This window comes from Brucella sp. IR068, from assembly GCF_049065885.1.
Classification (GTDB): domain Bacteria; phylum Pseudomonadota; class Alphaproteobacteria; order Rhizobiales; family Rhizobiaceae; genus Brucella; species Brucella intermedia.
This window is the reverse complement of record NZ_JBAKHE010000007.1, coordinates 1-114,545: the sequence shown is the minus strand read 5'-3', so window position 1 is coordinate 114,545 and position 114,545 is coordinate 1. Positions and strand designations below refer to the sequence as shown.

Here is a 114,545-nt window from a genome sequence, read left to right as displayed (position 1 = left end):
ATTTCCAAGAGATATGGGCTTGTTCGCAATAAAAAGCAATCCATTCCCACAGCGTCATGACGAATATATGACAGTTTTGTGACAATGCGCCTGCCCGCTGGCGGCATGTGATTAGCGGGGAGGGACGCGCCTGCGCGATGGACTGTGGAAGCGGGCGGGCCTATATACTCTTTAGAATGCACCGGTTGCCCGAATGGCCTGCCTGTATGAACCGAAAGTGAAATCTGTAATGCGTTTTCCGCCCTCCTTTCTCGATGAGATCAGAGACCGCGTCCCGATCTCGACGCTGATAGGGACGCGCGCTTCGTTCGACCGCAAGAAAAGCAATCCGCCAAAGGGCGATTTCTGGGCCTGCTGTCCGTTCCATGGCGAGAAGACGCCGAGCTTTCACTGTGAAGACCGCAAGGGCCGCTATCATTGTTTCGGTTGCGGCGTGACCGGCGATCACTTCAAGTTTCTGACCGATCTCGAGGGGCTGAGTTTCCCCGAAGCTGTCGAACGCGTCGCCGATATGGCAGGCGTGCCGATGCCGGCGCGCGATCCGGAAATGGAAAAGCGCGAGGCGCAGCGCGCCACGCTCTATGATGTCATGGAACTGGCTGCGCAGTTTTTTGAAAGCCAGTTGCAAAATGCGGTTGGCGCCAAGGCGCGCGCCTATCTGCGCGACCGCGGCCTTTCGACCGCGACACAGCAAGCATTCCGTATCGGCTACGCGCCGGAATCGCGCAACGCGTTGAAGGAATTTCTGGCAGGCAAGGGCGTGTCGCGCGAGCAGATCGAGGCGTGCGGCCTTGTCGTGCACGGCGAGGGAATTGCGGTTTCCTATGACCGTTTTCGCGATCGCGTCATGTTCCCGATCGAGGATCTGCGCGGGCGCATCATCGCCTTCGGTGGCCGTGCGCTTTCTGCCGATGCCCCGGCAAAATATCTGAACTCGCCGGAAACCGAACTGTTTCACAAGGGGCGGGTGCTCTATAACGGATTGCGGGCGCGCAAGGCCTGCCAGCCGCAAGGCGGCGAGCCTGCCAAATCCATCATTGCCGTCGAAGGCTATATGGATGTGATCGCGCTGGCGCAGGCCGGTATCCATCAGGTGGTGGCTCCGCTTGGCACGGCGCTGACCGAAGAGCAGCTCGACCTGCTCTGGCGCATCAGCCCCGAACCCGTATTGTGTTTCGACGGCGACGGGGCGGGCCTTCGCGCCGCCTATCGCGCCGTCGATCTGGGGCTGCCTGCCTTGCAGCCCGGTAAGTCGCTGCGTTTCGCGCTTCTGCCGGAGGGGCAGGACCCGGACGATCTCGTCAAGGCGGAAGGGTCGGCTGCGTTCCATGCGGTCCTGCGCGATGCCAGGCCGCTGGTCGATATGGTGTGGACGCGGGAAACGGCAGGCGGTGTGTTCGATACGCCAGAGCGCCGGGCCGAGCTTGAAGCGCGGCTGCGGGAGATTACCAGCCGCATCGCCAATGAAGATATTCGCCGCCACTATAGCCAGGATATGCGCGACCGGGCGCAGGCTTTCTTTGGTCAGGGACGACAGGGGTATCAGGGTGGAGGGCAGCGCAATTCATCTTTCAACCGCAGGAACGAAGGCGGGCGCGGGCGCGGCGGACCGGCTGGCGGCAGCGGGCGACTTGCGATTTCCGACAGCCTGGTGCGTTCCACCCTGGTAAAGGGCGGCAGGCCGGGCGCTGGTTCGCACGCCCCCTTGCGTGAAACGGCAATCGTGCTGACGCTTCTCAACCATCCGCGTCTGATCGAAGAGGATTTCGAGACGCTGGCCGCGCTCGATCTGGGACATGAAGCCTTGAGGTCGCTACATCTGGCCATGCTGGACGTGCTGGCTGCCGGTCACATGGAAGATGGCCATGCGATGCGGCGGGCGCTGGTCAATGCCGGGCATGGCGAACAGATCGAAATGCTCGAACTTGTGGTGAAGGGCGCGAAGCTCTGGACCGCGACGGCGCTGGCCGCAGAAGACGATGCGCGGGAAGCGCTTCGGCAGGCGCTTCACTTGCATCAGCGGGCGCGCACACTACATAAGGAGCTGCGAGCCGTTGAGGCCGCGCTTGAAACAGATGAAACGGGCGAGCTGTTCGCACGTCTCAGAGATATACAAAATCAGATTTTGAAAGCTGATGCGACAGAAGCGCTGATCGATGGTTTCGGCCTGTCTTCGGGGCGTCCGCCCGGCGGCTTCTGATTCGGATTTCACGAATCAGGCTTGCTACTACAGCCGGAAATGCGGGGTTGCGATCCCGCAAACGCGCTCTATCTGGCCGACGGAGAGGCCGCGACAACAAAATGATTCGCTTTTTAAGCGCGAATCAGGTGAGTCGCTCTTGACGTATGGCGTAAATGACGGAATCACGACAGTTCGAACAAGGAAAAGAACAGAAACCGGTGATATCCGAGGCTGCAAGGCGGCAAGCTGGGTACGGGCCGGAAAAGTGGCCCGGAAAGTGGCGTTGTCCGGTTGACCGCCCATCTGCCCACAAGAAATCGGAGATGAAGAAGCCCGATACCGATGGCAAGGTTAATCCGCCATTAACAGGAAATCGGCTACTCGCAGAATCAACTGACGGATTGCGACCTCGCAAAACTGTCCGAGAACTCTATATATCTTAGAAGCGACCGGGGTCGCCTGGAGAAGAACATATGGCAACGAAGGTTAAGGAAAACGAAGAAGCCGAAGTCGAGCGCGAAGGTGCTGCCGACGGTCCGCTTCTCGACCTTTCTGACGATGCTGTCAAGAAGATGATCAAACTCGCGAAGAAGCGCGGCTACGTCACGATGGACGAGCTGAACGCCGTGCTGCCTTCCGAGGAAGTGACATCCGAACAGATCGAAGACACGATGTCGATGCTTTCAGACATGGGCATCAACGTCGTTGAAGACGACGAGCAGGACAACGACCGCGAAGACAACAGCGACGACGACTCGGAAGAGGGCGGCGATCTGGTCGAATCCGGCGGCACGGCTGTTGCCACCACCACGACCAAGAAAGAGCCGACCGACCGTACCGACGATCCGGTGCGCATGTATCTGCGCGAAATGGGATCGGTCGAGCTTCTGTCGCGTGAAGGCGAAATCGCCATTGCAAAGCGCATCGAGGCCGGTCGCGAAACCATGATCGCCGGGCTGTGCGAAAGCCCGCTGACCTTTCAGGCGATCATCATCTGGCGCGACCAGCTGAACGATTCCAACATCCTGCTGCGCGAAATCATCGACCTCGAAACCACCTATGCCGGTCCGGAAGCCAAGCAGGCCCCGGTGATCGAGCGGGTGGAAGAGGAAAAGCCGCGCGATGACAAGCCTCAGCGCCGCTCGCGTGACGACGACGACATCACCAATGTCGGCGGCGACATGCCGGTTGAAGAGGAAGAAGAAGACGAGGACGAAGCCAACCTGTCGCTGGCGGCCATGGAAGCCGAATTGCGCCCGCAGGTCATGGAAACGCTCGATCTCATCGCCGACACCTACAAGAAGCTGCGCAAGCTGCAGGACCAGCAGGTCGAGGGCCGTCTGGCCGCGACGGGCGAACTGTCGTCCAGCCAGGAGCGTCGCTACAAGGAACTCAAGGATCAGCTCATCAAGGCAGTGAAGTCGCTGTCGCTGAACCAGAACCGTATCGAACAGCTTGTCGAACAGCTTTACGACATCAACAAGCGTCTGGTGCAGAATGAAGGCAAGCTCCTGCGTCTGGCCGAATCCTTCGGCGTGCGCCGCGAGGAGTTCCTGAAGGAATATCAGGGCCACGAACTGGACCCTAAATGGGTCGAGCGCGTGAGCACGCTTTCGGCGCGCGGCTGGAAGGAATTCGCCGCCAAGGAAGAACGCACCATCGACCGGCTGCGTTCGGAAATCCAGATGCTGGCAACCGAAACCGCGATTTCGATCGGCGAATTCCGCCGTATCGTCAATCAGGTGCAGAAGGGTGAACGCGAGGCGACCATCGCCAAGAAGGAAATGGTGGAAGCCAACCTTCGTCTCGTTATCTCGATTGCCAAGAAGTACACGAACCGTGGCTTGCAGTTCCTCGATCTCATTCAGGAAGGCAATATCGGCCTGATGAAGGCGGTCGACAAGTTCGAGTATCGCCGCGGTTACAAGTTCTCGACCTATGCGACCTGGTGGATTCGTCAGGCGATCACCCGTTCGATTGCCGATCAGGCGCGCACCATCCGCATTCCGGTGCATATGATCGAAACGATCAACAAGATCGTTCGCACGTCGCGCCAGATGCTGCATGAAATCGGCCGTGAACCAACGCCGGAAGAACTGGCCGAAAAGCTCGCCATGCCGCTGGAAAAAGTGCGCAAGGTGCTGAAGATCGCCAAGGAACCGATCTCGCTCGAAACCCCGGTCGGTGACGAGGAAGATTCACACTTAGGCGATTTCATCGAGGACAAGAACGCGCTTCTGCCAATCGATGCAGCCATTCAGGCCAATCTGCGCGATACGACGACCCGTGTCCTTGCTTCGCTGACTCCGCGTGAAGAACGTGTTCTGCGCATGCGTTTCGGCATCGGCATGAACACCGATCACACGCTGGAAGAAGTCGGCCAGCAGTTCTCGGTTACCCGCGAACGTATCCGCCAGATCGAAGCGAAGGCGCTGCGCAAGCTGAAGCACCCGAGCCGGTCGCGCAAGCTGCGTTCGTTCCTGGACAGCTAAACCGGCCTGGATAGCCAAGCAGAACAAAACATACGGGAAGGGGAGGCGATATGTCTTTTTTGAAGCGTCTTTTCGGTGGAGGCTCTGCCTCCGAAACACCGGCAGAGCCGAAAGAGGCTGGTCGCCTTGAGCACAAGGACTTTCTGATCATTGCCACGCCCTATAGCGAGGGCGGGCAGTATCAGGTCTGCGGCGTCATTTCCAAGTCGATAGGCGGCGAAGTGAAGGAATATCGCTTCGTTCGCGCCGACCGTTGCCCCGGCATCGAAGATGCCGCCAGCATTGCGCTGAACAAGGGCCGGCAGATCGTGGATGAACAGGGCGAAGCCATTTTCCGCTGAACCATCCGCAAGAAGATTGGAAAAGCCGCGCATCAAGGTGCGCGGCTTTTATTTTTAAAGCTAATGTGGCTCGCACAGCATGGCGACCATTCTGCGCACGATGGGCAGAATGGCGAGGAGCACCGGAAACGCGACCACCCATGAAAGAGCCCAGGCGCCCATCCAGCTCGATGCGAGTTCGGGATGGGTAAAGCCAAGGCTCTTGGCGGTTGCAATTAGCGACACGATGAATGTCATCATGATCGATAGGATGAAAGGCATGACGATAGATGCATAGCGGGCGGGCAGTTTCCTGCGGCGTGCGCATTCAAACCGAGACATGTGTATTCCTGAATATTATGCGGGAAAGGCGCAACGAAAACATCAATGCGAATTGCCGTTCCCGGCGGATTGATGCGTTGCCTGACGTAAGACGCTTACGGTCATCGTGATGACGCCGCTTGATTAACCTGTCCGGGAACCGATTTCAACTGTTCTGAGTGGCGGCGATTTGTCCATGCCATTCCGGACACAATTCCAGTATACGCTGCATCATGAACGACAAACCTTTCTGGCGCACCAAGACCCTGAACCAGCTTACCCGCAGCGAGTGGGAGAGCCTGTGTGACGGTTGCGGCCAATGTTGCCTGCACAAGTTGCAGGACGAGGACACCGACGAAATCTATTGGACGAGTGTCGCCTGCACGCTGCTCAATGCCGAAACCTGCCAATGCCGCGATTATCCCAACCGCAAGAAGACGGTGCCGGACTGTGTGTTCCTGACGCCGGAAATCGTCGATGAAGTGGACTGGCTGCCGGTGACATGCGCCTATCGTCTGGTTGCGGAAGGTTCGGACCTGTACTGGTGGCACCCGCTTGTTTCCGGTTCGCCCGAAACCGTGCATGAAGCAGGCATTTCCGTTCGTGGCAAGGTGACGGCCTTTGATCACGATATGGAAGACGACGACGATTATCTGGACCATATGGTGATGCCGGGCGACCGGTGACCGCTGACCAGCGGTTTTCAAACATTGCGTAAATTTAATCTGTGGCCGGAACAGAACGGTACAGAGTTTCATTCATCATAAGCATTTGAATTTATTCTATTTATGGTGGTGTGGCGCAGATATGCCTTGCGCTTCACGGAAAGCTGAACGGTACATGAATGATGGTTTTTCATTCTGTTCATCTATTGCGGGCTACTTCTCGGATGTCTCAGGCAAGACCTGGAAACAAATCGAAAGAGGTTCAAAGATGTCTGCTATTTCGCTCAAGTCGTTCGTCGTAACCGCCGCTCTTGGTGTTGCCGCCATCTTCACGACGGCTGCCACGGCCAGCGCTGCATCGCCAGTTGCCGTTCCGGCTGTCAGCACGTCGGCAGGTTCTGCCATCGTGAACGTAGACTATCGCGGTCATCGCCATGGCCGCCCGGTTTATCGCGGTCCTGCATGCTCGGTCGAAGGCGCCAAGATGAAGGCCAACCGCATGGGCATTCGCAATGCGCGTGTGGTCTATCGCGGCAAGTCGGTTCAGGTTCGCGGCTTCCGCCACGGTCGCCCTGCCGGTGTCGTATTTGCGAATGTACGCGGCTGCCCGATCATTCGCTAAACCCGGATTGAATTTCAAAAGCCCCGGCCTGCGCAATCAGGCCGGGGCTTTTCGTTGTCGGCAGGCAAAGAAAAGGGGCGCTGGTGCGCCCCCTTCCTGTTTGGTCCTCAACTGGACGTTATTCCTTGATCTCGAAAACGACGTTGACCGAGACATTATAGCTGTTCTCGCCGGCTTCAACCGGAACGGAGCCCTGCGGTGCCGCGTCAGCCATGGTCTTGAACTGCGCGCGGGCGATTGGCATCGGCATGGGTGGACGGCTCTGCTCGTTGATCTCGACGAGGCGGCCAATACCGACACCGGCTGCGTCGGCAAGCGTCTTGGCCTTGGCGATAGCGTCGGCAACGGCGCGCTTGCGCGCTTCGTTGATCGTTGCGGCGGGATTGTCGTTCACGAAGTTCAGGTCGCCGCCCTGATTGATGCCGAGGGTGACCGATTCGTCGAGCACGTTTCCGACCTTGGCCAGATCGCGCACACGCACCGTCAGGCTGTTTGAAACCGTGTAACCGGTGATGCTCGGTTCCTTCAGGCCATTCTTGTCGTCAGGATAGACGTAGCGCGGCTGGATGCTGATGCCGCCGGTCTGAAGATCACGGTCTTCAATACCCGCCTTCTTCATGGCTTCGAGCACCTTTGCCATGGCTTCATTGTTGGCCGTCATGGCTTCGCGAGCGGTCTTCGCCTCGCGCAATACGGAGAGATTGAGGATAGCCATATCGGGCGAGGCGGTCATGGTGCCTTCGCCGGTGACGGCGATACGCGCAGGCTGCTTCGTCATCTGATTCTCCTGTGCCAGAGCCGGCAGCGTCAGCGCGCCTGCGAGCATGATTGCAGAAAAGGAGGTTGCAAGAAGAGTGGTAGCGCGGTTGTTCATAAAATCTCCTGTAGAGAAAGTTGAGGTAGCTTTGGCAGGGCAGGCCGTGCCGGAATGGCTGGCCGCCTTGTCTTTGAAATCATTTATTTCTTAAGTTCCCTCTCGTGCATGGAGCAGACGATATCAGATTCGAATTGCGCGCCAAATGCAACCTCCGGTTAAAATGAGAAGCGGGTGTTTCCAGTTTAAGCGGAGCCGCTGGAAGCGCTCTAAGTATTTGTTTCGTCGCATTATCCCACAAAACAGCTGCGCACTTCTGCGGGAAGTGCTCCCGGTTGCATGCTTCGCAACTGAATATGTGCGCATTAGGGCAACTGATGCATTTGACAGCTTGTGTCCCGGCTTTCTTTAGGGTAGGGCAAGGATGCGTGGGGCCTGTAGCTCAATTGGTTAGAGCTGGCGGCTCATAACCGCTTGGTTGGGGGTTCGAGTCCCTCCGGGCCCACCATTTTTCCTTCAGACAGTTTTGTTGCCATAGCAAAATTCGGGCCGGAACCTCCGCTTGTCCGTGGGACGCCCCGTTTCAAAAACTCGATCTCCGATAGGCTGGTTTCGACAGGATTGGCGCTGCCGATATCGCGTGTTGAAGCCGCCGCCTGCTTCAACAGGTCGGTGGGGCCAGCCATCATCACAAAGTTTCAACAAATTTTAGCGGTTCGTTAAGAAAATAGTAACGCAATGAAACAATTTTTTAAGTGACGTGAACTGGCAACAAATTGGAGGTTTTGGGCGATGAGAAAAAATGCAACCACCGTTGCGCTGGCACTGGCGGGGTTGGTGGCGAGTTCTCTCGCGGCTTCAGCGAAGACGAGTTATCTGGGTGAATTCAGGGATTGGGGTGTTTATCAGAACACCGAACTTGCAGGAAACAAGTGCTATGCTTTGACCGTTCCGGTTAATTTCCATCCAGCCGGTGTGCGGCACGGCGATAATTTCGTGATTATTTCCAAAGCGGACGGACAATACAGCCCGCAACTGGTGATGGGATATCAATTGAAGGCCGATAGTTCGGTCAATGTGATGGTGGACGGCGCACGGTTCCCGTTTTTCAGCGAGGGTAATCGCGCCTGGGCGGAAAATGTCGCCGATGAAGCCAAGCTGATACGCGCGATGCGCGCAGGCAAGACGCTCAATGTCCAGGCCACATCGGCCCGTGGCACACAGACCCGCTATACATTTTCCTTGATGGGGCTCTCAGCCTCGTTGCAGCGGGTGGATAGCTGCCGGTAGCATAAGAAAAAGCCCTGCCGGATGGCAGGGCTTCGACTTGAAATTTCCGGCCTCAGGAAAGCCAGGTCTGACGATTGTACCAATCGTCCAGTTCGGAACGCACACGGTCCTTCTCGATGCCGTAGCGCTCCTGAATCTTGCCTTCCAACTGTTCGCGCCGGCCATTGATCTGGTCAAGGTCGTCATCGGTGAGTTTGCCCCACTGTTCCTTGATCTTGCCCTTGGCCTGTTTCCAGTTTCCTTCAACGCGATTCCAGTCCATTGGTAGTCCTCCGTTCTGGGTTGGTTATGGTTAACTAACGCGACGGAACAGGATTGGTTCAGCAAAAAAATTCAGAATTTTTTGGAAAGCTTCACAGAGCCGCAGGTTAGCGGGCTCGGCGAAGAGTTCATGCCTCTGCGCGGCGGGGCGCGTTCCAGATTGCAGGGCTCGCAATCAGCGTTCTCCCATGTATCCGCGCCGTTTCCATTGCTGCAACGGCATGATGTCCGGCGGTCCTCCGCCCGCCTCGTACCAGGAATCGACGGCCCAACGCTGGCCCTGCCTGTCTTCGATAACCGCTGTCCAGTGCGGGTAGCGGCCGTCAAAGAAGGCCCCGCGGGAAGCGCGCCGCGCGACGGAGTGATGCTTCAACCAGCCTCGTGATTGCAGATAATGCAGGAAGGTGTCGGTATTGGTCGATTCATCGATGCAATCCATCTGGCCCCTGATGCGGGCCTTGCCGAACTGCATTTTCGGCTTGTCGCGGACGCCGATGGTCGCGGTGCTGCGCTGTTCGAAGATCGCAACTGCGGCCCGCAACGCCTTCCGTTCGCCATCCGCGCTTCGACCGCCCGCTTGCAGAAGGCCGCGGATACGCTGTTCTTCCTTCGAGGTCAGCGTAACCTTGGACCGGTAATAACATTCGTAACCGTGGCAGACACTGAAGGTCTGTGCCGAAGCCAGCCCGACCGGGAACACCAAACCCATGAGGACGCCTGTACCCAGCAGTTTTATCAAATGGCCGCTCCGCATTCGATTGAACGAATTTCCGTGCAATTTCAGTAAGATAAATAGACCGAATCTCCAGCTATTCTAGCGGTGCTTGTGGCTTGTGAAAAGCAGGGACGGCTCCAGACGCTCCAGCCCCTGATAGGGATTTGCGTGAATAGCCAGAATCCAGAGGCAGAACGAGGCTGTCAGGGAGTAGATGACGAGCGCTTTCACGCCAGCCCGGACGCGATCGGCGTGGGTAGCGGCGATGGTTATCGCGGTCAGGAATGTCAGGGAAAGCACGAGATACCATTTGTAATAGTCGATGGAGGTCGAACCGACGGCCAGGCGGGTATTGCGTGCGTCCTGCAATTCATCGAAGTCGTTGATGAGCTGCGAGATTACCGGCGAGGGGACGTCGGTGCGGGCCAGATTGATGATCTCGCGCCTTATGTTCTGTAGCGCGGTTTCGACGGAACCTGCCGGCTCGACATTGATCTTCTCGCGCCATTCATCATCGATGACGGCAAGGCGATAGCCGGTGAGGGCGGTTGAGAGCGCAGGCGCGGCCAATATCTCCGCATTGGAAGTTCCGATGAGGCGGGAAATCGCCGAGCGCTCTTCGCTGACGGCCTGATCGGCGCGGGAATTGACGCTCCATATATCCGCCGCGACGAAGCCGAGCGACAAAGCCCAGGCGGTTGCGATGGTGCCGATGAATGCGCCGATCGGAATCGAAAGAACATCGCTGGCTGCGTGTTTTGAAAGCATGTCCAGCGCAAAACGCCCGACCGCATAGAACACAATTCCGAGTATGATGAAGGCACCAAACGACAGATAGATCGGCAGCTCGAAGATAAAGGCCATTTATTCCCCCCTTGTAGCGCTTCCAGTCAATCGGAGCTGCTCCAGCGCATTGTTCTGGCGGATATATTTTCCGAGAGCCGCTTTCTGCTGCGCTTCGATATCCGGCATAGTATCCGCTAATATTAGGGAGAAGTGGTTGAATTTTACTTAGGCCGATGGCCTGTCAATCCGGAGCCTGTTCATTTCCCGTCTTGGGCAGGCATATTGCCAATCGAAACGGGGCGTATAGCAAAACCCGCCGGTCGGGCCGGCGGGTCGAACGAGTGAGATCAAATCTAACGCGATCAGAACGAGACGGAGAAGCCGACGACCGGCCCGTGCTGGGTCACGTCATACTTGAACTTCGCAATCGTATCGTTGTCCTTGTAATCCTGGTGGAGGGCCCGATAACCGACGCGGAACGTCGTGGGAACGTCGAAAACCATCGTGCGGTAACCCAGATAGATCTGGCCGTTGGCACTGAGCTTGGTGCCGGCGCCAAAACCGCCAATGTCGGCTTCCGCGAAAATGTTCCAGCGGTCGTTGATATCATAGAAGACGCGCGTTCCCACGAACGGGTCTGTCCATTCCACCTTGCTCGTTTCGCTGAAGCGGCCAACCTGCAATCCTGCTTCAAGCTTTGTCCAGCGAACGCCGACCGTCGGTTCGATCGCGAAGACGCGCTGGTTTCCGAATAGTGTCGTTCCTTCGAGCTGCTGCTCATAGACGCGATAGTAAGCGCCAGCCGACAGGCTCGCTGTCTTGATGTCGAGAGCAAGCTCATTGTCGCGGAGGCTTTCGTCCTGGCTGGTCTTGACGTACTGCCCGTCAATGAAAAAGCCGAACGTGCCGTTGGTGATATCGACATTGCCCATCACGCCCATATCGAGATTGTCGAAAATCTCGCTGAACGGCATATTCACGTCTGTGCTGCGGCCAAGCAATCCGGCGCTACCATTGAGTGACGCGCCCCAGAGATAAGGGCTGACAATCACCTGCCAGCGCTGCTGGTCCTGAATTTCTGGTTGTGCTGTTACGGCATCGGCCGCGAGCGATGCCGTTGATGTTCCAATTAAAACAGACGATGCTAATATAATACTTCTGTAAAATTTTAACAGTAAATTCCCGTTCTGGTTACGTAATTTTCCGTCTTTCACTGAAAAAACCCCCTCAATTATGTATTAGCATTCCTGATAATACATCGGAATCAAATCTTTCTCCATATATATGTTAATCGATTTGGGAAATAAAATGAAAATTCTTACTTGTACTGGTGTTTGTTCTGTGGATTTTAAACGGGCGTTGCAATTTATTGGTGGGCAGCGCTGCACGGCGCTCTTCTGCCGTTGCTGCCTGAGAGCCAGTCTATCAGCGCAAATGCGCATCTTTCTCGCCAATTGTCGCAAGCTAGTGATGACTGGAATTGCTGCCATTTTTTCCTGCGCTGTTGATAATGATTTCGAGCAGCCAGGGCCTGTGGTCGATGATTTCGGTCAGTTCCTGCAGACCGATCTGCGAACCGGCTTCCTTCAGCAGCGCGTTGGCGTCGGAGGCCGATCCGTTCTTGCCTTCGAGCGCCACGCGGTGTGCCCGGCGGATAAGCAGTTCGGGCTGTGTAAAACTGCTCTCGGCAAGTCTTTTCTCAATTCGGCGCTGCAGTTCTTCCGGAGCAATCATCTGCTGAGTTCCTTCATTCCTGTAAAAGTGCGCAGCCATTGCTGACCGTGATCCGCACCCGGAATCTATGTTGAGATTAAGTTTTTACCACGTGACAATTCGTACAAAGCGATCATGTGGAGAGGATTTTACTGCCGGGAGCGAGGCAGGAGACGGCGGGTGGGTTCGACTTTAGTATCACGGAATAGTAACGAAATATTTCAGCACATCAAATCCGCAAAATTGCCAATTTATTGCCACGCTTTCTCTTGTTTGCATCTCACATGCTACTTACATAGCCGATACGCCTTGGCGGGAAGAGCAGTGGTCAGGTAGAACGGATGCGGGAAGCGGGCTTCGCTTCGCGGGTTCGTTGCGCGGTGTCCATTGCCTGTTTCCGTTTGATAACAATAATAATCCGATGGTTTGCAATGGCCACTCTTCGCTATTTTATCTGGCCCATGGTTTTTACCGTATTGGGTCTCGCAGGTGCCGTCTGGCTCGGTTACGAAATGACCGGCACTTTTGGGGGAATGGTCTCCGTCTTCATCATCTGTGCGGTTCTCAGCGTTCTGGAAATATCGCTTTCCTTTGATAACGCCATCGTCAATGCGCGCATCCTGCGCGACATGACGCCGGAATGGCAGCACCGGTTTCTGACCTGGGGCATTATCATTGCCGTTTTCGGCATGCGCATCATCTTCCCGCTCGCCATCGTCGCGGTTGCCATGTGGACCGATCCGATCTCGGCGCTGAAACTCGCCATCTGGCAGCCCGATGAATATGCCCGCGTGATCTCGGAATCGCACACCGGCATCGCCGCCTTCGGCGGCACGTTCCTGCTGATGGTCGGCATGAAGTACTTCTTCGATGTCGAAAAGGATGTGCACTGGATCAAGGCCATCGAAAGCCGCATGTCGAAGTTCGCTTCCGTGCAGGGAGTGGAAATCGGGGTCGCAATCGCGCTGATCATCTTCTTCTCCTACCAGCTGGATGCCGAACATTCGCACACATTCCTGATTGCGGCGCTGTTCGGCCTTCTGACCTTTCTGGCTGTCGAAGGGCTGGGCGAGGTGCTGGATGCGACGCAGGAACAGATGGACATGGTCCATCGCGGCGGTCTTGGCGCCTTCATCTATCTGGAAGTTCTGGATGCCAGCTTCTCGTTCGACGGTGTTATCGGTGCCTTCGCGCTCACCACGAACCTGTTCATTATCGCCATCGGCCTCGGCATCGGCGCCTTCTATGTGCGTTCGCTCACCATCATGCTTGTCGAGCGCAAGACGCTTGGCCAGTACCGCTATCTCGAGCATGGCGCTTTCTATGCAATCCTGGTTCTGGCGGTCATCATGTATGTCCAGACACTGGTGCATATTCCGGAAGTCATCACCGGCCTTATCGGTGCGGCCCTGATCGGTCTCTCGTTCATGTCTTCGCTGCGCTACAACCGGCTCAATCCGAACTGGCAGGAAGAAGCCGAAGAGGTCACAGGGCATTAGAGCGGTTCCTGTTCTGAAGAATCGCCGGAACCGCTCTAACTATTTGTTTTATCGCATTATCCAACGCAAAACCGTTTCACACTTTTGCTGGAAATGCTCTAGCCTTGCCTCGTGCAGTCTGAACAAAGGGGCAGCTTACGCTGCCCTTTTTTGTTGGTCTTGACCGAATCGCCGGAGTTGAGGACCATTGATCATTGCGATGGGTTTCGCAATTTGCCGCGGGTCGTCTCGAATGCAGCGATGCGGCTTCACTGGGGAGGGCACGTTTCCATGGTCGTTACACGGTTGAGCAAGACCGCCTTCGTGGCGGCAATAGCCTTTTTCGCAACGCTGGTTTCGTTCGGCAATATCACCGATTACGATACCAATTTCGCCTTCGTGCAGCACGTTTTGATGATGGACACGATCTTTCCCGATGCCACGATCAAGTACCGTGCCATCGATAATCCGATGCTGCACAATGCCGCCTATATTCTGATCATCGCGGCGGAAACGCTGACGGCGATCCTGTGCTGGATCGGGGCTTTTGCCATGCTTGGCCGCCTGACCGACCGGGCGGCGAGCTTCAACCGCTCCAAGAAGTGGGCCATTGCCGGCCTGTCGCTCGGCTTTCTGGTCTGGCAGGTCGGCTTCATGTCGGTCGGCGGGGAATGGTTCGGCATGTGGATGTCGCAAACCTGGAACGGGATCGAATCCGCGTTCCGGTTCTTCATCACCATCATCGCCGTGCTGATCTTTATCGCCATGCCGGACGGCGAGCTAGAGTAAGTGGGATGCCGAAACAGGCTCGTCGATCAGTTCGACGCCAGCCTGTTTCATCCTTTCGAGCATGATGTCCATCGAGCCGTTGAGGTCGATGCCGCGGCAGGCATCGAGACGGACGCGCACCTGAAAGCCTTGGGCCACGGCATCCAGCGCCGAATAAGCGACGCAGAAATCGGTGGCGAGGCCCACAAGGGTGAGCGAGCCGATATTGCGTTCGCGCAAATATCCGCCAAGGCCGGTCGGCGTTTTATGATCGTTCTCGAAGAATGCTGAATAGCTGTCTATGCCGATGCGAAAGCCCTTGCGGATGACGAGCTGCGCCCGCGTCCATTGCAGGTCCGGGTGGAAATCCGCTCCGTGGCTGCCTTGTACGCAATGGTCGGGCCAGAGCGTCTGCAGGCCATAGGCCATTTCGACCGTATCGAAAGGCCTGGCGCGAGGGTGGGTCGAAGCAAAGCTTGAATGGTTGGCGGGGTGCCAGTCCTGCGTGAGGATGACGTTTTCGCTTTCCTCAATCAGCCGGTTGACGGTCGGAATGATTTCATCGCCGCGATCGACCGCCAGCGAACCGCCGGGGCAGAAATCATTCTGGACGTCGATAACCACAAGTGCATGACCGATCATGAAACGCTCCCGCTTGGCTTGCTTTGCAACCAGATATAGAGCGCATCCTGAAAAGTGGGAACCGGTTTTCGGGCAAGATGCGTGCCACGGCAGGAGCCGGAGCGGTTTCGCGAGGCCTGCAATAAGCCGCGTTCTGGTATAACATCGGCAAGGGTGCTACGGACGAGCCAGATCAGACACCAGACAGGAAACCACCATGACAGATGTAATCGTCCGCGACAGCAATGGCACCCAATTGAATGACGGCGATTCCGTCACGCTCATCAAGGACCTGAAGGTGAAGGGAACCTCCACCACATTGAAGCGGGGAACGCTGGTCAAGGGCATTCGCCTTACCGGAAACCCGGCGGAAGTCGATTGCAGCACCAAGCAGGTCAAGGGATTGGTGTTGCGGACCGAGTTTCTGAAAAAAGCCTAGGCCTCTTCCAGAGCTCGTGCTGTGACTGCAAGGTCAGGCATCGATCTCCACGCGGCCGCGCGGGCGGCTGCAGCAGGCGAGGATATAGCCCTCCGCGATCTCGTCATCGCGGATGCCGCCATTGTGGTTCATTTCGGTCTCGCCGCCGAGGCACTTCACCTTGCAGGTGCCGCAGATGCCGAACTCGCAGGCGCTCGGAATCTTGAGCCCGCCATTGCGTGCCGCAAGCAGGATCGTGTCGTTTTCCGTGCATTCCACTTCCACGCCGGAAAGGCTGAAGACGACGCTGGCGGACGCTACCGCCGGGGCGGCGGGGGCTGCCGCAGCCGTCTCGGAAAGTGTTGAAGGCACCGGCACCGACGAAATCTCGCTCGCCGGATTAAAGCTTTCCTGATGGTAGTTGGCCATGTTGAAGCCGGCATCTTCCAGCAGGCCGCGCACACCGTTCATGAACGGCTCCGGCCCGCAGCAGAAAACCGTGCGGTGCAGGAAATCTGGCGCAAGCAGTTCGAGCCGGGCGCGGTCGATGCGCCCGTGCAGGCCCGGCCAGACATGGCGCGCCGAGGATTGCTCGACGATAAAGGCCAGCCGCATGGCTTCCATGCGGCCCGAAAGCAGTTCCAGCTCCCGGCGGAAAATGATGTCGTCCGGCGTGCGGGCGCAGTTGATGAAGGCGACGTCGGTGGCAGGCGCACAATCGAAGAGCCAGCGGGTCATGGAGACCATCGGCGTTATGCCTGAACCGGCGGAGACGAAGAGATATTTTTCGCCGGGATGGTTGGCGAGCGAGAAGTCGCCATTCGGCCCGTAAGCCTTGATCTTCATCGGCGGGCGCAGATTGTCGAGCATCCAGCGCGTGCCGATGCTGCCCTTCTGCGCCTTGACGGTGACGGAGATATGGTAGGGACGGGAAGGGGTCGAGGACAGCGTATAGGTCCGCAGCACCGGCCCCAGCCCGTCGGCCCGTTCAATCGGCAGTTCAAGGGTGACGAACTGGCCCGGCGTATAGCGGAACCAGTTGTCCTCGGCAGTCTTGAAGGAGAAGGTCATGACGTCTGGCGCTTCTTCGATGGCCGAAATGCATTCCAGCATCTGCAACCTGTCGTTCCACGGCAGCATCTCATCCAGATATTTCAGAGGCTGCATGGCCTTCTCACTTCTCGCTTCGTATTACGGTATCAGGCGACGCGGCTAAGCTTTGCCGCTTCGCCACGCAGGCGCGGCGTCATTGTGTTGGTGTACCATTCGAGGAACTGCATCACGCCGCCTTCATGTTCGACCGAGTAAGGGCCGGGCTGATAGGCGGGCGACCGGATGCCGACGGCGTTTTCTTCCACGATCTGCCGGTCCTGATCGTTTGTCTGTATCCAGACATGGGTCAGTTCGTCGAGATCGTAATCCACACCTTCAACAGCATCCTTGTGAACGAGCCATTTGGTGGTGACAAGCGTTTCCTCGGCGCTGATCGGCAGAACGCGGAAGGAAATCGCGTGGTCCGCCATCAGATGGTTCCAGGTCGACGGATAGTTGAACAGCAGCATGGCGCCGATATTCGTGCCGCCAGCCACCTGATCGCTCAGATGCTTCTTCACCGCCGCCTTGCCGGACATCGTGTAGCTCACCGCGTCGCGCAGGAGCGGGATGCGGGTGATGCGATAGCGGCCGTCTTCCGACATGTTGAATTGTGCTGGCAGGCCGACGCTGGCGCAGTTCTTCCAGAGCTGGTTGATCTCCGGATCTTCCATGACGCCCTGCACGCCGGTTGCCGACGGCGCTTCTGGATAGGTGCGGCAGAGTTCGGGATGGTTGGCGGCGCAGTGATAGCACTCGCGATTGTTTTCCCAGACGAGCTTCCAGTTGCCCTTCTCGATGATCGAGCTTTCGAAGGCGACCTTCGCGTCCTTGATGTTGTGCGGTGCGAGATAAGGCTCGACCAGATTGCGGAAGGAAGCAAAGTCGGGGGCTTCGTCGGCCACGCAGACATAGATATAGCCGGCGACGGTTTCACAATGAACCGGCTTCAGGCCGTATTCGGCTGGCTTGAAGTCCGGGCCGACCTGACGCGCGAAGAGCAGGCGTCCGTCCAGTTCGTAAGTCCACTGGTGGTAGGGACAGACGAGCTTCGCGGCAGTGCCCTTTTCGGCAGCGCAAATGCGCGAGCCGCGATGGCGGCAGGAATTGTGGAAAGCACGAATGCCGCCCTGCGCGTCGCGAACGATGACGACAGGGTAAGCGCCGATCTGCACGGTCATGTAGGAACCGGTCTTCGGCAGCTCGCAGTCGTGGCCGACAAACAGCCAGTCCTTGTAGAAAATGTTGTCCAGATCCTGCTTGTAATATTCAGGATCGGTGTAGAATTTCTGCTCCAGGCTGAAATTGGGGTCGCGCCCGGTCAACAGCCCCAGCATTTCGTTGCGAACGTCCATAGCCTCGAACCCTTGCTTTCCATCTTGATCGGCCCTTCTGCTGTTCTCGCAGCGACTATGGCTCGATCCGGTGTTCCCTTTGTCTTCCGGAAGCACGGCTTGTCCCGTTATCTCAATGGCTTGCCCACATCTCCCGAGGTCTGTGAACTGGCTTCCGTTATCCTGATTCAATCACTGAACTATTCTAAACGCGCATTGGGATGCGACATGGTTTTCGCGTAAAGACGACACGCCAAAATGTCGCTTTTGCGGCGCAGCCAGATCATCGCAAATGTGTGTTACATGCGCCTGCGGAGCGTTTCCGGGATTGCAAATTGGTTTAAAAGCCAGTTACCACGTCAACCATATCCCAATTGTTTCATTCCATGGGAGGCTCGGTGGCCATGAAACGTTCTGAAATCAACGAAATCATCCGCGAAAGCGACGCATTCATCCGTTCTTTCGGCTATGTCATGCCGCCCTTTGCCTATTGGTCGCCCGAGGAACTGAAGGCACGCACCTCGTCTGATGCGCGTGCAATCCGCGATGCGCGTCTCGGCTGGGATATTACGGACTACGGACAGGGAAAGTTCGCCGATCTCGGACTGTTCCTCTTCACCACGCGCAACGGCAATGCCGAGGACCTCAAGCGCGGCGGTGGCATGCTCTATGCCGAAAAGATCATGATCTCGCGCAAGAACCAGCTTTCCCCGATGCATCGCCATGTGGTGAAGGCGGAAGACATCATCAATCGTGGTGGCGGCACGCTGGTGCTCGAACTGTTCAATTCGCGGTCCGACGGCAGCGTGGACAAGGAAACCGACGTGACGGTTGCAACCGACGGACGCCTTGTGACGCAGAAGGCCGGCGCTCACTTGAAGCTTCAGCCGGGTGAAAGCGTGACACTGCTGCCCGGCAACTGGCATGCCTTCTGGGGCGAGGGCGGTGACGTGTTGATCGGTGAAGTTTCGACCGTCAATGACGACCTGACTGATAATATTTTCCGCGAGCCGATCGGCCGCTTTTCGAATATCGAAGAAAACGAGAAGCCGCTGCATCTGCTGGTGTCGGACTACGACAAATGGCTGTGATGCTACCGATATTTCGGTTCTGGCAGCCTGCAAATGGTGTTGTTTGACGCTTCCGGTCCGCATGTAACTTTAAGTGAACGATGCTCCGGTTCTCTAACGCCTCCATTTCCGGCAAACCGGAGCCGGAATCTCATCAGGCTCTCGCGAATGCAAACTGAAGGACTGAACATATGAAGCTGGCGATGATCGGAACGGGCTATGTGGGGCTGGTTTCGGGTGTGTGTTTTGCCGAATTCGGCTTTCACGTCACCTGCGTGGACAAGAATCCGTCGATCATCGAACGGCTGAAGGCCGGTAAGGTCACCATCTTCGAGCCGGGTCTCGATGAATTGATGACCCGCAACATTCGCGATGGCAGGCTGGAGTTCAGCACTGACCTTCCGGCAAGTGTCGCGGATGCCGATGTCATCTTCATCGCGGTAGGCACGCCATCCCGTCGCGGCGACGGCGAGGCGGATCTGCAATATATCGAGGCTGCTGCGGACGAAATCGCTGCCGCCATGAAGCCCGGCGCCGTCGTCGTCATCAAGTCGACAGTCGTAGTCGGCACCAATGCGCGCATACGCGACCGCATCAAGGCCGCCAATCCGGGTGTACCGTTCTCGATGGTGTCCAATCCGGAGTTTCTGCGGGAAGGTTCGGCGATCGAGGATTTCATGCGACCCGACCGTGTTGTCGTCGGCGTGGAGGACGAGCGCGGCAAGGCCGCAATGCAGCGCCTCTATCGTCCGCTTTACCTGCGTGAAACACCGATGGTCGTCACCTCGCTGGAAAATGCCGAAATCATCAAATATGCGGCCAATGCCTTTCTGGCCATGAAGGTGACTTTCATCAACGAGGTCGCCGACCTTTGCGAGAAGACCGGCGGCAATGTGCAGGAAGTGGCTCGCGCCATCGGTATGGATAATCGTATTGGCTCCAAGTTCCTGCATGCCGGACCGGGTTTCGGCGGATCGTGCTTCCCGAAAGATACGCGCGCCTTTGCTGCAACCGGCAAGAAATACGAGGCGCGTCAGTCGCTGATCGAGCAGGTTATAGCGGTCAATGAAACCCGCAAGCAATCCATGGCGGAACGGATCGTGACCGCCGCCAAGGAGAGCGGTGCGGACAGGGTTGCTGTTCTAGGCGTCGCCTTCAAGCCGAACACCGACGATATTCGCGAGTCTCCCGCGCTCGACATTATCGCGGCCATTCAGAAGGCCGGAATCAGGGTTCAGGCGCACGATCCGGAAGCTATGGACGCGGCCCGGGCGGTGCTGCCCGATGTTGTCTGGTGCAATTCAGCCTACGAAGCTGTAGAGGGGGCGGGTGTCGTGGCTCTGCTGACGGAATGGAACGCCTATCGTGCGCTCGATCTGAAACGGGTGGCGGGTGTCATGGCCGGAAATGTGCTGATCGATCTGCGCAATGTCTACAAGGCCGAGGACATTGCCGGTACCGGGCTTGACTATCGCTCAGTGGGCCGGACGCTGAGGGCCTAAAAACAATAATTCTGAACCGGGGAGTTTACTCCCCGGCTGTCAGCCGCTTCTTTTCGTTGGCGATGAGCCAGAGATTGCGGATATAGACGATGAGGCCGAGGCCCTGACCGGCGATGAAGACCGGGTCCTTGCGCTGGATGGCATAGATCAGCAGCAAAGCGCCGCCGAACAGCGAGAAGAACCAGAAGGCCACCGGCATGACGCTGCGCCTTGCCTTTTCGGATGCGAGCCACTGCACCACGAAGCGCATGGTGAAACAGGCCTGGGCGACAAAGCCCAGCACGATCCAGCCATCCCATTGCGCCACGAAAACGTCGTGCAGCCACTGCGACAGGCTGTTGAAAATATCAGTCATGGGTGATCTCCCTCACGCGAGGAACGACCTTGCGGCGCTTGCGCAGCCACCAGACGCCATAAAGGTCCAGAATGCCGCGCATTCCACGGTCCAGAATGCCGTAATTGGATTTGCCGTGGCGGCGTTCGCGATCGACCACGTCGACATGCACCACATCGTAGCCTTCGCGCAGCGCCAGCGCAGGAAGGTAGCGATGCCAGCCATCGAAGAACGGCAGTTGCCGGAACAGGTCGGTATGCAGCGCTTTCAGGCCGCAGCCGGAATCGCGCGTCTTGTCCTTGAGGATCGCGCCGCGCAGATTATTGGCAAAGCGCGACGACAACTGCTTGAGTTTCGTATCCGTGCGCTTGAGGCGCTGTCCCGCTGCAATGCCGTAATCCGGTCCGGCTTTGATCAGCGCATCCGCCAGAACGGGGAGATAGGCGGGATTGTTCTGCCCGTCGCCATCCATGGTCACGACGATCTTGCCGCGCGCCGCGAAGACACCGGAGCGCACTGCGGCGCTCTGGCCCGATGAACGATCATGGCGCAGATGGCGAAGCGGCTTGCCTGCATGGATGCGGCCCGCGAGTACGTCGCTGGTCGAGTCCGTCGAACCGTCGTCTACGACGATGACTTCGTATGCGCGGCCCTGCATGGCGGCATCGACTTCATCCAGCAGAAAGGCAAGATTGTCGGCTTCGTTGCGGCAGGGGATAACCACAGAAATCGTCGGTGTGTCCAAGCGGAGTGTTCCTTCATTCCTCGCGCCATCTGCTTAAGCCCGGCTTACCTGCCCGGAAACCCGATAGCGCGCAAGGCGCGCTGCATAGCATTGATTGCATGGCAAAGCCAAGACGGTTCAAGTAATCGTGAGTTCTGGCCCGGATAATAACTCGATTGATCGGTTGACTGCCGTTTTCTAGCTGGTCAATGCCGGTGACGGAAGAGCCTCCGCCAGCCAATCCAGAAAATTCTGCATCACCTGATCCCGGTTGGTCTCGTTGAGGCTTTCGTGGCGGGTGCCGGGAAGGATCGTGCAATCGACACGCTTGAAGCCCATCTTCCGCATTCTCTCCCCCAACTTCTGCACAGCGGCGCCGTTCGCCGTTGCCGGGTCTTCGGCGCCGCCAACCAGATTGAACGGCATGTCCCGCGGAACCTTTGAGAAATTGCGGTCGTCGGCCCCGCGCCGGATCAACCGGAAAATGTCGATCCACAGCGCCACGCTGGCGTCGAAGCCGCAAAGCGGATCGGCGATATAGGCATCGACCTCCGCTGCATCGTGCGAAAGCCAGTCGAACAGCGTGCGGTGGCCCTTTATGGACCGGCCCCAGGCGCGGAAGGTCATTTTCGGCAGAATGCTGCTTGGAACGTCCGAGCCTTTCAGCATGCGCTCCATATAAAGAAGTGCGAGTGCCGCAGCGCTTTGCGCTCCACCGTCAAAATTTGCATTCCAGACCGCCGCCGCATTCACTGTGTCGGCATGGTCCAGCACATAGTTCAGCGCGATCAGCCCGCCCATAGAATGGCCGAAAAGTACCACGGGCAAGCCCGGATGCTTCTCGTGAATGTGACGGTTGAGCGCCCGCACGTCCTCGATGGCCACGATATGGCCCTGCTTTTGCGCGAACGTGCCTCTCGGTGCATGAGCACCGATATTGGTGCCGTGCCCGCGATGGTCGTGAATATAGACGTGGCAGCCAGCCGCCGCGAGGGCGAAGGCGAAGCGTTCATATCGCGCCGAATGTTCGGCGAGGCCGTGGCACAGCTGGACAACCGCTCGCGGCATGGCGGCGCGGACGGTGCGGAACGGAAGTTCTGATTTGTCTGCGACCGGCAGATGATGAATGGTTTTGAACGTCATTTCGCCATCTGATTTTATGCCGTGCAAATAGTCAATCTCCCCGATGCAGCGTCGCTAAAACAGGCATTGGATCGACGGGTGAACGAATTTTAGGCAATAGCGTTTTTTGTGCAGATTCTGCTTGAAAAGCGCAAAAGCTTGGGCAAATCTAGCTTTGCAGACGGGGTTTTGAAGGGCATCCAGGGGCGTCTAGAGACAGAATTCACGTCATAACTTGCAGGCCGTCCGATGAAAGGGAGGAAACTTTCGCGGACGGTGGCCAGAGGGGAAACCGGGTGACGGAAATATCCGCGCCCGGTTTCATTATATTTGTTTCTCGAGCAGATGCGGACTGGTGGTTCCGGCTGCTTCCATTTCGCGGGTTGGCGTTTGCTTCCGGGGCATATTTGGCCTACATACGCCTCAGCAATTTCCGCGCGGTTCGACCTGATCGGCGACCCGCGCTTCTCAACCTGCGGAGACGACGCGCTTTATGGCACGCCAGTTCATTTATCACATGTCCGGCCTCAACAAGGCCTATGGCAACAAGAAGATTCTGGAGAACATTCATCTCTCCTTCTACCCTGACGCCAAGATCGGCATTCTCGGTCCCAACGGCGCCGGTAAGTCGACCGTGCTCAAGATCATGGCCGGTCTCGACAAGGAATATACCGGCGAGGCGTGGCTCGCCGAAGGCGCGACCTGCGGTTATCTCCCGCAGGAACCGGAACTCGATCCGTCCAAGGATGTGCTCGGCAATGTGATGGAAGGCGTCGCTGAGAAGAAGGCGATCATCGACCGTTACAACGAACTGATGATGAACTATTCCGACGAAACGGCGGATGAAGGCGCAAAGCTGCAGGACATCATCGACAGCCAGAACCTCTGGGATCTGGACAGCCAGGTGGAAATGGCCATGGAAGCGCTGCGCTGCCCTCCGGGCGATGCGGACGTGTCCAAGCTTTCGGGTGGTGAAAAGCGTCGCGTGGCGCTTTGCAAGCTTCTGCTTTCCAAGCCCGACCTGCTGCTTCTCGACGAACCGACCAACCATTTGGATGCCGAAACGACCGCATGGCTGGAAAAGCACCTGCGCGAATATCCGGGTTCGGTGCTGATCATCACCCACGACCGTTACTTCCTCGACAATGTGACGGGCTGGATTCTCGAGCTCGACCGTGGTCGCGGCATTCCGTATGAAGGCAACTATTCCGCCTATCTGGAAGCCAAGGCCAAGCGCATGCAGCAGGAAGGCCGCGAGGAAGCAGCGCGTGAAAAGGCGCTGTCGCGTGAACGCGAGTGGATTTCAGCAAGCCCGAAGGCGCGTCAGGCCAAGTCCAAGGCGCGTATCAAGGCCTATGACGAACTGGTCAAGAGCGCGGAAGAACGCCGCCCCGGCGACGCGCAGATCATCATCCCGGTGGGCGAGCGTCTGGGTCAGGTGGTCATCGAGGTTGAGAACCTGTCGAAGGGCTTTGGCGACCGCCTGCTGATCGACGATCTGAGCTTCAAACTTCCGGCTGGCGGCATTGTCGGGGTGATCGGCCCGAACGGCGCCGGTAAATCGACGCTCTTCAAGATGCTGACGGGGCAGGATCAGCCGGACAAGGGTTCGGTTCGCATCGGCGACACGGTTCACCTTTCCTATGTGGACCAGAGCCGCGACGCACTCGACGCCAACAAGACCGTATGGGAAGAAATTTCCGGCGGCAATGACGTCATCAAGCTCGGCAAGTTTGAAATGAACTCCCGCGCTTATTGCGGTGCGTTCAATTTCAAGGGCGGTGACCAGCAGCAGAAGGTCGGCAATCTTTCGGGCGGTCAGCGCAATCGCGTTCACTTGGCCAAGATGCTGAAATCCGGCGGCAATGTCCTGCTCCTCGACGAACCGACCAACGATCTCGATACGGAAACGCTCGGCGCGCTTGAAGATGCGCTCGAAAATTTCGCGGGCTGCGCCGTTATCATCAGCCACGATCGCATGTTCCTCGACCGCCTGGCGACGCACATCCTCGCATTCGAAGGCGACAGCCACGTCGAATGGTTCGAAGGAAACTTCGAGGATTACGAAGCCGACAAGATCCGCCGTCTTGGACCGGATAGCGTCAATCCCAAGCGGGTTACCTATAAGCCGCTCACTCGTTAATTACTCTCAAAAGGCCGGTGCATAGCGCCGGCCTTTTCGTTTGATGAAGGGAGACAGGATGAAAGACTGGTCCGCAAAGCAATATCTGAAGTTTGAAGACGAACGCAGTCGCCCGGCGCGTGATCTTCTGGCCCGGATACCGCTCGACGCGCCGCGCAAGGTTGTCGATATCGGCTGCGGCCCGGGCAATTCGACGGAGCTTCTGGCCGAACGTTGGCCAGACGCCCATGTCTCCGGCTTCGACACATCACCCGACATGATCGAAAAGGCCAGGGCGCGCCTGCCGCATGTTGATTTCACCATCGGCGACGTGACGAGCTTTGAGCCGGATGCGCAGACCGATGTTCTTTTCTCCAATGCCGTGTTCCAGTGGCTTCCCGATCACATCGCGCAGATGAAGCGCCTCTTGTCGCTGCTTCGTCCCGGCGCAGTGCTGGCCGTCCAGATGCCGGATAATATGGGTGAGCCCACGCATGTCGGCATGCGCGACGTGGCCAGAACGGAAGCCTTTGCCGCCAAGATCGGCACCGAGGGCAGGGAGCCTTTGCCGCCGGTGGCGGAATATTACAACGCACTGGCCAGCCAGGCTGCACGGATCGATCTATGGCATACGATCTATAACCATCCGCTGGATGGCGTGGATGCCATTGTGGAATGGGTGAAGGGGACAGGTTTGCGGCCTTTTCTCGATCCGCTCGATGAGCAGGAACAGGCCGACTATCTGGAGGCCTACAAAGAGCAGATCGCGCCGCATTATCCAGCGACGGTCGACGGAAAAGTGCTGTTGCGTTTTCCGCGTATTTTTCTGGTCGCTCAAAAGAAATAACTGTCTCAAAGGTCGCTCCACACGGGGAATTGATCGATTGCCCGTGCGGGCGATCTCAATTATTTATTTGTTATTTCAAAGGGTTGCATCGTCTCTGGAACAGGCGGCGCTGCCAGCCGTTTCATTTAGCAATTTCTCATATTGTAATAGATTGCATGCAAACGATTTTGTTCCTATGGTCTGGCCGCATCCTGAAACCGCTCTAGATATGGAGCCTGTGATCGCAACGCCGTGATGCGTTTCATCCCGTCGCGATTTCGTTCAGGAGGCCGGTTTCGATGCTCTTGCTCCGTTTATATTCTTCGTTGGGAATGAACACCGAGACCGCCGGTTCAAGGACCGTCTGTCATCGCCAGCGATTCAGACGGCATGATTTTGACCGGGAGGACATTTCAAATGCGAGGCTGCCTTTCGACTGAAACGCGGATCGCTTTTTATGTTTGTGAAGTGAAACAATCGCCGATTTCGGTCATCCCGCATGGGACCGGCGGCTTGCGGGCTGTTCGACAACTGCCCGCTATCGGGAGTTTTCAGAATGAACAATGCAGAAATGCATGCTGACGCCAATGGCGAGATCGAAGCGGCACATGATGCCCATGACACGCGCCGCCGCGTCTTTGCCATCGTGGCCAGCGCATCGGGCAATCTGGTGGAGTGGTACGATTTTTACGTCTATTCCTTCGGCGCGCTTTACTTTGCGTCGCAGTTTTTTCCCGCCGAAGACCAGACCAGCCAGTTGTTGAACGCGGCTGCGATTTTTGCGGCTGGTTTCCTCATGCGCCCTATCGGCGGCTGGCTCTTTGGCCGCATTGCCGATAGGCTCGGCCGACGCACATCCATGCTGATTTCGGTCACGATGATGTGCCTCGGTTCTTTCGCGATCGCCATTCTGCCGACCTATCAGAGCATTGGCATTGCGGCACCATTCCTGTTGCTGATTGTGCGGCTTTTGCAGGGGCTTTCCGTCGGTGGCGAATACGGCACCACCGCTACCTATATGAGCGAGGTGGCGTTGGCCGGTCGTCGTGGCTTCTTTTCCTCGTTCCAGTATGTCACGCTGATCGGCGGGCAGTTGCTTGCCGTTCTGGTGATCGTGGTGCTGCAGTTCTTCCTGACATCGGATGAGCTTCACGCCTGGGGCTGGCGCATTCCTTTCGCCATTGGCGGTGTCGCGGCCATCGTGGCGCTTTTCCTGCGGCGGACCCTTCACGAGACCTCGACGGAAGAAACCCGCAGCAACAAGGCAGCGGGCAGCTTCGCCAATATCTGGAAGAACCACCGCAAGGCTTTCCTCGTTGTGGTCGGCTTCACGGCTGGCGGTTCGCTCGCCTTCTATACCTTCACCACCTATATGCAGAAATATCTGGTCAACACGGCTGGCATGAGCAAGGAAACGGCCAGCGAAACCATGACCGTCGTGCTGCTGGTCTATATGCTGATGCAGCCGCTCTTTGGCGCATTGTCCGACAAGATCGGGCGCAAGACGATGATGATCGGGTTTGGCGGCATTTCCATCCTGACGACGATTCCGCTCCTGACGCTGATCGGTTCGGTTCAGAGTCCGCTCTGGGCGTTCATCTATATCGTGATCGCGCTGGCGATCGTCAGCATGTACACCTCCATCAGCGGCATCGTGAAGGCAGAACTGTTTCCGGCGGAAGTGCGGGCGCTGGGCGTCGGCTTTTCCTATGCCATCGCCAACGCTATTTTTGGCGGCACGGCGGAATATGTGGCGCTGTGGTTCAAGCAGCAGGGCATGGAAAGCGGCTTCTTCTGGTATGTGACCGTGATCATGGTGGTAGTCTTCGTCGTCAGTATCGTGATGCCGAACCCGCGCACGCACGGCTATCTGCAAGGGCACGGTTCGGTCGATTGACATTCGCCAAGCTGGAATATTTTCAGGCCCGGATCGGTACGATTGCGGGCCTGAATGCATTGTGTGGCCTTGCATTCCGCGATGCGCTATCATCCGGGAGTTTTTATGGGGCGTTTTCATGAAATATTTTCTGAGATCAGAGCATTTCAAGCAAAGGCATAATGCGTTCGCGGTCCCGTTTTTGGGGGCGGCCCTATTCATGGTGCTGCTTACTTTCCCTGCTCATGCGGTGCTCGCACCGAATGTCGAGGCAGGCCGGGAACTCGCCTCCGTGACCGAGGCGGTCGGAAAGCGCTTTCCGGGCCAGCCCATCCAGAGTATCACCCGACAGGATTCCGGTTCTTACGATGTCCGGGTCGGAACATGCAGGTTGAAGGCCAGGATCGTCACCCTGCCGACACCGCAAGGCATGGTTGGTCCACGGCAATATACCGTGCGGTTGACCCGGCCCAAATGTGCGGCGGCAAAACAGTAAATCCCGGCTGGTTTACATCTGTACGACTTCATCGTCCTCCGGCGAGACGAGCCGTGTGGAGCGCCACTCCGTGAGTTTCGCGTTGATCGCATCCAAAACGAAGAACCGTGCCGAATCCCTGTCATAGCCTTCGTCGCGCAGCGCGTCGTAATCGGTGTGGGAATGGCGCACATGCGCAACGGTCGCGAGCCACACGGCAGTGGAAGGCGGCAGCGTCTTCATATGCGGAGCAAGTGCTGCGGCGCGGATAGGTTCGGAGTCCGAATAGGGGACGGCCGGAAGCAGAAGCGTCAGGGACTTGGCGATTGCCTTCTGGCGATTGGTGCCTGCGCTCATTCTGCTCTCCTTCCATATCCGCATGCGCCTGAAAATCCGAACCGATTTCAGGAAGCACGACGCTTGGCTTCCTGTCTGGAACGTTTTTCGTGCATCCGTAAGGCGTGGGGCGCTCGTTTGCGAATCCCTTACGCCGCCATTCTGCATGAAAAGTCCTTGCGTCAAAATTGTTTTCCATATAAACATATCTTTATGTCTTTTAGTCAGCCCGAGGGCCAAGTGATGAGCAGTTTGCAGCTGCAACTCGATCAGATGGTGGATGTGTTGAAGGCGGTGGCGGAGCCAAGCCGCTTGCGCATTCTGGCGCTGTTGGCGCGGGGCGACCTGACCGTTTCGGACCTCACGACGATATTGGGGCAATCCCAGCCGCGTGTTTCGCGTCATCTGAAGCTGCTGGCCGAAGCTGATCTGATCGATCGCTATCAGGAAGGGGCGTGGGCCTATTTCCGTCTCGCTGACAATGTGATCAGCGGTGATCTGGCGCGCGGGCTTCTGGCGCGCCTCGACAGTGCCGATGCGCTGGTCGAGCGCGACATGGAGCGCCTGTCGCAGGTGAAGTCCAGCCGTCAGGAAAAGGCAGCCGCCTATTTCAGCGCCAATGCCGGCAGCTGGGATCAGATACGCAAGCTGCATGTGCCCGAAGACGCGGTCGAAGTGGCGCTCAAGAAAATAGTCGGCGACAAGCCGTTTCAGGCCATGCTGGATGTCGGCACGGGTACGGGCCGGTTGCTGGAGCTTTTTGCGCCGCTTTACCTTCGCGGCGTCGGTATCGACATCAATCGCGACATGCTTGCCGTGGCGCGGGCCAATCTCGATCTGGCGGCAATCGGCAATGCCCAGGTTCGTCAGGGCGATGTCTATGCGCTGCCTGTCGAGCGCGAGAGTTTCGATCTGGTGACCATTCATCAGGTTCTGCACTTTCTTGACGACCCGCTGGCTGCGATCAGGGAAGGCGCGCGGGCGCTGCGCCCCAACGGGCGGCTGCTGATCGTCGATTTTGCACCGCACAGGCTTGAGTTCCTGCGCGAGGAGCACGCGCATCTGCGGCTTGGCTTCAGCGACGAGCAGATGCTGGGCTGGATGAGGGATGCCGGTCTTGAACCGGAAAAGACACTGGAGCTGGAGCCGAAGGCTACCAACGGAGATCAGGGGCTGACAGTGAAGCTGTGGCTTGCCCGCGATCCGCGCCTTCTGATCGCCGACCCGGTGTCGAAAACGATAGAGCGCGTTTCGGCTTGATGAAGTCAGACGGAAGCACACTCTAAATATTTGTATTCACGGCATTATGCGACGCCCGATGTTTCCATCTGGCTGCAAAATGCTCCGAGCATGACGGAGACAGTTTGATGGGTTTTTACGGTCTTTCCCGCCGACCGGACGTTGGCCAGACCACCCGGGTATCGTTCGAATTCTTCCCTCCCAAGACGGAAGAAATGGAACAGCGTCTCTGGGATACGGTCACGCGGCTCGCCCCGTTGCAGCCTGAATTCGTTTCGGTGACCTATGGCGCCGGTGGTTCCACGCGGGAACGCACGGCGCGCACCGTTGCGCGCATTCTCAAGGAAACCGACGTCAAGCCCGCCGCGCATCTGACCTGCGTGGATGCGACGCGTGAGGAAGTCGACCGTGTGGTGCGTGAATTCGCAGCGTTTGGCGTTAATCGTTTCGTGGCGCTGCGCGGTGATCCGGCGGCGGGTATAGGCGAAAAATATGTGCCGACGCCGGGCGGCTACCAGAACGGTGCCGAACTGGTCTCCGGCCTGCGCAATATTGCGGATTTCGACATTTCAGTTTCCGCCTATCCTGAAAAGCATCCGGAAAGCCCGGATTTTGCAACTGATATCGATATGCTGAAACGCAAGGTCGATAATGGTGCGACGCGCGCCATCACCCAGTTCTTCTTCGAGAACGATCTTTACGAGCGTTATGTCGAGCGGGTTCGCCGCGCAGGCATCTACATCCCCATCGTTCCGGGCGTGCTGCCGGTACACAACTTCAAGCAGGTCAAGAATTTCTGCGCGCGGTCGGCGACGCATATTCCGGCCTGGCTGGCCGAGCGTTTCGACGGGCTGGACAACGATCCGCAGACGCACCAGCTGGTGGCAGCCGCAATTGCCGCCGAACAGGTGATGGATCTGATCGAACGCGGCGTGCAGGATTTCCATTTCTACACGATGAATCGCGCCGATCTGCCCTTTGCGATCTGCCATATGATCGGCATAAGGCCGAAGGCGGAAGCAGCGCTGGAAATGGCCTGAAACAAAAGAAAGTCCGGCGATTTCGCCGGGCTTTCTCGTTTCCGTGCGGGTCGACCTATCCTCAAAAACCGAAGCCGCCGTAATGGTTTAGGCCATTTCCCTTAGAGCATTTCCTGTTTAGGCTGGTGTCTTTATCCCGAAACCGGTTCCCACTTTCGGGAGACATACTCTAAGGGATGACCCCTGCTATCAACGCTGCAACAAATGCAAATGCCGCACAGATCATGAGGACATTCAAAGATCGCGTAAGTCCCATTGGTCTGTCTCCTTCATATGCGCCCGACTGGTCGGACGCGCGCTGGTAGGAAACCGGAATCTAAGCGCAAAACGCCCCGAACAAAAGAAGATTTCGTTCTGCAATCTGCCGTGATAGGGGAATAAACCTATTGTTTACCCTCTAAACTATTGAAATATTTGACTAGAAAAATTTGTTCACATTTCATGAAAAAGACATCGAACTGCCACGTTTGGTGCTGTTTTCGCCGCACTTGCCACAGCTTTTTTGACACGTTTTTAGCCCATTTCAGCGAATTAGCGCCAGATATGCCGACAAGGTGAGGACTGATATCACGGTCGAATAGAGGATGACGTTGGAGGTTATCGCCGCTTCGCGACGATAATGCTCGGCCAGCATGAACGGCCCGGTGCCGGTCGGCAGGGCTGCGAGAAGCGCGGCGCTCTGCGCCAGCAGGGGCGGTAGTCCGAACACATGGACCGCCAGCAGCCAGGTTGCGAGCGGTTGAACGATGAGCTTCACCGAGACCAGGAAGGCGATGGCATTCACGCTTTCACGTTCGATCTTGCGCGGTTGGGCGAGGAACAGGCCAAGGGCCACGAGCGCGCAAGGCGATGCGGCACCGCCGAGCATCTTGAGGAAGGTTTCCGCCGGGGGTGGGATCGCGAGCCCCAGAAAGGACACCACGGCACCAAGCGCTGGAGCGACAAGCAGCGGATTGCGGATCAGGGATAGCACCACCTTCCAGATGAGACGGAGCGGCTTCTTTTCGGTTTGCAGGCCGATTTCGATTAGCACGATGGCAAAAGCGAAGGTGACGCAGACGGTGATGATGATCGAAATGGTTGTCGCGGCCAGAACGCCCGAGCCGAAAGCGATCATCGAAAGCGGGATGCCCATATAACCGGTATTGGGATAGGCGGCGTTCAGGCCGTCCAGCGCGGTATCGGCAAGCGGCATTTTTCCGCGCAGCCGCACCAGAAATGGCAATGCGAAAGCAATGGCGCTTGAAAGCAGAAACACTGCGATGAAGCCTGGCTGCCACAGCTCGCTGCCATGGGTATTGGCCATGATGTCGAAGAGCAGGGCAGGCAGTGCAAGATAGACGACGAAACGGTTCAGCTCCGCTATTGCATGCGGCCCGAGAATTTTCAGCCTGAAGGCACCCCAGCCGGAGAAAATCAGCGCGAAAACGGGAAGGACGACGAACAGCGTTGTGAGCATGGGGCGCATTTCAGTTCGGGAAAGGAAAAGGCGCGGGCTTTGAACTCCGCGCCTTGTCGAATATCAGAGCTTGTCGAGAAGCTCCTGCGTTGGCCAGGAATCGGCGGGCATTCCGAGGCGCAACTGTTCGGCGCGCACGGCATCGCGGGTGGCGACACCGAAAACGCCGTCGATCTTGCCCATTTCATAGCCGCGCGCCTGCAGCTTGGTCTGGAGTTCCTTCAGCTGGTCCTGCGTCAGGCCGGGAACCGGGGTGCCGGGATCGAAGGCAGGCGCACCCGCCAGACGGGTCGCGAAATAGGCCGCCGTGGTCGCATAGACGATGGACTTGTTCCATTCCACGAACACGTCGAAGTTCGGATAGGACAGGAAAGCCGGTCCCTTGCGGCCAAGCGGCAGCAGAAGCGACGCATCACCGTCATCCGGACCGAGCGGACCATTGAGGCCGGTCACGCCCTGTTCAGCCCACCAGGAATGCGGCTTGCGATTGGTGCGGATCGCTTCTTCCCAAGGCAGGTCCTTGGTGAGGCGAACTTCCTCGAGCCATGGCTGGCCACGTTTCCAGCCGAGTTCCGAGATCATGCGACCGGCGGTCATCATGGCGTCGGGAACGCTGTTCTTCAGATCGACCTTGCCGTCGCCATCGCCGTCAACGCCACGTTCAAGATAGTCCTTCGGCAGAAGCTGCATCATGCCGATTTCGCCAGCCCATGCGCCAGTGGTCGCCGCATCGACGACCCCCTGATCGAAAAGCTTGAGAAGGGCGATCAGCTGCGGGCGGAACAGGTCCGGGCGGCGGCAGTCATAGGAAAGGGTGACAAGCGCATTGAGCGTGTCGAAATCTCCCTGAATGGCACCATAGTCGGTTTCCAGGCCCCAGAAGGCGGCAAGGACTGGTCCCGGTACGCCATAGGTATCTTCGACCTTCTTGAAGACATCGGCATATTTGACCAGATTGTCACGGCCCTTCTTCAGGCGCGCTTCCGAGATGAGGCGCTTGGAAAATTCGGTGAAGGTCAGGTTGAAGACAGTCTGCTTGCGGTCGCGGTCGAGCACCTTCTGCTCAAGCATGGCCTTGTGCAGTTCGGCGATGCCCTTCTCGCCGACACCGGCGTCACGGGCTTCCTTGGTCAGATTGTCCATCCACTGGCCGAAATCGATCTCGCATTCCGGCTTTGGAAGATTGACGGCGTTTTCAGCCGGGGCCGCAGCAGGCGCAGGGGACGCGGCGGCCTGTGCATTGGACATGGCTGTCGATGCCAGCAGGGCGGCTGCGATAACTGAAGCAAACAACTTCATTGGTAACTCACACTAATAAACCGGGAGCAGTCGGCTCCCTTCCGAGGATTGTTTTGCTATTGCCCCAACAAGCCCCGGAAATGAAGCAAAACTTGGTGTGAACTGCCAAACTGGGCCGTGTTAGCGGACCTTGTTGCTTTCCAGCCACTTTTTCCACGTATTGGCGTCACCTGCGAAGACGTTGATGTCGGCGTCGCCCTTGATGCCGGGAATGGAGCCGGTGCCGGTATATTGCCAGAACGTCCACGGATGCGGTCCGTATTTTTCGTCAGGATGACCGGCGACGGAGCGCAGCCAGAACGGATAATCCGCCATCTGCCGCAGATCGTTGTCATCGAAGAAATCGACCGTCGTGTAGACGATCGGGCGCTTGCCGTAATGTTTTTCCAGCGCTTGCAGGAAAATGCGCATTTCCTTGCGCACAACGGCTGCGTTGGGGCGCAGCTTGCAGGTTGGCGACTGCGGGTTCCATTCCATGTCGAGAACGGGCGGAAGCGCGCCGGGGTCACGCGGTACGTTTTGAATATACCAGCGCGCCTGCTCGATCGCCGGACGGCAGAAATAATAGAAATGATAGGCGCTCCGGGCGATGCCTGCCTGACGGGCGCCGTTCCAATGTTCCTGAAAGCGGTCATCGACCCGGTCGCCGCCTTCGGTCGCCTTGATGAAGGCAAAGGAAATGCCACTGGCGCGAACGGCGCTCCAGTCAATATTGGTCTGGTATTTGGAAACGTCCGTGCCGTGGATCGGATAGTGCCACGGCGTCTTGCCGGTCCAGTCGTGCGGGTCGCGATCCCCGAAACGGGGCGCCTTCACCGGGCCTGACGGCGGTGGAATGCGGGCTACCGAACCACCTGATTTCTTTACGTCGGAAAAGTCGTAGTCCACCGTCGTGCAGGCGGAAAGAAGTAAAGCGCCGAGGGCGAGAATGCTGCAGCTGGCCAGACGGTTCATATAGTGGTTCCGTGTCGCGAATCAGTCCTCTAACGGTTACGCGATCCGGAGGCAGACGTCACCAGTCTGCCGGTCAAGTTTGCTGCTAATCTGTTGAAGTGGCTGGCATCGCCGCACGAACGACCGCTATCCAGGCAAAGCCGCGATACAGAATGCGCTTTTCAACAGTGGCGTTCCGTTCCTGTGCGAGCTGATCGCAAATCGCAAAAAGGTCGCTGCGCGGTGTGACGTGGAACCATTCCAGCCATTTGAACAGAGCTTTTGCGAACCAGCGGGGCAGACGAGACTGATCGCCAAAATCGACGATATGCAGTTCGCCGCCCGCATTGAGGTGTCGGACGCTTTCCCGGATGACCGATTGCCATTGCGGGATCATCGACACCGCATAGGAAATGAAAATCCGGTCAAAGCCCGCTTGTCCGAACAATCGCTCCGGGTCGAATTGCGCTGCGTCGGCCCGGTCGAGGCGGACGCGGCTTTCGATGCCGGCGCGTTCCGCCGCATGGCGGGCGGTATCCAGCATTTCCGCGGAAATATCGATGCCGAAGAGCGTGACGTCAGGATAATGTTCCGCAGTCTTCACCAGATTGCGGCCCGTGCCGCAGCCGATTTCCAGAACCGTGCCGTTCCGGGGAACGTCCAGCCCCGCAATCATTGGGTCGCGACCCAGAAGATAGTATTTGCGGGTTGCATCGTAGAAATGCCGCTGACGACGGTAGACCCGATCCATGAGGTTGGCGTGGTCCATACCCTGAACACTCCATGGGCTGCGCAGCATGTCAGGCATCCTTCAAGATATAGAGGTGGAAGCCGCCATAGATCGACGAACGGTCGCGATCATGCAGGGCGCGGGACTCGTCTGCCTGATATTCCCAGCGATCCAGTATCTCGGGCGCTACCCGTCCCGGAAGCAGGCTCGGTTCAGCAGCAGTGCGGAAGATGACGCGGGCGTTCGGCGCGGCCGTGCGGGTGATTTCGATCCACAGCGCGTTGAGTTGCTCGTCATTCATCCAGTCCTGCGCATCCAGCAGGATATAGCGGTCGACGGAAGCGGCGGGCTTGGCGGCGAGAAAATCGGTATAGCTGGCGTTTTGCACTGTCATGCGGTCGGCACGCGCCCGCACCGTTTCGAAATTGCTGCGCGACAGATAGGGCGGCAGCGGACCGGTCTCCTCATTGCCGCTATAGCCGCGCCCGAAGGCCTGCCACGCGAAATAATTGTCGGTAAGGGGAAAGCCGCAGGCGAGTTTTTCAAGGCGGCTGCGCAGGACAAGCGCCATATCGCCATTCCCAGCGGTAGCAAGGGCATCATATTGCTGTGGCGGTATGCCGAGCCCAAACAGGGAGGATTTGCGGGCCGTCGCCCAGCGCACCATGCGTTTTTCAAAAAGCGGTGCCAGCGCGGTGTCGAAGAAACTGCGCTGCTCTTCCATGGTGCGCGCCTTCAAGATGTCGCGCGGATCGATCCCATAGAGCCGCGCCACGCGGTGGCCCATGCCGATGAAGACGCCAAGCAAACCGTGGCGATAGAGGTCGCGCCAGAAAATGGAAATGCGCTGGCGGCCGTTCCACTTGCGCTTTTCCCAATAGGTGCGGCTTTCGCTGTCGAGGTGCGGGCGGATGAAGCGCTTGTAGGCCGCCAGATTGGTCTTGTCATCGGCCTTGCCGTAGAAGCGGTAGAAAGCGTTGTAATCAGGGAGGTTTTTGACGGCGGCGAGTTTAAGCCGGTTGAACGCGACATGCGCCCGATTGAGATCGACCGCTTCCACGCATGCCGGATCGGCGGTTAGGTAGGACATGGCATTGCATCCGCCGGAAGCGATGGTGACGATGCGGTGGCCGGGCTCGATGGCAAGTGCCGCCATGTCGACTTCCGGGTCTTCCCAGATTTGCGGATAGACCAGCCCCTTGAACAGCCACGCGAACAATCTTTCGGAAAAGCCCGCGCGCGAAAGAGCGTTGTTTTGTGTCACAGCACGCTTGAGAATTGTGCCGCCTGTTGCCTGCTCTGTCATCAAAAGTTCCCCTGATCCTCGAATCCAGACTTCGATTTTGCAAAGTTAAACATCGTCCAATGACAGGGACGTGACGAAATAATTGCGGGCTTATAAACGGGAAAAAATGGGCTACTGCTCTGTAATACTGTCGCTTTATTACGTTCGGTAAGACTATTTGAGAGAACTTTTCCGCGCTGTTGCCGTTTTTCGGTGTGAAGGTCCAGTCGACAGGACTTCTGTGTCGATGAGCGACCGTAAAGGTGATTGGCCGGGTAAACCGGCCACGCACGGAGAAACAGCGAGGCGTTTGGCAAGCTTGCCATTGATGCCTGAAACCAGGCCAAGAGCCTAACCTAGGAAGGAGAGCCTAAGTGAAGAAGTTTCTGATTGCTTCTGTCGCCGCCGTATCGCTTCTCGGTCTTGCAGCTTGCAACGACAAGAAGGACGATACGAACAACGCACCGGCACCATCCACGCCGGCAGCGCCTTCGAACAATGACACGACGCCAGCGCCGACCACTCCGGCCACCCCGGCACCATCGACGCCGGGTACGGGGACTGCACCTTCCAACTAAGGGTGCGATGTCGTGACTGCTTTGCAGGCGGATGGCGATCCGGTGTCGGGTCGCCATTCGTGCTTGACGGCTTCGGCCGGTTTCGGATTTGACATGAACGCTAAGGCAACCACAGTGGGAAAAGACGGGCACTCTGCGTTTTCCGTGTTTCAACGCAGGCTCGGTTCGGTTATGGCTTTCGTCATGAACCGTAACTTTCTCTTTTTCATTTCTGCGATCGTTCTCGTTGCGCTTGCCGCATGCGGCAAGGGAGATGACGAGAGCGCTGCCACGACCAATGGCGGAGAGCAGGGCGCTGCCGCCATTTCGCAGCCTGCCAAGCCGGCAGAAAGCACGGGCACGGAAAAAGGTCCCGATCTGGTCAAGTCGCTTCGCGAGAGTTCAGGTGTGGTGACCCCGGAAGAAAAAGCCGCCGCCATCGAAAGGGCGCGCGCAAATGCGGTTGCCGCCGCTCAGTCGGTGGGCCAGACGGATGAGCAGGCACAGGCGGCTGGAGAGGCTGCGGCTGCTGTCGCACAGCGCTCCTTCAACGACCGCGAGCCGCAGCAATAATGTAAGAGCCTGTTCCAACAGTCGTCGTGCCGGTCTCCAAATGGCGCCTTTCTGTATTCCGCTGCTCACGTATCCTTAAGTACGCTCCGCTCCGGTACTCGAAAATTACCATTTTCGCCACGGCCCCACGCTTTTTGATTGAGGCTCTCAGCCTGCGGTTCGATATTCTTTCTAAATGTTTGTTTTTTCAACTTTCGCCTGCCTAGGCGGTTTTCAGTCCTTTCGGAATTCTATAGAAAAGTGCCATGTCGATTTGGGTCCGCATCGGTGAGTTTGTCACGTCCGTGGCGTCGAATGCCATTACTGGCGTTATCGAAGCCGTGCGCACCGTTTTTGAAGGCGATGCCGACACGCGCCGCCGGGTGGCTTTCTCCATCGCGATGATCGCGCTTTCCGCCAAGATGGCCAAGGCGGACGGGGTTGTCACCCAGGATGAAATCCGCGCCTTTCAGGACATATTCGCGGTGCCGAAGGAAGAGACGGCGCATGTCGCGCGGCTCTACGATCTCGCCAAACAGGATGTTGCGGGCTACGAATCCTATGCGCGTCAGCTTGCCGGATTGTGCAGCGAGGGGCAGACCGACTGTCATCTGCTGGAAGACATCCTTGACGGGCTTTTCCATATCGCCACCGCCGATGGCTATGTGCACGAAAAGGAAATGGCCTTTCTTGCAGGCGTGGCGGATATATTCGGCTATGACGAGGCGGCCTTCGACCGTATTGCGATCCGGCATGTCCAGCGCGGCGCTGACGATCCCTACGCCATTCTGGGGTTGGAGCGCGGCGTGTCCTTCGATATGGCCCGCAAGCGCTATCGCGCGCTGGTGAAGGAACACCACCCTGACCGGCTGGTGGCCGAAGGGTTGCCGCTCGAATTCATAACCATTGCCAACAGGCGTCTTGCGGCGATAAACGCAGCCTGGGCGAGTATCGAGAAGAATCTGGAGGCTGCATGAGCAGCGCACACGAAATCGAGAACGAATTGTTGGAGGAGCTGGTGCTTGTCCGGCCTGATTTCGTCGGTGCAATGCTTGACCCGTCGCCCAATTTCGGTCCGCGCCGCGACGGCAAGGTGCCAACCTTTCTCATTCTCCACTATACGGGTCTGGCAACCGCCGAAGAGGCGGTGCAGGTCCTGAAGTCGCCGGACATGGAAGTTTCCGCGCATTATCTCGTCCATGAAGACGGGCGGATCGTGCAGATGGTATCGGAAAAGGCGCGGGCCTGGCACGCAGGCCAGAGCTTCTGGAAGGGCGAAACGGACATCAATTCGGCTTCCATCGGCATAGAGATCGTCAACCCGGGCAACCTCCAGGATTATCCGCCGTTCAAGGATGCACAGATCGAGGCGGTTATCCGCCTTTGCCGCGACATATGCGAGCGCCAGGCCATCAGACCGGAGAATGTGCTGGCCCATTCGGACATCGCTCCGTCCCGCAAGACCGATCCCGGCCATAATTTTCCGTGGAAGCGGCTTCATGAGGCAGGTATCGCCCATTACATCGAGCCGACGCCGATCCGCGGCGGAAGGTTTCTCGCAAGGGGCGAAAACGGCCAGCCGGTCGAAGCCTTGCAGTCCATGCTGGCGCTTTACGGCTACGGAATTGCCATCACTGGCATCTTCGATGAGGATACGGAGACCGTGATTAAGGCCTTTCAGCGCCATTTTCGGCCACAGAATGTGGACGGCGTGGCCGATGTTTCTACCATAGATACCCTCTACAGGCTGATTTTTTCCCTGCAAAATGTTACCGCCTGAAGCGGCACGAGTGATCTGTTTGTCTAAGGGCAACATTTCAGATTTTCGTAATGTTTTCATAAAAATAGATCGATCCAGTCCCGTTGCAGCGGGGCTGTGACGGCGGTTCGCTGCGGCCGCGCATGAATCGCTAATGTTGCAACCTGTAAGACTATTTTACTTTTGCAACCAATCTTCAGCTGCATTTCCCCGCCAATTCATTGGTCAATCCCAGCGGTCACGGGCCCTTACAGGCCATATCGGGCGGGATCAAAAAACAGGATCGTCTCCCCCAAGACAGGCGGTCTGACAAAAGAAACGTTTCAAGACGGTAGGTTATGAAAGTAAAATTTGTTGTTGTTAGCGCCCTTGTCGGCGCGATGAGTTCGTTTGGCCTGAATCCGGCGCTGAGTGCCCCTTCAACTGAACCGACCAACCTCGCAGCTCTCCTCAAGGCACGCCAGCAGAACAAGTCTGCCGCGGCGGAAAAGCCAACCACAGCGCCCAAGAAGGCATCGGTCGTCAGCCGTCGTGCGGCCCCGGCCACAAAGGGTTCCACCGGTAAGCGTTCGCAGTCGAAAGACACGACGACCGCCCGTAACGCCAAGGGCGGCGCCTATTCCACCATCATCAACCGTTATGCGTCGACCTATGGCGTGCCCTCCGCACTGGCCCATGCGGTTGTGCGTCACGAGAGCAATTTCCAGCCGAATGTGCGCGGCAAGGCCGGTGAAATCGGCCTGATGCAGATCAAGCTCTCGACCGCTCGCAGCCTCGGCTACACCGGCTCCGCCAAGGGCCTCTACGAGCCGTCCACGAACATCCAGTTCGGCATGAAGTATCTCGCCATGGCGCAGAAGCTCGGCGGCGGAAGCACCTGTGGCACGATTCTGAAATACAATGCCGGTCACGGCGCAACGCGCATGAACCCGACCTCTGCGAAGTACTGCAGCTCGGTCAAGGCCTATATGCGCGCTCTCTAACAGATTTGCGTCAGCGGTCGCGTAGAGTACAGGCAGCCTGATGCGAACGGAAAGCCGACAGTGGCAACACTGTCGGCTTTTCTGTTGTGACGAGATTTTTTCGAAATCCGGTTTCACTGTCGCGCTATCGTTGCTATATGCGCCGTGTCAGTCGGTCGGGCAGCCGCGCCTGTCATATGCCGAAAGGCGGCAGGTGAGGAAAGTCCGGGCTCCATGGAAACACGATGCCGGGTAACGCCCGGCGGGGGTGACCCCAGGGACAGTGCCACAGAAAGCAGACCGCCCCGTCTTCCGTACCGTTGCAATGACGAAACGGCAGGGATGACGGGGTAAGGGTGAAAGGGTGGGGTAAGAGCCCACCGCGTCGGCAGCAATGCAGACGGCACGGTAAACCCCATCGGGAGCAAAACCGAATAGGGACGGCGCGTCGGTTCGCAAGGGCCGGCAATCGGTTTCCGGATCAGCCGTCCGGGTGGGTTGCACGAGGCGGGTGGCGACATCCGTCCCAGATGAATGGCTGCCACGTCGGGCGCAAGCCTGGCCATACAGAACCCGGCTTACAGACCGGCTGACAATTTCCTCCAGGACGGTTTCGATCTTCCAACGCAAGAAACGGATAGTTGCGTTGCGGCCGAGGCTCTAATTGGGACCTCCACGAAATCATGGAGGTTCACTATGACCAGCTTGAAGGACAAGGTTGCAATCATTACCGGCGCGTCGTCCGGGATAGGACGTGCGGCCGCATTGCTCTTTGCAAGAGAGGGCGCGTCGCTGGTGCTGAACGCGCGCGGACTCGCGGGACTTGAGCGCGTTGCACAGGAGATCGCGGCGTTTGGCGGAAAGGCGCATTGTGTTGCCGGGGATGTGTCGGAAGCCCGGACCCATGCGGCGCTGGTGGCAGCGGCGAAAGATCAATTCGGCGGGCTCGATATTGCTTTCAACAATGCCGGAACCGTCGGTCCCATCGCGCCGCTTGCCGAAATCGCGCCCGGCGATTGGGAAGCGGTACTGGCGGGTAATCTCACTTCCGCATTTCTGGGAGCAAGATCGCAAATCCCCCTCATGCTCGAACGGGGCGGCGGCTCAATCATCTTCACCTCCACATTTGTCGGCACGAGCGTCGGCATACCCGGCATGTCGGTTTACGGAACCTCGAAGGCGGCTCTCATGGGGCTGGTGAAGGGCATAACCGCCGATTACGGCGTCCGTGGTATCCGGGCAAATGCGCTTCTGCCGGGCGGTGTGGACACGCCAATGGGCGGAGATGAAAAACACAAGGAGTGGGCCGCCGGTCTTCATGCGATGAAGCGGATCGCCCAGCCGGAAGAGATCGCGCAGGCTGCGCTTTTTCTAGCGGGTCCCATGTCCAGTTTCGTTGCGGGGACAGCGCTTTATGCCGATGGCGGCAATGCTGCGGTAAAATGAATGAAAGGGCGGCTCTGCAATGCAAAGTCGCCCTTTTGAAGCACTTCGGGCCTTAGATGGGCACGCCGGTCAGGAAGTCGTAAATCAGCTTCATGTTCAGGACGATGATGATTGCAGCGGTGATGGCGGCAAGCAGCGTGACCCAGCGCGGAGCGACAAGCGATCCCATCTTCTTTTTCTCCGCCGTGAACATGACAAGCGGAATGATCGCAAAGGGCAGTTGCAGGCTCAACACGACCTGAGACAGGATAAGAAGCTCGGTCGTTCCCTGAGAGCCATACATGATCGTCACCACGGCAGCCGGAACGATGGCCACGAAACGGGTGATCGCACGGCGCAGCCACGGCTTCAGGCGAATGTCGATGAAGCCTTCCATGACGATCTGCCCGGCCATGGTCGCGGTGATGGTGGAGTTCAGCCCGCAACACAGAAGCGCAATGGCAAAGAGTGTTGGCGCGAGGGCCGAGCCGAGCAGCGGGTTCAGGAGAGCATGTGCCTTGTCCAGATCTTCGACGGCGGTATTGCCGGTGGCGTTGAAGCTCGCAGCAGCCAGGATCAGGATCGACGCATTGACGAGCAGCGCGAATGTCAGAGCAATGGTGGAATCCCATGTCGCAAAGCGTATGGCCTCGCGCTTTTCAGCGCTCGTATGGCCGTAGTCGCGCGTCTGGATGATACCGGAATGCAGATAGAGGTTATGCGGCATCACCGTCGCGCCGATGATGCCAAGCGCAATATAGAGCATGTCCGGATTGCGGATGATCTCGGTCGTGGGTGCAAAGCCTTTGATGACTTCGCCCCATTGCGGCTGCGCCATCAAAATCTGAATGAGGAAACAGAGCGCGATCACGCCAAGCAGCGTGATGATAAGCGCCTCGACGCGGCGGAATCCCTTGTTCTGGAGATATAGCACCAGAAGCACGTCGGCTGCGGTGATGATGACGCCGATTTCCAGCGGAATGCCGAACAGGAGGTTGAGGCCGATGGCTGTGCCGATGACTTCGGCAAGGTCGGTGGCGCAGATTGCAAGTTCCGCCAGAAACCAGAGCGGCCAGGCGAGAAAACGCGGATAGGCATCCCGGCAGGCCTGCGCCAGATCGCGGCCCGTCGCGACTGCAAGGCGAGTGCAAAGCGCCTGCAGGAGCACGGCCATAAGGTTGGACAGCAGAACGACGGAAAGCAGCGTATAGCCGAAGCGGGAGCCGCCAGCCAGCGAGGTTGCCCAGTTGCCGGGGTCCATATAGCCAACAGCTACCAGATATCCCGGGCCGAAAAAGGACAGCGCGCGACGAAACTTCGAGCCGGAGCGATTGACCCTGATCGAACGGTGGACATCGGACATGGATGCTTCACCGCGATCGCGCCGCCAGCCTTCAAATGTAACTTCGCCAGCGCCGGACGAATTTTCTCCATATGGAGCCATTATAAACGCCTTGATGTCGTAATGCAGTTGCAAACTATTTGCATTAAATACGGCAAGGACGCGGAGACGTCAACAGGGGGCAGGGCATCACAAATCATAAGCTTGTGATGCATAGCGTGTGGGCCGGAGGTGATGCGTTGAGTGAAACGCGCTCCGGTTTTCGGTCGATGCCGCGAAACTGCTCTCCAAAAAATCTCTGTTGAAAGTTCCGAGGCTGAGCGGGTTCCGGCGCGAAGCCCATCCAAAGGATAACGCTTCATTAAGCTTAATATCCGATAACTGACGAACGAATCCGTCATGCCCTCAAGTCGACGGCAAATGGGCGGAATCCAAAGGCAACACTCAGGCATGTCTCCCGAAAGCGGGAAGATGCTCTCAAGCGCAATGCGCTTTAGCTAACGGGCTGCGTACCCGGGAAAGGATCGGAATGATGGCAAGCCTCGGCGGAGACAATTCTCAAGCCGGTGGGGCTGAAGTCCGTCACGTTCCGGTGCTGATTGCCGAAGTGATCGATGCCCTGAAGCCCGTAGCTGGCGCGGTGATCGTCGATGGGACATTCGGCGCGGGTGGTTACACGCGCCGCATACTCGAAGCGGGTGCGGACGTGATCGCGATTGACCGCGATCCGACCGCAATCGAAGCCGGGCGGGTGATGGAAAAACAGTTTCCGGGCAGGCTCAATCTGGTCGAGTCCCGGTTCTCTGCCCTGGATGACGCGGTCTCGACAGTGAAGGGAGCGGGCAGCAAGGTGGACGGCGTTGTGCTCGATATTGGCGTGTCGTCGATGCAGATCGATGAGGCCGAGCGCGGCTTCTCCTTCCAGAAGGACGGTCCGCTCGACATGCGCATGTCGAAGAAAGGGCCGAGCGCTGCCGATGTGGTCAACCGTCTCAAGACCGGCGATCTGGCTCGTATCTTCAATTTCCTGGGCGAGGAACGCCATGCGGGCCGCATTGCGCGCATGATCGACAAGCGCCGCACGGCGCAGCCTTTCACGCGCACGCTCGATCTTGCCAATGCCATCGAAACGCTGGTCGGTCGCAACCCGAAGGATCGCATTCATCCGGCCACGCGGGTGTTTCAGGCGCTGCGTGTCTATGTGAACGACGAGTTGGGCGAACTGGCGCGGGCGCTGCTTGCTGCCGAGCGCATCCTGAAACCGGGCGGACGGCTGGTTGTCGTGACCTTCCATTCGCTCGAAGACCGCATGGTGAAGCGTTACTTCGCGGACCGGGCGGGCGGTAGTGCCGGATCGCGCCATCTACCGGAAACGCATGTTCGTCTCGCGAGCTTTACGCCGGCGATCAAGGGTGCGGTCGGCCCGACGGCTGAGGAAGAAGAACGAAATCCGCGTGCGCGCTCGGCGAAGCTGCGCGCCGGAACAAGGACGGAAAATCCGCCACTGGAAGACGATCTATCGCTTTTCGGGTTGCCCAAACTGCCCGAGACGAACGAACTGGCCCGGAGTTAAACGAGTGCTGCGTACTTTCGACATCATCATGATAGCGGCGATGCTGGTGGCGGCGACCGTCACCTACACGATCAAATATGACGCGGAAAAACAGATCGCGGTAATCGCCAAGCTGAAGCGGCAGATCGACTCCGAGAAGGACACCATCACGCTCCTGCGCGCCGACTGGGCATTGATGAACCAGCCGGGCCGCTTGCAGAGCCTCGTGGGCGTCTATGAAAAGGAACTCAATCTCCAGCCGATCGAAGCCGAACAGCTTCTCCTTGGCGTCAACGAAATTCCGGAACGCCCGGTGGATGATATCCAGAAGATCATCTCCGGCAGCGACGAACTGTTGGCAAGCGGCGTGCTTGAAAAGGATGCCATCACGACCGGCAGCGTCAAGAATAGCGGGACGAGGCACTGATCATGCGGCTGAGACCTTTCAGAAAAAAGAACATGCAGGCAGGTAACGGTGTTGAGCCGGTTGGCGATGAAAAGCTGGCCGGCAACATGGCGTTTGTCGGCTCGCGCAAGAAACACGGCAACCGCGCGCGCAATCGCCTGTGGATGGCCATCGCCTGTTTTGTCGGCATCTATGGCGTGATGGGTGGAAAGCTCATCTATTTCGGCGTCATCGGCGGCGAAAACGAGGATAATGCTGGCCCGGCTGTCCAGCAGCTGGCATCGCGCCCGGATATCCTCGACCGGAACGGCGAAATTCTCGCTACCGATATCAAGACGGCGTCGCTCTATGCCGAACCGCGCAAGATCGTCGATCCTGACGAAACCATCGAAATGCTGTCCACCGTGCTGCCGGACCTCGACTGGGAAGCGACATACAAGCGCCTGAAAAGCGGCGCGGGCTTCGTCTGGGTCAAGCGCGGGCTGACGCCTCGCCAGCAGAGCCAGATCATGGCGCTCGGCGTACCGGGCATCGGTTTCCGGACGGAAAAGCGCCGTTTCTATCCGGGTGGCCCAACCGCGTCGCACATCCTCGGTCTCGTCAATGTCGACAATCAGGGCATTGCGGGCATGGAGAAATATATCGACAGCCAGGGCCTGACCGACCTGCGCTCCGTAGGTCTTGCGACCGGGCAGTCGCTGGAACCGGTGCGTCTCTCCATTGACATTCGCGTGCAGCACATCATGCGCGATGTGCTGGTCAAGGCCATGGAACGCTATCGGGCGATTGCCGCCGGTGCGGTTGTGCTGAACGTCAAGACCGGCGAAGTCATCGCCATGGCATCGGTGCCGGATTTCGACCCGAACAATCCGGTCCATGCGCTGGACAAGGATCGCCTGAACCGCATGTCGGCAGGCACCTATGAAATGGGCTCGACCATCAAGAGCTTTACCACGGCGATGGCGCTCGATTCCGGCAAGTTCAACCTGAACTCGCGTCTTGATGCGTCGCGTCCGCTGGTGTTCGGTCGCCAGACCATCCGTGACTTCCACGGCAAGGGCCGTGTGCTGACGCTGCCGGAAGTCTTCATCTTCTCGTCCAACATCGGTTCGGGCCGCGAGGCCGATGCCGTCGGCATCGAAGGCCACCGTGCGTTCCTGAAAAAGATCGGTCTTCTCGACCGCTTGCAGACGGAACTGCCGGAAGTGGCGCGCCCCGTCGAGCCGCGTGTGTGGAAGAAGGTTCATTCGATGACCATTTCGTTCGGCCACGGCATGATGACGACGCCGTTGCAGACGGCAGTTGGTGCTGCGGCGCTGATGAATGGCGGCAAGCTGATGCCGCCGACATTCCTGACGCGCACGCAGGCCGAGGCCGATCAGGTGGCCAAGCAGATCATCCATCCACAGGTTTCTGCCGACATGCGTTATCTCTACCGCCTCAACGCGACTGCGCAGGGCGGTTCCGGCAAGCGCGCGACGGTTCCGGGCTATCGCGTCGGCGGCAAGACCGGCACGGCGGAAAAGGTGGTGCATGGGCGCTATTCGAAGGATGTGCGCTTCAACGCATTTCTGGCGTCATTTCCGATGGATGACCCGACTTATGTCGTGCTGACCATCATCGACGAACCGAAGCCGGAGGAAGGCAAATTCAGCGCAACCGCAGGTCTCAACGCAGCGCCGATGGTTTCGGAAATCATCCGCCGGTCCGCTTCGTTCCTCGGCGTGAAGCCCGATTTCCAGCTCGAAGCCCAGCCAGCAATGGTTAGCAATTTAAGCGGCAAGCCTGATTTTCAACAGGATGTGCCGCCAGCAATGGTTTCCAACGAATACGACTGATTCGCATAAAACAGCCTTTGCAGCGTTACGCGCACAACTGAATCTGGATTTGGTATGACCATGAAACTGAAGGAAATCGCTCTTTTCAAGGAACTGGCCTCCGGCAATGCCGGCGAGGTGGAGATCACCGGTGTCACGTCGGACTCCCGCAAGGTCGAACGCGGTTTTCTTTTCGCAGCCTTGAAGGGTGTGAAAGCTGATGGCGCGGCTTTTGTCGCCGATGCCGTCAAGCGCGGCGCCAGCGCCATCGTTGCGGGCAAGGATACGGTCATTGCCGATGCGGGTGTGCCGGTCCTTCATGTCGACGATCCGCGTCTTGCCCTGGCAGTTGCGGCGGCACAGTTCTATGGCAAGCAGCCGCAGGTCATGGTTGCGGTCACCGGCACCAGCGGCAAGACGTCCGTTGCATCCTTTACCCGTCAGATATGGGCGTATGCCGGTTTCCCCGCCGCCAACATCGGCACGACCGGCGTCTTCTCACCGACCCGCAGCGACTATAACTCGCTGACCACGCCCGATCCGGTGGAGCTGCATCGCGTGCTGGCCGAACTTGCCGACGAAGGCGTCACCCATGCCGCCATGGAAGCTTCGTCTCATGGTCTCGACCAGCGCCGTCTCGATGGTGTCAAGCTTGCTGCCGGTGCCTTCACCAATCTCGGTCGCGATCATATGGATTATCACGCGACCATCGAGGAATATCTGGGCGCGAAGATGCGTCTCTTCAACACGCTTCTGCCGAAGGGCGCGCCAGCCATCATCTTCTCCGACGATCATTTTTCGGCGCAGGCCATCGAAGCGGCGACGCTAGCTGGATGCGACGTCAAGACGGTCGGACGCAAGGGCAATTTCATCGCTCTCAAGCGCGTGGAGCATGAGCGTTTCCGCCAGCATGTCGAAGTGCGCATCGGCGACGAGATCTTCGAGATCGAGCTGCCGCTCGCCGGAGATTTTCAGGTGGCTAATGCGCTGGTGGCGGCAGGACTTGCCGTGGTCACGGGCGTTCCGGCTGCGGCTGCAATGCGCGCACTGGCGCTCCTGAAAGGGGCGCCGGGACGGCTGGACCTCGTCGGCGCGACGGAAGATGGCGCACCGGCCTATGTCGATTACGCCCATAAGCCGGAAGCGCTGGAAAATGTGCTGACTTCGGTACGCCCGTTCACGACGGGCCGTGTGATCGTGGTTTTCGGTTGCGGCGGCGACCGCGACAAGGGCAAGCGCCCGATCATGGGCGAAATCGCGTCGCGTCTGGCCGATGTGGCCATCGTCACGGACGATAATCCGCGTTCGGAGGTTCCGGCACAGATACGCTCGGAAATCATGGCGGCAGCGCCCGGTGCGACGGAAATCGGTGATCGCCGCGAGGCGATCTTCACCGCCGTGTCGATGATGCAGCCGGGCGATACGCTGGTCGTTGCAGGCAAGGGTCATGAAGAAGGGCAGATCGTCGGCAACATCACCCTGCCGTTCTCGGATCATGCGGAAGTTGCGGCAGCACTGGCTGCCCGTCTTGAGGAGCGCTCGGAATGAGTGAGTGGCTCTGGAAATCCGACGATATGGTCGAAGCCATGGAAGGAAGGCCATTCGGCAACCTTCCCGGCGGCATAACCGGCATCTCTATCGACAGCCGCTCGCTGAAGCCAGGTGAGGCGTTCTTCGCCATCAAGGGCGAGCAATTCGACGGCCATGATTTCGTCACCGCTGCCATGGCTGCCGGTGCCGGTCTGATCGTGGTGGCGGAACACCGTCTGCCCGCTTTCGGCAATTCCAAGGTGCCGATGATCGTGGTGGAGGACGTGCTTGAAGCCCTGACCAAGCTTGGCATTGCTTCGCGCGCCCGCTCGAAGGCACAGATCATCGCGGTGACGGGTTCTGTCGGCAAGACCACGACCAAGGAAGCACTGCGCCATGTACTTTCGGAAGTCGGCAAGGTTCATGCTTCGGTGGCGTCGTTCAACAATCACTGGGGCGTGCCGCTGACGCTTGCGCGCATGCCTGCCGATACGGATTATGGCGTCTTTGAAATCGGCATGAACCATCATGACGAAATCCGCCCGCTGGTAAAGATGGTGCGCCCGCATGTGGCGCTGATTACGCTGATTGCGCCTGCCCATCTTGGTCATTTTGCCAATCTGGAGGAAATCGCCGTCGCCAAGGCGGAGATTTTTGAAGGCATTGTCCCGGGCGGTTATGCACTTCTCAACCGTGACGACAAGCGTTTCAAGCAACTGGAAGAACTGGCTGAAAAGGCAGGCGTCGAGCATATCGTCACCTTCGGCGAGAATGCACGCTCCGATTACCGCCTGCGCGAAGTGAAGCTGCATCCCACCTGTTCCTGCATGACGGTGAAGGCTGGTACGCATGAAGCTGCGGTCAAGGTCGGCATGCCGGGCCGCCATATCGTCCAAAATATGCTCGCCGTCCTCGGCGCAGCCGATCTGGTTGGTGCGGATATCGCCAAGGTGATGATGGCAATGGCGACGCTCACCGCGGAAGGCGGTCGCGGCGCGCGCCATGTGCTGCAGCACCCCGAAGGCACGTTCACGCTGATCGACGAAAGCTATAATGCCAATCCAACCTCGATGCGCGCAGCCCTGTCGCTCTTGCATTCAACGGCGCCGGAAGGTTCGCGCGGCCGTCGCATTGCGGTGCTGGGGGATATGCTGGAGCTTGGGCGTCAGTCGGGAAAACTCCACGCCGATCTCGCGCGTCCGATCGTGGATGCCGAGGTGAATGCGCTTTTTATCGGTGGACCGGACATGTCGGCGCTTAAAAATGCCTTGCCGGTTGAAATTCATACCGAGTACAGGCAGAGCACCGACGAATTGTTGCCGCTGGTGGTCAAGACTGTCCGTCCGGGCGATGTCATCATGGTGAAATCGTCGAAGGGAATCGGTTTTTCCAAAATCGTCAAGGCGCTGATCAGCCAGTTTCCGCCGGTGGAACCGGCGGAATAAGCGGTATTTGAGGGATTTTTCTCTAAATGTTGATGCTTCTCACCTTCTTCGCCGAACATATGACACCGCTCAATGTGTTCCGCTACATTACTTTCCGCACCGGCGGCGCGATGATCACTTCGGCGCTGATCGTGTTCCTGTTCGGCCCGTCGATCATCAACTCGCTCCGGGTGCGTCAGGGGAAAGGCCAGCCGATCCGCGCCGACGGCCCGCAGACCCACTTCAAGAAAGCCGGTACACCGACCATGGGCGGTCTGATGATCATGACCGGCATTCTTGTGTCGTGCATGCTCTGGGCCAATCTCTCCAGCGTCTATGTCTGGGTGGTGCTGCTGGTTACCGTGGGTTTCGGCGCAATCGGCTTTTATGACGATTATCTCAAGGTGACGAAGCAGTCCGACAAGGGCTTTTCCGGCAAGGCGCGTCTTGGCATCGAATTCCTGATCGCCGCCGCCGCCGCTTTCATCATCATGCGGGCAGGGCAGGAGCCGTTCTCGTCCTCGCTGACATTCCCGTTTGCCAAGCAGTTCGTCATCAATCTGAGCTGGTTCTTCATTCCGTTTGCTGCTTTCGTCATGGTTGGCGCAGGCAATGCCGTGAACCTGACCGACGGTCTCGACGGGCTTGCAATCGTGCCGGTCATGGTCGCCGCTGCCTCCTTCGGCTTCATCGCCTACCTGTCTGGCAATGCGATCTTTGCCGATTACCTGCAGATTCATTTCGTACCCGGCACGGGTGAGCTTGCAGTGGTTCTGGGCGCCGTCATCGGCGCGGGCCTCGGCTTCCTCTGGTTCAATGCGCCGCCTGCCGCAATTTTCATGGGCGATACGGGTTCGCTTGCGCTTGGTGGCATGCTGGGTACGGTTGCCGTTGCGACAAAGCACGAAATCGTTCTCGCCATCATCGGCGGCCTGTTTGTCGTGGAAGCGCTTTCCGTCATCATTCAGGTTGGGTCCTTCAAACTGACCGGCAAGCGCGTGTTCCTGATGGCGCCGATCCACCATCATTTCGAAAAGAAGGGCTGGACCGAGAGCCAGGTCGTGATCCGTTTCTGGATCGTCGCGATCATTCTCGCGATGATCGGCCTTTCCACCCTCAAGCTCCGGTAAAGTGCCATGATCCCGATCACCGCCCTCAAGGACAAGACGGTCGCCCTTTTCGGACTGGGCGGGTCGGGCATCGCGACCGCCAAGGCCATTCTTGGTGGAGGCGCAAAGGTCATTGCCTGGGACGACAATCCCGACAGCGTTGCCCGTGCACAGAGCGCGGGCATTGCCACGGGCGACCTGCGGCAGGCGGACTGGTCGCAGTTTGCGGCTTTCGTGCTTTCGCCGGGTGTCCCGCTGACCCATCCGAAGCCGCACTGGACCGTCGATCTGGCTCATGCTGCCGGGGTCGAGATTATCGGAGACGTGGAGCTGTTCGTTCGCGAGCGGAACCACATTGCTCCCGATTGCCCGTTCATTGCCATTACAGGCACCAATGGCAAGTCGACGACGACCGCCCTGATCGCCCATATCATCAAGGCTTCCGGTCGCGACATGCAGCTCGGCGGCAATATCGGCACAGCAATCCTCACGCTAGAGCCGCCGCAGGCGAACCGCTTTTACGTGGTTGAATGTTCATCCTACCAGATCGATCTGGCGCCTTCGCTGAACCCGACCGCAGGCATCCTGCTCAATCTGACACCGGACCATCTCGACCGTCATGGATCGATGGAAAACTATGCGGCGATCAAGGAACGGTTGGTCGCGGCAAGCGACACGGCCATTGTCGGGGTCGACGATCAATATTGCGAAGCCATTGCCGACCGGCTTTATCGTGACGGCGTGCATGTCGTGCGGATTTCCAAGGAAAAACAACTCGGCAAGGGCTATTTTGCTGACGGTGCGAAACTGCTCTGGGCACAGGATGGAGAAGTCGATGAAATCGCTTCTCTTGAAGGTATCGGCTCGCTGCGCGGCGCGCATAATGCGCAGAATGCACTTGCGGCGATTGCCGCCTGCCTGTCCGTGGGCCTGAGCCTTGAAGAAATCCACGCCGGTCTGAAAAGCTTTCCTGGCCTCGCTCACCGTATGGAACAGGTCGGACATCGCGGGAAAGTCCTGTTCGTCAACGATTCCAAGGCGACCAATGCGGAAGCGACGGCTCCGGCATTGTCTTCGTTCCCGCAGAACATCTACTGGATTGCAGGTGGCGTGCCGAAAGCTGGGGGAATTGCTTCGCTGGCCGGGTTCTTCCCACGGATTGCCAAGGCCTATCTGATCGGCGAAGCCGCCGCGCAGTTTGCGGCAACGCTTGGCGATGCGGCGCCGTTCGAAATTTCCGACACGCTTGCGGTCGCCGTTGAACACGCTGCCCGGGATGCCGGCAACGATGCGGCTCCCGAGCCGGTCGTGCTGCTGTCGCCTGCCTGCGCGAGCTTCGACCAGTTTCAGAACTTTGAAAAACGCGGCGATGCATTCCGCAGCGCTGTTCTCGCACTTCCGGGTGTCGAGCGGATAGGAGGGGAAAGCTGATGGTAAGCCGTGTCGATCGCGGTCCTGTCGCCAACTGGTGGTGGACAATAGACCGCTTCTTCCTCGCTGCATGTCTGGCCCTGATGGGGCTTGGCATTTTGTTGTCATTCGCCGCAAGTCCTGCCGTCGCGTCGCGCATCGGGCTGGACAGTTTTCATTTTGTCGAACGACAGATTTTCTTCATGCTTCCGGCGGTCGTCGTCATGATCGGCGTGTCGTTTTTCTCGCCGCGCCAGATCAGGCGCTTTGCCCTGATCCTGCTCGGCATTTCGCTCGTCCTGATGGTCGCGGCACTGTTCTTCGGCATCGAAGTGAAGGGTGCTCGGCGCTGGGTCAACCTGGCGGGCATATCCATCCAGCCATCGGAATTCATGAAGCCCGCCTTCGTGGTGGTTTGCGCCTGGCTGTTCTCGGAACGTGAGCGCGGCGGCGAAATGCCCGGCAATTTTCTCGCCATGCTGCTGTTCGGCACCGTTGCGGCCCTGCTCGTGCTTCAGCCAGATCTTGGTCAAACGATGCTGACCACCGGCACATGGGGCGCGATGTTCTTCCTTGCGGGCCTGCCGATGTTCTGGATTCTGGTTCTTGGCGGTCTTGCGGTTTGTGGCGGCATTTCGGCCTATTTCATGTTCGATCACGTCGCCGGACGTATCAATCGCTTCATGACGGGCGAGGGCGACACGTTCCAGGTCGATGCCGGTCGCGAGGCGATCCTGCGCGGTGGCTGGTTTGGACAGGGGCCGGGCGAAGGCACCGTGAAGCGCATCATTCCGGATAGCCACACCGACTTCATTTTCTCGGTCGCGGCGGAAGAATACGGCATCATCCTGTGCATGGTCATCATGCTGCTGTTCGCGTTCATCGTCGTGCGTGGCCTTTCCATCGCGCTGCGCGAACGCGATGCGTTTACGCGTCTGGCCGTCTCGGGGATTGTCATCCTGTTCGGCTTCCAGTCGATCATCAACATGGCGGTGAACCTGCATCTTATGCCTGCAAAGGGCATGACCCTGCCGTTCATTTCTTATGGCGGATCCTCGCTCATCGCCATCGCCATCACGATGGGCATTCTTCTGGCATTGACACGCCGCCGTCCGGAAGCCCGCATGACCCATACGGTCAGCATGGGCGCCGATGTGAACAGGCGCATTCCGGCTTTGTGAGGGGAATATGGGGAAAGGCGTAATCGTACTGGCCGCCGGGGGAACGGGCGGCCATCTGTTTCCGGCGGAAGCGCTGGCACATGAACTGAAGGCGCGCGGTTGGGACGTCCATCTGGCGACCGATGCGCGCGCGCAGCGTTTCGCTGGCGCCTTCGCGGAAGACCATGTTCATGTCATTCGTTCGGCGACGATCGCAGGACGCAACCCGATTGCGCTCCTGAAGACGTTCTGGTCGCTGTGGCAGGGCAATCTCGATTGCCGCAAATTGTTCCGTCGGCTGAAGCCAAAACTGGTTGCGGGCTTTGGCGGCTATCCGACGCTGCCGCCGCTTTATGCCGCCAGCAACATGAACATTCCGACCATGGTCCACGAGCAGAACGCTGTTATGGGCCGCGCCAATAAGGGCCTTGCGGGCCGGGTGAAAGCCATCGCCGGTGGCTTTTTGCCTGAAACAGGTGGCATCCATGCCGAGAAGACGGTCACGACCGGCAATCCGGTGCGTCCGCCTGTGCTGGTTGCAGCCGGAACGCCTTACAAGCCGGTCAAGGCGGAAGAACGTTTTCGCCTGCTGGTTTTTGGCGGCAGCCAGGGCGCGCAGTTCTTTTCGACCGCTATTCCCGCTGCCGTGGCCTTGCTGCCGGAAAAAGATCGCGCGCGGTTGCTGATCACCCAGCAGTCCCGCAAGGAAGACGAAGCCGCGGTGCGGGATGCTTACAAGAAGCTTGGCATTCCGGCGGACGTGGCGCCGTTCTTCAACGACATGCCGGCACGCATGGCCGATGCCCAATTCGTGATTTCACGTTCCGGGGCTTCCACCGTTTCCGAGATCACGGTCATCGGTCGCCCGGCCATGCTGGTGCCGTTTCCGCATGCGCTGGATCACGATCAGGCAGCGAATGCGGCAGCGCTCGCGGCAGTGGGCGGCGGCGAGGTCGTTCGCCAGTCGGAATTGTCGCCGGAACGCCTGGCGGGGATACTCCAGGCTGCGATGAATGAGCCACAGCGCCTCGAAGCACAAGCAAAAGCTGCGAAAAGCGTTGGCAAGCCGGATGCTGCGCGGTTGCTTGCCGATCTGGCAGAGGCTATTGCAGCGGGTAAATCTGTTCAGGAATTCAAAGAAGGAACTCGGCCATGAAAATGCCGCTGAATATCGGGCTCGTCCATTTCATCGGAATTGGCGGCATCGGCATGAGTGGTATTGCCGAAGTGCTGCATAATCTGGGCTACAAGGTACAGGGCTCGGACCAGTCCGACAGCGCCAATGTGCAGCGCCTGCGCGAAAAAGGCATTGAGGTCTTTGTCGGCCACAAGGCCGAAAACATTGGCGATGCTGAAGTCGTCGTCGTTTCGACCGCGATCAAGAAGAACAATCCCGAACTGATCGCCGCACGCGAAAAACTGCTCCCCATCGTGCGCCGCGCGGAAATGCTGGCCGAACTGATGCGCTTCCGGCATGCGGTTGCGATTGGCGGAACTCACGGCAAGACGACCACGACCTCGATGGTTGCGGCATTGCTAGATGCCGGGCACCTCGATCCGACCGTCATCAATGGCGGCATCATTAACGCCTATGGCACCAATGCCCGCATGGGCGATGGTGACTGGATGGTCGTGGAAGCGGACGAAAGCGACGGCACGTTTCTGAAGCTGCCAGCCGACATTGCGGTTGTCACCAATATCGATCCGGAGCATCTCGACCACTACGGCAATTTCGATGCCGTGCGCGCCGCTTTCCGCCAGTTCGTGGAAAATGTGCCATTCTATGGTTTCGGCGTGATGTGCCTCGATCATCCGGAAGTGCAGGCTCTGGTGAGCCGCATCGAGGATCGCCGCATCATCACCTACGGTCAGAACCCGCAGGCGGAAGTGCGTTTCGTCAATCACCGCATGGACGGTGCTGCGAGCCTGTTCGATGTCGTGATCCGCTCGCGCAAGGGCGAGGCGACCGAGATCAAGGATCTGCGCCTGCCTATGCCGGGCCAGCACAACGTATCTAACGCGACGGCGGCAATTGCGGTTGCGCATGAACTCGGTATCTCCGCCGACGATATTCGTCGTGGTCTCGGCTCTTTCGGCGGTGTGAAGCGCCGCTTCACCCATACCGGCACATGGAACGGCGTCGAGATATTCGATGATTATGGCCATCACCCGGTTGAAATCCGCGCGGTGCTGAAAGCAGCCCGTGAAGCCGCCAAAGGCCGTGTGATCGCCATCGTCCAGCCGCACCGTTTCACGCGTCTGGCAAGCCTGTTCGATGAATTTGCGGCATGTTTCAACGATGCCGATACGGTCATCGTGGCGCCGGTCTATACGGCAGGCGAAGACCCGATCGAAGGCGTCAATTCCGAGACACTGGTATCGCGCATCAAGACCGCAGGTCATCGCGATGCGCGTTATGCGAACGGCCCGGAGGCGCTGGCGCCATTGGTCGCGTCGATTGCGGAGCCGGGCGACTTCGTGGTGTGCCTCGGTGCAGGCAACATAACGCAGTGGGCCTACGCATTGCCGAAAGAACTGGCTGAACAGGGCAAGAAGTAAGATGGAAAGCGGCGAGACGCTTCTGAAAAAGCTCGACGGCAAGTTGTCGGGCCTGCGCGGCAGGCTGACAGCGGATGCCGGCATGGACAAGATTACCTGGTTTCGCGCTGGCGGACCGGCGCAAGTCCTTTTCCAGCCCGCTGACGAGGAAGACCTTTCCGCTTTTCTGAAGGCGGTGCCCGAAGAGATTCCGATCCTCGTTGTGGGCATCGGCTCCAACCTTTTGGTGCGCGATGGCGGCGTTCCCGGCTTTGTCGTGCGGCTCTCGGCCAAGGGTTTCGGCGAAGTCGAGCAGGTTTCCGACACGCAATTGCGGGCAGGGGCGGCAACGCCTGACAAGCGTGTGGCTGCGGCGGCGCTGGATGCAGGGCTTGCCGGATTTCATTTCTACCATGGCATCCCCGGCGGCATAGGTGGCGCGCTGCGCATGAATGCGGGCGCGAACGGCGTGGAAACGCGCGAGCGCGTCGTGGAAGTGCGCGCGCTTGACCGCAAGGGCGAGGTGCAGGTGCTTTCCAATACGGATATGGGCTACGCCTATCGGCATTCCTCGGCTTCGCCAGACTTGATTTTTACCTCCGTCCTGTTTGAGGGGATTGCGGGCGAGCGCGACGCAATCAGGCAGGCCATGGACGAGGTGCAGCATCACCGCGAGACGGTGCAGCCGGTGCGCGAAAAGACAGGCGGTTCGACCTTCAAGAATCCGGAAGGCACATCGGCCTGGAAGGAAATCGACAAGGCAGGCTGCCGCGGTTTGCGGGTCGGCGGCGCGCAAATGTCAGAGATGCACTGCAATTTCATGATCAATACAGGCACCGCAACGGGGCATGATCTGGAGACTTTGGGCGAAACGGTTCGCGCCCGAGTTTTTGAAAATTCGGGTATTCGCCTTCATTGGGAAATCAAACGTCTTGGTTTGTTCCGCGATGGCGAGCCGGTTGAAGAGTTTCTTGGAAAATTTTGATAAAAAAGTTGCCCGGATTTTCTACCTGATATTCCGGGCTTTTTTGCCTTCGCAAGCGACACGTAAGGTTCGTCCCTTCCTATAGGGTCTTGTCACGGAATCAATCCTCTGATTCTTTAGGGTTAACCACACAGTGATTTGATTCGGCAGGATTTTCCTGCCGCGGGTGCCTGCGGCCTGTGCTGCTGGGTTGCTCGGATTCTGTTTAATTGATGCGCAGGGGATTGCGCAGAGGGGATGCTAACATGACGGGAAAGCACGTTGCCGTTTTGATGGGCGGTTTCTCTTCGGAGCGTCCGGTAAGCTTGTCCTCCGGAGCGTCTTGTGCTGCGACCCTCGAAGAGTGCGGCTATCGCGTGACGCGTATTGACGTGGATCGCAATGTTGCCACCGTTCTTGCCGAGCTGAAGCCTGATGTTGTTTTCAACGCGCTGCATGGGCCGTTCGGTGAGGATGGCGCTATCCAGGGCGTTCTCGAATATCTCCAGATTCCCTACACGCATTCGGGCGTTCTCGCTTCGGCGCTGGCCATGGACAAGGATCGCGCCAAGAAGGTTGCCGCCGCCGCTGGCGTTGCCGTTGCTCCTTCGCTTCTGCTCAATCGTTTCGAGATCGGCGCCGAGCATCCGATGAAGCCGCCTTACGTGGTCAAGCCGGTGCGTGAAGGTTCCAGCTTTGGCGTTGTGATCGTCAAGGAGGATCAGGCCCATCCGCCGCAAATCATCAGCTCTGCCGAGTGGAATTACGGTGCTGAGGTTCTGGTCGAAAAATACATTCCCGGTCGCGAGTTGACCTGTTCCGTTATGGGTGATCGCGCCATGGACGTGTGCGAGATCATTCCCGTCGGGCATCAGTTCTACGATTATGATTCAAAATATGTTGCAGGCGCATCAACTCACGTGTGCCCGGCGAAAATTTTACCAAATATTTACCAAAAAATACAAACAATGGCCCTTACGGCGCATCGGGCAATCGGGTGTCGGGGCGTAAGCCGGTCAGACTTCCGTTTCGATGATCGTTTCTCCGAAGATGGCGAAGTTATCTGGCTGGAAATCAATACCCAGCCGGGGATGACTTCCACCTCGCTCGTGCCTGATATCGCCAGAGCGGCTGGTATCTCTTTCGGTGAATTGTTGAGTTGGATGGTGGAGGACGCGTCTTGTTTGCGTTGAACGGAAAATCGGACGGATACGGGCGCTCGGGCTCGATGCGGGATGCATCGGGTGCGATGGGTGCCGCTTTTGTCCTGCCCCGCTTCCTGCGCAAGCCGTTCCGCTTTGCCGTCCGCCTGTTTCAGGGCAATGTCAATATTCCGCGCCATGCTGGCACCGTCGGTATGCTGGGCTTCCTCGGTGCGACCGGTCTCTATGGCATGGCCGTCGGCGGTCATACGCCCGAGGTCGTCAAGGCAACAGCATCCACGCTTGGTTTTGCAATCGAGGATGTGAAGGTTGTCGGCAACAACGAGACCTCCGACATCGATATTCTTGGTCAGCTCGATCTCGACGGCGAGACGTCCCTTGTCGGCCTGAGCGCCGAAGAGGCACGCCAGTCCATCGACAAGCTGCCCTGGGTTGAAAGCGCGGAAGTCCGCAAGGTTTATCCCGGCACCGTTCTCGTGTCGCTGCGCGAGCGCAAGGCGTTTGCCATCTGGCAGAACGACAAGGATCTGTCCTTGATCGACGCTGCGGGCGACACCATCGTTCCGTTTCGTCCGGGCCGTTACAATTCGCTGCCTCTCGTGGTGGGTGAAGGCGCAGAAAAAAAGGTCAAGGGCTTCGTCGATGAGATTGCCGCCTATCCGGCGCTGGCCGGAAAGGTTCGCGCTTACGTCCGGGTCGGCGACCGTCGCTGGGACCTGCTTCTGGATAATGGCGTGCGCATCATGCTTCCGGAGACTGATCCGCTGAAGGCGCTGGCGCATGTCGAGAAGCTTGATCAGGAGCAGCATCTTCTGTCGCGCGATATCGCTGCGGTCGATCTTCGTCTCGAAGATCGCGTGACGGTGCAGCTGACGGCAAGCGGCATGGAGCAGCGCCAGAAATTTCTGGCAGAGCGTAAAAAAGAACTATCCCGCACGGGGAAACGCGTATGAGTATTCTGGGCGGCAAGGGGACATCACAAGGCGGGACTGCAGGGCGCAAGGTGCGCCTGTTAACGGTTCTGGATGTCGGGTCGAGCAAGGTTTCCTGCGTCATCGCGAGGTTGCGTCCGCATGAGGGCGGCGCACTGCTGCCAGGCCGCACGCACCGCATGGAAGTGCTGGGCATCGGCCATCAGCGTTCGCGCGGCGTCAAGTCGGGCGTCATCATCGATCTGGATGCGGCTGAACAGTCGATCCGTCTTGCGGTCGACGCCGCAGAGCGCATGGCCGGCCTGACCGTCGATAGCCTTATCGTCAATATTTCCGCTGGTCGCCTCAAGAGCGAAACCTTCACGGCAAGCGTCAATCTGGGCGGCCATGAAGTGGAGCAGACGGATATTCGCCGCGTTCTGGCGGCGGGCGCAAAGCAGGCGCTGGCCGCTGAACGTCACCTCGTCCATTCGCTGCCCGTCGGCTATACGCTCGACGGTGAGCGCGGCATTCGCGATCCGCTTGGAATGCTCGGCGACAGTCTCGGTGTCGACATGCATGTGCTGACAGCCGATGCTGCGCCGCTGCGCAATCTGGAGCTTTGCATCAATCGTTGCCATCTGTCGGTGGAAGCCATCGTTGCAACGCCTTATGCCAGCGGTCTTGCGGCTCTGGTCGGCGACGAGGCTGAAATGGGCGCGGCCTGCATCGATATGGGCGGCGGCACGACGACGATTTCCGTCTTCTCCGAAGGCAAGTTCATTCACGCCGATGCAGTGGCCATCGGCGGCACGCACGTTACGATGGATGTGGCGCGCGGCTTCTCCACCCGTATGGAAGACGCCGAACGCCTCAAGGTCATGTACGGCTCTGCGCTGCCAAGCGCTGCCGATGACCGCGACCTCATCTCGGTTCCGCCGATCGGTGACGATGAGCGTGATGTACCCAATCAATATCCGCGCTCGGTACTGACGCGGATTATCCGTGCGAGAGTGGAAGAGACGCTGGAACTGGTGCGCGACAGACTCAACCAGTCCGGCCTCGGACATATCGTCGGCAAGCGCGTGGTTCTGACGGGGGGCGCAAGCCAGCTGCCGGGAATGCCGGAGGCTGCCAGACGAATCCTTGCAAGAAATGTACGAATCGGGCGTCCTCTAGGAATAGCGGGATTGCCTGAGGCGGCTAAGGGGGCGGCTTTCGCCGCGACCGTTGGACTTCTGATTTACCCGCAGGTGGCCGGGATAGAAGAACGGTCGGTGAAAGCGGCTTCCTCCGGTCTCATGACCGGTACGGGTGGGCGCATTCAACGTGTCAGCCAATGGCTGAAAGAGAGTTTCTGAGTATCCAGTATTGTGTAAGCTGTTGAAATAGCGTGTTGAATTAGCGTGTCGACTTATTGGGGCGTGACCATCTGGGTAACAACCAATCCACACCGCGGCGGCGAAGCGGTGGTAAGGCTTAAGAGGAACAAGGACCTATGACTATCAATCTGCAAAAGCCGGATATCACCGAGCTGAAGCCCCGCATCACCGTATTCGGTGTCGGCGGCGGCGGTGGCAATGCGGTCAACAATATGATCAATGCCGGCTTGCGCGGCGTGGATTTTGTCGTGGCCAACACCGACGCTCAGGCTTTGACGATGTCGAAGTCCGAACGCATGATCCAGCTCGGCGCTGCCGTTACAGAGGGTCTTGGTGCTGGTTCCCAGCCAGAGGTTGGCCGTGCGGCTGCTGAAGAATGCATCGACGAAATCGTCGATCATCTGAACGGCACCCACATGTGCTTCGTGACGGCAGGCATGGGCGGCGGCACCGGTACCGGTGCTGCTCCGGTCGTGGCGCGTGCTGCTCGTGAACGCGGTATTCTCACCGTCGGCGTCGTGACCAAGCCTTTCCATTTCGAAGGCGCACGCCGCATGAAGACCGCCGATCTCGGCATCGAAGAACTGCAGAAGAATGTCGATACGCTCATCGTCATTCCGAACCAGAATCTTTTCCGCATCGCCAATGACAAGACTACCTTCGCCGATGCTTTCGCAATGGCTGACCAGGTGCTCTATTCGGGCGTTGCCTGCATCACCGACCTGATGGTCAAGGAAGGCCTGATCAATCTCGACTTCGCCGACGTTCGCTCGGTGATGCGCGAAATGGGCAAGGCAATGATGGGTACGGGCGAAGCGTCCGGCGAAGGCCGCGCGATGGCTGCTGCCGAAGCTGCAATCGCCAACCCGCTGCTCGACGAAACCTCGATGCGCGGTGCGAAGGGTCTCCTGATCTCGATCACCGGCGGTCGCGACATGACCCTGTTCGAAGTGGACGAAGCCGCGACGCGTATTCGCGAAGAAGTCGATCCGGATGCGAACATCATTCTTGGCGCGACCTTCGACGAAGGCCTCGAAGGCGTCATCCGCGTGTCTGTCGTCGCTACCGGTATTGATAAGCAGTTAGGAGACGCGGCGCCTGCGCCGCTGGAATTTCGCCAGCCGGTAAAGCAGACCGCACAGGCAAAGCCGATGGCTCCGCATGGCGCACTGCGTCCTCCGGTCGTTGAACAGCCGCGTCAGGTTGATCCGATTGCCCAGGCGATCCAGTCTGCTGAAGCTGAAATTCCCGCCGCACCGGCTGCACCTGCCGCTTCGGCAGAGCCGGAATTCCGCCCGCAGAGCCGCATCTTCCAGGCTCCGGCACCGGAATCCTTCGAACGCGCTCCGGTTGCCCGTGCGCCGATGCCGCAGGCTCCGGCTGCCCATCAGGCACAGGCCGTGCAGCAGCCGGCCTATCAGCAGCCGCAGATGCATGAACAGCCGGTTCGTGAACCGCGTCCTGCTCCGCGCATGCCAGCCGTTTCGGATTTCCCGCCGGTTGCACAGGCTGAAATCAATGCCCGTCGCGCTCCGCAGCAGCCTGTACAGGAAGAGCCGCGCGGTCCGATGAGCCTCTTGAAGCGTCTGACCCACGGTCTGTCGCGTCGTGAGGACGATCAGCCTGCGGCCCGTCTGGAACCGGCTCAGCACCGCGAACCCGGCATGCGCCCGGCTGAACGCCGCGCTCCACAGCAGGATTCGTCGATCTATGCACCGCGTCGCGGCCAGCTTGACGATCAGGGCCGCCCGCAGCCGCGCGCAGCTTCGGAAGAAGACCAGCTCGAAATCCCGGCCTTCCTGCGCCGCCAGTCGAACTGAGCCATTTCTGGCAATGAATATGAAAGCCGCGGGTAACTCCGCGGCTTTTCGTTTCTGTAAACAGAAACAGCACGTTCGTAAGAAAGCGTGATTTTGTTCAGGCCGCGCGAATTATTATCTTGATCGAAACGGGTATGGTTCGGGCGGCGGAGTTTTGTACACCCTTGCGTATTTCCTGTCGCAATTTTAGCTATATCTATCCATATAGACCCAAGAATTGCGAAATCGGTCGTTGAAATTCCTTTTGGGCGACCTGCACTCATTATATTCAGCAGATTGGAACTGTCTTGAGCGCTTATCAAAAGACAATTGGTCGTGCGGTTACGCTTTCAGGCGTCGGCGTTCATGGCGGAGCTCCTGCTTCGGCGACATTCTTCCCGGCGGATGCCGACACCGGCATCGTATTCCAGCGCTCCGACCTGAAGGGCAAGGCGCCCGAAGTGCGCGCCCATGTCTCGCAGATCGGTGCGACGGACCTTTGTACGTCTCTCGGGCCGAAAGAGTCCAAGATCGACACGGTGGAGCATCTCATGGCGGCAATCGCCGCTCTCGGGATTGACAACCTTGTCGTGGAAGTCGATGGCCCTGAAGTTCCCATTCTTGATGGTACCTCTGCGCGTTTTATCGAGGCTTTCGATGAAGCGGGTATCGTCACGCAGGAAGCGAAGCGCCGCTTTATCCGCATTTTGAAAACGGTCCGCGTCGAGGCTGGCGGCTCCTGGGGTGAGTTTCGCCCCTTCGCCGGCACGCGATTTGAGGTCGAGATCGACTTCGAGTGCCCGCTGATCGGCCGGCAGAAATTCGCGGACGATGTGGATGAGGCAACCTTTCGCAAGGAGCTTTCCACCGCACGCACTTTCGGTTTCATGAAGGACGTGGAGCGCCTCTGGGCTTCCGGCCATGCGCTTGGTTCGTCGCTCGACAATTCGCTCGTCATCGGTGACGATAATTCGGTCATCAATCCCGGTGGTTTGCGTTTCAAGGACGAGTTCGTCCGTCACAAGACGCTCGATGCCGTTGGCGATCTGGCCTTGGCAGGCCTGCCGTTCATCGGTTGCTTCCGCTCCTATCGCAGCGGCCACCGGCTGAATGCGGAAACCGTGAAGGCGTTGCTGTCGGACAAGTCGGCATTCGATATTGTCGAAGCTTCGGGTGTCCGCAAGAATTCAAGAGCCTCCGATTTCGTTGCCGTGAAGCCGAATATCGCTGCTCCCTGGGCGCTTTGATTTATAGCATGAAATGAGTGGGTATCGGCACATGGCCTTAATTGGGCCGTGTTCGCCGGTTCCCCTCGCAATTGAGTCGGTGCGCCGTTTCCGCGGTGGATTGATCGGGGAGTATCTACCCATGCGGGTGGTCAATACCGGGGACAATTCACACTGGTTACGGGTTTCGACGTGCCGTCCGGCGGATTCGGGCTACTAGACGATTGCCGATTTCGCCTGCATGTGGTTTATGGACGGCCAAAACAGCGTCAGCAATGTTCTTACATTGGCTGGAGCTGAATGTTTTGTATGGATGGAGCAGCCGTGCAGTGCTAGAAGCACGCAACTCCAAACAGGAATGACGCTGCCAGAAGGCCGGAGACCGCATGACGAGTTTCAAATTCAAGGGTGTGACGAAAACCGCGCTGCTTACTAGCGCTATCGCCGTTCTTATCCCGCTCGCCGGTTGTGCCAGCAAGGACGACGACATCGATCTCACCAAATATGTCGAGACGATCGATCCTGCCGACAAGCTCTACAATGAAGGTCTCGCCAATCTGGATGCAGGTCGCCTCGATGAAGCCGCGAAGAAATTCGCAGCCGTCGACCGCCAGCATCCCTACACGGAATGGGCGCGCAAGTCGCTCGTGATGGCTGCCTTCACCAACTACCGCAAGGGCAATTACGAAGAAGCGATCTCGATGGCGAAGCGTTACAACACGCTTTACCCGACTTCGCCGGAATCGGCCTATGCCTATTACATCATTGGTCTTTCCTACTTCCGCCAGATTCCGGACGTGACCCGCGACCAGGCCGCAAGCCGCCGCGCGATCGCCGCGATGCAGGAAGTGGTCGATCGCTTCCCGGATTCCGAATATACGGATGACGCCAAGGCCAAGATCCGCTTCGCCCGCGACCAGCTTGCAGGCAAGGAAATGCAGGTCGGCCGTTACTATCTGGAACGCAAGGAATATCTGGCAGCCATCAAGCGCTTCCGCGGCGTGGTGGAAGAATATTCCAACACCCGTCAGGTGGAAGAAGCACTCGCCCGTCTTGTCGAAGCCTATTATGCGCTTGGCCTGACCTCGGAAGCCCAGATGGCCGCGTCGGTTCTCGGCAAGAACTATCCGGACAGCCAGTGGTACAAGGACAGCTACAAGCTCCTGCAGAGCGGCGGTCTTCAGCCGCGCGAGAATGGCAATTCGTGGCTGGCCAAGGCTTCGGCGCTCATCACCGGCGGCGGCTCATAAGCTGAATCTCACATGCTGTCGCACCTGTCGATCCGCGATATTGTTCTGATTGAAAGGCTCGACATCGAGTTCAAGACGGGCTTGTCCGTGCTTACCGGTGAAACCGGGGCGGGCAAGTCCATCCTGCTTGATTCGCTTTCACTGGCTCTGGGCGCGCGCGGCGACGCCTCACTGGTGCGTCATGGCGCCGATCAGGGGCAGGTGACGGCGGTATTCGATGTGCCGGGCGGACATCCTGCCCGGAATTTTCTGCGCGAAAACGGTTTTGACGATGATGGCGACATCATCCTGCGCCGCCTGCAGATGGGCGATGGCCGCACGCGCGTCTTCATTAATGATCAGGCGGCGAGCGTCGCGCTCCTTCGCGACCTTGGGCGCAAGCTGGTGGAAATTCACGGCCAGCACGACGACCGCGCCCTGATCGATACCGATCTTCATCGTACATTGCTGGATGCCTTCGGTGGTCTCGAACAAGAGGCCGCGGTGGTTCGTGAGCGTCACAAGGCTTGGCGCGACGCAGAAACCGCACTTTCCAAACACCGCGCCCGCGTCGAACAGGCCGAGCGAGAAGGCGACTATCTGCGCTCTTCGGTCGAAGAACTGACGAAGCTCGATCCGCAACCCGGCGAAGAGGAAGAACTCGCTGAACGTCGCGCGATCATGATGAAATCCGAAAAAATCGCCGGTGACGTGAACGAAGCTGGCGAATTGCTGTCGGGACAGGGGTCTCCCGTGCCGTCGCTTGCAAGCCTTGTGCGTCGGCTGGAGCGCAAAATTCCGGAAGCGCCGCATCTGCTGGAACCGGTTTGCAAGGCAATCGACGAAGCGCTCAACAGCCTGGCTCTTGCGCAGGACGGCATCGATCATGCCATGCGCGAAATCGATTTCGATCCCCGCGTACTGGAACAGGTCGAGGAACGGCTTTTTGCGCTGCGTGCTGCCGCGCGCAAATATTCCGTTGCCGTGGAAGGCTTGCCCGCGCTGCGTGACAAGATGGATGCCGATCTTGCCGACCTCGATGCCGGGGCGGAAAAGCTCGTCCAGCTTGAAGGCCAGGCGAGCGAAATGCGTGCGGCCTATGATATGGCTGCCGCCAAGCTCTCCGCTTCGCGCAAGGAAACCGCAGAACATCTGAAGGCCGCTGTGATGGCCGAATTGCCTGCGCTCAAGCTCGAGCGCGCCGAGTTCATCGTCGAAATGACGACCGATCCGGAAGCCCGCGCGGCGGAAGGCATCGATACGGTGGAATATTGGGTGCGCACAAATCCGGGCACGCGGGCAGGGCCCATGATGAAGGTCGCTTCGGGTGGCGAGCTTTCGCGCTTCCTGCTGGCGCTGAAAGTGGCGCTTGCCGATCGCGGTTCTGCTCCGACGCTCGTATTCGATGAAATCGATACCGGCGTGGGCGGCGCTGTGGCGGATGCGATCGGCCAGCGCCTTGCACGGCTTTCGGGCCGTGTGCAGGTGCTTTCGGTTACGCATGCGCCGCAGGTGGCGGCGCGTGCCTCCACCCATTTCCTGATCGCCAAGTCGGCGACCAACGAAGACCGGATGGCGACTTCGATTCGATCCATCGGGGTGGACGAGCGGCAGGAAGAGATTGCCCGTATGCTCGCCGGCGCCAGCATCACCGATGAAGCGCGCGCGGCGGCGGAGCGTCTGCTTGCCGAAAATAGCGCGCTGGCCATTTAAAAGCCTGTCAGCAGTCATTGTGCACCTCGCTGTTTTCGTAGGCGTAATCATATTTCTTGTTTATGTTGGGCGAAACTGAATCAGCAGGTTTTGCTTCGCCTATGACCGATATTCCCGTCGAAAAACTGACCGAGCCTGAAGCCGTTTCCGAACTGGAGCGGCTGGCGCGTGAGATTGCGCATCATGATGAGCTTTATCATGCCAATGACCGGCCGGAAATTTCAGATGCGGAATATGACGCGCTGAAGCGGCGCAACGATGCAATCGAAGCGCGCTTTCCGCATCTGGTGCGGACAGATAGCCCGTCCTTGCGGGTCGGCACTGCGCCGGTTTCCAAATTCGCCCCGATTGTCCATGCGCGCCCGATGCTTTCGCTCGGCAACGCGTTTTCGGATGAGGACGTGCGTGATTTTGTCGGCAGCGTCTACCGATTTCTGGGGCAGTTGCCGGATAATTCCATCGCTTTTACCGCCGAGCCGAAGATCGACGGCCTTTCCATGTCGATCCGTTACGAGAACGGAGTTCTGGTCAGCGGCGCAACACGCGGCGACGGCACGACCGGTGAGAATGTGACCGCGAATATCCGCACCATTGCCGAAATCCCGAACAGGCTACCGGCTGGAGCGCCGTCCGTGGTGGAAGTGCGCGGCGAGGTCTATATGGCCAAGAGCGATTTCCTCGCGCTCAATGAGCAGATGGCCGCTGAAGGCAAGCAGACCTATGTGAACCCGCGCAACACGGCAGCGGGTTCGTTACGCCAACTGGACGCCAAGGTGACGGCGAGCCGAAAGCTGAAGTTCTTCGCTTATGCCTGGGGTGAAATGTCGGACATGCCCGCCGACACGCAGATGGGCATGGTCGAGATGTTTCGCGAGTGGGGATTCCCGGTCAATCCGCTGACAAAGCGGCTTCACGGGGGGGACGAATTGCTTGCGCATTACCGTGCCATTGGGCTCGAACGACCGACGCTGGACTATGATATCGACGGCGTGGTCTACAAGGTCGACCGGCTCGATCTGCAGACGCGGCTTGGTTTCCGCTCGCGCAGCCCGCGATGGGCCATTGCGCACAAGTTTCCGGCAGAACAGGCGACGACGATCCTGCGCGATATCGACATTCAGGTCGGGCGAACCGGCGCGCTGACACCGGTGGCGCGACTGGAGCCGATCACGGTCGGCGGGGTGGTCGTCACCAATGCGACGCTGCACAACGAAGATTATATCAAGGGCATCGGTCTCAAGGGGGAGCGTATCCGCGCGGACGAGCATGACATTCGCCTTGGCGATACGGTCATTGTGCAGCGCGCAGGTGACGTTATCCCGCAGATTGTCGATGTTGTACTGGAGAAGCGTCCGGTCGATGCCGTGCCGTTCCATTTCCCGCATGAATGCCCGGTCTGCGGGAGCCACGCGGTGCGTGAGGAAGGCGAGGCGGTCTACCGCTGTACCGGTGGCCTGACCTGTGCGGCGCAGGCGGTCGAGCGCATTCGCCATTTCGTATCGCGCAATGCCTTCGATATCGAAGGTCTTGGCGAAAAGCAGGTTGAGTTCTTCTTCCACGCCGAGGACGACAGCCTGAAGATCAAATCGCCTGCGGATATCTTTACGCTGCAAAAGCGGCAGGCGGGTTCGCTCAAGAAGCTTGAGAACATCGAAGGCTTCGGCGCGACTTCCGTGAAGAAGCTTTACGATGCAATCAACGACCGGCGCGAGATTGCGCTCAACCGCTTTCTGTTCGGCCTCGGCATCCGTCATGTCGGCGAAGTCAATGCCAAACGCTTCGCCCGAGCCTATCTGTCTTATGCCGCGTTTGAAAAAGCTGCACTGGAAGCCGTCCCGCCGAAAGAAGGCGACCGTACAGACAAAGGTAATGAAGTCTGGCAGGACCTGATCGCGGTAGAGGGCATTGGTTCCATTGTTGCCGAGGCGGTCGTGGATTTTTATGCCGAGCCGCATAACCGCGAAGTGCTGACGGCTCTTCTGGCGGAAGTGACGCCGCTTGATGAGGCGGCGCGCGTTGCCACCGGTTCGCCGGTGGAAGGCAAGACGGTGGTGTTTACGGGCAGTCTGGAGCGTATGTCGCGCGATGAGGCCAAGGCCATGGCAGAACGCTATGGGGCAAAGACCGCCGGATCGGTATCGAAGAAGACCGATCTTGTGGTGGCTGGACCGGGTGCGGGCTCCAAGCTTGCGAAGGCATCGGAGCTTGGCATCGAAGTCATCAACGAAGATGCCTGGTTCAAGCTGGTCGGAGAAGAATAATGGCCCCGTTCAACGGTTTTGGCGAGAAAGCGATCCCGTTTCTGAAAGCTCTGGATTTTCACCAGAACCGCGAATGGTTCGTGGAGAACAAGGAACTTTTCGAGCAGCAATTGAAGGAGCCGCTTGGCGATCTTGTCGAGGAACTGACGAGCCGGTTCGAAAAGGCCGGTCTGCCGTTCAAGGGCGACCGGGTGAAATCGCAGTTCCGTATCAAGCGTGACACGCGGTTTTCAAAGGATAAGGCTCCCTATAATCGTCATCTGTCCGCATTGCTGTCGCAATCGGGCACGAAATGGGACGAGAGCGGATGCTTCTATGTCTGCATCGGCTTGCCGGGTGTGCGCGACAGCTACGCCTGTGTCGCGTGGTGGGGACCGAAGAAAGAACTGCTCCAAGCCATACGCAACTCTATCGTCGAGAAGCCGGAAGAATTCCGCGCCATGGTCGCGAAACTCAAGAAAAACGGTTTGAAGATCAGCGACTACGACCGGCTGAAACGAACGCCGCGAGGTTTTGAAGCCGTCACCGACGACGATCTGCTGGAAGCCATCCGCAATCGGCATTACTCGGTGCGGATGGAAATCGATCCTGAAACGATTACCCGTGCCGATCTGGCGGATCGTCTTGTCGATTTCACCGAACGGGCTCGTCCACTGGTGGACTGGATGCACAAAATCGAAAAGACTGTTCCACAACAATCATGATCATTCATGAATGCATCAGCGGGATTTATGAGTGATGCCCAAATGCGGCATCGCCGTTTAATAGTATGATTTTTTGGGAAATCATATTCCAACGGGCAGCAGAATTTCATAACTACTCTTCATTCGGAGGAGTAAGTATTCGTGAATCAGACTTTTCGGCCCGGAAGGGCTTCAGCGCGCGCCGATATTGTTGACGGTGTCCGGCGTGGACTTCCGCTTGTCGTCGCAGGAGCGCCATTTGGCTTGCTGTTCGGCGCGCTGGCTGTCGATAACGGCTTGTCGCTTTCCGAAGCGGTGTTCATGAGCGCGATCATCTATGCCGGTGCCAGTCAGATGGTGGGGCTCGATCTCTTCAGCCAGAATATTGCGCCGTGGATGATCGTCATGTCGATCTTCGCGGTCAATTTCCGGCACGTGCTCTATTCGGCGACGACAGGTCGCCGCATCCGTCACTTCAAGCTATGGCAAAAGGCGCTGGCTTTTTTCGTTCTGGTGGACATCCAGTATGCGGAAGTCGAACAGCGTGCGGAAGCCGGCAAGCCGGTCACCTTCGCCTGGTACATGGCCCTCGGGCTCACCTTCTATCTGACCTGGGTTCTGGAAGCGCTTATCGGTGGATTGTTTGGCAATCTGATTACCAACCCCTATGCCTTCGGCATCGACTTTCTTTTGCCAATCTATTTTCTCGGCATGGTCATGAGTTTCCGCCATCGCCAGAACTGGCTGCCTGTCGTTATAGCCAGTGCGATTTCTGCGGTCGCAGCCTACAAATTCGTGGGGTCTCCGTGGCATGTTTCGCTGGGCGCGCTTGGCGGAATTGCGCTGGCGGCGATTATCGCAAAACCACGCGAAGGGGAGGCATAAATGTCCACCACGATCTGGATCATTCTTGCAAGTGCGCTCTGTACCTATCTTACCCGCATCGGCGGGCATCTGGTCCTGTCACGCTTCAGCCATGTGCATTATCGGGTGGAAGCGGCGCTCAACGCTGTGCCTGCGGCTGTTCTGACGGCCATTGTGGCCGCACCCGCTTCAGATCACGGCTGGCGGGAACTGCTCGTGTTGGCGGTGTGTATCGTGCTCTCGCTGCGGCTCAGCATGATGACAATGTTCTTTGCGGGCGTAGCGCTCCTGATAGTGCTACGCCATTTTGCTGCGTGAAAGTGCTATTAAAGCGGCGCGGTGGCCGCTTCAAGCCATTTGCGTTCAGCGTCCTTGAGATGGCCGGAGAGCTTCTCGCGCACGCGGGCGTGATAGCTGTTCAGCCAGTCTATTTCCTCCTGCGTGAACAGCGACTTGTCGATCAAGCGCCGGTCGATGGGGCAGAAAGTCAGTGTCTCGAAGCCCATCATCGGAATGTCGCCCCCTTCGGGCACTTCCGGTTCGGTGACGATGATGAGGTTTTCGATGCGGATGCCGAATGAACCCGGTTTGTAATAACCCGGCTCATTGGAAAGGATCATGCCCGGCAGCAACTCCTGCGCGCCCTTCTTCGAAATGCTCTGCGGACCTTCATGGACCGACAGGTAGGAGCCGACGCCATGGCCGGTTCCGTGCGCGTAGTCGAAACCATGCTTCCACAGTGCGATGCGGGCCAGAACGTCGATATCCTGGCCGCGCGTGCCTTTCGGGAAACGGGCGGTGGTGATCGCGATCACCCCTTTCAGCACGAGCGTGAAGGCCTTGATCGTCTCCGGCGACACGCTGCCGATGGGCACGGTGCGGGTGATGTCGGTGGTGCCATCGCGATATTGCGCGCCGGAATCGACCAGATAAAGCTCACCGTCTTCGAGCGTCCTGTTGGTATCGGTGTTGACGCGGTAATGGATGATCGCACCATTTGGCCCCGCACCGGAGATCGTGTCGAAGGATATGTCTTCCAGCGGCATCTGGAAATCTCGCCCGGCATCGGCACGCGATTCTTCCAACTTTCGGGCCGCGCTGATTTCATCGACCGTACCGGGCTTCTGGGCGTCGATCCAGGAAAGGAAATTGACCATCGCCACACCGTCGCGCTCATGTGCTGCGCGCGAGCCATCAAGCTCAGCCTTGTTCTTGATGGCGCGAGGAATACGGGCTGGATCCTTCCCTTCGATCACGCTACCGCCTGAACTGTCGACGATAAGGCGGAGTTTTTCGGCAGCAAGAGCGGGATCGAGAAGGATGGCTTCGCCTTTGACCGCGCGAGCACTGAGATGCCCCTCCAGATCGGCAGGTGCTGCGAGCCTGGTAAGCTGCGTCAGATAGGCACGCGGTTCGATGGCAAGCTTGCGTTCATCAATAAAAAGCTCTGGCTCGCCTTGCGCGGGAATGATGGCAAAGCTGAGCGGAAGCGGCGTGTTGGAAACGTCCTTGCCGCGAATATTGAACACCCACGCGACCGAGGACGGATCGGTGAGGACAGTCGCGCTGGCGCCACTAGCGGCAACGGCCGTCTGCATTTCCCTGATTTTGTCCTCCGCCTCATGACCTGCGAAACGGGCTGGCTGGATCGTGACTTCCGCCGCAGGCACGCCGGGCTGGTCGTCCCAAATGGCGTTGACAAGGTTGATTTCGACTGGAACCAGTTGACCACCCTGGTTTTCGAGCGCCTCGCGCAAAGCGCGGGCTTCCGAAATGGTGTGAAGCCACGGGTCGAAGCCGATATTCAGACCCTTGCCGTTCTCCGCCAGCCAGGAAGCCGGTGGGTTGGTGACGAGGCTTTCATAGGAAAAGACCTTTGGGTCGGTCTGGGCGCGAACCTGCAATTCGTAGCGTCCATCCACGAACACATAGGCGCTGTTCTTGAGGATGAGCGCAGCACCTGCCGATCCGGTGAAGCCGGTCAGCCAGGCAAGACGCTGCGCATGGGGCGGGACATATTCGCCCTGATGCTCATCGGCGCGAGGAACCAGAAAACCGTCGAGGCCAAGCTCGGCCATCTTCGCGCGCAGCTTTGCAACGCGCGGGGCTCCATTGGCCGGATTTGTGGTGACGTCGAAATTCTGAATAGCCATTTTGTAACTCGCTCAAAACAGGAATACGCCGTGGTGCATGCGGCCAGTTAGAGCAGTCTGGTTAAACTGCTCTGACTCTTAGATGTTACGCATTATCCGGAGCAAAACCACTTCGCACTTTTGCTGGAAATGCTTTATTTCAAATGGATCGCCACCCAGCCTTCGCGATGCAGCGTCTTTTGATGGGTGAGACCCTGTGCCTGATAGGCAGCGAGCACCGCATCGTGCTGGCTGTCAAGTATTCCGGAAAGAATGATGGAACCGCCGGACGCGAGATGTTCTTTTAGGGAAGGCGCAAGCTCGATAAGCGGATTGGCCAGAATATTGGCGACGATCAGGTCGAACGGCGAATGGGAACGGAATATCGCGTGGCCGAAGCCTTCGGCCGTTGCCGTGACGATGTGCTCGGCAACGCCATTCTTGGCGGCATTTTCAGCAGCGACCGTAACGGCGACGGGGTCGATATCGGTAGCCAATACCGGAATGGGAGCGAGCTTGGCGATAGCGATGGCGAGAACGGCGCTGCCGGTACCGAGATCAAGCGCATTGGTCGGATGTTCGCTGGTGACGGTCTCCTCGATCAGTTCGAGGCATCCCGCCGTTGTTCCGTGATGGCCGGTGCCAAAAGCAAGACCCGCGTCGATTTCGATGGGAATATCGCCCACTTCGATCTTGTCGCGGTCGTGCGAGCCATGGACGAAGAAACGTCCGGCTCTCACCGGCTTCAGACCATCCAGCGAATGCGTGACCCAATCGATGTCCGGCAGTTCCTCGACGGCAAAAAGGCCCGTACCCACCAGTTCATCGATCCGCCCAGCAACTTCTTCGGCATTGTCCTCGACATAGACCGAAACCTCGAAAACCTGTCGATCTTCATCGATCTCGGTGATTGCTATGGGAAAGCCATCCTCCTCGAAAGCCTGTTCGAGAATGTTGTAGACGCGCTCGGCTTCCGCCTTATCTGCCGAAAAGAAAAGTCGTGACTGGGCCATGAAGTAAAAAGCTCTCTGCTGGAAATGTTCTAGAGCTTCTCCTTAGCTCTTTGCAGCGCCTTTGGCCAGATTCTTCAACTTTTCCAGAGCCGTATCCGGGTTTTCCTGATAGGCGATGGTGCTGCGGAAGCGGCCGCCCTTGTCGAGCAGAAATACCGATGCCGTATGATCCATGGTATATTCGCCGTCTTCACCGGGAACCTTCTTTGCGTAGACGTGGTAGGACTTCACCACATCCGCAATATTCTGCGGCGTACCGGTGACGCCGATGATGCGGTCGGAAACGTTGCCGACATAGGTTTTCATGACTTCCTGCGTGTCACGTTCCGGGTCGACGGTGATAAAATAAGCCTTGATGTCACTGCCCTCCGGTCCGAGCTGCTTCAGCCAGCCATCCATCTCATAGAGCGTGGTGGGGCAGACATCGGGGCAGTGAGTGAAGCCGAAGAAGATGGCCGCCGGCGCAGCGCGCAGGTCGTTCTCGGTGAACGGCTTTCCGTCCATGGTGACGAGGTTGAGTGGGCCGCCAAACGGTTCTTTAGCCGCCTGCTTGTCGCGGAAAAGGTTAAGCCCCGCAGCGCCGACAATGACGACGATAAAGGCGATGATGAAGATGGGCAGGAATTTTTTCATGTCCAGTCAGCCTTGAATTTCCGAACGCGCCTCGTTGCGCTGCTCAACAACCTATCTTTTCTTTATGCATTGCAGAACCGTCGTTAAAGCCGCATCCTGCCATCATGAAGAGCTGGCGGCAGTGTAGGGTCATTTGTTCAATTTTCAATAATTTCTGAAATTTTTGACTATTTGTCGCGTGGGAGATGAACGAGTTTAGGGGACACTTGCTTTGTCTTTCGCAAGGGGGCGAACTGATATATGCCTGAAATGGCAGCGGCATAGGCCGATCTTCGCGGATTTCGCTGTTTGTAGCGATGCTTCGGGTGAATATTCATGACGTCGTCAGATGACCTTCGTTTCCAAAACAGTGAACCTCGCATTCATTCCACTGCTCAGCTGAAATCAGTCAAGCTGGGGCGGTATGCGGATATCGGTGAGCGTGTGATTCTGCGTGAAGTCACGGTCGGCGATTTCACCTATTTCGAGCGGAACGGTGAGGGGATCTATGCCGAGATTGGCAAGTTCTGCTCCATTGCTGCGAATGTCCGCATCAATGCGCTTGAACACCCGATGGAGCGGCTGACGACGCATAAGGTCAGCTACCGGCCAAATGAATATTTTCGTTATCTGGGCGTTGATGGAGAGTTCCGCGCAAGGCGTCAGGCGCAGCGCGTGATCATCGGTAATGATGTGTGGATCGGCCACGGTGCGGTCATCACACCGGGCGTCCAGATCGGCCATGGCGCTGTGATTGGCGCGAACGCCGTGGTCACGAAGGATGTGCCGCCTTATCATGTGGTCGGTGGTGTTCCGGCCCATTTTATTCGCAAAAGGTTCGACAATGCCGTCATAGAACGGCTGCTTGAACTTGAATGGTGGAACTGGCCAGTGGAAAAACTCTACGAAGCGGTGCCGTACATTCAGACGCTCGAGATCGAGGCGTTTCTTGAAAAGTGGAGCGGCTGAATCCGGCTCTTGCAAAGCCGTAATTATTTTCCCACTTTCACGTCACGATAGTTCTGGAGACTGGAAAATATGGTCGGACTGAAGCGTTTTGCCGGTTTGTTGCTTGCTCCAATGATGGTTGTTGCAGCTTCGGCGGCTCCCGCCGAGGAAGTCGGCAAGGTCGGCGTCGACTGGCTTGGAAATGATATCGTCATCGACGCGGTACAGGACCCGAAGGTGCAGGGCGTAACCTGCCATCTGGCGTCGTTCTCACGTGGCATGATCGACCGGTTGCAAAAGGGTAACTGGTTTGAAGACCCATCCAATGCTTCGATTTCATGTGAGCAGACAGGGCCGATCACCATAGGCGACATTGATCTTGGCAAGGGTGGAGAGCGGGTTTTCTCCGAACGCACCAGTCTGATCTGGAAGAAGCTCGTCATCACGCGCATTTACGACAAGACGAACAATACGCTGCTTTATCTCGCCCATGCGACGCAGGTTCAGGACGGTTCCGCGAAGACCTCGCTTTCGACCGTGCCGCTCTATAAGGGCGATGTTACGTGGGCTAAAGGTAAGCCGGAATAACAAAGCTTTTGCTATTCCGGCTTCTTGACCAGATGTTATTCAGATCGGCTGGACGAAGCTGTCGAGAACGCGCTTCTGCCCGGCCTTGTCGAAATCGATGGTGAGTTTGTTGCCGTCGATAAGCGAGATCGTGCCATTGCCGAACTTGATATGAAACACGCGGTCGCCAAGCTTGAAGGCCGATGGCTTGTCTGCCACTGACTTGGCTACCAGTTCGCCGTCTATCGTGCGGCCCTTCACAGAACCACGTCCGGCGCCGAAGCCGGAATCGGTCTCGCCATAGCCGATACGCTCGACGCGGCTGCCGGAGCGCGAGCCCCAGTTATTGCGTGTCGCATCGGAACGGTTCTGCTGTGCGCGCTGCCAGCCGGGCGTCGAATAGGTGTTCTGGAACGGATCGGCCTTATCGAAACGGGACTGCCCATAGCCACCGCCATAACCGCCGTAATTGCCTTCCAGTTCAGCCACTTCCACATGCGCTTCCGGCAATTCTTCCAGAAAACGGGAGGGAATGGTGGATTGCCACATTCCATGAATGCGCCGGTTGGACACGAACCAGATATGCAGATTTTTCTTGGCGCGGGTCACGCCGACATAGGCGAGGCGACGTTCTTCCTCAAGGCCCGAACGGCCACCTTCATCAAGCGCGCGCTGGTGGGGAAACAGGCCTTCTTCCCAGCCAGGAAGGAAGACGGTTTCAAACTCCAGACCTTTGGCCGAATGCAGCGTCATGATGTTGACGGCATCCAGATCCTCGTTCTGCTCGGCATCCATGACAAGGGCGACATGTTCAAGGAAACCACGCAGACTTTCATATTCCTCCATGGAACGGATGAGTTCCTTGAGGTTTTCAAGCCGACCCGGTGCTTCGGCAGACTTGTCATTCTGCCACATAGCCGTGTAGCCGGACTCATCGAGGATGGTTTCCGCCAGTTCCGTGTGCGGGGTATTGTCGATCATTGACTGCCAGCGCAGGAAATTCTCGACCACTTCGCGCAGCGCGGAGCGTGGCTTCGGCTTCAACTCTTCGGTTTCGATGAGGTCGCAAGCCGCAGCGAACATGGAAATGTCGCGTGCGCGGGCATAATCATGCACCTGCCGGATGGCGGCTTCGCCCAACCCGCGCTTCGGCGTATTGATGATGCGCTCCAACGCCAGATCGTCGGCCGGTTGCGCGACCACGCGCAGATAGGCCATCGCATCGCGGATTTCGAGGCGCTCATAGAAGCGCGGACCGCCAATGACACGGTAATTGAGGCCAAGCGTGACAAAGCGGTCTTCGAATTCACGCATCTGGAAAGAGGCGCGAACGAGGATCGCCATGTTGTTGAGGAGGTGCCCCTGACGCTGCGCTTGTTCGATCGCTTCGCCGACTGCGCGCGCTTCTTCTTCGGAGTCCCAGGCGGCATGAACTTTCACCCGTGGATCGTCCGGATTGGGCGCTTCCGTAAACAGCGTTTTGCCGAGGCGGCCCTCATTATGGGCGATCAGGTGTGCGGCGGCGCCGAGAATATGCGCCGTGGAGCGGTAGTTGCGCTCGAGCTTGATGACGACTGCGCCCGGGAAATCCTTCTCGAAACGAAGAATATTGTCCACTTCTGCCCCGCGCCAGCCATAGATCGACTGGTCGTCATCGCCGACACAGCACAGATTGACTTTGTTTTCGCTCACGCCGAGTTCGCGGCGCTCACCGGCTCCGCGGGGGCCTTCGGACGCCCTAGCGGGCTGTATGGGCGCATTTGTGTTTTGTGTTGTGGGAGAGGTATTTCTCGATTGAGGGCGTTGTGCAAGCAAGCGCAGCCAGAGATACTGCGCTGTATTTGTATCCTGATACTCGTCCACCAGAATGTAGCGGAACTTTGCGTGATATTCGCGCAGGATATCCGGATGATTGCGGAAGATGCGGATCGGATGCAGCAGAAGATCGCCGAAATCGCAGGCGTTCAATGTGCGCAGGCGTTCCTGATAGGCTTGATAAAGCTCGCGCCCGCGACCATTGCCGAATGAGCGTGCATCGCCTTCAGGAATATCGGATGGGCCGAATCCCTTGTTCTTCCATCCGTCGATCATGTTGGCGAAGGTGCGCGCCGGCCAGCGCTTGTCATCAAGGCCTTCAGCCTGAATGAGCTGCTTGATCAGCCGGATCACATCATCCGTATCGAGGATCGTGAAATCCGATGTCAGATTGGCAAGTTCCGCATGGCGGCGCAAAAGCTTGACGCCGATGGAGTGGAATGTGCCGAGCCATGGCATGCCTTCCACTGCGCCGCCGACCAGATGGCCGATACGCTCCTTCATTTCACGCGCAGCCTTGTTGGTGAAGGTCACGGCGAGAATCTGGCTTGGATAGGCACGGCCGGTGGTCAGAATATACGCGATACGGGTCGTCAGAACGCGTGTCTTGCCAGTGCCCGCACCGGCAAGCACCAGCACCGGACCCTCTGTCGTCAGCACGGCCTGACGCTGTTCGGGGTTCAGCCCTTTCAGGTAATCGGGTTCGCCGCGCTGCTGGTTGCGTGCTGCCATGGCACGTGCGGCAATGCTGCCGGGAGCAGGCGTGCGGCTTGCCGGAGCGTCGTCATCGCCGAAAAACGGCATATCGTCGGGAAAGTCAGACATTTGACCCGAATGTAATGATTCGTGGCTGAAAGACCAGCGAAAGGGTTAAAATATTCGACTACTCTAATTGAGTAACGCGCCGATCCGTAAAGTTCAGGCGATGAGAAGCCAGCGCTTCGACGAGCCCGCGCAGTTCGGGTTCACGCTGCAACAGATCGTCCAGTTCCGTCATCTGGTTCATGGCGATCAGCCGCAGAATGTCGTCGCGGACGGTCCCATCGGCGCGCCGTGGCAGATGGGCAACCGGCTGGATCAGTTCGACCTTCTGTCCTTTAAGCCTTGCGCGCAGACTTTTCTCGTCTGCGTTCAGCGTTTCCACGAAAGCGTAGATGCCGACGCCCTTGGCTGGAAGTGAATAGAGCGCAAGCGCCACATCGGTTACGCGCGGATCGGATTTCAGTGCCGCACGGATTGCAGGACCTTCGTTGTCGATCCGGTCGCCCGTACCTTCACCGTCCGACCAGCTGAAAATGCCACGGGTGATGAAGTTGTAGACCTTCTTGCCTGTCGCGAGCCAGATGCGGGAGGGCAGCGACCGGCGCGCCAGAATGCGTTTTTCCGTTGGCGTCATCCGGTCCTTGGCGAAGGCACGCTTCTGCTTGAGCAGATGGCGGAAATCCTCATATGCCATCAGGCGATAGAGGGCACCGCGACGGCGATGAACGCTTGCCAGCTGGAAGTCGATGACCGCTGCTTCGCCTTCAGGCGTCATCAGCCAATTCTGTGGCTTGGCGAGATCGTTATGGGTGACACCGAGCCGGCGCATGTCGCGCAGAATGCGATGCGCGGTGCGATACCATTTCGGATCGGAAGGGCGCGCAAGATGCAATGGCGTTCCTTCTGTCCAGGATCGATAAAGCCCGTCCTTGTCGGTGGCGAGGAGTTGTGGGACGCCTTCGATACCGCGCACTGTCTTGAGACCGCGAATTTCGCGCCGGGCCAATATCCAGGCCAGCGGCTTCGACCACCAGGGAGCGGCGCTCACCACGCGACGGATGATGCGGGTTTCGGGATCGTTCACGAAATAGCCGGCATGGGTTTCTGAAAACACGTCGCGCTTGAATACGGCGGTTTCCACAAATTCCGGTATTTGATCGCCTTTCAGAGGCACATCTATATTGGGGTTCTGAACCATAAGGCTCCACTAGTGGATTGCATCCGATCAATCAAGTTTGATGGCCGACAAGCCTTATTGCAATCACGTGATCGAAGGCGCACAAGGAACGCACAGATTTCGTGCAGCTCATCGGGGAAATGCAGAAAATGGCACAAGGCGACGACAGCAAGCAGGCGATTGCGCAGATCATCCGACAGGAACAGGCGCTTATTTTTCCCTCGTTTGACGAAAATGCAGCATTTGCGCTGGGTGCGAGCATCCGCGATATCGCCGTGAAGGAAAAGCTTGGAATCGCCATCGAAATATCCCTGTGGGACCGGCAATTGTTTTATGCAACGACAGCCGGAAGCACAGTGGACAATCAGGAATGGTTGCGCCGCAAGTTCAATGTGGTGCGCCGCTTTCACGCTTCGACCTATCGTCTTGTTCTGGAACAGAACCGCGAGGACCGCATGTTCGCTCCCCACAAGGCGCTGAATGTGGAGGATTACGCGCTGGCAGGGGGCGGGTTTCCGATTTGCGTTGCCGGGGCGGGCGTGATCGGTGCGGTGATCGTATCGGGGCTGCCGCAGCGCGAGGACCATAATCTGGTGATCCGGGCAGTGGCGAAACATCTTGGGCAAGACCCGGTTGCTCTGGCGCTGCCTGCCGTTTGAATATCGAGTTTCGGAGAATGAACGATGTCGCTTGAAAATGTTGTCGCGCTTGCCCGCAACGAGGACGGTATCGCCGCAGCAGTCGGTGTCCTCAAGCAGCGTTTCGGTGAGCGTGCGCAGACCGGTCAGGCTATCCGCGAACAGCACGGCCACACGACAACCTATGTGCCGACGCAGGCGCCCGACATCGTCATCTTTGCCGAGAACGCGCAGGAAGTGCAGGATGTCGTGCGTATATGTGCCGAGCACCGTGTGCCGGTTATCGCTTTCGGTGCCGGTTCGTCGCTCGAAGGGCAGGTGAACGCGCCCGCTGGCGGCGTGTCGCTTGACCTCACCCGCATGAACAAGGTCATTGCCGTTCATGCAGAGGATCTCGATTGCGTGGTGGAGCCGGGCGTTACGCGTCGGGAACTGAATGAATATCTGCGCGACACGGGACTGTTCTTCCCGATCGATCCGGGCGCCAATGCCACGCTGGGCGGCATGGCTTCAACCCGCGCTTCGGGCACGAATGCGGTGCGCTATGGGACCATGCGCGAAAATGTGCTGGCGCTTAAAGCCGTGATGCCCGATGGCCGCCTGATCGAGACCTCCAAGCGCGTGAAGAAGACGGCTGCGGGCTACGACCTCACGAGGCTGCTTGTCGGAGCGGAAGGAACTCTTGGCATCATCACCGAACTGACATTGAAACTACAGGGAATTCCACAGGCGATTTCCGGTGGCATCTGTCCTTTCCCGGATGTGGATTCGGCTTGCCGCACGGTGATCGAAACCATCCAGATGGGCATTCCCGTTGCGCGCATCGAGCTTGTGAACACGCTTCAGATGCAGGCGCTGATACTCCACTCCAAACTGCCTTATGAGGCGCAGCCCTATCTGTTCGTCGAGTTTCACGGCACGGAAAGCGGCGTTGCCGAGCAGGCGGAATTGTTTGGAGAGATTGCTGCGGGCAATGGCGGCGGCGATTTCCGGTGGACACACGATGGAGAGGAGCGCGACAGGCTCTGGCGTGCCCGGCACGATGCCTATCTGGCATCGTTCCTGCTGAGACCGGGTTGCAAAGGTGTTTCGACGGACGTTTGCGTGCCGATTTCGCGTCTGGCCGATTGCATTGGCGAGACGGAAAAGGACCTCGCCGAAACCGGCCTGATCGCTCCGATCGTTGGGCATGTGGGCGATGGAAATTTCCACCTGCTCCTGCTTCTGGACACGGATGATGCGAGCGAAATGGAACGTGCCGAAGCTTTCATGGACCGGCTCGCCAAACGCGCCATCGCCATGGAGGGCACCTGCACCGGTGAGCACGGTATCGGGCAGGGCAAGATGAAGTATCTTACCATGGAATTGGGTGAGGCCACGGATTACATGCGGGCCATCAAACAGGCGCTCGATCCCGACAACATCATGAATCCGGGTAAAATACTGATTTCGTGATTCAAATCAGGCCTTTGAACGATTTTGCCAAGAGTTTGATTCATGCAGGCGTGCATATCGGCGTGGCCGGGATGCAATTTGCCTTGTTGTCGCCGGATCGATGCCGTTATGTTGCGCAGATAAAGACAGCGTGATTCACCGTTTGTTTCACGCTAACTTGCAATCTGTTTGACCGGAGCTGGTTTTTGGGCCGCATATTCGTCATCGTCGGCGGGCTACTCGTGCTGCTGTTGACGGCAGCACTTGTCGTGCCGCCTTTTGTTGACTGGAGCGGCTATCGCGCCGATTTCGAGCGGGAGGCGAGCCGTATTTTGGGCCGCCCCGTCAAAGTCGCCGGTGATGTCAGCGCCCGGCTTTTGCCATTTCCCTCGGTGGCCTTCTCCGATGTGCGTGTGGGGGCCGACGCGGCTCAGCCGGTGATGACCGTCGACACGTTCTCGATGGATGCCGAACTGATGCCGTTCCTGCGCGGCCAGCTTCTGATCTTCGATATGCGTGTCGACCGACCGCGGGCGACGATTTCGCTCGACAGGGATGGCAAGGTCGATTGGGCAATCCGTCCGTCGACGCCGCTCGATCCGGCGAAAATCAAGCTGGAACGACTTTCCGTCAAAGATGGCACCATCACGCTTCGCGAAGAAGCGAGCGGTCGCAGTCATACGGCGACCGAACTCAATGCGGTGATTTCTGCAAACAGTCTGGCAGGTCCGTGGCAGGCCAATGGAAGCCTCGTCTTGCGGGGAGAAAGGCTTGCGATCGACCTGACAAGCGGCGAAGCGAAGCCTGATGGATCGCTGCGCGTGCGGGCTCGAATTTCACCGGATGCAATCCCGGCTACTTTCGAGACCGATGGCGATGTGACCGTAACCGATGGGCGGCTCGACTATGCGGGCGACTTTTCTCTCCGTTCGTCGGATATGGTTGCAAAGACGGGCAAAGACCAGAAGGCGCCGGCGGAAACGCCCTTTTTCAGTGGCGTGCGTGTAACCGGAAAGTTCAAGGCGGATGGCAGTCGCTTCGACGCGAGCGAATTCCGGATGGAACAGGGGCCAGCCGACAATCCTTATGTGGTGAATGGCAAGGCCTTCATCGATTACGGCGAAGAGCCACGTTTCGAAGTCAGCGCCGATGGCCAGCAGCTCTACTGGGGGCCGAACGAAGCCGCCAGCGAAGAACAGACTGGCTCAGACATGCCAATTGCAGACCGGATTGCGATTGCACGCCGTGTTCTTGAGCAATTGCCCATTCCGACCATACCCGGCAATGTGGATTTGCGCCTGCCTGCGGTGATCGCGGGTGGTACGACGATACGCTCGGTCACGGTGAGTGCGGAACCTGATGGAAACAACTGGAATATTCGTCAGTTCGCTGCCGATCTTCCTGGACGAACCAAGGTGGAAGCCAAGGGCACGCTTTCGGTCGGCAAGGATTTCGGCTTCAAGGGCGAATTGCTGGTTGCTTCGCGCCAGCCTTCGGGACTGGCAACATGGCTCAACGAGACAGTCGATGATTCCGTCCGCAAGCTGGACGGTGCAGGCTTCTCCGGTCAAGTCGAACTTCGCGACGGTATGCAGCGGATCGATAATCTTGAAATCGCCTTGGGAAAGACAACGCTCAAAGGCTCGTTTGTTCGCGAAGTAAAGGGGTTGGCGCAGCCTGCAATAACGCTCGCGCTCAATGGCGGTGTGGTGGAAAGCGAAGCACTGCAAGCCTTTACAGGATTTTTCTCGAGCGGTGACGGCCTCGGTCTCCTTGATGGTCAGTCGTTGAATCTGGCATTCAAGGCGGGACCAGTCCGGTATCAGGACATGGAGGCTGGCAATGTCGATATGGCGCTCCGGCTTCATGACGGACGCTTCGATTTCGACCGGCTGATGATCGGCGACGTGGCGGGCACGACACTGACTGCGACCGGCACTTACGAACCCTTTGCCAATACGCCGTCCGGCTCGCTCGACGCGACAATCCTGTCTGCCGACCTTTCGCGGTTCCTGTCGCTGATGGCCAATCGCTATCCCCAGTTGCCGCTGTTCCACGCGCTTTCGATACGGGCAGCCAATTTCCCTAGCCTGTTCGAGGACAGCGAAATCAATGTCATCGCCAACGCAGTTTCGCCTTCGGTACCAGCGGTGGCCCCGGTGCCTGCAAAAACTGCGGCATCAAAAGGCAAGAGCGACCGACCCGCCGAGGCGAAAGCCAAGAATCCTCCCGGTGTTGGCGAGTTTTCGTTCAGCGTTACCGGCAAGGCGGGTGGCATGAAGCTGGACCTGTCGGGGACCGCGAGCGGCGGCGAAGGGGAGAGCGAGCCGTTGCAGATGCAATTGAACGGTACCGCGGCATCGGAACAAGGCGAAGCGGTGCTTGCATTGATCGGATTGCCCACCCTGCCGCTGGGGCTTGCGGGTGAACTTACGGCCGATCTAAGTATGCAAGGTGCACCGAGCGCGGGTATGCGGACGCTCCTCAAGCTCACGGCACCTGACGGGGCAGCGACCGCCGACGGTGTGATTTCGCTGGTTGGCGGTGATATTGCCGCCAGTGGCAAGGCTCAGCTGAAGTCCGCCGATCTGCAACCCTTCATCGCGACGGCGGGTTTCGCCCTGCCTGGATTTGGGGAGGGACTTTCAGCAGACCTTGCCAGCGACTTCCAGTTTGCAAAAGGTATCTTGCGGTTCCCCAATCTGACGGGAAAGCTGGACGGGGAAGAGGTCTCGGCGAGGCTGGAGGCCAATTTTGCCGACAGCGGACTTCCGCAGCTGAAAGGTGAGGCAAAGCTTGCCACGCTTGAGGTCGACAGCCTCGCAGCGATCATGCTCGGGCAGGATGCGTTCGAGCCGGCAAAACCTGTTGCGAAGACGATCTGGCCGCGTGGCGCATTCGCTGTGCGATCATCGCTGCCGCTCCTGCTGGATGTGAAACTCAATGTAGCGCAGGCGCATATGGGCGGCTTCGGGACCGCCACGGAGTTTTCGGCACGGCTTCTGAAGACCATGGACGGCCTTCAGCTGAACGAACTGACTGGTAATTGGGCGGGCGGATATCTGGTCGGCAATGTCTCCTTGAGCAACAGCGACAAGAATGCTCTTCTCTCGACGGAACTCAAGTGGAGTGGCGCAAACCTCAAGGATTTCTACCAGCTGGAGACCGGTGCTGCGCCGATTGGCGGCGTAGTGAAAGCTGCCGTCAATCTGAACGGAAGTGGCGAGAGCGTGGCGGCGCTCGTCGGATCGCTAGCCGGAACTGCAAGTTTCGACGTGGAGAATTTTACCGTCAATGGTCTGGACGGGGCGGCATTGCCCGCGATGATCGCGGCAGCTGACGCGGCGGGCGATCAGTCGTCTGGCCCGGACAAGCTCGCTTCGAAGCAATTTGTCGGTATTGCCGACAAGGCTATGGGGCAAGGTATGTTCACGCCGGGTAATGCGCGGTTTGACTTTACCATTAGCGGCGGTGTCGCGCGTATGGCTGCGGCGAACCTGAATGACGGCAATGCAGTCCTTCTCGGTGATCTGCAATTCGATCTGTCCACGCTCGGTATTGGCGGAAACGGCAGTCTGACGTTCCAGAACGATGGCGGTTCCGATACCGGCATCTCACCGCAGGTAGCCTTTTCTCTGGGGGGCACCTATAGCGTACCGGAAGTGACTTTCGATAAGCAGCCCTTGATCCAGTTCCTCACCCAGCGTGCACTCGAGCGCGAGCAGGAGCGTGTTGAATCGATGCAGGCGAGCCTCATGGAGAAGCAGCGTCTTCGCCGCCAGCTTGGACTTTTTGAGGCGGATGAAGAGGAACGCAACCGCTTGCAGCGTGACGAAGAGGCAAGGCGCCGTTCTGAAGCAAAGGCGCGTGAAGTGGCCCGGCAAGCCGCAGAGGAAGCGCAACAGCTTGAGGCGCAGAAGCCGCAGGCCGCTCCGGCGGGAGGGACGAATGCTCCCCTCGCATCGCCGGACGGCGGGCAATCCCTCAACGAATTTCTGAAAAGCCTGGAGCAAGTGCCTGCTGCTCCGGCACCTCAGCCTTGAGGCAATCGGGATTTGAGCCAATCCAGAACGTGGAGCCTCAGCGCGGAAGACAGGTTGATTGACCTGTCACGCCTGCCATCGATTTCTGCGATCAAGCTTGCAACGGACATCTCGCGCGCACCTGCAATTTCTTCAATCAACTCAAAGAACGGGTCTTCGAGTGTATAGCTCGTCGCATGTCCGCGAATACTGACGGAATGTTTACGTAACCGTCCCGGCGCGTTCACTTTTCCGCGTCCGGTTTGTCGCTTTTCTCCAGGCGGTTCTGATCCAGAAAACGCTGCGCTTTTGTCATTTCCGCCTGCGTAAGAACCTTTTCGGATTTCGTTCGTCCGAAATGAACGCGGTTCTGGTCCGCGTGTTTCTCTTTCTCAGCGCGGGCTTTCTGTTTTCTGAACTGCCGTAGGTTGACAATATCGCTCATGGAACCACGCGGAAACGTTGAAGATTTTTCGAAAAATTACCGCGTTTAGGTCCGAGCCTGCAAGTGCGTAATAGGTTGGCACTATTTCTGCGGGTTCTTCGGATTGGTGAACCACCAGATAGCCAGGGAAACCAGAATTAGAAGTATGAGCCCGACCGTCATTTGCAGAAGAGGGAAATTCGGTTCGTCCTTGGCCACAAAGAAGGCTGCGACAAGGCCGCTTATCCACAATACTGCCTGAGCAATTGCACGAATCATCGAACTCATCCTGAACCGGTTGCCGTCGAAACCGACTATAAAGCGGCCGTTTGCTTTTCACCATTGATTGCAATCAACGGTGAAAAGGGATCCATTCAATCAAACAAATAGAGCCAGCAGATTTTCAGATCGGGATGGCAATCGCGGTATTATTTCTTCCGGAATGCATCCAGCGAAACCACATCGGCCGAAGGCTTGGCTTCCTTGTCGGCCTCATCTGCATTGCTGTCTTTGGAAGCAGCAGCTTCTTTTTCGGCCGAAGTCTTGCGCGACTTCGATTTAGGCTTTTCCGCCTTCTCGACCGGGGCTTCCGTTGAAGCGATCTCAATGGGGGCAACATTGCCGCCTTCGTCATTGTCGCTTTCGGGCTGGCTGATCGCTACGTCGAATTCGAGTTCGAAATTGACCGAAGGGTCATAGAAACCGCGGACTGCCGAAAATGGAACGGTCAACTTTTCCGGAATATCTCCGAAGGAAAGACCAACTTCGAAAAGTTGGTCGGTCACATGCATGTCCCAGAACTGATGCTGTAAAACGATCGTCATCTGCTCGGGATATTTCTCCTTCAGGCGCGAGGAAATTCGCACACCAGGCGCTCCGGTCAGGAACGTGATGAAGAAGTGGTGGTTACCTGGCAAGCCAGCCTTGGCCACTTCCGCAAGAACCTTGCGAATGACGCCGCGGAGGGCTTCCTGAGCGAGAATATCGTAACGGATTAGGTCCTGTACCATGGTTTGCTTATCCCACGGATTCGGAGGTCGATGTCAAGTTCGTTCTCATCAGATACGATGATATATGACCTGAAAATGCAACAGCGCGATGCTTGTGGCCTGAAGATGTGCAATTTTTGAACGCCACTGGAGGCGCCGGGTCTATCGACGTCCGAATGCCCTCAGGAAGGTGCGCACTCCGTTGACGGCGCTCTTCTCGATGATCGCATCATCCAGACACTGGCCGGTCAGTATATGATAATGGGTGTCGGCGTTGATCAGCGCCATGAAATGGCGCGCCGCCAGATCGGGATCATCGACGTGCAGATGGCCATCCATCGCAAGGCGGGCCAGGCGCGCCGCGATCGCAGGTATGGCCTGTGCAGGGCCCTTCGTATTGCAAATGCTGGCGGCAAGCGGCAGGTTGGTCTCATTGGCCTGCAATATCTTGCGCAGAAACGCCCCGGACGAATCGTAGATGCAGTTCCGGCTCATGCGGATGGAGAACGCCACCAGATCATGCTCCAGATTGTCGCCGGTCTGGGGAAATGTGGCCAGAACCGCGAACATGCTCGCACTCATACGCGCCAGTGCATCCTCGACGACGGCAGCGAGCAGCGCTTCCTTGTCGCGGTAATGATTGTAGATGGTCTGGCGTGACACGCCCGCTTCGCTGGCAATGAGATCGATACTCGCCCCCTGAAACCCGTCGCGGTTGAAAACCCGCGCTGCGGAACACAAGATGAAGTCGCGCTTCATGCACTGTCCGGGCTTTATCGCCGCGGAATTCAAGCCCTTTTCGGATACGGCGCGCTTCTCGGGCAGGACGGCCATGTCGATTATGTCAGTAGGTTTCATAATCCCAACATAAGATAGCTTGACGTTTTGGACAATGGTGTCTAATTTGACATTAGTGTCAAATCTGTTTTGACCATCCGTATAGAATGCCTTTCGCTTCAGAGTTTTCAAATGTCAGCCACAACCAAAAATGGGCTGACTTCATCGAGTGAGAACGAAAACTCGAAGCGAATACAAAGATTTATCTGTCCTGTACCGATTTTGCGAGCCCGATGGCGCCATCCTCCCAAGCAAAACCGGAGATCCGAAATCGGTGCGGGAATCTCACGAAACATTGATGAAAGCGCGTCCCCCATGGCTTCCAGTCTTGTGCGCAATGCCATTGTTCTTGGCCTTCTTTCCGCCATTGGCCCATTTGCGATCGATATGTATCTGCCCGCTCTGCCCACCATTGCCGCCGATCTGCATGCGGAAACCGGTGCCGTGCAGATGAGCCTTCTGGCCTTTTTCATTGCGCTCGCGATAGCGCAGCTCTTCTGCGGACCGCTGTCCGACATGATCGGGCGCAAACTGCCGCTCTATGGCGGGCTGGTCCTGTTTGGCATAGGCAGCATCGGTTCGGCTGTCGCCACCGACATAGATGTGCTCGTGCTTTTCCGTTTTGTGCAGGGGCTGGGTGCTGCTGCGGGGATGGTTATTCCACGTGCTGTCGTGCGTGATCTTCATACGGGCATCGAGGCTGCGCGCCTCATGTCGCTTCTGATGCTGGTTTTCTCCATATCGCCGATTCTGGCTCCCTTGACGGGATCCGTCATTATCAGCTTCTTCGGCTGGCGGGGTGTCTTCTGGGCCGTTCTGGTTGCGGCTGCTATCGGTATCGTTCTCGTGGCGACTGCGCAGAAGGAGACGAGAACGGCGGAAGCCCGGCTAGAAAGCAATCTGGGCAGCGCCTTACGCGGCTATGGTCGTCTGTTGAAAGATCGTTACTTTCTCGGGCTGGTTTTTGTGGGGGGCTTCGGGATTGCGTCCTTCTTCGTCTATCTCGCCAATTCGTCTTTCGTGCTTATCGACCATTACGGCCTGACGCCCACGCAATATGCGATCGCCTTTTCAGCCAATGCAGTATCGTTCTTCGGTGTTTCGCAGTTGAACGGCTGGCTGGGATCGCGCTTCGGCCTTCGTCGGGTCATGCGATTCGCGGTCTCCGGATTTGCTGCGGCAATGCTCGCCATGTTCGCCGCCGCCCTGATGGGGCACCAGTCGCTCTGGCTGATCGCCGGTTTCCTGTTCGTGGGATATGGCTTCCTCGGCCTCGTCATCCCGACAACAGCAGTTCTGGCTCTTGAGGATCACGGTGAAATTGCCGGTACGGCTTCGGCGCTCATGGGCACGCTGCATTTCGTGATCGGCGGCGTGGCGATCGGCGTGACCGGTTCGTTCTTCGATGGAACGGCACTGCCAATGGTCGGCGGGATTGCCGGTTGTGCGCTGACCGCCTTCGTGCTGACGCAAGTCGTTCTGTCGCGCAAGGCGAGCGAACTCGATACAGAGGCTGCTGCGGCGTAATCCATGGAAAGGGAAGTGGAGGCTTCTGTTGCCAGGTGCCTCCGAACCCCGCCTTAAGGTGCTAACCCCAAGGGCTTTAGAGTGGGTTTCCCGCACCGCCATTAGGCAGCGAGAGCATAACCCTGAGCTTTGTTGTCATTTGCAACTACTCAATTGACCCGATAACGGTGGTATCATGCCGAGTAAAAGAGCGATCTTTACACCCTTGTCGATCCTGTTTCGCCCCCGCCACAATACAAACCACTAGCCGATCTGTATTCTGGTGGAGGCGCCGGGTACCGCCCCCGGGTCCAATGGGTTTATTACACCGTCCATTTATCACCATAGTCAACTTGCGCTGACACGCCGTATATAGGCGCGGTTGACCGCGATTGGAAGAGGGGACGCAGTTTTTAACGGGTTTTGCTGATATTCCGGGGCCTGCGGTTCCCGTTCATTTTTCATTGACAGTCTGCTTTCGCTGGTCAATCCTACCAATATATCGGGGGCGGCGAGCGAAATTTCGATGAAGCCGGTTTCCGTGAGCTGAAACGGGGTATTGAAACCCCAATCGAAGGAGAGTGGATATATGAGTGAATATCTCGCGGATGTCCGTCGTTACGATGCCGCTGCCGATGAAGCTGTCGTCGACAAGATCGTCAAGCATCTGGGTATTGCGCTGCGCAATCGCGATTCCTCCCTCGTTTCGGCAACGGACCCGGAAGAACTGAAGCGCGTCCGCACGAATTGGGTCGCCAAGAAGCTTGGCGTCGACGACGAAGCCAAGGGTGATGAGGTCGTTGCCCATGTTGCTGAAGTCATGAAGGGCGACCGCAACAAGCATCGCGTCACCTTCTATTATCTGGTTGCCAAGCAGCTCGGAAAACTCGGCAGCCTTTGATCCACAGCGATCTGGTGAAATCGAAGCCCCGGTGCCCGACGCCGGGGTTTTTCTTTATACTGGGCTCAACCGAATCGGATTCTGGATATCCCCCATGCGCACCTATCTCGATCTTCTTCAACATGTGCTCGATAACGGTGTTGACCGTGGCGACCGCACAGGCACGGGTACGCGGTCGGTTTTCGGATATCAGATGCGCTTCAATCTGGAAGAGGGCTTTCCCGTGCTCACCACCAAGAAGCTGCATCTCCGGTCGATCATCCATGAACTTCTCTGGTTTCTGAAAGGCGACACGAACATCGCCTATCTGAAGGAAAACGGCGTTTCGATCTGGGATGAATGGGCAGACGAAAACGGCGATCTGGGGCCGGTTTACGGTTATCAGTGGCGCTCATGGCCCGCGCCGGACGGCCGTCACATCGATCAGATCGCGAATCTTCTGAAGATGCTGCATGGGAATCCCAATTCGCGCCGCCTCATCGTATCGGCCTGGAATCCGGCGCTTGTCGATGAAATGGCGCTGCCGCCATGCCATTGTCTTTTCCAGTTTTATGTCGCCGACGGCAAGCTATCGTGCCAACTCTATCAGCGCTCGGCTGATATTTTCCTGGGCGTGCCGTTTAATATTGCGTCCTACGCATTGCTGACGATGATGATCGCGCAGGTCACGGGATTGAAGCCGGGAGAGTTCGTCCACACGCTGGGTGACGCACATATTTACGCCAATCATTTCGATCAGGCGCGCGAGCAACTCACGCGTACTCCAAAGAAATTGCCCCAGATGTGGATCAATCCGGATGTGAAAGACCTTTTTGCCTTCCGTTTCGAGGATTTCCGGCTTGAGGGCTATGAGGCCGATCCGACGATCAAAGCTCCGATTGCGGTCTGAGGTGCATCATGTCCGCAAAGAAGCCCATCGTTTCGATCATTGTCGCTGCCGCTGAAAACGGGGTTATCGGGCGCGATAATGATATGCCGTGGCGGCTTTCGACCGATCTCAAGCGCTTCAAGGCGCTGACGCTCGGAAAGCCTGTCATCATGGGGCGGCGGACCTGGGAATCCATCGGACGGCCCTTGCCGGGACGGCCCAACATCGTGGTGACAAGAGACAAGGGATTTCAGGCTGAGGGCGCGGCCACGGTCGGTTCTCTTGATGAAGCGATTGCGCTTGGGTGCAAACTCGCTGCCAAGGTGGGGGCCGAAGAGGTCTGTGTCATCGGCGGGGGAAAAATCTATGCGCAGGCTCTGCCTCTCGCCGACCGCGTTCACCTGACGCGCGTTCTGGCGGAGATCGACGGCGATACGCGTTTTCCGGAAATCGATCCGAACCTATGGCAAGCGGTTTCGCAGGAAGATGTGCCCGCCGGGGACAAGGACAGCCACCCAACGCGCTATGTCGTGTACGAAAAACGTGCTGTGTAAAGCATAGTTCACGAATTTTGTCGTCTTCGCGTTGAAAGCGGACCTCCCGATGCCTATAAAACGGAAACATTAGTTGATGACGGGAGTGGGCAACTCGCTTTCCCGTCGCCTGGACGAGAGGTGAGGATGCCCTGGAGTAACCAGAATGGTGGCGGCGGCCCGTGGGGTGGCGGCGGCGATAATAACAACAATAATGGTGGCCCGTGGGGACAAGGGCCGAAAGGTCCTCGTGGTGGCGGCCAGAACACGCCACCTGATCTCGAAGATATTTTGCGCAAGGGCCAAGACCGTCTGAAGCAGGTATTCCCCGGCGGTGGGGGCAAGGGCGGCAGCAATCGAAGCGTTCTGTTCCTGATCGGCGCAGCTGTTCTCGGCTTCTGGCTTTTCCAGTCGATCTATACCGTGCAGCCGGATGAACTTGCCGTCGAACTGCGCTTTGGAAAGCCGAAGGAAGAAGTGTCCGAACCGGGCCTGCATTTCCATTGGTGGCCGATCGAAACCTATGAGAAGGCGCAGATCGTCGAAAAGCAGATCAACATTGGCGGCCAGGGCAACCGGAGCGCGACCCAGGGCCTGATGCTGACGGGTGACCAGAACATCGTCAATGTTCAGTTCTCGGTTCTTTACCGTGTCTCCGACCCGCAGGCATATCTGTTCAACGTCGATAATCCCGATGCGATGGTGCAGCAGGTTTCTGAAAGCGCGATCCGCGAAATCGTTGGCCGTCGCCCGGCTCAGGATGTTTTCCGTGACAACCGTGCGGCTATCGCAACGAGCGTCCGCGATATCGTCCAGCAGACGCTCGACGCCTACAAGGCGGGTATTCAGATCAATGCCGTTTCCATCGAAGACGCAGCGCCGCCGCGTGAAGTGGCAGATGCCTTCGATGAGGTGCAGCGCGCCGAACAGGACGAAGATCGTTTCGTGGAAGAATCGAACCAGTATTCGAATCAGAAGCTCGGTCAGGCCCGCGGTGAAGCAGCGCAGCTTCGTGAAGAAGCAGCCGCCTACAAGAACCGCGTCGTTCAGGATGCGGAAGGTGAGGCGCAGCGTTTCAGCTCCGTTTTGGGTGAATACCAGAAGGCGCCTGAAGTCACGCGCAATCGTCTGTTCCTCGAAACCATGGAACAGGTGCTGAAGAGCACCAAGAAAGTTATTGTCGAACCTGGAAAGGATGTCGTGCCTTATCTGCCGCTGAACGAGCTCATGCGCCAGCCACGCCCCGGCGTGAATGCGACGACGACGACCCCGAGCGGAGGTAACCAGTAATGGCCCAGAACAGGCTTCCAATCATTGGCGGTATCGTTGCCGTCATCGCTTTCCTGATCTACTCCGCCACGTTCATCGTATCCGAGCGTCAACAGGCTATCGTGCTTCGCTTCGGCCAGATCGTCGATGTGAAGACGGACCCGGGCATCTATTTCAAGCTGCCTTTCGGCTTCCTGGATGCTGACACCGTGCAGTTGATCGATGACCGTCTGCTGCGCTTCGATCTGGACGATATCCGCGTTCAGGTTTCGGGCGGCAAGTTCTATGACGTCGATGCCTTCCTCGTCTACCGCATCACCGATGCGCGCAAGTTCCGTGAAACCGTTTCAGGCAGCACGCTTCTTGCCGAGCAGCGGCTGCGCACCCGTCTTGATGCTGCACTGCGCAGCGTTTACGGCCAGCGCGGTTTTGAAGCGGCGCTTTCGGAAGAGCGTGGCGACATGATGCGCGAAGTGCGTGACCAGCTTCGTCCCGACGCGACGTCGCTTGGCCTTACCATTGCCGATGTTCGCATTCGCCGTACGGATCTGACCGCCGAGGTCTCGCAGCAGACTTATGACCGCATGAAGGCCGAACGTCTGGCCGAGGCGGAGCGCCTGCGTGCCCGGGGCCGTGAGGCCGCCCAGCGCATCCGCGCTGTGGCCGACCGTCAGGTCGTCGAAACGATAGCTGAAGCGCGCAAGGAATCGGAAATCCTTCGCGGTGAGGGCGATGCCCAGCGCAGTGAGATCTTCGCCCGTTCCGCAGGCAAGGACCCCGGTTTCTTCGCCTTCTACCGGTCGATGTCCGCTTATCGTGAAGCACTTGAGACACCGGATACAACGCTGGTTCTCTCCCCGGACTCGGAGTTCTTCAAGTTCTTCCGGGACGCTGGCGGCAGACTTGCAACGCCTGCCCAGTAACAACCGGGGCAAACGCTCATGAGCGATTTTCTAGCCGCCGTAGGTCTTCTTTTCGTTCTCGAAGGGCTGCTCTACGGCGGCTTTCCTTCTTTGGCGAAGAAGCTGGCCCGTGAGGCTAGCGAGACGCCGGAGAATATGTTGCGCATCGCCGGGATTGCAGCGCTTGCAATTGGCGTCGGCATTGTCTGGCTTGTCAGGGGATAAGCCGTTTTCCTCCCGTTATTTATTGTCTGCGGTCTATGCGAGGCCGTAAACAGGTCGTATTTTGCAGCGATCAAGCCGTAGTACATCTATCGCTAATCAAACGACTGCAAGCAGACAGGAACGGAGCAGGGCTTCATGGTAATTGCACCAAAGGCGGGATTTGCTCGCACCCTTTTCGCAACCGTGGCGCTGGGGGCGATGACGGTTGGTGGCACTCTTTCGATGGGGACGCCTCCGGCAATCGCGGCTCAGGGGCCAGCTTCCGTTGCTGACCTGGCCGAGGGTCTGCTCGATGCGGTCGTGAACATCTCCACATCCCAGACCGTCAAGGGAGACGGGGAAGGTGACGGTGCCGTTCCCATGCCGCAGGTGCCGGAAGGCTCTCCGTTCCAGGAATATTTCAAGGACTTCTTCGGCGACAATGGCGGCGCGCAGGGTGACGAATCGCGCAAGGTCCAGTCGCTGGGTTCGGGCTTCGTCATCGATGCCGAGAAGGGGTTCATCGTCACAAACAATCACGTCATTGCCGATGCTGACGAAATCGAAGTCAATTTCAATGATGGTTCCAAGCTGAAAGCGGAGCTCGTCGGAAAGGACATCAAGACCGATCTGGCGATCCTTAAAGTGGACCCGTCCAAGCACAAACTGAAGGCCGTCCAGTTCGGCAATTCGGAAAAGGCGCGTATCGGCGACTGGGTCCTTGCAATCGGCAATCCGTTCGGTCTTGGCGGAACGGTTACCGCCGGCATTATTTCGGCCCGCAAGCGTGATATCAATTCCGGTCCCTATGATGATTTCATCCAGACCGACGCGGCGATCAACCGGGGCAATTCCGGTGGTCCCCTGTTCGATATGGAAGGAAAGGTGATCGGCATCAACACGGCGATCATTTCGCCGTCGGGAGGTTCCATCGGTATCGGCTTCGCCATTCCGGCAGAAATGGCTGTCGGTGTGATCGACCAGCTCAAGGAATTTGGTGAGGTTCGCCGCGGCTGGCTCGGTGTGCGCATCCAGCCGGTTACGGACGATATCGCCCAGAGCCTCGGGTTGAAGGAAGCCAAGGGCGCGCTGGTCGCCGGATTGATCGAAAACTCCGGCGTCGACAACAAGGCCATTGAAGCAGGCGATGTCGTGATCCGTTATGAAGGCAAGCCGGTTAACACTGCCCGCGATCTGCCTCGATTGGTTGCCGAAACGCCTGTCGGCAAGGAAGTTGAAATTGTCGTGGTCCGTCAGGGTGAGGAAAAGACCGTGAAGGTAAAGCTCGGTCGTCTCCTAGAGGACGACAAGAGCACCGAGGCTGCGACGGAAGACCAGGCTCCGCTTCCTGAAGGTGAAGGCGGAGACGAAGGCAAGCAAATGCCGGATACGCCGAAAAAGGACCAGAAGAGCGACGCTGCTCCAAGCGTACTTGGGATGAAGCTCAGCGAGCTGAGCGACGAGGTCCGCGGTGAGTTTGGTATTGCCGAAGATGTAGAAGGCGTTGCGGTTCTTTATGTCTCTCCCGGGTCCGCTGCCGGCGAAAAGCGTATCGAAACCGGCGATGTCATCGTCGATATTGGCCAGGTGACCGTAAAAACACCCGACGATGTGAAGAAGCGCATCGATGCGCTGCGCCGCGAGGGACGCAAGAATGCACTCCTGATGCTGGCATCCCGCTCGGGCGAACTGCGTTTTGTGACTGTCCGGATCAATTGATCCCTCCATGGTTATCCGCAATGGCAAAGATTTCTGTTTCATAAGCTTCGGCTGTGCTATGGACCGGCGCCATTCGGAGTAAGATGAGTTGGAAACAGTCGATATTGTGGTCATAGGCGCCGGTGCGGCAGGCATGATGTGCGCCATCGAAGCGGCCAGACGCGGGCGTTCCGTGCTGGTCGTGGATCACGCCAAAACAGCCGGTGAGAAAATTCGCATATCGGGCGGTGGACGCTGCAATTTCACTAATCTTCATGCGAGCCCGAAGAATTATCTCTCGCAGAATCCGCACTTTTGTATCTCGGCCCTCAGCCGCTATACACAGCGCGATTTTATTGCACTGGTTGAGCGCTATCGCATCGCCTATCACGAGAAGACGCTGGGACAACTCTTCTGCGATGGTTCGGCATTGCAGATAATCGAAATGCTGCTGGCAGAAATGAAGTGCCATGGTGCGCGACGGAAGCTTGGTTGCAGCGTCAGCTCGGTTGAAAAATCTGTAGAAGGCTTTTCTCTTCAACTGTCGGACGGACCTGTTAGCTGTCGATCACTGGTCGTGGCCTGTGGCGGGAAATCGATTCCGAAGATGGGGGCGACAGGCTTCGGCTACGATGTCGCGACACAATTCGGATTGCGGATTGTAGAAACACGACCTGCGCTGGTTCCGCTGACGTTTGAACCCAACACGCTGGAAAGGCTGAAGCCGCTGGCCGGTGTTGCCGTCGACGCTGTTGTCTCCTGTGGTAAAACCAAATTCGCCGAGGCGATGCTTTTTACGCATCGCGGCATTAGTGGCCCTTCGATTTTGCAGATTTCTTCCTACTGGCGGGAAGGCGACGAAATCCGCATAGCCATGCTGCCCGAAACAGACATTTTCGAAGCACTGCGCGAGCAGCGCAAGCAGAACGGCAAGCAGGCATTGCAGACCGCACTGGCTGTTTATCTTCCAAGAAAGCTGGCGCAGACCTTAGCCGAGGATGTCGGCGCAACGGGTCATCTGGCGGATATGTCCGACAAGATGTTCCGTCGCGTCGAGGCAGCGATAAACGACTGGCGCATCAAGCCTGCGGGCTCGGAAGGTTACCGTACCGCAGAAGTTACGCTTGGAGGGGTCGATACGCGTGAGCTCGATTCCAAGACCATGGAAGCCAAATCCGTCCCCGGCCTCTTTTTCATCGGCGAGGTGGTGGATGTCACCGGCTGGCTCGGCGGCTATAACTTCCAGTGGGCCTGGTCGTCCGGCTGGGTTGCCGGTCAGGCTGCCTGAATGCTTATGCAACGTCAGGTGATCGATCTGATTGTAAAATGCGATAGACCGCATGACGCTTCAAATGCGGAGTTTCATCCGGCACGCGCGGGTGATCAAAATCACGCCCTGGATCACGGATCATGCCGATGCGCTGCATGACAGCTGTAGACCGATCGTTATTGTGAACGGCGAAAGAAACGACTTCCGAGAGGCCAAGGGTGTCGAAAGCATAGTCGATCAGCGCTTTGCCGGCCTCGGTTACGTAACCCTTGCCCCAATAGGGCGTGGCCAGCCGCCAGCCGATTTCAACAGTGCCGTCCGGTAGATGAGGTTCAAGATCGGTGCGGGCGAGACCGGCGAAGCCGATGCATTGACCGCCTGTTTTTTCTTCCAGCGCATAGAAACCGAGACCCGTTTCAGAAATGGTCTTCTGGAGGCGGTTGAACAATTCATCTGATTGCACGCGGTTTCTGCGAAAGGGAAAGAAACGCATCACCTCTTCATCGGAATTGATGACATGGAACAGACCGCGGTCGCGATCTTCCCAGTTTCGGACGACGAGGCGTGGGGTTTCCAGAATGATCATTGAACGAAGTCCGTTTTTCGGTAGCCTTGAATATAGAGCAGGGCAGTCAGGTCGCCATGGTCAACGCGCATCCGGGCTTGCGCTGCCACGGCTGGTTTTGCATGAAGCGCCACGCCTGTTCCCGCAAGCTGGATCATGCCGAGATCGTTCGCGCCGTCCCCCACCGCAATCGCATCATCCGGTGTAAGACCAAGACGATCAGCGATTTCCACGAGCTTCTCCACCTTGGCCTCACGGCCGAGAATGGGTTCCGTGACCAGGCCGGTCAGGTGCATGCCATCATCGATCAACCTGTTTGCGCGCTCTTCGTTGAAGCCGATCATTTCGGCAATGCGATGGGTGAACGATGTAAAGCCGCCGGACACAAGCGCGGTGTAAGCGCCATGCTTGCGCATGGTGCGTACAAGTTCGGGTCCGCCGGGCATCAGTGTGATGCGGGTTGAAATCACCTTGTCGATGACGGAGAGCGGCAGGCCTTTCAACAGGGCCACCCGCTCGCGCAAGGCCGGTTCGAATGCAATCTCACCGTTCATGGCGCGCGCGGTGATCGCTGCCACATGCTCGCGCAGGCCGGCTTCTTCCGCCAGTTCGTCGATGCATTCCTGCTGGATCATGGTGGAATCCATGTCGGCAATCAGAATCTTCTTGCGCCGACGCTCCTGTTCCTGCACCACGACATCGACTGGCGCGCCATCAAGCGCATCACGAAGCAGGGCTTCTGCTTCTTCGCTGCTGATCCCCGATGGTAGCGGAATGTCGCAGGCGATGTTGTCGGCCAGCCAGTAAAGCCCGGTTGCATTCACTGCCGAGGACGCTTTAATCCCAAGCGCTGATGCAAGCGAAGCCTTGGCCGGATTGGCGATCAAGGTGGCGACGAGAGAAAGCTGTTGGGACATGGAGAGCAATTCCGGCGATGAATGAGGATGCGATCACGAATGCAATCCTGATAGCTGGCCCGACAGCCAGCGGCAAGTCGGCACTTGCGGTTCGCATGGCTCGAGACACAGATGGCTTCATCGTGAATACCGACTCCATGCAGGTTTACGACGTACTCGATCTTCTGACTGCCCGGCCGGACAAAGCCGATCTTGCTGCCGCGCCGCATTATCTTTACGGCCATGTCGCGCCATCGATAAGCTATTCAACCGGACGATGGCTGGAGGACGTAGCTCGTCTGTTATCGCACCCCCGGATGAAGGACCGCACTCCGATCTTTGTCGGCGGGACGGGGCTTTATTTCAGGGCATTGCTGGGCGGACTGTCGCAAATGCCGGAGGTGCCGGGTGATGTTCGGGCCTATTGGCGAGGGCGAATGGAGACAGATGGACCGGAGTTGCTTCACCGGATCCTCGGTGAACGCGATCCAGATATGGCTGCAACACTTCAGCCTGCCGACAGTCAGCGCATCGTTCGGGCACTGGAAGTGCTGGAGGGCACCGGAAAGTCTCTTCTCGATTGGCAGCAGACAAAAGGTAGGGCCCTTGTAGATGAAAACAGCGCCCATAAAATTGTATTGGCGCCTGATCGGGCATGGCTTTCAGAGCGCATCGCGCAGCGATTTGCGTTGATGTGGGACAATGGCGCGATCGACGAGGTCAAGGCATTGCTGGCCCTTGATCTGGACCCCGGACTGCCAGCGATGAAAGCCATCGGTGTGCGTGAAATCACTGCGTACCTTGAAGGCACGATGTCCCGAGAAGAAGCTGTTGATCGTTCGGTTATCGCCACGCGGCAATATGCGAAGCGTCAATCGACATGGTTTCGAAATCAGCTCAATGCCAGCTGGTCCGTCCATGCAAATTCTAATGATGCTTTCGCTCAATTAACGACAACGAAATAACTCGCTGGCACTCTCTGAAACAGGAGGCGGGCGTGGATTATGCGGTTCAACAGATCGGAGCGGGCATTTTTTATTCTGATCGTTTTGATGGTCGGTATCGGGCTGCTGCTCTACCAGGCTCGCGTTGACATCGGACAATTGCTGACCTTACCGCTTGAGGGGCGCACCTTGGAACTGGTTTCGCGGCTGGACCAGTTGAACGACGTCACGATCTGGTTGCTGGCGGCGACGCTCGCTTGCGGGCTGTTCCTGATCTACCCCCAAATAAGAATCGATGCGCTGGATCGCGGCAAGTTGCAGGTCATCACGCAGGATCTTTCCGAGCGGTCGCAGACCCTCGAACATGCTGCGCTGACGGACAGCCTGACGGGCATGCAGAACCGGCGTTATTTCGACGAGGCGCTGAAGGAATATCTGGTCCAGTTCGACCGTATTCACCGGCCCGTCGGGCTGATGATTATCGACCTCGATCACTTCAAGACCGTGAATGATACTTACGGGCATGACGTTGGCGACATCGTATTGCAGGAGGTGGCGCGGTGCCTCAGGGATTACACACGCTATCATGACGTTGTCGCCCGGCTGGGTGGGGAGGAGTTCGCAGTCCTCGCACCGAACATGGATGCGGAATTGATGATCAAGCTTGCCAATCGCATTCGCAAGGCAATATCGGCGCTTGAAATCGATCTCGGTGACGAAAAGCTTGGTGTTACCGTCAGTATCGGTCTTGCGATATGGGACCGTCGCGAGACCTCGAAGGATCTCTATCGCCGCGCAGACAAGATGCTCTATGCAGCAAAGAACATGGGACGCAACCGCGTCTGCGCCTGAGCGTGTCTAGCGCTCGCGGTCCTTGCGAAAACTGCGCACCAATTCGCCCATCTTCTCAATGCTCTGTTTCGTGTCCAGGCTGAGTGGAGTTTGCGGCTTCAATGAAGGTGCCCGATGAAATTGCTCTCCGATCGATGCATGGTCGCGATGAGAGGTGGAAGCCGGGTTGCCCCAAAGATTGTCGTCGTCTGCGAGCCGGTCCGCTGGTTCCGCCTGGGAGCTGCTTTCGAATGCGCGCAGCTTTTCGACGATACGGTCCAGCGATATCTTGCCGTCGTTGCGCCAACCGGAAAGGGCGCTTTCGCTTTTGCTGCGTCCCGGAAGCTGATGGGATGGAATAGTCTCAAATGTAAGTCGCATGGGCGTCGAGAAGGCTTCGCCGAAGGCGATGGCCTCGCGATTGGCGATCGATGAAAGGAAACCCGCCATACTTTGCGCGCCGCCGCGAATGGCACCTTTGATGATTTCCTGGTCGCGTTCATTGCCGAGCCGCATCGCGAAAATGGAATTGCATTGCGACAGGATTGTCGCGTCAAGCTCGCCAGGGCGCTGGCTGATGACGCCAAGATAGGAACCGTATTTTCGGCCTTCCTTGGCAATCCGGGCTATAGCCTGCCGTGTCGGCCAGAAGCCGGCGTCGCGGTCGGCCGGAATATAGCGGTGAGCTTCTTCGCAGATCACCAGCGTCTGCAGGCTGCCTTCGCTTGATAGAGCGATATCGAACGCCAGTCGGCACAAAACCGACGCGACGGCGTTGACCACCTCGGAAGGCAATCCCGCAAGCTGGAATGTGCAGATGGGCTTTCCGTTTTGTGGGATGCGGAAAATGCGGCCAATGGCGTGCCGCATCGTCTCGGGTCCCCCAGTCACGGCAAACATGAAGCGGAAGCGAGGATCGGCAGAAATCGATTCCAGACGAGCCTTGAGGCTTCGCAGATAAGGACGTTCCGCTTTGCTGTCGAGAAGCCCCATGCGTTCGTCGATGAGGGCGATCAGATCTGGGAGGCGATAGGCAACGGGCGTGTCGGCGCTGACGCTCTGCCGGTCCGCCAGCTGCCGCCGCAAGGTTTTCGCGGACAACGGCTCGGTGCCTTGCATTTTTTCCCGCGCAAGCTGGACAAGATCGCGCAGTATATCGAGTTCCATCGGATCGGGCGCGCGCCCGCGAAAGATCACGTCTGCGAATTCTTCAAGCCGCAGCATCCAGAACGGCAGCTCGATATTCGTCTGATCGACGGCTACTGCGAGGTCAGGAAATGCGCTCGCGAACTCGTTGTGTGGATCTAGGATGAGTACACGAAGATTGGGCTTTTCGGCGACGATGCGGCGCAGAAGCAGCATGACTGCGCTCGATTTACCGACGCCCGTTGTGCCAACGATGGCGAAATGCCGGGAAATAAGATCGTCGACCGAAATATGAGCCTGAACTGTTGCGTCCTGTGTCAACGTGCCGATCGAAACGCTGCTGTGCCCGGTCTGGGCATAAATGGCCGCCAGGTCGCTCGCGCGGATACGGTGGGCGATAGCGCCCGGATGGGGAAATTGAGAAATACCGCCGTTGAATGTGGTTTGCCCATTGGACTGCACGCGAACCTCGCCCAGAAACTCGACATGGACATGGAGCGTGTTGTCACCGCCGCGTATCCAGACATCACCCGGCACAAGCACATTGCGAATAAGACCGACGACGCGATTGTCGCCTGACCGAATGGATATCAGCTGTCCCACTGCCCAGTAATCGTCGGATGCGGCGGAGGAAGGGCCTGACAACGCCGAGACGATGGCGCCTGCGCCATCACACTGGATGACGTACCCTTCCGTGCGATTGCGCTGCACGTATTCGCCGTGTTCTCGTGCGCCGGAATTGTCGCCGATTTCGCTCATGCTGCCCGCTTGCCCCAACTTTCAACAGGAGGTTTCGCATCAGGATAAGAGTCTTCGGTTGAAATAAAGTTATCGTTTAGGGTGAGCGAGCCTAAGAAAATATCGCGGGCGATGTATTTATGCGTTGACGACGCCAAATCCGGCTATTAGTGTCCGCCACCATGAACACGATTATTATTCTTGTGGTACGGGCGCGCATGGGCAGGATGGTGTAACCATCCGGCGAAAGCTCCCATGCGCGAAAGACAGGCTCCCTCGGGGGCCTTTTTTATTATCCAAATCAGAAATGAAATGCAGACGGGAAGAGAACAATGACTGCAGGTAAACGTGAGGCGGACGCAAACGCCGCAGAAACGCAGGAAGCAAGCAATCCGCGCGAAATGACCGGCGCGGAAATGGTCATTCAGGCTTTGATCGATCAGGGCGTCGAGAGCATCTTCGGTTATCCCGGTGGCGCTGTGCTTCCGATCTATGACGAGCTCTTCCAGCAGGACAAGGTTCAGCACGTTCTGGTGCGTCACGAGCAGGGCGCCGGACATGCGGCGGAAGGCTACGCGCGTTCGACCGGCAAGGTTGGGGTGATGCTTGTCACATCCGGTCCGGGTGCGACCAATGCGGTCACGCCGCTTCAGGACGCTCTGATGGACTCCATTCCGCTGGTTTGCATTTCGGGCCAGGTGCCGACGACCCTGATCGGTTCCGATGCATTTCAGGAATGCGATACGATCGGCATTACACGCCCCTGCACGAAGCACAATTGGCTCGTAAAGGACGTCAACGATCTGGCGCGCATCCTGCACGAAGCCTTTCATGTCGCTTCCACCGGTCGTCCGGGTCCCGTTGTGGTCGACATTCCGAAGGATATCCAGTTCGCCAAGGGCATTTATACGCCGCCGGAAACTGCACCGCGCACCAGCTACCGTCCGGTTCTCGACGGCAATGCGCAGGCAATTTCGGATGCCGTTCGTCTGCTCGTCAATGCGAAGAAGCCCGTCATCTATTCCGGCGGCGGCGTGATCAACTCCGGCCCGGCAGCTTCCCGTCTGCTGCGCGAGCTGGTGGAGATCAGCAATTTCCCGATCACCTCCACGCTTATGGGACTGGGCGCTTATCCGGCTTCCGGCAAGAACTGGCTTGGAATGCTCGGCATGCACGGCACCTATGAAGCCAACATGAGCATGCATGACTGCGATGTCATGCTGTGTGTTGGTGCCCGTTTCGACGACCGTATCACCGGGCGCCTGAACGCATTTTCCCCGAACTCGAAGAAAATTCATATCGATATCGATCCATCTTCGATCAACAAGAATGTTCGCGTCGACGTGCCGATCATTGGCGACGTTGCCCACGTTCTGGAAGACATCGTTCGTCAGTTCCGCGCTTCTGAGAGGAAACCGGAAAAGCAGGCAATCGGCGCATGGTGGGAGCAGATCGACCGCTGGCGCTCCCGCAATTCGCTTGCCTATGCGCCGAACCGGGACGTCATCATGCCGCAATATGCAATTCAGCGGCTGTATGAACTGACAAAGGATCGCAAGACCTACATCACTACTGAGGTGGGACAGCACCAGATGTGGGCTGCGCAGTTCTATGGCTTCGAGGAGCCCAACCGCTGGCTGACCTCCGGGGGTCTCGGCACCATGGGTTATGGTCTGCCGGCGGCGCTCGGCGTGCAGATCGCGCACCCTGATGCTCTGGTTATCGATATTGCAGGCGATGCATCCATCCAGATGTGCATTCAGGAAATGTCGGCTGCGATCCAGCACAATGCACCGATCAAGATCTTCATCCTGAACAACCAGTATATGGGCATGGTGCGCCAGTGGCAGCAGCTTCTGCATGGCAACCGTCTGTCGCACTCCTACACGGAGGCGATGCCGGATTTCGTGAAGCTGGCCGAAGCCTATGGCGCGCACGGCATCCGCTGTGAAAAGCCGGGCGATCTCGATGCCGCCATTCAGGAAATGATCGATATCGACAAGCCGGTTATTTTCGATTGCCGCGTGGCAAATCTCGCCAACTGCTTCCCAATGATCCCGTCGGGCAAGGCGCATAACGAAATGCTGTTGCCGGATGAAGCAACAGATGAAGCCGTTGCCAATGCAATCGATGCCAAGGGCCGCGCGCTCGTCTGACCCGGAGGAAAGAAATCATGAACGCACAGAACCTAGCTTCCGGATCGGCCTATTTCATCGCTGCCGAAACGCAAATGCCGGAAACGCACACGCTTGCCGTCCTCGTTGACAACGAACCGGGCGTCCTTGCCCGCGTGATCGGTCTTTTCTCCGGCCGTGGCTACAATATCGAAAGCCTGACCGTTTCGGAAACCGAGCATGAAAAGCACCTCTCGCGCATCACAATCGTGACGCGCGGCACCCCGCATGTGCTCGACCAGATACGCCACCAGCTGGCCCGCATCGTGCCGGTTCACCGCGTTGTCGATCTCAGTCATCGCGCCTCGGAACTCGGCCATGATCGTCCGGTGGAGCGTGAACTGGCATTGGTGAAGGTCGCCGGCAAAGGTGAGGCAAGGGCCGAGACGCTACGTCTGGCCGACGCATTCAAGGCCAAGGTGGTTGATGCGACGACAGATCATTTCATTCTGGAAATCACCGGAAAAACTGCCAAGATCGATCAGTTCATCTCGATCATGAAGCCGCTCGGTCTGGTTGAGACCTGTCGTACCGGCGTTGCGGCCATGAACCGGGGGCCGGAAGGCATGTAATAGCTTCCGAGGCGATCGATACAATATCGTTAAAAACCGGCACAATGTTTCGATTGTGCCGGTTTTTTATTGAGCTAATTTGTCCCTATAAATCGGGGCCGTCCTATGTCTATCGAAATTTTTCTGGCGCTTCTTGTCTTCGCCTTTGTCTCATCCGTTACACCGGGACCGAACAATCTGATGCTGCTGGCATCAGGTGTAAATTTCGGTTTCCGCCGCACCATTCCGCATATGCTGGGGATCGGCGTCGGCTTCTTCGTATTGCTCCTGGCGGTCGGCTTCGGCCTCGGCGCTTTGATCGAAACGGTGCCGTCATTCTATACGGCGCTGAAATTCGCCGGTGGCGCCTATATGCTTTATCTCGCCTGGAAAATCGCCATGTCGCGCTCCATCGGAGAAGCCAGACATCGCGATAAGAGCGTGCCGATGACTTTCCTTCAGGCGGCAGCGTTCCAGTGGGTCAATCCGAAAGCGTGGGTGATGGCAGTCACCGGCATTGCCACCTATGCCAACCACGACAATTATTATGTTGCCGTGCTTCTGGTGAGCACTGCCTTCGCGATCGTGAACTTGCCGAGCGTGTCGGTCTGGGCGGGGTTCGGAACCTTGCTGCGCAACTGGCTTTCCGATCCTGTTCGGTTGAAATGGTTCAATCTTGTCATGGCTTTGCTGCTCGTGCTGAGCCTGTGGCCAATGCTGAAATAAAGATGAAGAGGCAGATGATGAACAAGCTTCCAACTTACGATGACGTGATCTCGGCCGCAAAGCAGATCGAAGGCCATGCGCACCATACGCCCGTATTCACATCGTCCACGATCGACCGCGAAACCGGCGCGCAGTTCTTTTTCAAGTGTGAAAATTTTCAGCGCATTGGTGCATTCAAGTTTCGAGGTGCATTCAATGCTTTGTCCCGGTTTACAGATGAGCAAAAGGCGCGGGGTGTGCTGGCTTTTTCATCCGGCAATCATGCCCAGGCGATAGCGCTTGCAGCAAAATTGCTCGGCATCGGAGCGACCATCATCATGCCCGAAGACGCGCCGCGCGCCAAGCTGGAAGCAACGCGAGGCTATGGTGCGAGGGTTGTAACCTATAACCGCTACGAAGAAGATCGCGATGCGATTTCAGGCCGGCTGGCGGAGGAGGGCGGGCTGACCCTCATTCCGCCGTTCAATCATCCCGATATCATCGCTGGCCAGGGGACCGCCGCCAAGGAACTGATCGAGGAAACCGGCCCGCTCGATGCATTGTTCGTCTGTCTCGGCGGCGGTGGCCTGCTTGCGGGTTCGGCGCTGGCCGCGAAAGCCTTGTCGCCCGCTTGCGATGTCTACGGGGTGGAACCGGAGGCTGGAAATGACGGCCAGCAATCGCTCCGCTCCGGCAAGATAGTCCATATAGATGTTCCAAAGACGTTGGCGGACGGTGCGCAGACGCAGGCGCTGGGTGACATGACCTTTGCTATCATTCGCAACACCGTTCGCGATATTCTGGCGGTTGGCGACGATGAGCTCGTGCAAGGCATGAAATTCTTCGCCAGCCGGATGAAGATGATCGTCGAGCCCACCGGCTGTCTTGCTTTTGCCGGAGCGCGACAGATAGCGTCGAAGCTGCAAGGCAAGCGCGTAGGCGTCATCGTCAGCGGCGGTAACGTTGATCTCGACAGATTTGCAGCTTTGATGAGCAAAAACGTTTGATCACGGTTTGATCTTGTTTTCAGGCGGCGAATCCTGTCTGAAAGGATCATGCAGTTTTCACCGGAACAGGATCAGGCGCTGAAAGCCGTGGGGCATTGGCTCAAGGACGGTCGCAGCCCCATTTTCAGATTGTTCGGCTATGCGGGTACGGGCAAGACGACGCTCGCCCGTTATTTCGCCGAGCATGTGGATGGCGATGTGCAGTTTGCTGCGTTTACCGGGAAGGCAGCTCAGGTGCTGCGTTCGAAAGGTGCCAGCAACGCTCGCACGCTTCATTCGCTCATCTATCGCCCGCGCGGTGAAGAAGCGATCGAAGACGAAACCACCGGCAAGACCTCCATCGCGCCGACCTTCTCGCTCAACCGGCAAAGCCCTGTCGCCAAGGCAGCGATGATCGTCGTGGACGAATGTTCCATGGTCGATGAAGCGCTGGGGCGGGATTTGATGAGTTTCGGCACGCCTATCCTTGTCCTTGGCGATCCGGGACAGTTGCCTCCGATTTCCGGTGGTGGGTTTTTCACGGAGCACGAGCCGGATTACCTGCTGACCGAGATTCATCGTCAGGCACAGGACAATCCGATCATCCGTATGGCGCTCGACGTGCGAGAGGGAAGGGAACTTCCCTATGGCGACCACGGCGCTGCGAAGGTTATCGGTAAAGGCGATGTCAATCAGGAGATGGTTCTGGCTGCCGATCAGGTGCTGGTCGGTACAAACCGAACGCGACGCCGCTACAATCAGCGCCTGCGGGAATTGAAGGGCTTCACTGCGGATTATCCGCAGGCTGGCGACAAGCTGGTTTGCCTTCGCAACGATCCTGCCAAGGGGCTTCTCAACGGATCTTTATGGAAGGTGATGACCTCTTCCAAGGAAACCGTGAAGCCGGGCATCAACCTGCTTGTTACGCCCGAGGACGATGACCGCGGCGTTGCGAAGATCAAGCTGTTGAAGGCGCAGTTCGAAGATCCGGACAGTGAAATTCCGTGGCAGACCAAAAAGCGTTATGACGATTTCGATTATGGCTATGCCTTGACGGTTCATAAAGCGCAGGGCTCCCAATGGGACGAAGTGGTGCTTTTTGACGAAAGTTTTGCGTTCCGCGATACGCGTGAGCGTTGGCTTTATACGGCCATTACCCGCGCCGCCGAACGCCTGACTATCGTAAAATAATCATTCTTCGATCGGTCTTGCGCCGAGCCATTCCCAAGCCTCGTTTTCTTCGTCCGCTTCAAATGCACGGAGTTCTATCGAGAGGAACGGCTGCATGAGGGTTATGCTGGCCTGTATCCACAGTGGACCGCCCACGATAGCATAGCGGCGAAGCTTTTTGAGCGATTTGGCACGCATGGACAACATGCTCTCCGAAAACGCAGCGGTCCAGTCGAAGCCTTCATAGCCGGTGAGACGGACCAGAAGATCGATTTCGTCGTGGGTTTCGTAAGCGGCATCGAGAAGTCCGTAGAGGTTCTCCAGCGATGCGTCGTCAAGATGCCCCTCGATTGCAAAGGCAAAAACGTCATCCCGGTTTGTGGGAATGCGGCGAATGACGGGTATGTCCTCATTTCGCATCATAGACCTCCATCATTGATCAGATTCAAACGCCGAAGCGGGGTCAAAGGTTGCGTCCAGCGCCAAATTGATACGAACTGAAAAAGCTCTGCAAACCCAGTTTGTTACAACAAACTTGCGCGGTTGGGGATTGCAGGCGTGGTGCGACGGCAAAACACTCACATTTTTTCATGGCAGGCGTTATAAAGCGGAATATTCATCCGGGAGTCTCCAATGCCTGCGAAATTATCGGTCAATCTCAACGCTGTTGCGATGCTGCGAAACCGGCGCGATTTGCCGTGGCCAAGCGTTACCGGTCTAGGCCGCGCCGCGCTCGCTGCAGGGGCTGCCGGATTGACGGTGCATCCGCGTCCAGACCAGCGTCACATCCGGTTTTCCGACCTCGGCGAAATACGCGCTTTGATCGATGACGAGTTTCCGCAGGCGGAGTTCAATATCGAAGGCTTTCCAAGCGAGGCATTTCTAGATCTCGTGGAGAAGCATCAGCCTGAGCAGGTGACGCTTGTGCCTGATGATCCGACACAGGCGACATCTGATCACGGATGGGACTTCGTGTCGAAGTCTGATTTTCTCGCGCCGATAGTCGCTCGCCTGAAAGCAGGTGGAATGAGGGTGTCGTTGTTCGCCGACCCCGATCCGTTGGGATACGAACGCGCAAAGGCTATCGGGGCGGACCGGGTGGAACTCTATACCGGTCCCTACGGCGCTACCTACGACGATCCGGCTGCCGCGGTGCACGAACTGGATCGTCTGGAAAAGGCTGCAAATGTTGCCACGGCGTTGGGATTGGCCATCAATGCCGGGCATGATCTAACAGTAGACAACCTGCCTGCGCTTGTTAAACGTGTTCCTCAACTGAATGAAGTTTCCATCGGGCATGGATTGACAGCCGATGCCCTCATGTATGGGATGCCGACGACGGTAAGCCGCTATATCGCGGCCTTGCGATAGATGTTATTCAATGCGCTTGATGCATGGCTGGGATTGGAGCTTTGCAAAAAGCGCATTTGCATTCGGATGCGACAAGCTATAGGCGTCCGCCACTATTCAGATGCGTTTGGGGGCGCGCAGGATCGTATGAGGGAAGCATTGAAGCAGTTCTCCGACGTCTGCTTTGCGCGCTGCGGCATTTGCAATGTTGTTGCATTCGTGCAGATTGCTACGTTCAGTCGACGCCATGACCATGATTGAAACTGGTCGGGGGAAGGCTTGGCAGCGATGCCGCAATTCGCAACTTTTTGCGAATACGCTCATTATCTCAATTCGATCCCAGTAACTCCAGCCAGAACGTTTTCAGGAAGTTGCGAGGTGCCTGCATATGAGCGGCGAGCTAAATGGCAATGACACGCCGATGCAGGCTGGTGTGCCTGCAGTCGGTGTTCCTGAAAGCGTTGCGTTTGCTGAAGATGCCGGGCAGCACAATGAGAGCATGAAGACGCTGGTGCTGGGAGCATTGGGTGTCGTCTACGGCGACATCGGCACCAGCCCTATCTACGCTTTTCGTGAAGCGCTTCATGCAGCCGCGAGTGACGGCATTCTCGCCCGCAGCGATATTCTCGGCGTCGTTTCACTGATCTTCTGGGCGCTGACACTGGTTGTCACAATCAAATATGTGCTGTTTGTTCTGCGTGCAGACAATAATGGCGAGGGTGGCATTCTTTCGCTAATGGCCCTTGTCAGAAGTGCGTTGAAAGGCAGGCCGGACCTGATCCTGGGGGTAGGCATCTGCGGCGCGGCGCTGTTCTTCGGCGATGCGGTCATCACGCCCGCCATATCGGTCCTTTCGGCAATGGAAGGACTGGAGATTGTCGCTCCCGATCTTACGCCTTTCGTGGTTCCCATAACCGTCGTTATTCTCGTGACGCTGTTCTCCGTACAAAAATTGGGAACGGGAAAGGTTGCCATCGTCTTCGGACCGATCATGGCATTGTGGTTTCTGGCGCTGGGCGCGTCGGGTCTATGGCATATTTTCGATGATCCTACCGTGATGGTCGCGCTTAATCCCTATTATGCGGTGCGCTTTCTGGTGGTCAGCCCCGGCATCGCATTCATTACGGTCGGCGCCGTTTTTCTCGCAATGACGGGCGCTGAAGCCCTTTACGCCGATCTCGGCCATTTTGGGCGCAAGCCCATTGTCCGTGCATGGCTCTGGATCGTTTTCCCATGCCTGCTGCTCAACTATTTCGGGCAGGCTGCGTTCATTCTTTCTCACGGTGAAGCGGCTGCGCTGCCGTTCTTCCAAATGATGCCAAGTTTCGCACTCCTGCCCATGGTGTTGCTTGCCACCGCTGCGACCGTGATAGCGAGCCAGGCGGTTATTACCGGCGCCTACTCCGTGGCGCGTCAGGCCGTTCAGCTCAACATTCTTCCCCGCTTGGAAATCCAGCACACCTCGGAAAAGCTGCACGGCCAGATTTATATCCCGCGCGTCAACCTGCTTCTGGGGCTGGCAGTGGTCATTCTGGTGCTCGGTTTCGAGAAATCCAGCAATCTTGCGGCGGCATATGGCATTGCCGTCACCGGTAACATGCTGGTGACGACGGTTCTGCTCTATATCGTGATGACTCGTATCTGGAACTGGCGTGTAAGCCGCGCCCTGCCATTTATTCTCGGCTTCCTTATCATCGACATCATGTTTTTCAGTGCGAACATCATCAAGGTTCACGAAGGCGGGTGGGCGTCGATCGGTATCGCAGTGGTGCTGGTCCTCATCATGTGGACCTGGGTGCGGGGAACGCGGCACCTGTTTCACAAGACCCGCAAGGCTGAAGTTCCGCTGGACCTGATCGTCCAGCAAATGACCAAGCGTCCGCCTACCATCGTGCCGGGTACGGCTGTTTTTCTGACGGGCGACCCAAAAAGCGCTCCGACCGCCCTCATGCATAGCCTGAAACACTACAAGGTTCTGCACGAAAACAATGTCATATTGACGGTTGTGACCGCCTCGAAGCCATGGGTTTCGAGTGCCGACCGGGCACGGGTGTCCCAATATAACGAGCGCTTCATGCAGGTGACGCTCACTTTCGGCTATATGCAACAGCCTAACATCCCGCGGGCGCTCGGCATCTGTCGCAAGCTCGGCTGGAAATTCGACATCATGACCACGTCTTTCTTCCTGTCGCGCCGGTCACTCAAGGCATCCGCGCATTCCGGCCTGCCGCTCTGGCAGGACAAGCTGTTCATCCTGCTTGCGCGCACGGCATCAGACGCAACCGAATATTTCCAGATACCGACAGGTCGAGTGGTGGAAATTGGAACGCAGGTAAACCTCTAAACCTGCTTGAGCCGACAATTTTCCAAGGCGCTTTCCCGGCTTCGGGAGGGCGCTTTTTGCGTTCTATGCGCACCGAACTGAATTCTGCAGTAGCGAACTGTAATTTTCGAAAACACGCTTGACCGTGGCGGGAACAATAATTATGAATTGGGGAACCGTACCGTACGGTACAAGGTGGAGGAAAGACCCGTGACTGATACCAGCGACGAATTGCAGGCTCAAAAGCAGCAGGCTCTTTCGCCGCGTCAGAACGATGTTCTGGAGCAGGCGTTGCGCCTTCTAGTGGAAGGCGGGGACCGCGCTTTGACGACGGCAAGTATTGCGCGTGCCGCCAACTGCTCGAAGGAAAGCCTCTACAAATGGTTTGGTGACCGCGATGGTCTGTTGACCGCGATGGTTCGCTGGCAGGCCTCGAAGGTTCGCGTTGTGCCGCTGACGCGTGAGAAGCTCGATGCGGAGTCCCTGTTTTCCAGTCTGGAGCATTTCGCGCGCGACTGGCTTCTGGTGCTGTCGGGGAAGACCTCGATTGCTCTGAACCGCCTCGCGGTGAGCCACGCAGCGTCCGCAAAATCCGCATTGGGCGATATCGTCCTGGCCAACGGCCCTGTGGCCATGGCCAAGCGCCTCAAGCCCATTCTGCATATGGGGCAGGAGGCCGGTTTGCTGACCTTCGACGATATTGATGAGGCATTTCGCACGTTTTTCGGGCTCGTCGTCCGGGACATGCAAATACGGTTGCTGCTTGGCGACCATCTGGAACTGACTGACGACGTGGTCATCCGGGACGCCCGGCGCGCCACCAAGCAGTTTTTTGCCCTCTACGGGGCCTAATCACATCGGCGGACGCGAGAAAGCCGAAGAACAATCTGAACGAAGGGAATAAGGAAATGCGCGTTTACTACGATCGGGATGCAGACGTTAACCTGATCAAGTCGAAGAAGGTGGTTATCGTCGGTTACGGCAGCCAGGGCCGTGCCCATGCGCTGAACCTCAAGGATTCCGGTGCCGCTAACGTGCGCGTGGCCCTTCGTGAAGGTTCTGCGACTGCGAAGAAGGCACAGGCTGACGGCTTCGAAGTGATGAATGTTGCCGATGCCGCCAAGTGGGCCGACCTCATGATGATGGCAACGCCTGACGAGTTGCAGGCCGACATCTACAAGGAGCACATTCACGACAATCTTCGTGATGGCGCTGCTATCGCCTTCGCCCATGGCCTCAATGTCCATTTCGGCCTCATCGAGCCAAAGAAGTCGGTTGACGTCGTGATGATCGCGCCAAAGGGCCCGGGCCATACGGTTCGCGGCGAATATCAGAAGGGTGGCGGCGTACCTTGCCTCATCGCCATTCACCAGGATGCGTCGGGCAACGCGCACGATCTGGCGCTCTCCTACGCTTCGGGCGTCGGCGGCGGTCGTTCGGGCGTCATCGAAACCACTTTCAAGGAAGAGTGCGAAACCGATCTGTTCGGCGAACAGGCTGTTCTCTGCGGCGGCGTGGTCGAACTGATCCGTACAGGCTTTGAAGTTCTGGTCGAAGCTGGCTATGCGCCGGAAATGGCGTATTTCGAGTGCCTGCACGAAATGAAGCTGATCGTGGACCTGATCTACGAAGGCGGCATCGCCAACATGAACTACTCGATCTCGAATACGGCCGAGTGGGGCGAGTACGTGACCGGCCCGCGCATTATCACTGCCGAAACCAAGGCTGAAATGAAGCGCGTCCTCAAAGACATCCAGACGGGCAAGTTCACATCGGATTGGATGCAGGAGTGGAAGGCCGGCGCTGCCCGCTTCAAGGGTATCCGCCGCATGAACGATGCTCACCAGATCGAAGAAGTGGGCGGCAAGCTGCGCGCAATGATGCCGTGGATTGAAAAGAACAAGCTCGTGGACAAGGCTCGCAACTAAGAGACTTCAGCTTCCATTGTTCGATCAAGGGGGCGTTTCATGCGCCCCCTTAATAGTTGGCGTCCCAGAAGGCTTATGCGTTCGTTGCGAACGAAAAGAACTCAAATTCTGCGCCAGTTTTTCGTTTCATGCACTTAAAGGCCCAAAACAATTCCGAATATCTTTATTCCATAGAAGCATGGGAAAAGCTGTTCTCGTCTGCCGAAAAGTGCGCTAGAGCTTCACATCCAATAGCCAAGTTCTGAGGAGACTTCGCTATTACAAGTTCCGTAAAATCTACGGATAGTCTAATTGAGGAGATTTCCCGTGTTGGACTGGGAAAATGTATTTGCAACGCGCTCGAAACGTATGCGCGCATCAGAAATCCGCGAACTGCTGAAGCTTCTGGAACGGCCCGATATTATTTCGTTTGCGGGCGGAATTCCTGATCCGGCGCTTTTCCCGCATGACGAATTCCAGGCCGCCTATAAGGATATTCTTACCGGTCCCGAAGCCAATGCAGCGCTGCAATATTCCATTTCGGAAGGCTACAAGCCGCTGCGCACCTGGCTCGTCGGTGAGCTTGCCAAGATCGGCATTCCCTGCACGGAAGACAATGTGTTCATCACATCGGGTTCCCAGCAGGCGCTCGACTATCTGGGCAAGCTGTTCCTGTCGCCTGCCGACACGGCGCTCGTGACCGCACCGACCTATCTCGGCGCGCTCCAGGCCTTCAACGCTTACGAGCCCAATTACGATATACTGGCGATCAAGGGCAATCGCACGCCGGAATCCTATGCGCAGGCAGCGGAAAAAGCTGGCGGTCAGGTGAAGTTCGCTTATCTGTCTGCCGATTTCAGCAATCCGACGGGCGAAACCGTCGATCTTGCTGGCCGCGAGAAACTGCTCGCACAGGCGGATGAACTTGACATTCCGGTGATCGAGGACGCGGCTTACCAGTATCTTCGCTACAATGGCGATGCGATTTCGCCGATCCTGGCACTCGACATTGCCCGTAACGGCGGCGATATCGAGAAGACCCGCACCATCTATTGCGGTTCCTTCTCCAAGACGCTGGCTCCGGGCCTGCGCGTCGGCTATGTGGTGGCGTCGAAGCCGGTTATTCGCAAGCTTGTTCTGATGAAGCAGGCAGCGGACCTTCACTCTTCCACGATCAACCAGATCGCCATTCAGCGCGTTGCCAGCAGTGGCTTCGATGCTCAGGTAGCGAAGCTGCACAGGGTTTATAAGCACCGTCGCGACAAGATGCTCGAAGCGCTGGCGAAATATATGCCGGAGACCACGAGTTGGACGAAGCCTGAGGGCGGCATGTTCGTCTGGGTCACGTTGCCGGAAGGCATGGATGGAGCTGCACTGCTTGCCGCGTCCATCGATAGCGAAAAAGTCGCGTTCGTTCCGGGCCGCGCTTTCTTTGCTGACGGCAGCGGAGCCAATACACTGCGCCTCAGCTATTCCTGCGCCAATGACGAGATGATCGATGAAGGCATCAAGCGGCTTGGTCGCCTGATACGCGCTCACACAAAATCTGCCGCTGCCTAAGCCGCAGATGTAAAAGCCGGGTTCTGACCCGGCTTATACATTTGAGGCCGGAACGGTAAACTTCGTTCCGGCCTCGTTTGTCATTGGGGTGAATGCAACACCGCACTGACGGCTGCAAAGAGGTTGGGTCGTGCCCGGCAGGAACTTTCGTTCGTAAAAAAGCAGAACCCTTTGCA

At 57.8% G+C, this 114,545-nt stretch carries 105 protein-coding genes, 1 tRNA gene and 2 other RNA genes; 74 read left to right on the top strand and 34 right to left on the bottom strand.

The features are described 5' to 3' along the window. The first annotated feature begins 229 nt into the window (after positions 1-229). From dnaG to ACOWVS_RS13615, 3 genes are all read left to right on the top strand, one after another. Positions 230-2,200: a DNA primase gene (gene dnaG, locus ACOWVS_RS13625; protein WP_006471650.1), complete on the top strand. Its 1,971-nt coding sequence runs from the start codon at positions 230-232 to the stop codon at positions 2,198-2,200. Positions 2,201-2,655: 455 nt separating this feature from the next. Next, positions 2,656-4,674, top strand: coding sequence for an RNA polymerase sigma factor RpoD (gene rpoD / locus ACOWVS_RS13620; protein ID WP_006467266.1), 2,019 nt, complete (start codon positions 2,656-2,658; stop codon positions 4,672-4,674). Positions 4,675-4,724: 50 nt separating this feature from the next. Further along, positions 4,725-5,015 (top strand): HlyU family transcriptional regulator, encoded by a 291-nt coding sequence (locus tag ACOWVS_RS13615; RefSeq protein WP_021586918.1) that lies wholly within the window; start codon positions 4,725-4,727, stop codon positions 5,013-5,015. 60 nt (positions 5,016-5,075) lie between these two features. Here the strand turns inward: ACOWVS_RS13615 and ACOWVS_RS13610 are convergent, their stop codons facing one another. Next, a complete protein-coding gene (locus ACOWVS_RS13610; protein WP_006471652.1) occupies positions 5,076-5,336 on the bottom strand; it encodes a DUF2798 domain-containing protein in 261 nt (86 codons plus the stop codon). 212 nt (positions 5,337-5,548) lie between these two features. Between ACOWVS_RS13610 and ACOWVS_RS13605 the strand changes: the two genes are divergently transcribed. Further along, complete coding sequence (locus ACOWVS_RS13605; protein WP_006471653.1) at positions 5,549-6,001, top strand: YcgN family cysteine cluster protein; 453 nt, start codon at positions 5,549-5,551, stop codon at positions 5,999-6,001. A 247-nt stretch (positions 6,002-6,248) separates the two neighbouring features. Next, on the top strand, positions 6,249-6,602 hold the full coding sequence (locus ACOWVS_RS13600) for a hypothetical protein (RefSeq protein WP_025090513.1): 354 nt from the start codon (positions 6,249-6,251) through the stop codon (positions 6,600-6,602). A gap of 118 nt (positions 6,603-6,720) precedes the next feature. On the opposite strand, the gene ACOWVS_RS13595 is transcribed toward ACOWVS_RS13600, so the two are convergent. Beyond that, positions 6,721-7,476 (bottom strand): SIMPL domain-containing protein, encoded by a 756-nt coding sequence (locus ACOWVS_RS13595; protein WP_021586916.1) that lies wholly within the window; start codon positions 7,474-7,476, stop codon positions 6,721-6,723. A 371-nt stretch (positions 7,477-7,847) separates the two neighbouring features. Between ACOWVS_RS13595 and ACOWVS_RS13590 the strand changes: the two genes are divergently transcribed. Both ACOWVS_RS13590 and ACOWVS_RS13585 read left to right on the top strand, forming a co-directional pair. Continuing rightward, positions 7,848-7,924: transfer RNA gene (locus tag ACOWVS_RS13590), tRNA-Ile, on the top strand. 284 nt (positions 7,925-8,208) lie between these two features. After that, complete coding sequence (locus tag ACOWVS_RS13585) at positions 8,209-8,706, top strand: invasion associated locus B family protein (protein WP_021586915.1); 498 nt, start codon at positions 8,209-8,211, stop codon at positions 8,704-8,706. 52 nt (positions 8,707-8,758) lie between these two features. Here ACOWVS_RS13585 and ACOWVS_RS13580 read toward each other — a convergent pair whose 3' ends face one another. From ACOWVS_RS13580 to ACOWVS_RS13565, 4 genes are all read right to left on the bottom strand, one after another. Next, positions 8,759-8,968 (bottom strand): CsbD family protein, encoded by a 210-nt coding sequence (locus ACOWVS_RS13580; protein ID WP_006467262.1) that lies wholly within the window; start codon positions 8,966-8,968, stop codon positions 8,759-8,761. A 174-nt stretch (positions 8,969-9,142) separates the two neighbouring features. Next, a complete protein-coding gene (locus ACOWVS_RS13575) occupies positions 9,143-9,703 on the bottom strand; it encodes a hypothetical protein (RefSeq protein ID WP_025090512.1) in 561 nt (186 codons plus the stop codon). A gap of 78 nt (positions 9,704-9,781) precedes the next feature. Beyond that, complete coding sequence (locus tag ACOWVS_RS13570) at positions 9,782-10,546, bottom strand: hypothetical protein (protein ID WP_021586913.1); 765 nt, start codon at positions 10,544-10,546, stop codon at positions 9,782-9,784. A gap of 284 nt (positions 10,547-10,830) precedes the next feature. After that, positions 10,831-11,622, bottom strand: a complete 792-nt coding sequence (locus ACOWVS_RS13565) for a hypothetical protein (protein WP_420973085.1) — start codon at positions 11,620-11,622, stop codon at positions 10,831-10,833. Between the two features lie 154 nt (positions 11,623-11,776). On the opposite strand from ACOWVS_RS13565, the gene ACOWVS_RS13560 reads away from it, so the two are divergent. The 3 genes from ACOWVS_RS13560 to ACOWVS_RS13550 all read left to right on the top strand — a co-directional run bounded on the left by ACOWVS_RS13560 (position 11,777) and on the right by ACOWVS_RS13550 (position 14,448). Next, positions 11,777-12,247, top strand: coding sequence for a hypothetical protein (locus ACOWVS_RS13560; protein WP_155268892.1), 471 nt, complete (start codon positions 11,777-11,779; stop codon positions 12,245-12,247). A gap of 365 nt (positions 12,248-12,612) precedes the next feature. Continuing rightward, on the top strand, positions 12,613-13,680 hold the full coding sequence (locus tag ACOWVS_RS13555; protein ID WP_021586909.1) for a DUF475 domain-containing protein: 1,068 nt from the start codon (positions 12,613-12,615) through the stop codon (positions 13,678-13,680). Between the two features lie 270 nt (positions 13,681-13,950). Further along, positions 13,951-14,448 carry a DUF2165 family protein gene (locus ACOWVS_RS13550; RefSeq protein WP_021586908.1) on the top strand — a complete coding sequence of 166 codons (498 nt, stop codon included), beginning with the start codon at positions 13,951-13,953 and terminating at the stop codon, positions 14,446-14,448. Here the strand turns inward: ACOWVS_RS13550 and pncA are convergent. Beyond that, positions 14,440-15,069, bottom strand: coding sequence for a bifunctional nicotinamidase/pyrazinamidase (pncA, locus tag ACOWVS_RS13545; RefSeq protein WP_021586907.1), 630 nt, complete (start codon positions 15,067-15,069; stop codon positions 14,440-14,442). The genes ACOWVS_RS13550 and pncA overlap by 9 nt on opposite strands. A 196-nt stretch (positions 15,070-15,265) precedes the next feature. On the opposite strand from pncA, the gene ACOWVS_RS13540 reads away from it, so the two are divergent. Next, entirely contained in the window at positions 15,266-15,487 is a 222-nt protein-coding gene (locus ACOWVS_RS13540) for an alkylphosphonate utilization protein (RefSeq protein WP_006467255.1), read from the top strand. A gap of 33 nt (positions 15,488-15,520) precedes the next feature. Here ACOWVS_RS13540 and ACOWVS_RS13535 read toward each other — a convergent pair whose 3' ends face one another. Then, on the bottom strand, positions 15,521-16,633 hold the full coding sequence (locus ACOWVS_RS13535) for a hybrid-cluster NAD(P)-dependent oxidoreductase (protein ID WP_006467254.1): 1,113 nt from the start codon (positions 16,631-16,633) through the stop codon (positions 15,521-15,523). A 32-nt stretch (positions 16,634-16,665) separates the two neighbouring features. Next, on the bottom strand, positions 16,666-17,913 hold the full coding sequence (locus ACOWVS_RS13530) for an aromatic ring-hydroxylating oxygenase subunit alpha (RefSeq protein ID WP_021586906.1): 1,248 nt from the start codon (positions 17,911-17,913) through the stop codon (positions 16,666-16,668). Positions 17,914-18,296: 383 nt separating this feature from the next. Here ACOWVS_RS13530 and ACOWVS_RS13525 point away from each other — a divergent pair, with 383 nt between their 5' ends. Together ACOWVS_RS13525 and ACOWVS_RS13520 are read left to right on the top strand one after the other, a co-directional pair. After that, positions 18,297-18,983, top strand: a complete 687-nt coding sequence (locus ACOWVS_RS13525) for a D-lyxose/D-mannose family sugar isomerase (RefSeq protein ID WP_021586905.1) — start codon at positions 18,297-18,299, stop codon at positions 18,981-18,983. A gap of 170 nt (positions 18,984-19,153) precedes the next feature. Then, the gene (locus tag ACOWVS_RS13520; RefSeq protein ID WP_021586904.1) at positions 19,154-20,464 is read left to right on the top strand and encodes a UDP-glucose dehydrogenase family protein; all 1,311 of its coding nucleotides are present in this window, start codon (positions 19,154-19,156) and stop codon (positions 20,462-20,464) included. Positions 20,465-20,489: 25 nt separating this feature from the next. On the opposite strand, the gene ACOWVS_RS13515 is transcribed toward ACOWVS_RS13520, so the two are convergent. From ACOWVS_RS13515 to ACOWVS_RS13505, 3 genes are all read right to left on the bottom strand, one after another. Next, a complete protein-coding gene (locus ACOWVS_RS13515; RefSeq protein WP_006467250.1) occupies positions 20,490-20,819 on the bottom strand; it encodes a lipid-A-disaccharide synthase N-terminal domain-containing protein in 330 nt (109 codons plus the stop codon). Continuing rightward, positions 20,812-21,543 (bottom strand): glycosyltransferase family 2 protein, encoded by a 732-nt coding sequence (locus tag ACOWVS_RS13510; protein ID WP_006467249.1) that lies wholly within the window; start codon positions 21,541-21,543, stop codon positions 20,812-20,814. Before ACOWVS_RS13510 ends, ACOWVS_RS13515 begins: the two co-directional genes overlap by 8 nt. 177 nt (positions 21,544-21,720) lie before the next feature. Next, the gene (locus ACOWVS_RS13505; RefSeq protein ID WP_021586903.1) at positions 21,721-22,665 is read right to left on the bottom strand and encodes an alpha/beta fold hydrolase; all 945 of its coding nucleotides are present in this window, start codon (positions 22,663-22,665) and stop codon (positions 21,721-21,723) included. Positions 22,666-23,137: 472 nt separating this feature from the next. Between ACOWVS_RS13505 and ettA the strand changes: the two genes are divergently transcribed. The 4 genes from ettA to ACOWVS_RS13485 all read left to right on the top strand — a co-directional run bounded on the left by ettA (position 23,138) and on the right by ACOWVS_RS13485 (position 27,964). Beyond that, a complete protein-coding gene (gene ettA, locus ACOWVS_RS13500) occupies positions 23,138-24,787 on the top strand; it encodes an energy-dependent translational throttle protein EttA (protein WP_021586902.1) in 1,650 nt (549 codons plus the stop codon). A gap of 58 nt (positions 24,788-24,845) precedes the next feature. Next, on the top strand, positions 24,846-25,613 hold the full coding sequence (tam, locus tag ACOWVS_RS13495) for a trans-aconitate 2-methyltransferase (RefSeq protein WP_021586901.1): 768 nt from the start codon (positions 24,846-24,848) through the stop codon (positions 25,611-25,613). 535 nt (positions 25,614-26,148) lie between these two features. Further along, on the top strand, positions 26,149-27,489 hold the full coding sequence (locus tag ACOWVS_RS13490; protein WP_021586900.1) for an MFS family transporter: 1,341 nt from the start codon (positions 26,149-26,151) through the stop codon (positions 27,487-27,489). A 199-nt stretch (positions 27,490-27,688) separates the two neighbouring features. Beyond that, positions 27,689-27,964 (top strand): hypothetical protein, encoded by a 276-nt coding sequence (locus ACOWVS_RS13485; RefSeq protein WP_235694383.1) that lies wholly within the window; start codon positions 27,689-27,691, stop codon positions 27,962-27,964. A gap of 12 nt (positions 27,965-27,976) precedes the next feature. Here the strand turns inward: ACOWVS_RS13485 and ACOWVS_RS13480 are convergent, their stop codons facing one another. After that, on the bottom strand, positions 27,977-28,300 hold the full coding sequence (locus ACOWVS_RS13480; protein ID WP_021586898.1) for a DUF2293 domain-containing protein: 324 nt from the start codon (positions 28,298-28,300) through the stop codon (positions 27,977-27,979). Positions 28,301-28,522: 222 nt separating this feature from the next. Between ACOWVS_RS13480 and ACOWVS_RS13475 the strand changes: the two genes are divergently transcribed. Both ACOWVS_RS13475 and metF read left to right on the top strand, forming a co-directional pair. Then, positions 28,523-29,539, top strand: coding sequence for an ArsR/SmtB family transcription factor (locus ACOWVS_RS13475; RefSeq protein WP_021586897.1), 1,017 nt, complete (start codon positions 28,523-28,525; stop codon positions 29,537-29,539). Between the two features lie 107 nt (positions 29,540-29,646). Next, entirely contained in the window at positions 29,647-30,558 is a 912-nt protein-coding gene (gene metF / locus ACOWVS_RS13470) for a methylenetetrahydrofolate reductase [NAD(P)H] (protein WP_021586896.1), read from the top strand. 523 nt (positions 30,559-31,081) lie between these two features. On the opposite strand, the gene ACOWVS_RS13465 is transcribed toward metF, so the two are convergent. The 5 genes from ACOWVS_RS13465 to ACOWVS_RS13445 all read right to left on the bottom strand — a co-directional run bounded on the left by ACOWVS_RS13465 (position 31,082) and on the right by ACOWVS_RS13445 (position 36,285). Then, positions 31,082-32,017 (bottom strand): AEC family transporter, encoded by a 936-nt coding sequence (locus ACOWVS_RS13465; RefSeq protein ID WP_021586895.1) that lies wholly within the window; start codon positions 32,015-32,017, stop codon positions 31,082-31,084. A 63-nt stretch (positions 32,018-32,080) separates the two neighbouring features. Beyond that, complete coding sequence (locus ACOWVS_RS13460) at positions 32,081-33,316, bottom strand: lytic murein transglycosylase (RefSeq protein ID WP_021586894.1); 1,236 nt, start codon at positions 33,314-33,316, stop codon at positions 32,081-32,083. Between the two features lie 120 nt (positions 33,317-33,436). After that, positions 33,437-34,270, bottom strand: a complete 834-nt coding sequence (locus ACOWVS_RS13455; RefSeq protein WP_006467237.1) for a GH25 family lysozyme — start codon at positions 34,268-34,270, stop codon at positions 33,437-33,439. Between the two features lie 85 nt (positions 34,271-34,355). Beyond that, positions 34,356-35,048, bottom strand: coding sequence for a class I SAM-dependent methyltransferase (locus ACOWVS_RS13450; protein ID WP_025090510.1), 693 nt, complete (start codon positions 35,046-35,048; stop codon positions 34,356-34,358). Position 35,049: 1 nt separating this feature from the next. Continuing rightward, positions 35,050-36,285 (bottom strand): DUF3419 family protein, encoded by a 1,236-nt coding sequence (locus ACOWVS_RS13445; protein WP_021586892.1) that lies wholly within the window; start codon positions 36,283-36,285, stop codon positions 35,050-35,052. Between the two features lie 353 nt (positions 36,286-36,638). Between ACOWVS_RS13445 and ACOWVS_RS13440 the strand changes: the two genes are divergently transcribed. From ACOWVS_RS13440 to ACOWVS_RS13410, 7 genes are all read left to right on the top strand, one after another. Continuing rightward, positions 36,639-36,842, top strand: a complete 204-nt coding sequence (locus tag ACOWVS_RS13440) for a hypothetical protein (protein WP_006471673.1) — start codon at positions 36,639-36,641, stop codon at positions 36,840-36,842. A 93-nt stretch (positions 36,843-36,935) separates the two neighbouring features. After that, entirely contained in the window at positions 36,936-37,394 is a 459-nt protein-coding gene (locus ACOWVS_RS13435) for a hypothetical protein (RefSeq protein WP_025090509.1), read from the top strand. A 245-nt stretch (positions 37,395-37,639) separates the two neighbouring features. After that, positions 37,640-38,350: a J domain-containing protein gene (locus ACOWVS_RS13430; protein WP_021586890.1), complete on the top strand. Its 711-nt coding sequence runs from the start codon at positions 37,640-37,642 to the stop codon at positions 38,348-38,350. Beyond that, positions 38,347-39,153 carry an N-acetylmuramoyl-L-alanine amidase gene (locus ACOWVS_RS13425; RefSeq protein ID WP_021586889.1) on the top strand — a complete coding sequence of 269 codons (807 nt, stop codon included), beginning with the start codon at positions 38,347-38,349 and terminating at the stop codon, positions 39,151-39,153. Before ACOWVS_RS13430 ends, ACOWVS_RS13425 begins: the two co-directional genes overlap by 4 nt. Positions 39,154-39,470: 317 nt before the next feature. Next, positions 39,471-40,115, top strand: a complete 645-nt coding sequence (locus ACOWVS_RS13420; RefSeq protein WP_025090508.1) for a lytic transglycosylase domain-containing protein — start codon at positions 39,471-39,473, stop codon at positions 40,113-40,115. 147 nt (positions 40,116-40,262) lie between these two features. Then, an RNA gene (gene rnpB, locus ACOWVS_RS13415) (RNase P RNA component class A) lies at positions 40,263-40,691 on the top strand. Positions 40,692-40,790: 99 nt separating this feature from the next. Continuing rightward, complete coding sequence (locus ACOWVS_RS13410; protein ID WP_021586887.1) at positions 40,791-41,540, top strand: SDR family oxidoreductase; 750 nt, start codon at positions 40,791-40,793, stop codon at positions 41,538-41,540. A gap of 52 nt (positions 41,541-41,592) precedes the next feature. On the opposite strand, the gene ACOWVS_RS13405 is transcribed toward ACOWVS_RS13410, so the two are convergent. After that, a complete protein-coding gene (locus tag ACOWVS_RS13405; protein ID WP_036592933.1) occupies positions 41,593-42,963 on the bottom strand; it encodes an Nramp family divalent metal transporter in 1,371 nt (456 codons plus the stop codon). A 427-nt stretch (positions 42,964-43,390) separates the two neighbouring features. On the opposite strand from ACOWVS_RS13405, the gene rsmH reads away from it, so the two are divergent. From rsmH to ACOWVS_RS13295, 22 genes are all read left to right on the top strand, one after another. Further along, on the top strand, positions 43,391-44,434 hold the full coding sequence (gene rsmH / locus ACOWVS_RS13400; RefSeq protein WP_006467229.1) for a 16S rRNA (cytosine(1402)-N(4))-methyltransferase RsmH: 1,044 nt from the start codon (positions 43,391-43,393) through the stop codon (positions 44,432-44,434). Positions 44,435-44,438: 4 nt separating this feature from the next. Further along, complete coding sequence (ftsL, locus tag ACOWVS_RS13395) at positions 44,439-44,840, top strand: cell division protein FtsL (protein WP_021586885.1); 402 nt, start codon at positions 44,439-44,441, stop codon at positions 44,838-44,840. Positions 44,841-44,842: 2 nt separating this feature from the next. Further along, positions 44,843-46,657, top strand: coding sequence for a peptidoglycan D,D-transpeptidase FtsI family protein (locus ACOWVS_RS13390; protein WP_006467227.1), 1,815 nt, complete (start codon positions 44,843-44,845; stop codon positions 46,655-46,657). A 54-nt stretch (positions 46,658-46,711) separates the two neighbouring features. After that, positions 46,712-48,184: a UDP-N-acetylmuramoyl-L-alanyl-D-glutamate--2,6-diaminopimelate ligase gene (locus ACOWVS_RS13385; protein ID WP_021586884.1), complete on the top strand. Its 1,473-nt coding sequence runs from the start codon at positions 46,712-46,714 to the stop codon at positions 48,182-48,184. Next, positions 48,181-49,611: a UDP-N-acetylmuramoylalanyl-D-glutamyl-2,6-diaminopimelate--D-alanyl-D-alanine ligase gene (locus ACOWVS_RS13380; protein WP_006467225.1), complete on the top strand. Its 1,431-nt coding sequence runs from the start codon at positions 48,181-48,183 to the stop codon at positions 49,609-49,611. Before ACOWVS_RS13385 ends, ACOWVS_RS13380 begins: the two co-directional genes overlap by 4 nt. Before the next feature lie 26 nt (positions 49,612-49,637). Beyond that, positions 49,638-50,720, top strand: a complete 1,083-nt coding sequence (gene mraY / locus ACOWVS_RS13375; protein WP_006467224.1) for a phospho-N-acetylmuramoyl-pentapeptide-transferase — start codon at positions 49,638-49,640, stop codon at positions 50,718-50,720. 6 nt (positions 50,721-50,726) lie between these two features. Then, complete coding sequence (murD, locus tag ACOWVS_RS13370; protein WP_021586882.1) at positions 50,727-52,130, top strand: UDP-N-acetylmuramoyl-L-alanine--D-glutamate ligase; 1,404 nt, start codon at positions 50,727-50,729, stop codon at positions 52,128-52,130. After that, a complete protein-coding gene (ftsW, locus tag ACOWVS_RS13365) occupies positions 52,130-53,290 on the top strand; it encodes a putative lipid II flippase FtsW (protein ID WP_006467222.1) in 1,161 nt (386 codons plus the stop codon). The genes murD and ftsW overlap by 1 nt, the downstream gene beginning before the upstream one ends. 7 nt (positions 53,291-53,297) lie before the next feature. Continuing rightward, complete coding sequence (gene murG / locus ACOWVS_RS13360; protein ID WP_021586881.1) at positions 53,298-54,425, top strand: undecaprenyldiphospho-muramoylpentapeptide beta-N-acetylglucosaminyltransferase; 1,128 nt, start codon at positions 53,298-53,300, stop codon at positions 54,423-54,425. Continuing rightward, positions 54,422-55,828 (top strand): UDP-N-acetylmuramate--L-alanine ligase, encoded by a 1,407-nt coding sequence (gene murC / locus ACOWVS_RS13355; RefSeq protein WP_006467220.1) that lies wholly within the window; start codon positions 54,422-54,424, stop codon positions 55,826-55,828. The genes murG and murC overlap by 4 nt, the downstream gene beginning before the upstream one ends. A gap of 1 nt (position 55,829) precedes the next feature. Next, positions 55,830-56,792 carry a UDP-N-acetylmuramate dehydrogenase gene (gene murB / locus ACOWVS_RS13350; RefSeq protein ID WP_021586880.1) on the top strand — a complete coding sequence of 321 codons (963 nt, stop codon included), beginning with the start codon at positions 55,830-55,832 and terminating at the stop codon, positions 56,790-56,792. A gap of 245 nt (positions 56,793-57,037) precedes the next feature. Beyond that, entirely contained in the window at positions 57,038-57,964 is a 927-nt protein-coding gene (locus ACOWVS_RS13345; protein WP_025090506.1) for a D-alanine--D-alanine ligase, read from the top strand. After that, positions 57,952-58,887, top strand: a complete 936-nt coding sequence (locus ACOWVS_RS13340) for a cell division protein FtsQ/DivIB (RefSeq protein WP_025090505.1) — start codon at positions 57,952-57,954, stop codon at positions 58,885-58,887. Before ACOWVS_RS13345 ends, ACOWVS_RS13340 begins: the two co-directional genes overlap by 13 nt. After that, entirely contained in the window at positions 58,884-60,206 is a 1,323-nt protein-coding gene (gene ftsA, locus ACOWVS_RS13335) for a cell division protein FtsA (protein ID WP_006467216.1), read from the top strand. Before ACOWVS_RS13340 ends, ftsA begins: the two co-directional genes overlap by 4 nt. A gap of 137 nt (positions 60,207-60,343) precedes the next feature. Next, the gene (gene ftsZ, locus ACOWVS_RS13330) at positions 60,344-62,047 is read left to right on the top strand and encodes a cell division protein FtsZ (protein WP_006467215.1); all 1,704 of its coding nucleotides are present in this window, start codon (positions 60,344-60,346) and stop codon (positions 62,045-62,047) included. A 287-nt stretch (positions 62,048-62,334) separates the two neighbouring features. Further along, positions 62,335-63,273: a UDP-3-O-acyl-N-acetylglucosamine deacetylase gene (gene lpxC / locus ACOWVS_RS13325; RefSeq protein ID WP_021586877.1), complete on the top strand. Its 939-nt coding sequence runs from the start codon at positions 62,335-62,337 to the stop codon at positions 63,271-63,273. Positions 63,274-63,638: 365 nt separating this feature from the next. Next, complete coding sequence (locus ACOWVS_RS13320; protein ID WP_021586876.1) at positions 63,639-64,502, top strand: outer membrane protein assembly factor BamD; 864 nt, start codon at positions 63,639-63,641, stop codon at positions 64,500-64,502. Between the two features lie 12 nt (positions 64,503-64,514). Continuing rightward, positions 64,515-66,194 carry a DNA repair protein RecN gene (recN, locus tag ACOWVS_RS13315; protein WP_021586875.1) on the top strand — a complete coding sequence of 560 codons (1,680 nt, stop codon included), beginning with the start codon at positions 64,515-64,517 and terminating at the stop codon, positions 66,192-66,194. A gap of 101 nt (positions 66,195-66,295) precedes the next feature. Then, entirely contained in the window at positions 66,296-68,455 is a 2,160-nt protein-coding gene (gene ligA, locus ACOWVS_RS13310) for an NAD-dependent DNA ligase LigA (RefSeq protein WP_025090504.1), read from the top strand. Beyond that, entirely contained in the window at positions 68,455-69,159 is a 705-nt protein-coding gene (locus ACOWVS_RS13305; protein WP_021586873.1) for a DUF2461 domain-containing protein, read from the top strand. The genes ligA and ACOWVS_RS13305 overlap by 1 nt, the downstream gene beginning before the upstream one ends. A gap of 141 nt (positions 69,160-69,300) precedes the next feature. Then, complete coding sequence (locus ACOWVS_RS13300; protein ID WP_021586872.1) at positions 69,301-70,023, top strand: AzlC family ABC transporter permease; 723 nt, start codon at positions 69,301-69,303, stop codon at positions 70,021-70,023. Then, positions 70,024-70,320 (top strand): AzlD family protein, encoded by a 297-nt coding sequence (locus tag ACOWVS_RS13295; RefSeq protein ID WP_021586871.1) that lies wholly within the window; start codon positions 70,024-70,026, stop codon positions 70,318-70,320. 8 nt (positions 70,321-70,328) lie between these two features. Here the strand turns inward: ACOWVS_RS13295 and ACOWVS_RS13290 are convergent, their stop codons facing one another. From ACOWVS_RS13290 to ACOWVS_RS13280, 3 genes are all read right to left on the bottom strand, one after another. Continuing rightward, on the bottom strand, positions 70,329-72,155 hold the full coding sequence (locus ACOWVS_RS13290; protein ID WP_021586870.1) for an aminopeptidase P family protein: 1,827 nt from the start codon (positions 72,153-72,155) through the stop codon (positions 70,329-70,331). Positions 72,156-72,289: 134 nt separating this feature from the next. Continuing rightward, positions 72,290-73,147, bottom strand: a complete 858-nt coding sequence (locus ACOWVS_RS13285) for a 50S ribosomal protein L11 methyltransferase (protein WP_021586869.1) — start codon at positions 73,145-73,147, stop codon at positions 72,290-72,292. Positions 73,148-73,189: 42 nt separating this feature from the next. Then, the gene (locus ACOWVS_RS13280; protein ID WP_006467205.1) at positions 73,190-73,780 is read right to left on the bottom strand and encodes an SCO family protein; all 591 of its coding nucleotides are present in this window, start codon (positions 73,778-73,780) and stop codon (positions 73,190-73,192) included. A gap of 315 nt (positions 73,781-74,095) precedes the next feature. Between ACOWVS_RS13280 and ACOWVS_RS13275 the strand changes: the two genes are divergently transcribed. Together ACOWVS_RS13275 and ACOWVS_RS13270 are read left to right on the top strand one after the other, a co-directional pair. Next, the gene (locus ACOWVS_RS13275; RefSeq protein WP_021586868.1) at positions 74,096-74,728 is read left to right on the top strand and encodes a DapH/DapD/GlmU-related protein; all 633 of its coding nucleotides are present in this window, start codon (positions 74,096-74,098) and stop codon (positions 74,726-74,728) included. A gap of 69 nt (positions 74,729-74,797) precedes the next feature. Beyond that, entirely contained in the window at positions 74,798-75,295 is a 498-nt protein-coding gene (locus tag ACOWVS_RS13270; protein ID WP_021586867.1) for a CreA family protein, read from the top strand. 39 nt (positions 75,296-75,334) lie between these two features. Here the strand turns inward: ACOWVS_RS13270 and ACOWVS_RS13265 are convergent, their stop codons facing one another. Next, positions 75,335-77,914: an ATP-dependent helicase gene (locus ACOWVS_RS13265; protein ID WP_021586866.1), complete on the bottom strand. Its 2,580-nt coding sequence runs from the start codon at positions 77,912-77,914 to the stop codon at positions 75,335-75,337. Positions 77,915-77,972: 58 nt separating this feature from the next. After that, the gene (locus tag ACOWVS_RS13260; protein ID WP_006467201.1) at positions 77,973-79,049 is read right to left on the bottom strand and encodes a serine/threonine protein kinase; all 1,077 of its coding nucleotides are present in this window, start codon (positions 79,047-79,049) and stop codon (positions 77,973-77,975) included. A gap of 128 nt (positions 79,050-79,177) precedes the next feature. On the opposite strand from ACOWVS_RS13260, the gene ACOWVS_RS13255 reads away from it, so the two are divergent. From ACOWVS_RS13255 to ACOWVS_RS13245, 3 genes are all read left to right on the top strand, one after another. Then, complete coding sequence (locus ACOWVS_RS13255) at positions 79,178-79,687, top strand: heme-degrading domain-containing protein (protein WP_021586865.1); 510 nt, start codon at positions 79,178-79,180, stop codon at positions 79,685-79,687. Between the two features lie 24 nt (positions 79,688-79,711). Continuing rightward, positions 79,712-81,121, top strand: coding sequence for an FAD-binding oxidoreductase (locus tag ACOWVS_RS13250; RefSeq protein WP_021586864.1), 1,410 nt, complete (start codon positions 79,712-79,714; stop codon positions 81,119-81,121). Positions 81,122-81,306: 185 nt separating this feature from the next. Further along, complete coding sequence (locus ACOWVS_RS13245; protein WP_021586863.1) at positions 81,307-85,143, top strand: AsmA family protein; 3,837 nt, start codon at positions 81,307-81,309, stop codon at positions 85,141-85,143. Here the strand turns inward: ACOWVS_RS13245 and ACOWVS_RS13240 are convergent. From ACOWVS_RS13240 to ACOWVS_RS13220, 5 genes are all read right to left on the bottom strand, one after another. Then, positions 85,134-85,370, bottom strand: coding sequence for a ribbon-helix-helix domain-containing protein (locus ACOWVS_RS13240; RefSeq protein WP_021586862.1), 237 nt, complete (start codon positions 85,368-85,370; stop codon positions 85,134-85,136). The genes ACOWVS_RS13245 and ACOWVS_RS13240 overlap by 10 nt on opposite strands. Beyond that, positions 85,367-85,567: a DUF4169 family protein gene (locus ACOWVS_RS13235; RefSeq protein ID WP_021586861.1), complete on the bottom strand. Its 201-nt coding sequence runs from the start codon at positions 85,565-85,567 to the stop codon at positions 85,367-85,369. The genes ACOWVS_RS13240 and ACOWVS_RS13235 overlap by 4 nt, the downstream gene beginning before the upstream one ends. An 81-nt stretch (positions 85,568-85,648) precedes the next feature. Then, entirely contained in the window at positions 85,649-85,825 is a 177-nt protein-coding gene (locus ACOWVS_RS13230; protein WP_006471686.1) for a hypothetical protein, read from the bottom strand. Positions 85,826-85,974: 149 nt separating this feature from the next. Next, the gene (locus tag ACOWVS_RS13225) at positions 85,975-86,556 is read right to left on the bottom strand and encodes an SspB family protein (RefSeq protein ID WP_021586860.1); all 582 of its coding nucleotides are present in this window, start codon (positions 86,554-86,556) and stop codon (positions 85,975-85,977) included. 141 nt (positions 86,557-86,697) lie between these two features. Further along, positions 86,698-87,393 (bottom strand): TetR/AcrR family transcriptional regulator, encoded by a 696-nt coding sequence (locus ACOWVS_RS13220; RefSeq protein WP_025090503.1) that lies wholly within the window; start codon positions 87,391-87,393, stop codon positions 86,698-86,700. Positions 87,394-87,687: 294 nt separating this feature from the next. Here ACOWVS_RS13220 and ACOWVS_RS13215 point away from each other — a divergent pair, with 294 nt between their 5' ends. Continuing rightward, entirely contained in the window at positions 87,688-88,899 is a 1,212-nt protein-coding gene (locus ACOWVS_RS13215; RefSeq protein WP_021586858.1) for a multidrug effflux MFS transporter, read from the top strand. A gap of 14 nt (positions 88,900-88,913) precedes the next feature. On the opposite strand, the gene ssrA is transcribed toward ACOWVS_RS13215, so the two are convergent. Next, positions 88,914-89,280: a transfer-messenger RNA gene (ssrA, locus tag ACOWVS_RS13210) on the bottom strand. Positions 89,281-89,467: 187 nt separating this feature from the next. Here ssrA and ACOWVS_RS13205 point away from each other — a divergent pair. The 8 genes from ACOWVS_RS13205 (at position 89,468) to ACOWVS_RS13170 (ending at position 96,541) form a co-directional block, all read left to right on the top strand. Next, positions 89,468-89,779 (top strand): DUF2853 family protein, encoded by a 312-nt coding sequence (locus ACOWVS_RS13205; protein ID WP_021586857.1) that lies wholly within the window; start codon positions 89,468-89,470, stop codon positions 89,777-89,779. Between the two features lie 94 nt (positions 89,780-89,873). Beyond that, on the top strand, positions 89,874-90,668 hold the full coding sequence (locus ACOWVS_RS13200; protein WP_021586856.1) for a thymidylate synthase: 795 nt from the start codon (positions 89,874-89,876) through the stop codon (positions 90,666-90,668). A gap of 8 nt (positions 90,669-90,676) precedes the next feature. Continuing rightward, positions 90,677-91,201 carry a dihydrofolate reductase gene (locus ACOWVS_RS13195; protein ID WP_021586855.1) on the top strand — a complete coding sequence of 175 codons (525 nt, stop codon included), beginning with the start codon at positions 90,677-90,679 and terminating at the stop codon, positions 91,199-91,201. Between the two features lie 126 nt (positions 91,202-91,327). Then, entirely contained in the window at positions 91,328-92,470 is a 1,143-nt protein-coding gene (gene hflK, locus ACOWVS_RS13190) for an FtsH protease activity modulator HflK (RefSeq protein WP_025090502.1), read from the top strand. Beyond that, on the top strand, positions 92,470-93,372 hold the full coding sequence (gene hflC, locus ACOWVS_RS13185) for a protease modulator HflC (protein WP_006467186.1): 903 nt from the start codon (positions 92,470-92,472) through the stop codon (positions 93,370-93,372). The genes hflK and hflC overlap by 1 nt, the downstream gene beginning before the upstream one ends. Before the next feature lie 18 nt (positions 93,373-93,390). Further along, positions 93,391-93,576, top strand: a complete 186-nt coding sequence (locus ACOWVS_RS13180) for a DUF2065 domain-containing protein (protein WP_006467185.1) — start codon at positions 93,391-93,393, stop codon at positions 93,574-93,576. A gap of 135 nt (positions 93,577-93,711) precedes the next feature. Then, a complete protein-coding gene (locus tag ACOWVS_RS13175) occupies positions 93,712-95,274 on the top strand; it encodes a Do family serine endopeptidase (protein ID WP_021586852.1) in 1,563 nt (520 codons plus the stop codon). An 88-nt stretch (positions 95,275-95,362) separates the two neighbouring features. Then, a complete protein-coding gene (locus ACOWVS_RS13170; RefSeq protein WP_021586851.1) occupies positions 95,363-96,541 on the top strand; it encodes an NAD(P)/FAD-dependent oxidoreductase in 1,179 nt (392 codons plus the stop codon). 4 nt (positions 96,542-96,545) lie between these two features. Here the strand turns inward: ACOWVS_RS13170 and ACOWVS_RS13165 are convergent, their stop codons facing one another. Together ACOWVS_RS13165 and serB are read right to left on the bottom strand one after the other, a co-directional pair. After that, entirely contained in the window at positions 96,546-97,109 is a 564-nt protein-coding gene (locus tag ACOWVS_RS13165; protein ID WP_021586850.1) for a GNAT family N-acetyltransferase, read from the bottom strand. Further along, positions 97,106-98,005, bottom strand: coding sequence for a phosphoserine phosphatase SerB (gene serB, locus ACOWVS_RS13160; protein WP_021586849.1), 900 nt, complete (start codon positions 98,003-98,005; stop codon positions 97,106-97,108). Before serB ends, ACOWVS_RS13165 begins: the two co-directional genes overlap by 4 nt. Positions 98,006-98,022: 17 nt before the next feature. Here serB and miaA point away from each other — a divergent pair, with 17 nt between their 5' ends. Next, a complete protein-coding gene (miaA, locus tag ACOWVS_RS13155) occupies positions 98,023-98,949 on the top strand; it encodes a tRNA (adenosine(37)-N6)-dimethylallyltransferase MiaA (RefSeq protein WP_025090501.1) in 927 nt (308 codons plus the stop codon). A gap of 39 nt (positions 98,950-98,988) precedes the next feature. Further along, positions 98,989-99,780 carry a GGDEF domain-containing protein gene (locus ACOWVS_RS13150; RefSeq protein ID WP_021586847.1) on the top strand — a complete coding sequence of 264 codons (792 nt, stop codon included), beginning with the start codon at positions 98,989-98,991 and terminating at the stop codon, positions 99,778-99,780. Positions 99,781-99,786: 6 nt separating this feature from the next. On the opposite strand, the gene ACOWVS_RS13145 is transcribed toward ACOWVS_RS13150, so the two are convergent. Continuing rightward, positions 99,787-101,664 carry an ATP-binding protein gene (locus tag ACOWVS_RS13145; RefSeq protein WP_021586846.1) on the bottom strand — a complete coding sequence of 626 codons (1,878 nt, stop codon included), beginning with the start codon at positions 101,662-101,664 and terminating at the stop codon, positions 99,787-99,789. Positions 101,665-101,975: 311 nt separating this feature from the next. Between ACOWVS_RS13145 and ACOWVS_RS13140 the strand changes: the two genes are divergently transcribed. The 5 genes from ACOWVS_RS13140 to ACOWVS_RS13120 all read left to right on the top strand — a co-directional run bounded on the left by ACOWVS_RS13140 (position 101,976) and on the right by ACOWVS_RS13120 (position 107,250). Beyond that, on the top strand, positions 101,976-103,799 hold the full coding sequence (locus tag ACOWVS_RS13140; protein ID WP_021586845.1) for an acetolactate synthase 3 large subunit: 1,824 nt from the start codon (positions 101,976-101,978) through the stop codon (positions 103,797-103,799). Positions 103,800-103,816: 17 nt separating this feature from the next. Continuing rightward, the gene (ilvN, locus tag ACOWVS_RS13135; RefSeq protein WP_006467176.1) at positions 103,817-104,389 is read left to right on the top strand and encodes an acetolactate synthase small subunit; all 573 of its coding nucleotides are present in this window, start codon (positions 103,817-103,819) and stop codon (positions 104,387-104,389) included. A 105-nt stretch (positions 104,390-104,494) separates the two neighbouring features. After that, positions 104,495-105,094, top strand: a complete 600-nt coding sequence (locus ACOWVS_RS13130) for a LysE family translocator (RefSeq protein ID WP_021586844.1) — start codon at positions 104,495-104,497, stop codon at positions 105,092-105,094. Positions 105,095-105,111: 17 nt separating this feature from the next. After that, positions 105,112-106,080, top strand: a complete 969-nt coding sequence (locus ACOWVS_RS13125) for a threo-3-hydroxy-L-aspartate ammonia-lyase (protein ID WP_075042018.1) — start codon at positions 105,112-105,114, stop codon at positions 106,078-106,080. A 48-nt stretch (positions 106,081-106,128) separates the two neighbouring features. Continuing rightward, a complete protein-coding gene (locus ACOWVS_RS13120) occupies positions 106,129-107,250 on the top strand; it encodes an ATP-dependent DNA helicase (protein WP_006467174.1) in 1,122 nt (373 codons plus the stop codon). Here ACOWVS_RS13120 and ACOWVS_RS13115 read toward each other — a convergent pair whose 3' ends face one another. Next, complete coding sequence (locus ACOWVS_RS13115) at positions 107,251-107,649, bottom strand: STAS/SEC14 domain-containing protein (RefSeq protein WP_021586842.1); 399 nt, start codon at positions 107,647-107,649, stop codon at positions 107,251-107,253. It lies immediately after the preceding gene. 213 nt (positions 107,650-107,862) lie between these two features. Between ACOWVS_RS13115 and ACOWVS_RS13110 the strand changes: the two genes are divergently transcribed. From ACOWVS_RS13110 to ACOWVS_RS13090, 5 genes are all read left to right on the top strand, one after another. Beyond that, a complete protein-coding gene (locus tag ACOWVS_RS13110; protein ID WP_021586841.1) occupies positions 107,863-108,600 on the top strand; it encodes a pyridoxine 5'-phosphate synthase in 738 nt (245 codons plus the stop codon). A 367-nt stretch (positions 108,601-108,967) separates the two neighbouring features. Then, a complete protein-coding gene (locus ACOWVS_RS13105) occupies positions 108,968-110,923 on the top strand; it encodes a potassium transporter Kup (RefSeq protein ID WP_021586839.1) in 1,956 nt (651 codons plus the stop codon). 189 nt (positions 110,924-111,112) lie between these two features. Then, the gene (locus tag ACOWVS_RS13100) at positions 111,113-111,754 is read left to right on the top strand and encodes a TetR/AcrR family transcriptional regulator (RefSeq protein ID WP_021586838.1); all 642 of its coding nucleotides are present in this window, start codon (positions 111,113-111,115) and stop codon (positions 111,752-111,754) included. 56 nt (positions 111,755-111,810) lie between these two features. Continuing rightward, positions 111,811-112,830, top strand: a complete 1,020-nt coding sequence (gene ilvC, locus ACOWVS_RS13095; RefSeq protein ID WP_006467168.1) for a ketol-acid reductoisomerase — start codon at positions 111,811-111,813, stop codon at positions 112,828-112,830. Positions 112,831-113,136: 306 nt separating this feature from the next. Next, a complete protein-coding gene (locus tag ACOWVS_RS13090) occupies positions 113,137-114,369 on the top strand; it encodes a PLP-dependent aminotransferase family protein (RefSeq protein ID WP_031346792.1) in 1,233 nt (410 codons plus the stop codon). Positions 114,370-114,545 lie beyond the last annotated feature (176 nt).

Coding starts and splice junctions, on each gene's coding strand:
- dnaG (WP_006471650.1), top strand. CDS start 230: ATGCGTTTTCCGCCCTCCTTTCTCGATGAGATCAGAGACCGCGTCCCG.
- rpoD (WP_006467266.1), top strand. CDS start 2,656: ATGGCAACGAAGGTTAAGGAAAACGAAGAAGCCGAAGTCGAGCGCGAA.
- ACOWVS_RS13615 (WP_021586918.1), top strand. CDS start 4,725: ATGTCTTTTTTGAAGCGTCTTTTCGGTGGAGGCTCTGCCTCCGAAACA.
- ACOWVS_RS13610 (WP_006471652.1), bottom strand. CDS start 5,336: ATGTCTCGGTTTGAATGCGCACGCCGCAGGAAACTGCCCGCCCGCTAT.
- ACOWVS_RS13605 (WP_006471653.1), top strand. CDS start 5,549: ATGAACGACAAACCTTTCTGGCGCACCAAGACCCTGAACCAGCTTACC.
- ACOWVS_RS13600 (WP_025090513.1), top strand. CDS start 6,249: ATGTCTGCTATTTCGCTCAAGTCGTTCGTCGTAACCGCCGCTCTTGGT.
- ACOWVS_RS13595 (WP_021586916.1), bottom strand. CDS start 7,476: ATGAACAACCGCGCTACCACTCTTCTTGCAACCTCCTTTTCTGCAATC.
- ACOWVS_RS13585 (WP_021586915.1), top strand. CDS start 8,209: ATGAGAAAAAATGCAACCACCGTTGCGCTGGCACTGGCGGGGTTGGTG.
- ACOWVS_RS13580 (WP_006467262.1), bottom strand. CDS start 8,968: ATGGACTGGAATCGCGTTGAAGGAAACTGGAAACAGGCCAAGGGCAAG.
- ACOWVS_RS13570 (WP_021586913.1), bottom strand. CDS start 10,546: ATGGCCTTTATCTTCGAGCTGCCGATCTATCTGTCGTTTGGTGCCTTC.
- ACOWVS_RS13560 (WP_155268892.1), top strand. CDS start 11,777: ATGAAAATTCTTACTTGTACTGGTGTTTGTTCTGTGGATTTTAAACGG.
- ACOWVS_RS13555 (WP_021586909.1), top strand. CDS start 12,613: ATGGCCACTCTTCGCTATTTTATCTGGCCCATGGTTTTTACCGTATTG.
- ACOWVS_RS13550 (WP_021586908.1), top strand. CDS start 13,951: ATGGTCGTTACACGGTTGAGCAAGACCGCCTTCGTGGCGGCAATAGCC.
- pncA (WP_021586907.1), bottom strand. CDS start 15,069: ATGATCGGTCATGCACTTGTGGTTATCGACGTCCAGAATGATTTCTGC.
- ACOWVS_RS13540 (WP_006467255.1), top strand. CDS start 15,266: ATGACAGATGTAATCGTCCGCGACAGCAATGGCACCCAATTGAATGAC.
- ACOWVS_RS13535 (WP_006467254.1), bottom strand. CDS start 16,633: ATGCAGCCTCTGAAATATCTGGATGAGATGCTGCCGTGGAACGACAGG.
- ACOWVS_RS13530 (WP_021586906.1), bottom strand. CDS start 17,913: ATGGACGTTCGCAACGAAATGCTGGGGCTGTTGACCGGGCGCGACCCC.
- ACOWVS_RS13525 (WP_021586905.1), top strand. CDS start 18,297: ATGAAACGTTCTGAAATCAACGAAATCATCCGCGAAAGCGACGCATTC.
- ACOWVS_RS13520 (WP_021586904.1), top strand. CDS start 19,154: ATGAAGCTGGCGATGATCGGAACGGGCTATGTGGGGCTGGTTTCGGGT.
- ACOWVS_RS13515 (WP_006467250.1), bottom strand. CDS start 20,819: ATGACTGATATTTTCAACAGCCTGTCGCAGTGGCTGCACGACGTTTTC.
- ACOWVS_RS13505 (WP_021586903.1), bottom strand. CDS start 22,665: ATGACGTTCAAAACCATTCATCATCTGCCGGTCGCAGACAAATCAGAA.
- ettA (WP_021586902.1), top strand. CDS start 23,138: ATGGCACGCCAGTTCATTTATCACATGTCCGGCCTCAACAAGGCCTAT.
- tam (WP_021586901.1), top strand. CDS start 24,846: ATGAAAGACTGGTCCGCAAAGCAATATCTGAAGTTTGAAGACGAACGC.
- ACOWVS_RS13490 (WP_021586900.1), top strand. CDS start 26,149: ATGAACAATGCAGAAATGCATGCTGACGCCAATGGCGAGATCGAAGCG.
- ACOWVS_RS13485 (WP_235694383.1), top strand. CDS start 27,689: ATGGTGCTGCTTACTTTCCCTGCTCATGCGGTGCTCGCACCGAATGTC.
- ACOWVS_RS13480 (WP_021586898.1), bottom strand. CDS start 28,300: ATGAGCGCAGGCACCAATCGCCAGAAGGCAATCGCCAAGTCCCTGACG.
- ACOWVS_RS13475 (WP_021586897.1), top strand. CDS start 28,523: ATGAGCAGTTTGCAGCTGCAACTCGATCAGATGGTGGATGTGTTGAAG.
- metF (WP_021586896.1), top strand. CDS start 29,647: ATGGGTTTTTACGGTCTTTCCCGCCGACCGGACGTTGGCCAGACCACC.
- ACOWVS_RS13465 (WP_021586895.1), bottom strand. CDS start 32,017: ATGCTCACAACGCTGTTCGTCGTCCTTCCCGTTTTCGCGCTGATTTTC.
- ACOWVS_RS13460 (WP_021586894.1), bottom strand. CDS start 33,316: ATGAAGTTGTTTGCTTCAGTTATCGCAGCCGCCCTGCTGGCATCGACA.
- ACOWVS_RS13455 (WP_006467237.1), bottom strand. CDS start 34,270: ATGAACCGTCTGGCCAGCTGCAGCATTCTCGCCCTCGGCGCTTTACTT.
- ACOWVS_RS13450 (WP_025090510.1), bottom strand. CDS start 35,048: ATGCTGCGCAGCCCATGGAGTGTTCAGGGTATGGACCACGCCAACCTC.
- ACOWVS_RS13445 (WP_021586892.1), bottom strand. CDS start 36,285: ATGACAGAGCAGGCAACAGGCGGCACAATTCTCAAGCGTGCTGTGACA.
- ACOWVS_RS13435 (WP_025090509.1), top strand. CDS start 36,936: ATGAACGCTAAGGCAACCACAGTGGGAAAAGACGGGCACTCTGCGTTT.
- ACOWVS_RS13430 (WP_021586890.1), top strand. CDS start 37,640: ATGTCGATTTGGGTCCGCATCGGTGAGTTTGTCACGTCCGTGGCGTCG.
- ACOWVS_RS13425 (WP_021586889.1), top strand. CDS start 38,347: ATGAGCAGCGCACACGAAATCGAGAACGAATTGTTGGAGGAGCTGGTG.
- ACOWVS_RS13420 (WP_025090508.1), top strand. CDS start 39,471: ATGAAAGTAAAATTTGTTGTTGTTAGCGCCCTTGTCGGCGCGATGAGT.
- ACOWVS_RS13410 (WP_021586887.1), top strand. CDS start 40,791: ATGACCAGCTTGAAGGACAAGGTTGCAATCATTACCGGCGCGTCGTCC.
- ACOWVS_RS13405 (WP_036592933.1), bottom strand. CDS start 42,963: ATGGCTCCATATGGAGAAAATTCGTCCGGCGCTGGCGAAGTTACATTT.
- rsmH (WP_006467229.1), top strand. CDS start 43,391: ATGATGGCAAGCCTCGGCGGAGACAATTCTCAAGCCGGTGGGGCTGAA.
- ACOWVS_RS13390 (WP_006467227.1), top strand. CDS start 44,843: ATGCGGCTGAGACCTTTCAGAAAAAAGAACATGCAGGCAGGTAACGGT.
- ACOWVS_RS13385 (WP_021586884.1), top strand. CDS start 46,712: ATGACCATGAAACTGAAGGAAATCGCTCTTTTCAAGGAACTGGCCTCC.
- ACOWVS_RS13380 (WP_006467225.1), top strand. CDS start 48,181: ATGAGTGAGTGGCTCTGGAAATCCGACGATATGGTCGAAGCCATGGAA.
- mraY (WP_006467224.1), top strand. CDS start 49,638: ATGTTGATGCTTCTCACCTTCTTCGCCGAACATATGACACCGCTCAAT.
- murD (WP_021586882.1), top strand. CDS start 50,727: ATGATCCCGATCACCGCCCTCAAGGACAAGACGGTCGCCCTTTTCGGA.
- ftsW (WP_006467222.1), top strand. CDS start 52,130: ATGGTAAGCCGTGTCGATCGCGGTCCTGTCGCCAACTGGTGGTGGACA.
- murG (WP_021586881.1), top strand. CDS start 53,298: ATGGGGAAAGGCGTAATCGTACTGGCCGCCGGGGGAACGGGCGGCCAT.
- murC (WP_006467220.1), top strand. CDS start 54,422: ATGAAAATGCCGCTGAATATCGGGCTCGTCCATTTCATCGGAATTGGC.
- murB (WP_021586880.1), top strand. CDS start 55,830: ATGGAAAGCGGCGAGACGCTTCTGAAAAAGCTCGACGGCAAGTTGTCG.
- ACOWVS_RS13345 (WP_025090506.1), top strand. CDS start 57,038: ATGACGGGAAAGCACGTTGCCGTTTTGATGGGCGGTTTCTCTTCGGAG.
- ftsA (WP_006467216.1), top strand. CDS start 58,884: ATGAGTATTCTGGGCGGCAAGGGGACATCACAAGGCGGGACTGCAGGG.
- ftsZ (WP_006467215.1), top strand. CDS start 60,344: ATGACTATCAATCTGCAAAAGCCGGATATCACCGAGCTGAAGCCCCGC.
- ACOWVS_RS13320 (WP_021586876.1), top strand. CDS start 63,639: ATGACGAGTTTCAAATTCAAGGGTGTGACGAAAACCGCGCTGCTTACT.
- recN (WP_021586875.1), top strand. CDS start 64,515: ATGCTGTCGCACCTGTCGATCCGCGATATTGTTCTGATTGAAAGGCTC.
- ligA (WP_025090504.1), top strand. CDS start 66,296: ATGACCGATATTCCCGTCGAAAAACTGACCGAGCCTGAAGCCGTTTCC.
- ACOWVS_RS13305 (WP_021586873.1), top strand. CDS start 68,455: ATGGCCCCGTTCAACGGTTTTGGCGAGAAAGCGATCCCGTTTCTGAAA.
- ACOWVS_RS13295 (WP_021586871.1), top strand. CDS start 70,024: ATGTCCACCACGATCTGGATCATTCTTGCAAGTGCGCTCTGTACCTAT.
- ACOWVS_RS13290 (WP_021586870.1), bottom strand. CDS start 72,155: ATGGCTATTCAGAATTTCGACGTCACCACAAATCCGGCCAATGGAGCC.
- ACOWVS_RS13285 (WP_021586869.1), bottom strand. CDS start 73,147: ATGGCCCAGTCACGACTTTTCTTTTCGGCAGATAAGGCGGAAGCCGAG.
- ACOWVS_RS13280 (WP_006467205.1), bottom strand. CDS start 73,780: ATGAAAAAATTCCTGCCCATCTTCATCATCGCCTTTATCGTCGTCATT.
- ACOWVS_RS13275 (WP_021586868.1), top strand. CDS start 74,096: ATGACGTCGTCAGATGACCTTCGTTTCCAAAACAGTGAACCTCGCATT.
- ACOWVS_RS13270 (WP_021586867.1), top strand. CDS start 74,798: ATGGTCGGACTGAAGCGTTTTGCCGGTTTGTTGCTTGCTCCAATGATG.
- ACOWVS_RS13265 (WP_021586866.1), bottom strand. CDS start 77,914: ATGTCTGACTTTCCCGACGATATGCCGTTTTTCGGCGATGACGACGCT.
- ACOWVS_RS13260 (WP_006467201.1), bottom strand. CDS start 79,049: ATGGTTCAGAACCCCAATATAGATGTGCCTCTGAAAGGCGATCAAATA.
- ACOWVS_RS13255 (WP_021586865.1), top strand. CDS start 79,178: ATGGCACAAGGCGACGACAGCAAGCAGGCGATTGCGCAGATCATCCGA.
- ACOWVS_RS13250 (WP_021586864.1), top strand. CDS start 79,712: ATGTCGCTTGAAAATGTTGTCGCGCTTGCCCGCAACGAGGACGGTATC.
- ACOWVS_RS13235 (WP_021586861.1), bottom strand. CDS start 85,567: ATGAGCGATATTGTCAACCTACGGCAGTTCAGAAAACAGAAAGCCCGC.
- ACOWVS_RS13230 (WP_006471686.1), bottom strand. CDS start 85,825: ATGATTCGTGCAATTGCTCAGGCAGTATTGTGGATAAGCGGCCTTGTC.
- ACOWVS_RS13225 (WP_021586860.1), bottom strand. CDS start 86,556: ATGGTACAGGACCTAATCCGTTACGATATTCTCGCTCAGGAAGCCCTC.
- ACOWVS_RS13220 (WP_025090503.1), bottom strand. CDS start 87,393: ATGAAACCTACTGACATAATCGACATGGCCGTCCTGCCCGAGAAGCGC.
- ACOWVS_RS13215 (WP_021586858.1), top strand. CDS start 87,688: ATGGCTTCCAGTCTTGTGCGCAATGCCATTGTTCTTGGCCTTCTTTCC.
- ACOWVS_RS13205 (WP_021586857.1), top strand. CDS start 89,468: ATGAGTGAATATCTCGCGGATGTCCGTCGTTACGATGCCGCTGCCGAT.
- ACOWVS_RS13200 (WP_021586856.1), top strand. CDS start 89,874: ATGCGCACCTATCTCGATCTTCTTCAACATGTGCTCGATAACGGTGTT.
- ACOWVS_RS13195 (WP_021586855.1), top strand. CDS start 90,677: ATGTCCGCAAAGAAGCCCATCGTTTCGATCATTGTCGCTGCCGCTGAA.
- hflK (WP_025090502.1), top strand. CDS start 91,328: ATGCCCTGGAGTAACCAGAATGGTGGCGGCGGCCCGTGGGGTGGCGGC.
- hflC (WP_006467186.1), top strand. CDS start 92,470: ATGGCCCAGAACAGGCTTCCAATCATTGGCGGTATCGTTGCCGTCATC.
- ACOWVS_RS13180 (WP_006467185.1), top strand. CDS start 93,391: ATGAGCGATTTTCTAGCCGCCGTAGGTCTTCTTTTCGTTCTCGAAGGG.
- ACOWVS_RS13175 (WP_021586852.1), top strand. CDS start 93,712: ATGGTAATTGCACCAAAGGCGGGATTTGCTCGCACCCTTTTCGCAACC.
- ACOWVS_RS13165 (WP_021586850.1), bottom strand. CDS start 97,109: ATGATCATTCTGGAAACCCCACGCCTCGTCGTCCGAAACTGGGAAGAT.
- serB (WP_021586849.1), bottom strand. CDS start 98,005: ATGTCCCAACAGCTTTCTCTCGTCGCCACCTTGATCGCCAATCCGGCC.
- miaA (WP_025090501.1), top strand. CDS start 98,023: ATGAATGAGGATGCGATCACGAATGCAATCCTGATAGCTGGCCCGACA.
- ACOWVS_RS13150 (WP_021586847.1), top strand. CDS start 98,989: ATGCGGTTCAACAGATCGGAGCGGGCATTTTTTATTCTGATCGTTTTG.
- ACOWVS_RS13145 (WP_021586846.1), bottom strand. CDS start 101,664: ATGAGCGAAATCGGCGACAATTCCGGCGCACGAGAACACGGCGAATAC.
- ACOWVS_RS13140 (WP_021586845.1), top strand. CDS start 101,976: ATGACTGCAGGTAAACGTGAGGCGGACGCAAACGCCGCAGAAACGCAG.
- ilvN (WP_006467176.1), top strand. CDS start 103,817: ATGAACGCACAGAACCTAGCTTCCGGATCGGCCTATTTCATCGCTGCC.
- ACOWVS_RS13130 (WP_021586844.1), top strand. CDS start 104,495: ATGTCTATCGAAATTTTTCTGGCGCTTCTTGTCTTCGCCTTTGTCTCA.
- ACOWVS_RS13125 (WP_075042018.1), top strand. CDS start 105,112: ATGAACAAGCTTCCAACTTACGATGACGTGATCTCGGCCGCAAAGCAG.
- ACOWVS_RS13120 (WP_006467174.1), top strand. CDS start 106,129: ATGCAGTTTTCACCGGAACAGGATCAGGCGCTGAAAGCCGTGGGGCAT.
- ACOWVS_RS13115 (WP_021586842.1), bottom strand. CDS start 107,649: ATGCGAAATGAGGACATACCCGTCATTCGCCGCATTCCCACAAACCGG.
- ACOWVS_RS13110 (WP_021586841.1), top strand. CDS start 107,863: ATGCCTGCGAAATTATCGGTCAATCTCAACGCTGTTGCGATGCTGCGA.
- ACOWVS_RS13105 (WP_021586839.1), top strand. CDS start 108,968: ATGAGCGGCGAGCTAAATGGCAATGACACGCCGATGCAGGCTGGTGTG.
- ilvC (WP_006467168.1), top strand. CDS start 111,811: ATGCGCGTTTACTACGATCGGGATGCAGACGTTAACCTGATCAAGTCG.